This is a genomic window from Demequina sp. (genome assembly GCF_047975725.1).
In the GTDB taxonomy this organism is placed as follows: Bacteria; Actinomycetota; Actinomycetes; order Actinomycetales; family Demequinaceae; genus Demequina.
This window is the reverse complement of the sequence record NZ_JBKEED010000036.1, coordinates 57,483-138,542: the sequence shown is the minus strand read 5'-3', so window position 1 is coordinate 138,542 and position 81,060 is coordinate 57,483. Positions and strand designations below refer to the sequence as shown.

Annotated in this window: 74 protein-coding genes, 1 tRNA gene and 1 pseudogene (1 of these 76 cut by a window edge); 54 read left to right on the top strand and 22 right to left on the bottom strand. The window is 68.4% G+C overall.

Translation table 11 applies throughout. The features are described from left to right. The 3 genes from leuC to ACK5NO_RS13415 all read left to right on the top strand — a co-directional run. Positions 1-1,348: 3-isopropylmalate dehydratase large subunit (gene leuC, locus ACK5NO_RS13425; RefSeq protein WP_416813185.1), on the top strand; the 1,348-nt coding region annotated here is incomplete at its 5' end. 11 nt (positions 1,349-1,359) lie between these two features. Then, a complete protein-coding gene (gene leuD, locus ACK5NO_RS13420) occupies positions 1,360-2,001 on the top strand; it encodes a 3-isopropylmalate dehydratase small subunit (RefSeq protein ID WP_416813184.1) in 642 nt (213 codons plus the stop codon). 90 nt (positions 2,002-2,091) lie between these two features. Next, positions 2,092-2,946, top strand: a complete 855-nt coding sequence (locus tag ACK5NO_RS13415; RefSeq protein WP_416813183.1) for a type II CAAX prenyl endopeptidase Rce1 family protein — start codon at positions 2,092-2,094, stop codon at positions 2,944-2,946. A gap of 34 nt (positions 2,947-2,980) precedes the next feature. Here the strand turns inward: ACK5NO_RS13415 and ACK5NO_RS13410 are convergent, their stop codons facing one another. Next, positions 2,981-3,862: a PfkB family carbohydrate kinase gene (locus ACK5NO_RS13410; RefSeq protein WP_416813182.1), complete on the bottom strand. Its 882-nt coding sequence runs from the start codon at positions 3,860-3,862 to the stop codon at positions 2,981-2,983. 172 nt (positions 3,863-4,034) lie between these two features. Between ACK5NO_RS13410 and murA the strand changes: the two genes are divergently transcribed. The 6 genes from murA to ACK5NO_RS13380 all read left to right on the top strand — a co-directional run bounded on the left by murA (position 4,035) and on the right by ACK5NO_RS13380 (position 13,442). Then, a complete protein-coding gene (gene murA / locus ACK5NO_RS13405; RefSeq protein ID WP_416813181.1) occupies positions 4,035-5,345 on the top strand; it encodes a UDP-N-acetylglucosamine 1-carboxyvinyltransferase in 1,311 nt (436 codons plus the stop codon). A gap of 3 nt (positions 5,346-5,348) precedes the next feature. Continuing rightward, the gene (locus tag ACK5NO_RS13400) at positions 5,349-6,062 is read left to right on the top strand and encodes a lysophospholipid acyltransferase family protein (RefSeq protein ID WP_416813180.1); all 714 of its coding nucleotides are present in this window, start codon (positions 5,349-5,351) and stop codon (positions 6,060-6,062) included. Continuing rightward, the gene (locus ACK5NO_RS13395) at positions 6,059-7,060 is read left to right on the top strand and encodes an NAD(P)H-dependent glycerol-3-phosphate dehydrogenase (protein ID WP_416813179.1); all 1,002 of its coding nucleotides are present in this window, start codon (positions 6,059-6,061) and stop codon (positions 7,058-7,060) included. Before ACK5NO_RS13400 ends, ACK5NO_RS13395 begins: the two co-directional genes overlap by 4 nt. Further along, entirely contained in the window at positions 7,061-8,158 is a 1,098-nt protein-coding gene (locus ACK5NO_RS13390; protein ID WP_416813178.1) for a D-alanine--D-alanine ligase family protein, read from the top strand. 597 nt (positions 8,159-8,755) lie between these two features. Further along, entirely contained in the window at positions 8,756-10,948 is a 2,193-nt protein-coding gene (locus tag ACK5NO_RS13385; protein WP_416813177.1) for an NTP transferase domain-containing protein, read from the top strand. A gap of 79 nt (positions 10,949-11,027) precedes the next feature. After that, entirely contained in the window at positions 11,028-13,442 is a 2,415-nt protein-coding gene (locus ACK5NO_RS13380) for a GH36-type glycosyl hydrolase domain-containing protein (RefSeq protein ID WP_416813176.1), read from the top strand. On the opposite strand, the gene ACK5NO_RS13375 is transcribed toward ACK5NO_RS13380, so the two are convergent. Beyond that, entirely contained in the window at positions 13,439-13,906 is a 468-nt protein-coding gene (locus tag ACK5NO_RS13375; RefSeq protein ID WP_416813175.1) for a DUF3515 family protein, read from the bottom strand. The two genes, ACK5NO_RS13380 and ACK5NO_RS13375, sit on opposite strands and share 4 nt — an antisense overlap. Before the next feature lie 67 nt (positions 13,907-13,973). On the opposite strand from ACK5NO_RS13375, the gene ACK5NO_RS13370 reads away from it, so the two are divergent. Together ACK5NO_RS13370 and ACK5NO_RS13365 are read left to right on the top strand one after the other, a co-directional pair. Further along, positions 13,974-15,347 (top strand): MATE family efflux transporter, encoded by a 1,374-nt coding sequence (locus ACK5NO_RS13370; RefSeq protein WP_416813174.1) that lies wholly within the window; start codon positions 13,974-13,976, stop codon positions 15,345-15,347. A 9-nt stretch (positions 15,348-15,356) separates the two neighbouring features. Then, positions 15,357-16,310: a thiamine-phosphate kinase gene (locus ACK5NO_RS13365; protein ID WP_416813173.1), complete on the top strand. Its 954-nt coding sequence runs from the start codon at positions 15,357-15,359 to the stop codon at positions 16,308-16,310. A gap of 84 nt (positions 16,311-16,394) precedes the next feature. Here the strand turns inward: ACK5NO_RS13365 and rpmB are convergent, their stop codons facing one another. Then, positions 16,395-16,586 carry a 50S ribosomal protein L28 gene (gene rpmB / locus ACK5NO_RS13360; protein ID WP_061962473.1) on the bottom strand — a complete coding sequence of 64 codons (192 nt, stop codon included), beginning with the start codon at positions 16,584-16,586 and terminating at the stop codon, positions 16,395-16,397. 223 nt (positions 16,587-16,809) lie between these two features. Here rpmB and ACK5NO_RS13355 point away from each other — a divergent pair, with 223 nt between their 5' ends. Continuing rightward, on the top strand, positions 16,810-18,321 hold the full coding sequence (locus tag ACK5NO_RS13355) for a DAK2 domain-containing protein (RefSeq protein WP_416813172.1): 1,512 nt from the start codon (positions 16,810-16,812) through the stop codon (positions 18,319-18,321). Further along, positions 18,318-20,540: an ATP-dependent DNA helicase RecG gene (locus tag ACK5NO_RS13350; RefSeq protein WP_416813171.1), complete on the top strand. Its 2,223-nt coding sequence runs from the start codon at positions 18,318-18,320 to the stop codon at positions 20,538-20,540. Before ACK5NO_RS13355 ends, ACK5NO_RS13350 begins: the two co-directional genes overlap by 4 nt. Before the next feature lie 12 nt (positions 20,541-20,552). On the opposite strand, the gene ACK5NO_RS13345 is transcribed toward ACK5NO_RS13350, so the two are convergent. After that, entirely contained in the window at positions 20,553-22,394 is a 1,842-nt protein-coding gene (locus ACK5NO_RS13345; RefSeq protein ID WP_416813170.1) for a cellulase family glycosylhydrolase, read from the bottom strand. Positions 22,395-22,566: 172 nt separating this feature from the next. On the opposite strand from ACK5NO_RS13345, the gene ACK5NO_RS13340 reads away from it, so the two are divergent. The 11 genes from ACK5NO_RS13340 to ACK5NO_RS13290 all read left to right on the top strand — a co-directional run bounded on the left by ACK5NO_RS13340 (position 22,567) and on the right by ACK5NO_RS13290 (position 29,633). Next, positions 22,567-23,109, top strand: coding sequence for a hypothetical protein (locus tag ACK5NO_RS13340; RefSeq protein ID WP_416813169.1), 543 nt, complete (start codon positions 22,567-22,569; stop codon positions 23,107-23,109). 18 nt (positions 23,110-23,127) lie between these two features. Continuing rightward, on the top strand, positions 23,128-23,703 hold the full coding sequence (locus tag ACK5NO_RS13335) for a signal peptidase I (protein ID WP_416813168.1): 576 nt from the start codon (positions 23,128-23,130) through the stop codon (positions 23,701-23,703). Further along, positions 23,700-24,239, top strand: a complete 540-nt coding sequence (locus ACK5NO_RS13330; protein ID WP_416813167.1) for a hypothetical protein — start codon at positions 23,700-23,702, stop codon at positions 24,237-24,239. Before ACK5NO_RS13335 ends, ACK5NO_RS13330 begins: the two co-directional genes overlap by 4 nt. Beyond that, on the top strand, positions 24,236-25,204 hold the full coding sequence (locus tag ACK5NO_RS13325) for a hypothetical protein (protein ID WP_416813166.1): 969 nt from the start codon (positions 24,236-24,238) through the stop codon (positions 25,202-25,204). Before ACK5NO_RS13330 ends, ACK5NO_RS13325 begins: the two co-directional genes overlap by 4 nt. 19 nt (positions 25,205-25,223) lie before the next feature. Further along, the gene (rsmD, locus tag ACK5NO_RS13320; protein WP_416813165.1) at positions 25,224-25,829 is read left to right on the top strand and encodes a 16S rRNA (guanine(966)-N(2))-methyltransferase RsmD; all 606 of its coding nucleotides are present in this window, start codon (positions 25,224-25,226) and stop codon (positions 25,827-25,829) included. Then, on the top strand, positions 25,826-26,317 hold the full coding sequence (coaD, locus tag ACK5NO_RS13315; protein ID WP_416813164.1) for a pantetheine-phosphate adenylyltransferase: 492 nt from the start codon (positions 25,826-25,828) through the stop codon (positions 26,315-26,317). The genes rsmD and coaD overlap by 4 nt, the downstream gene beginning before the upstream one ends. Positions 26,318-26,489: 172 nt before the next feature. Then, positions 26,490-26,963: a YceD family protein gene (locus tag ACK5NO_RS13310; RefSeq protein ID WP_416813163.1), complete on the top strand. Its 474-nt coding sequence runs from the start codon at positions 26,490-26,492 to the stop codon at positions 26,961-26,963. 2 nt (positions 26,964-26,965) lie between these two features. Further along, positions 26,966-27,160, top strand: a complete 195-nt coding sequence (gene rpmF / locus ACK5NO_RS13305) for a 50S ribosomal protein L32 (protein WP_416813162.1) — start codon at positions 26,966-26,968, stop codon at positions 27,158-27,160. A gap of 29 nt (positions 27,161-27,189) precedes the next feature. Next, entirely contained in the window at positions 27,190-27,900 is a 711-nt protein-coding gene (rnc, locus tag ACK5NO_RS13300; protein WP_416813161.1) for a ribonuclease III, read from the top strand. 18 nt (positions 27,901-27,918) lie between these two features. Next, positions 27,919-28,827, top strand: a complete 909-nt coding sequence (gene mutM, locus ACK5NO_RS13295; RefSeq protein ID WP_416813160.1) for a bifunctional DNA-formamidopyrimidine glycosylase/DNA-(apurinic or apyrimidinic site) lyase — start codon at positions 27,919-27,921, stop codon at positions 28,825-28,827. Between the two features lie 188 nt (positions 28,828-29,015). Beyond that, a complete protein-coding gene (locus tag ACK5NO_RS13290) occupies positions 29,016-29,633 on the top strand; it encodes a response regulator (protein WP_416813159.1) in 618 nt (205 codons plus the stop codon). A gap of 16 nt (positions 29,634-29,649) precedes the next feature. On the opposite strand, the gene ACK5NO_RS13285 is transcribed toward ACK5NO_RS13290, so the two are convergent. Genes ACK5NO_RS13285 through ACK5NO_RS13265 form a run of 5 tightly spaced genes read right to left on the bottom strand, consistent with a single transcriptional unit; the run spans position 29,650 to position 37,047 of the window. Next, positions 29,650-31,269 carry a GAF domain-containing protein gene (locus ACK5NO_RS13285; protein ID WP_416813158.1) on the bottom strand — a complete coding sequence of 540 codons (1,620 nt, stop codon included), beginning with the start codon at positions 31,267-31,269 and terminating at the stop codon, positions 29,650-29,652. Further along, positions 31,262-32,902, bottom strand: coding sequence for a thiol reductant ABC exporter subunit CydC (gene cydC / locus ACK5NO_RS13280; RefSeq protein ID WP_416813157.1), 1,641 nt, complete (start codon positions 32,900-32,902; stop codon positions 31,262-31,264). The genes ACK5NO_RS13285 and cydC overlap by 8 nt, the downstream gene beginning before the upstream one ends. Continuing rightward, on the bottom strand, positions 32,899-34,497 hold the full coding sequence (locus ACK5NO_RS13275; protein WP_416813156.1) for an ABC transporter ATP-binding protein/permease: 1,599 nt from the start codon (positions 34,495-34,497) through the stop codon (positions 32,899-32,901). Before ACK5NO_RS13275 ends, cydC begins: the two co-directional genes overlap by 4 nt. Positions 34,498-34,501: 4 nt before the next feature. Continuing rightward, on the bottom strand, positions 34,502-35,554 hold the full coding sequence (gene cydB, locus ACK5NO_RS13270) for a cytochrome d ubiquinol oxidase subunit II (protein ID WP_416813155.1): 1,053 nt from the start codon (positions 35,552-35,554) through the stop codon (positions 34,502-34,504). 11 nt (positions 35,555-35,565) lie between these two features. After that, positions 35,566-37,047 carry a cytochrome ubiquinol oxidase subunit I gene (locus tag ACK5NO_RS13265; protein WP_416813154.1) on the bottom strand — a complete coding sequence of 494 codons (1,482 nt, stop codon included), beginning with the start codon at positions 37,045-37,047 and terminating at the stop codon, positions 35,566-35,568. Between the two features lie 425 nt (positions 37,048-37,472). On the opposite strand from ACK5NO_RS13265, the pseudogene ACK5NO_RS13260 reads away from it, so the two are divergent. The 19 genes and pseudogenes from ACK5NO_RS13260 to ACK5NO_RS13170 all read left to right on the top strand — a co-directional run. After that, positions 37,473-39,884, top strand: a pseudogene (locus ACK5NO_RS13260) (Rne/Rng family ribonuclease); the annotation flags it as partial. 3 nt (positions 39,885-39,887) lie between these two features. Next, entirely contained in the window at positions 39,888-40,400 is a 513-nt protein-coding gene (locus ACK5NO_RS13255; protein WP_416813153.1) for a hypothetical protein, read from the top strand. A 113-nt stretch (positions 40,401-40,513) separates the two neighbouring features. After that, positions 40,514-40,822: a 50S ribosomal protein L21 gene (rplU, locus tag ACK5NO_RS13250; RefSeq protein ID WP_416813152.1), complete on the top strand. Its 309-nt coding sequence runs from the start codon at positions 40,514-40,516 to the stop codon at positions 40,820-40,822. Positions 40,823-40,836: 14 nt separating this feature from the next. Then, entirely contained in the window at positions 40,837-41,091 is a 255-nt protein-coding gene (rpmA, locus tag ACK5NO_RS13245) for a 50S ribosomal protein L27 (RefSeq protein WP_416813151.1), read from the top strand. A gap of 90 nt (positions 41,092-41,181) precedes the next feature. Continuing rightward, positions 41,182-42,705 carry a GTPase ObgE gene (gene obgE, locus ACK5NO_RS13240; RefSeq protein WP_416813150.1) on the top strand — a complete coding sequence of 508 codons (1,524 nt, stop codon included), beginning with the start codon at positions 41,182-41,184 and terminating at the stop codon, positions 42,703-42,705. A 57-nt stretch (positions 42,706-42,762) separates the two neighbouring features. Next, positions 42,763-43,878, top strand: a complete 1,116-nt coding sequence (gene proB, locus ACK5NO_RS13235) for a glutamate 5-kinase (protein ID WP_416813149.1) — start codon at positions 42,763-42,765, stop codon at positions 43,876-43,878. Positions 43,879-43,965: 87 nt separating this feature from the next. Next, positions 43,966-46,731: a cation-translocating P-type ATPase gene (locus ACK5NO_RS13230; RefSeq protein WP_416813148.1), complete on the top strand. Its 2,766-nt coding sequence runs from the start codon at positions 43,966-43,968 to the stop codon at positions 46,729-46,731. A 63-nt stretch (positions 46,732-46,794) separates the two neighbouring features. Next, positions 46,795-48,081: a glutamate-5-semialdehyde dehydrogenase gene (locus tag ACK5NO_RS13225; protein ID WP_416813147.1), complete on the top strand. Its 1,287-nt coding sequence runs from the start codon at positions 46,795-46,797 to the stop codon at positions 48,079-48,081. 54 nt (positions 48,082-48,135) lie between these two features. Then, positions 48,136-48,282 carry a hypothetical protein gene (locus ACK5NO_RS13220; protein WP_416813146.1) on the top strand — a complete coding sequence of 49 codons (147 nt, stop codon included), beginning with the start codon at positions 48,136-48,138 and terminating at the stop codon, positions 48,280-48,282. 1 nt (position 48,283) lies between these two features. After that, positions 48,284-48,880, top strand: coding sequence for a nicotinate-nucleotide adenylyltransferase (gene nadD, locus ACK5NO_RS13215; protein ID WP_416813145.1), 597 nt, complete (start codon positions 48,284-48,286; stop codon positions 48,878-48,880). Beyond that, positions 48,873-50,753 (top strand): hypothetical protein, encoded by a 1,881-nt coding sequence (locus ACK5NO_RS13210; RefSeq protein WP_416813144.1) that lies wholly within the window; start codon positions 48,873-48,875, stop codon positions 50,751-50,753. Before nadD ends, ACK5NO_RS13210 begins: the two co-directional genes overlap by 8 nt. Then, the gene (gene rsfS / locus ACK5NO_RS13205) at positions 50,753-51,106 is read left to right on the top strand and encodes a ribosome silencing factor (RefSeq protein WP_416813143.1); all 354 of its coding nucleotides are present in this window, start codon (positions 50,753-50,755) and stop codon (positions 51,104-51,106) included. The genes ACK5NO_RS13210 and rsfS overlap by 1 nt, the downstream gene beginning before the upstream one ends. A gap of 10 nt (positions 51,107-51,116) precedes the next feature. Next, entirely contained in the window at positions 51,117-51,734 is a 618-nt protein-coding gene (locus ACK5NO_RS13200) for a histidine phosphatase family protein (RefSeq protein WP_416813142.1), read from the top strand. After that, positions 51,731-52,327 (top strand): histidine phosphatase family protein, encoded by a 597-nt coding sequence (locus ACK5NO_RS13195; protein ID WP_416813141.1) that lies wholly within the window; start codon positions 51,731-51,733, stop codon positions 52,325-52,327. Before ACK5NO_RS13200 ends, ACK5NO_RS13195 begins: the two co-directional genes overlap by 4 nt. Before the next feature lie 64 nt (positions 52,328-52,391). Then, a tRNA-Ala gene (locus tag ACK5NO_RS13190) sits at positions 52,392-52,464 on the top strand. A 293-nt stretch (positions 52,465-52,757) separates the two neighbouring features. Next, on the top strand, positions 52,758-52,970 hold the full coding sequence (locus ACK5NO_RS13185) for a hypothetical protein (RefSeq protein ID WP_416813140.1): 213 nt from the start codon (positions 52,758-52,760) through the stop codon (positions 52,968-52,970). Between the two features lie 70 nt (positions 52,971-53,040). Beyond that, positions 53,041-54,036 (top strand): DUF1648 domain-containing protein, encoded by a 996-nt coding sequence (locus tag ACK5NO_RS13180; protein WP_416813139.1) that lies wholly within the window; start codon positions 53,041-53,043, stop codon positions 54,034-54,036. Continuing rightward, a complete protein-coding gene (locus ACK5NO_RS13175; RefSeq protein WP_416813138.1) occupies positions 54,020-54,412 on the top strand; it encodes a GntR family transcriptional regulator in 393 nt (130 codons plus the stop codon). Before ACK5NO_RS13180 ends, ACK5NO_RS13175 begins: the two co-directional genes overlap by 17 nt. Positions 54,413-54,640: 228 nt before the next feature. Beyond that, complete coding sequence (locus tag ACK5NO_RS13170; protein ID WP_416813137.1) at positions 54,641-54,766, top strand: hypothetical protein; 126 nt, start codon at positions 54,641-54,643, stop codon at positions 54,764-54,766. Between the two features lie 33 nt (positions 54,767-54,799). On the opposite strand, the gene ACK5NO_RS13165 is transcribed toward ACK5NO_RS13170, so the two are convergent. After that, positions 54,800-57,733, bottom strand: a complete 2,934-nt coding sequence (locus tag ACK5NO_RS13165) for a LamG-like jellyroll fold domain-containing protein (RefSeq protein ID WP_416813136.1) — start codon at positions 57,731-57,733, stop codon at positions 54,800-54,802. A 380-nt stretch (positions 57,734-58,113) separates the two neighbouring features. Here ACK5NO_RS13165 and ACK5NO_RS13160 point away from each other — a divergent pair, with 380 nt between their 5' ends. The 4 genes from ACK5NO_RS13160 to ACK5NO_RS13145 all read left to right on the top strand — a co-directional run bounded on the left by ACK5NO_RS13160 (position 58,114) and on the right by ACK5NO_RS13145 (position 61,618). Beyond that, the gene (locus tag ACK5NO_RS13160; RefSeq protein WP_416813135.1) at positions 58,114-59,166 is read left to right on the top strand and encodes a zinc-binding dehydrogenase; all 1,053 of its coding nucleotides are present in this window, start codon (positions 58,114-58,116) and stop codon (positions 59,164-59,166) included. Between the two features lie 99 nt (positions 59,167-59,265). Continuing rightward, positions 59,266-60,270: an aldo/keto reductase gene (locus ACK5NO_RS13155; RefSeq protein WP_416813134.1), complete on the top strand. Its 1,005-nt coding sequence runs from the start codon at positions 59,266-59,268 to the stop codon at positions 60,268-60,270. 2 nt (positions 60,271-60,272) lie between these two features. After that, entirely contained in the window at positions 60,273-60,698 is a 426-nt protein-coding gene (locus ACK5NO_RS13150) for a cupin domain-containing protein (protein WP_416813133.1), read from the top strand. Further along, a complete protein-coding gene (locus tag ACK5NO_RS13145) occupies positions 60,695-61,618 on the top strand; it encodes a helix-turn-helix transcriptional regulator (protein ID WP_416813132.1) in 924 nt (307 codons plus the stop codon). Before ACK5NO_RS13150 ends, ACK5NO_RS13145 begins: the two co-directional genes overlap by 4 nt. 171 nt (positions 61,619-61,789) lie before the next feature. On the opposite strand, the gene ACK5NO_RS13140 is transcribed toward ACK5NO_RS13145, so the two are convergent. Both ACK5NO_RS13140 and ACK5NO_RS13135 read right to left on the bottom strand, forming a co-directional pair. Beyond that, positions 61,790-62,269, bottom strand: a complete 480-nt coding sequence (locus tag ACK5NO_RS13140; RefSeq protein WP_416813131.1) for a glutathione peroxidase — start codon at positions 62,267-62,269, stop codon at positions 61,790-61,792. A gap of 63 nt (positions 62,270-62,332) precedes the next feature. Continuing rightward, complete coding sequence (locus ACK5NO_RS13135) at positions 62,333-63,790, bottom strand: glycoside hydrolase family 43 protein (RefSeq protein WP_416813130.1); 1,458 nt, start codon at positions 63,788-63,790, stop codon at positions 62,333-62,335. A gap of 308 nt (positions 63,791-64,098) precedes the next feature. On the opposite strand from ACK5NO_RS13135, the gene ACK5NO_RS13130 reads away from it, so the two are divergent. Both ACK5NO_RS13130 and ACK5NO_RS13125 read left to right on the top strand, forming a co-directional pair. Further along, positions 64,099-64,869: an SGNH/GDSL hydrolase family protein gene (locus ACK5NO_RS13130; RefSeq protein WP_416813129.1), complete on the top strand. Its 771-nt coding sequence runs from the start codon at positions 64,099-64,101 to the stop codon at positions 64,867-64,869. A 20-nt stretch (positions 64,870-64,889) separates the two neighbouring features. After that, positions 64,890-65,384 (top strand): NUDIX hydrolase, encoded by a 495-nt coding sequence (locus ACK5NO_RS13125; RefSeq protein WP_416813128.1) that lies wholly within the window; start codon positions 64,890-64,892, stop codon positions 65,382-65,384. A gap of 44 nt (positions 65,385-65,428) precedes the next feature. Here the strand turns inward: ACK5NO_RS13125 and ACK5NO_RS13120 are convergent, their stop codons facing one another. The 3 genes from ACK5NO_RS13120 to ACK5NO_RS13110 all read right to left on the bottom strand — a co-directional run bounded on the left by ACK5NO_RS13120 (position 65,429) and on the right by ACK5NO_RS13110 (position 68,935). Beyond that, positions 65,429-66,898: an MDR family MFS transporter gene (locus tag ACK5NO_RS13120; RefSeq protein ID WP_416813127.1), complete on the bottom strand. Its 1,470-nt coding sequence runs from the start codon at positions 66,896-66,898 to the stop codon at positions 65,429-65,431. Between the two features lie 188 nt (positions 66,899-67,086). Then, positions 67,087-67,914: an HAD-IIB family hydrolase gene (locus ACK5NO_RS13115; protein WP_416813126.1), complete on the bottom strand. Its 828-nt coding sequence runs from the start codon at positions 67,912-67,914 to the stop codon at positions 67,087-67,089. 55 nt (positions 67,915-67,969) lie between these two features. Beyond that, entirely contained in the window at positions 67,970-68,935 is a 966-nt protein-coding gene (locus ACK5NO_RS13110) for a helix-turn-helix transcriptional regulator (RefSeq protein ID WP_416813125.1), read from the bottom strand. A gap of 62 nt (positions 68,936-68,997) precedes the next feature. Between ACK5NO_RS13110 and ACK5NO_RS13105 the strand changes: the two genes are divergently transcribed. The 5 genes from ACK5NO_RS13105 to ACK5NO_RS13085 are packed head-to-tail and all read left to right on the top strand — an operon-like array spanning position 68,998 to position 74,740. Continuing rightward, positions 68,998-70,020, top strand: a complete 1,023-nt coding sequence (locus ACK5NO_RS13105; RefSeq protein WP_416813124.1) for an ATP-binding cassette domain-containing protein — start codon at positions 68,998-69,000, stop codon at positions 70,018-70,020. Beyond that, complete coding sequence (locus ACK5NO_RS13100) at positions 70,017-70,787, top strand: ABC transporter permease (protein ID WP_416813123.1); 771 nt, start codon at positions 70,017-70,019, stop codon at positions 70,785-70,787. Before ACK5NO_RS13105 ends, ACK5NO_RS13100 begins: the two co-directional genes overlap by 4 nt. 27 nt (positions 70,788-70,814) lie before the next feature. After that, complete coding sequence (locus ACK5NO_RS13095; protein WP_416813122.1) at positions 70,815-71,471, top strand: NADPH-dependent F420 reductase; 657 nt, start codon at positions 70,815-70,817, stop codon at positions 71,469-71,471. Positions 71,472-71,480: 9 nt separating this feature from the next. Further along, positions 71,481-73,436 (top strand): family 43 glycosylhydrolase, encoded by a 1,956-nt coding sequence (locus ACK5NO_RS13090; RefSeq protein ID WP_416813121.1) that lies wholly within the window; start codon positions 71,481-71,483, stop codon positions 73,434-73,436. Then, positions 73,433-74,740, top strand: a complete 1,308-nt coding sequence (locus ACK5NO_RS13085; RefSeq protein ID WP_416813120.1) for a glycoside hydrolase family 43 protein — start codon at positions 73,433-73,435, stop codon at positions 74,738-74,740. The genes ACK5NO_RS13090 and ACK5NO_RS13085 overlap by 4 nt, the downstream gene beginning before the upstream one ends. 3 nt (positions 74,741-74,743) lie before the next feature. On the opposite strand, the gene ACK5NO_RS13080 is transcribed toward ACK5NO_RS13085, so the two are convergent. The 7 genes from ACK5NO_RS13080 to ACK5NO_RS13050 all read right to left on the bottom strand — a co-directional run. Next, entirely contained in the window at positions 74,744-75,064 is a 321-nt protein-coding gene (locus ACK5NO_RS13080) for a GNAT family N-acetyltransferase (RefSeq protein ID WP_416813119.1), read from the bottom strand. 116 nt (positions 75,065-75,180) lie between these two features. Beyond that, positions 75,181-75,480: a zf-TFIIB domain-containing protein gene (locus ACK5NO_RS13075; RefSeq protein WP_416813118.1), complete on the bottom strand. Its 300-nt coding sequence runs from the start codon at positions 75,478-75,480 to the stop codon at positions 75,181-75,183. Between the two features lie 127 nt (positions 75,481-75,607). Further along, positions 75,608-76,291, bottom strand: a complete 684-nt coding sequence (locus ACK5NO_RS13070; protein WP_416813117.1) for a CE1759 family FMN reductase — start codon at positions 76,289-76,291, stop codon at positions 75,608-75,610. Continuing rightward, entirely contained in the window at positions 76,288-76,746 is a 459-nt protein-coding gene (locus tag ACK5NO_RS13065; protein ID WP_416813116.1) for a MarR family winged helix-turn-helix transcriptional regulator, read from the bottom strand. Before ACK5NO_RS13065 ends, ACK5NO_RS13070 begins: the two co-directional genes overlap by 4 nt. 7 nt (positions 76,747-76,753) lie before the next feature. Further along, positions 76,754-77,941: a CE1758 family FMN-dependent luciferase-like monooxygenase gene (locus ACK5NO_RS13060; protein WP_416813115.1), complete on the bottom strand. Its 1,188-nt coding sequence runs from the start codon at positions 77,939-77,941 to the stop codon at positions 76,754-76,756. Positions 77,942-78,152: 211 nt separating this feature from the next. Continuing rightward, complete coding sequence (locus ACK5NO_RS13055) at positions 78,153-79,376, bottom strand: MFS transporter (RefSeq protein WP_416813114.1); 1,224 nt, start codon at positions 79,374-79,376, stop codon at positions 78,153-78,155. 42 nt (positions 79,377-79,418) lie between these two features. Then, positions 79,419-81,060: the 3' portion of a glycoside hydrolase family 3 N-terminal domain-containing protein gene (locus ACK5NO_RS13050; RefSeq protein ID WP_416813113.1), read on the bottom strand. 596 nt of this gene lie beyond the right edge of the window; the window shows 1,642 of its 2,238 coding nt (coding positions 597-2,238); its start codon lies beyond the right edge, outside the window — the gene reads right to left on this strand; it ends in the stop codon at positions 79,419-79,421.

Genomic DNA, 81,060 nt, shown 5'->3' with positions numbered 1-81,060 from the left:
CATCGATATGCACCTGGTGCATGAGGTGACCAGTCCGCAAGCCTTCGATGGTCTGCGCCTTGCCGGTAGGTCGGTACATCGCACCGACCTGACCTTGGCGACCGAGGACCATAACGTCCCCACCACGCCCGGTCCGATCACCGATCCGGTGAGCCTGACCCAGGTTGAGACACTGCGCCGCAACTGCGAGGAGTTCGGCATCACGCTCTACCCGATGGGGGATCGTGAACAGGGCATCGTGCATGTGGTGGGCCCGCAGCTCGGCCTGACCCAGCCGGGGATGACCATCGTCTGCGGCGACTCGCACACCTCCACCCACGGGGCTTTCGGCGCACTGGCATTCGGTATCGGCACCTCCGAGGTCGAGCACGTGCTGGCCACCCAGACCCTGCCGCTCAAGGCCTTCAAGACCATGGCGATCAACGTGGACGGTGAACTGCCCGAGGGCACCACGGCCAAGGACATCATCCTGGCCGTCATCGCCAAGATCGGCACTGGCGGTGGACAGGGCTACGTGCTCGAGTACCGCGGCGACGCCATCCGCTCGCTGTCGATGGAAGCCCGCATGACCATCTGCAACATGTCGATTGAGGCGGGTGCGCGCGCCGGCCTGATCGCCCCCGACGAGACCACCTTCGACTACGTCAAGGGCCGCCCGCACGCTCCCGAGGGGGCCGACTGGGACGAGGCCGTCGAGTACTGGAAGACGCTGGTCACGGACGACGACGCGGTGTTCGACACCGAGATCACCCTGGCCGCCGCCGACCTCGAGCCGTTCGTCACGTGGGGCACCAACCCTGGTCAGGGCCTGCCCCTGAGCGCCACCGTGCCCAACCCTGACGAGATCGCGGACGCCGACCAGCGCGAGGCCGCAGTCAACGCCCTCAAGTACATGGGGCTGACCCCCGGCACGCCGCTGCGTGACATCGCGATCGACACCGTGTTCTTGGGCTCGTGCACCAACGGCCGCATCGAGGACCTGCGCGCCGCCGCAGAGGTCATCCAGGGCCGCCAGAAGGCCCCGAACCTGCGCATGCTCGTGGTGCCCGGATCGGCTCGTGTGCGCCTGCAGGCCGAGGCCGAGGGTATCGACCAGATCTTCAAGGACTTTGGAGCCGAGTGGCGCAACGCCGGTTGCTCGATGTGCCTGGGCATGAACCCCGACCAGCTGGCCCCCCAGGAGCGCAGCGCCTCGAAGTCCAACCGAAACTTAGAGGGCCGCCAGGGCAAGGGCGGGCGTACCCACCTCGTATCCCCGCTGGTTGCCGCCGCCACCGCCGTGCGCGGCACGCTGTCCAGCCCCGCAGACCTGGAAGGCGCCGACGCGCTCGTCGGTGCTCCCGCCTAAGGAGTTCCGCCATGGAGAAGTTCACCACCCACACCGGAATCGGCGTCCCGCTGCGTCGCTCGAACGTCGACACCGACCAGATCATCCCGGCCGTCTACCTCAAGCGCGTCACCAAGACCGGCTTTGACGACGCCCTGTTTGCCGCCTGGCGCGGTGACGAGTCCTTTGTCCTCAACCAGCCCGAGTACAAGGCCGGCTCCGTGCTGGTCGCCGGTCCCGACTTTGGCACCGGCTCGTCGCGAGAGCACGCCGTGTGGGCGCTCAAGGACTACGGCTTCCGCGTGGTCATTGCCTCGCGCTTTGCCGACATCTTCCGCGGCAACTCCGGCAAGCAGGGGCTGCTGGCCGCCGTCGTGAGCCAAGAGAACATCGAGCTGCTGTGGAAGCTCATCGAAACCGAGCCCGGCAAGCAGATCACCGTCTCGCTCGAGAACCGCACCGTCACCTGCGGCGAACTCACCGTGCCGTTCGAGATCGACGACTACGTGCGCTGGCGCCTGATGGAAGGCCTCGACGACATTGGCCTGACCCTGCAGAACGAAGAGGACATCACCGCCTTCGAGGCCACTCGCGCCGCGTGGCGTCCCAAGACGCTGCCCGCCAAGACCGAACCGAAGGTCGAGATCGAGGCCGCGCGCCCCGTCAACGCCTGAGTATCTTCGCGAGGCCCGGGAGCGTCAGCTCCCGGGCCTTCGCCATGCCCACCGGCGGGACCGCTGCCCACCCATGCCAGACTCAACCCCATGCCACGCCAGCGGACCAGCGAGCCTTCACCCGCATCGGCCCTCCGTCTGGACCGCGTGAGCCTGGCCCGGGTGGTGGCCGCTGCCCTCGTGTGCGGCGCGGCAGTGCTGCTGTTCGCGGTCCATCTGCGCCCCGTGGGGTATGTGCCGCTCGTGCTCGGAGTAGGGCTCTCGTGGCTCGTGGACCGTGCGCTCGCCAAGGACCTGGGGCTGATCGCGATCGGGCAACTGATCATTTCTGCGATCTCATTGAAGGCAGACCTGTCCGACGCGGGAATGCTGCGTTTTACCCTCGCGCTGGGGGCCGCGGTGCTGGTGCCGTGGGCGCTGGCGCGCTACTGGCTGGGGCACGACGCGGTGAAGTTTCCCATGTTCACCGGCAGGCGCTGGAGTCGCGCCCAGTGGATCTACCTGGGCGTGGTGATCGTCGCCGGCTACCTCATTTTGCCGTTCTACTTCATCGGCTCTGGGGCGTACCGCAACTGGCCAGACCTCGCAGGTAGCAGCGACATCGCGCGGCTGTTCGTGGGCGTGAATGCCGTGGGCATCTGGGACGAGCTGTTCTTTATCTGCACCATCTTCGCGCTGTTGATGCGGCACTTTCCCCTGTGGCTCGCGAACGTGTTGCAGGCCACCGTCTTTGTGAGCTTCCTGTGGGAACTGGGCTATCGCGAGTGGGGGCCGCTGCTGACCATTCCCTTCGCGCTCATTCAGGCCTGGATCTTCTCGCGATTCAAGTCGTTGCCGTACGTGCTGGCGGTGCATCTGCTGTTCGATGCGGTCGTGTTTTCCGTCCTGGTGCATGCGCACCATCCGGAGCTGTTCGACGTCTTCATCACCGCGCCGCGCACGTAGCGGCCCAGGTCGGGGCTGCGGCTGCGAGACTGCCCTAGGAGCGCAGCCACGCGCGAGTGCCGAACGTGCGCAGGGACGGGGCCATCGCATCGGCCGCCCAGGCGAGATCGTCCGCCAGGCGAGCGTCGTCCCTGCCCAGCAACGCGATGCGGAAGGCGAGCGTGCCGTGGAAGAAGTCGCCGGCGCCGAGCGTATCGACCACCGGCACGGGCGCGACGGGGACCTCGCCCTGGGCTCCCCGGACACGCCACAGGACGGGCTGTGAACCGCGCGTGATCGCCATGGTCTCGACCCCGAGCGAGCCGAGCCACGCGAACACGTCTTCTGGCGCGCCCGACCCGTGCGGCGTGCGCAGGTCGTCGGACGCGATCACGATGTCGGCCGCGCGTACCACGGAGGCGGTGTGCGGCTTGAGGCTGCCCGCGTCCATCACCACCGGCACGCCCGCCGCGCGCGCTGCCATCGCCAGCGGCACGGCGATCTCGGGGTGGTATCCGTCGATGAGGACCGCGCTCACGCCGTCGAGCGACGGCGGCTCGACCGGTGCGCGGTCGGTCCGCACGGCCGATGCGCTGGGAGAGACCACGGCACGTTCACCCGTCGCTTGGGTCACCATGATGGAGGCGGTCACGGGCGGGCCGGAGCCGTCACCGTGGTCGAGCAGGCCGACACCGCATGCGGCGAGGTCGGCACGAATCGGGTCTGCGAGGGGGTGCTGCGGCAGGCGGGTGGCCAGCGTGGGCGTGCCTCCCAGATGGGCGAAGGCGACGGCGGCGTTGGTGGCTGGCCCTCCGGCAGCGACCAAGAAGTCCAAGGCGGCGATCTTCTGGTTCGCGGCGGGCACGCGCTCGACGGACTGGATCACGTCGAGGGTGGTCAGCCCGGCGAAGAGTGCACGCGGGGAGTCGGGACTCATGGCGCCATCGTTGCATGGGTGAGATGAGTGTCACGTGCCTCATAGGCGGCTGTGCGGCGATTCCGTAGACATGAGTTGCCTCCAGGGGGAGGGGAGGAGGGTGGGGGCGCAACTGCGCGCCGCGCACGCGCCGGTGCGGGGCTCTCAGCCTCGATAGGGGACAATGGAAACCATGACTGACTCCATCCGCGTGCATGGTGGCGTGCCCTTGCGCGGCGAGATCTTTGTGAGGGGTGCCAAGAACTTCGTCTCGAAGGCGATGGTGGCCGCCCTGCTGGGATCGACGCCGTCGACGCTGCGCAACGTCCCCGACATTCGCGACGTCAACGTCGTGTCCTCGTTGTTGCGCCTGCATGGCGCACAGGTCGATTACGACGTCGACAGTGGCGTGCTGAGGGCCGACACTTCTCAGTTGCGTTCGGCCGATGCGATGCAGATTGCCGAGCACGCGGGTTCGAGCCGCATTCCCATTCTGTTGTGTGGTCCGCTGCTGCACCGTCTGGGTGAGGCGGTGATCCCTGACCTCGGGGGTTGCCGTATTGGGGACCGTCCCATTGACTTCCACCTGGAGATCCTGCGCAAGTTTGGTGCCAAGGTCACGGAGGCTGGCGACGGGCTGCACCTGACCGCTCCCGATGGTCTGCACGGCATCACCCACACGCTGGACTACCCGTCCGTGGGTGCCACCGAGCAGTTGCTGCTGACTGCGGTGATGGCGCGCGGCGTCACTCGCCTGGACAACGCCGCTGTCGAGCCCGAGATCAAAGACCTCATCGACACCTTGCAGAAGATGGGTGCGATCATCTCGGTCGACACCGACCGCTCGATCACGATCGAGGGCGCCGAGCGGCTCGAGGGCTATGACCACTACGCGCTGGGCGACCGCATCGAGGTGGGCTCGTGGGCGTCGGCGGCGTTGGCGACCAAGGGCGACATTCTGGTGCGAGGCGCGCAGCAGCGCACCATGGGCATGTTCCTCAACGTGTTCCGCAAGGTGGGCGGCAAGTTTGAGGTCACGCAGGACGGGATCAGGTTCTGGCATCCCGGTGGCGAGCTCAACGCCATCGCTTTGCAGACCGACGTGCACCCTGCCTTCATGACTGACTGGCAGCAGCCGCTCGTGGTGGCGCTGACCCAGGCCAAGGGCCTGTCGATCGTCCACGAGACCGTGTACGAGAACCGGTTTGGGTTCACGGAGGCGCTGGTGGCGATGGGTGCACACGTGCAGCTGTATCGCGAGTGCTTGGGTGACAAGGCCTGCCGCTTTGGGCAGCGCAACTTCTTGCACAGTGCTGTGATTTCTGGGCCCACGCCCTTGAAGGCCGCCGATATCGAGGTCCCTGACCTGCGTGGTGGCTTCTCCCACCTGATCGCGGCCCTGGCGGCCGAGGGCACGTCGACCGTGTCGGGCATCGACATCATCGACCGCGGCTACGAGAGCTTCCGCGACAAGCTCGCGGCGCTCGGCGCCTCGGTCGAGTAGGCCATGGCCCCCAAGATTCCTGCCGGCTTCCGAGCTGCGGCAGTGCTCATCAAGCCTGTCTTGCTTGCGACCACGCGTCGTGAGTGGTCCGGGATGGAGAACTTTCCGGACGATCGCGGCTTCATCGCGGTGTCCAATCACATGACCTACGCTGACCCGTTCACGTTGGCGCACTTCTTGTACGACAACGGCTACGCGCCGCACTTCATGGCCAAGGCGTCGCTGTTCGACGTGCCCGTGGTGGGCCGCGGGCTGCGCGGACTCGACCAGGTGCCGGTGCACCGCGGTTCTGCCAAGGCGCGCGATGCGGTCGACGCTGCCGTGGAGCTCTTGGCGAGGGGGGATTCCATCGCGGTGTTCCCCGAGGGCACCCTCACGAGGGATCCCGACCTGTGGCCCATGCTGGCGCGCACGGGAGCGGCGCGCATGGCCCTCGAGCACGACGTGCCCGTGATTCCCATTGCCCAGTGGGGTGCCCAGCAGCTGCTCGCGCCCTATTCGAAGAAGGTGGACCTGTTCCCGCGCAAGACCGTCAAGGTCGTCGCTGGCCCGCCCGTGGACCTGGAGGAATTCCGTGGTCGCCCCCTCGACATCGAGGTGCTGCGCTCCGCGACCGATCGCATCATGGCTAATCTGACTTCCATGCTTGAAGACATCCGCGGCGAGCAGGCGCCGTCCCAGCCATGGGACATGCGTCGCGAGGGGGGCGGCCGATGACCCGGGCGGCGGTGCTGGGCGCCGGCGCGTGGGGAACGACCTTCGCGGCCGTCCTCAAGGACGCCGGCACGGAGGTTGCTCTGTGGGGACGCGACCAGGACGTCTCGGACCAGATCAACAACGAGCGTCGCAACGAGCGCTTTTTGCCTGGCATGGACCTTCCCGAAGGCATCGTGGCGTCGACTGATGCTCGCGAGGTACTCGCAGGTGCGGACATCGTCGCGGTGGCACTCCCGGCGCAGAAGGTGCGCGGAATCATCGCGGAATACAAGGACGCCGTGCCTGACAACGCCGTGGTCGCTTCCCTGATGAAGGGCATCGAGATCGGCACGCACGCTCGCATGAGCGACGTGCTGCGCGAGGTCTGGGACCTCACGCCTGAGCGCACGCTCGTGGTGTCCGGACCCAACTTGGCACGCGAGATCGCGGTGAAACAGCCCACGGCGACGGTCGTTGCGGGGCTTGATCGCGCATCGGCCGAACTGGTGGCGTCAGCCACCGCGTCGTCCTATTTCCGGCCGTATACCAACCCGGATGTGGCCGGAGTGGAGTTGTGCGGGGCGTTCAAGAACGTCGTCGCGGTGGGCGTGGGAGTGACCGACGGCCTGGGCTACGGTCACAACACCACGGCAACCGTCATCACCCGCGGGCTGACCGAGATCACTCGTTTGGGCGTCGCGCTGGGTGCGCACCCCGACACGTTCTCGGGCCTCGCGGGCATGGGCGACCTGATTGCCACCTGCGCCTCGCCGCTGTCGCGCAACCACACGCTTGGTGCACACATTGGTCGTGGGTCGTCGCTCGCGGAAGCCATCGAATTGACCGGTGGAACCGCCGAGGGCGTCCAGACCTCGCGCTCCATTCAGGAGCTCGCGAGGGCACACGGCGTGGACGTCCCGATCTGTGACGCTGTGGTCGACATGCTCCACCACGAGCGCCCCATCCAGGACGTGCTGTCGCAGTTGCTGTCCCGCCCGCGCAAGGCGGAGGTCGCCTAGGTGGCTGACGTGAAGCCCACGGTTGCGGTGCTGTTTGGCGGCCGCTCGTCGGAGCACGGGGTGTCCTGCGCGACCGCAGGCGGAGTGCTGGGCGCGATCGACCGCGAGCGCTGGAATGTGGTCGCGGTCGGCATCACGCGCGACGGGCGCTGGGTGCCCGCCTCTGACGATGCCGCCGACTGGCTGCTCCACGACGGCGCGCTCGCGCACGTGCCGCACAATGAGCGCACGGTGTTGCCTCCCCGCGACGCCTCCGAGCGCACCTGGCGGGTGCTGAGCGAGGACGGCACGGTGACGCCGCTCGCCGAGGTCGATGTGGTGTTCCCCCTGCTCCACGGCCCCTTTGGCGAGGATGGCACTGTCCAAGGAGCGCTCGAGCTCGTGGACGTGAGGTACGTGGGCTCGGGCGTGCTGGCGTCCGCCATTGGCATGGACAAGCAGTACATGAAGACGGCGTTGCGCGGTGCGGGCCTCCCGGTCACACCCGACGTCGTGCTCGCGCCGGGGGAGAGTCCCGAGGGTCGCCGCGCGGAGATCGAGGCGCTGGGTCTACCAGTGTTCGTCAAGCCCGCGCGCGCGGGGTCGTCGATGGGCATTTCCAAGGTGTCGTCGTGGGACACCCTCGAGGTCGCCATCTCTGACGCCGTCAAGCACGACCCCAAGGTGCTCATCGAGCGCGGCGTCGTGGGGCGCGAGATCGAGACTGCCGTGCTCGCCACGGCCGACGGCGTGCACGCCTCGCCTGCCGGTGAGATCGTCACGGGTGGCGCCCACGAGTTCTACGACTTCGAGGCCAAGTACCTTGACGAGGCCGCCGTCGATTTGCGCTGCCCCACGGAGCTAGCCGACGACGTGGCCGCTCAGGTGGCCGACATCGCGGTGCGTGCGTTCCGGGCCGTGGGCGCGGAGTCGCTTGCTCGCGTGGACGTGTTCGTCGCTGCAGACGGCACCATCACGGTCAACGAGATCAACACCATGCCTGGATTCACCTCGACGAGCATGTATCCGCGCATGTGGGCCGCTGCCGGGGTCGAGTACCCCGAGCTGATCCAGCGGCTTCTTGACGGGGCCCTCGGTCGGGGCACTGGCCTGCGCTAGCCGCCTGTCGAGGTTGCGTTGGTGGCCTCGGTTCGTGCCGGGCCGGCCGGCGCATCGGCTGGCTTGGTGTGTTCTGGCGCGCGGGCCTGCGCGTTGTCACCGTGTCCTGGTGGGACATGGGTGTCACTTTTCGCCCGGATCTGACCCTCATGTCCCACCAGCGCGCGGCGGAGGGTGCGGCGGAGGGTGCGGCGGGCGGGGAGGTCGCGTCGGCGGCGCCGGTTCGTGCCGGGCCAGCCGGCGCATCGGCTCTCTTGGTGTGTTCTGGCGTGCGGGCCTGCGCGTTGTCACCGTGCCCTGGTGGGACATGGGTGTCACTTTTCGCCCGGATCTGACCCTCATGTCCCACCAGCGCGCGGCGGAGGCAGGGTGGGCGGGGGCGGGGTGCGAGGGCGGAGGGCGCGGCGGGGGCGGGGAGAGAACGGGAGGGCTCCGCACCGCGCAGGGCCGATGCGGTGGCTGCCGAGCGCTGTTGGGTCACCATTTGGTGACGGTCTGGCGGCCTCGCTATGACTTCGCGCGATCAATAGGTAGGATTCCTAACAAACCTTTAGGAAGGTTTCCTAACAAACCTGTGTCATCGCGAAGGAGCCAGGCATGGCCACCGACACCGCACACCCGTTCGCCAAGCCCACGACCGCAGCCATCGTGCTCGCGGCGGGCGCTGATGACGACTCGCGCCGTCTGCTCAGTGAGACTCTGGGGGACTCAACCGTTGCCCAACTCGCGCTGGCCAATGTGCGAGCCGTGCTCCCCGCCAGCCACATCATCGTGGTGACTGCGCCCGGCGACACCGCCCTGCGCGAACTGCTGGGTGAGGACCTCACCTACGTCGAGCAGGTTCAGCCGCTCGGGACGGGCAACGCCGTGCTCGCCGCGCGTGAGGCCGTGCCAGCCGATGCGCACAGTCTGCTCGTGACCTACGCCGACACCCCGCTGCTGCGCACCGACTCGCTGAGGGGCCTGCTGAACCGTCACCATCTGACGGGGGCGGACTTCTCGCTCCTGACTGCCGTCGTTGACCAGCCCCTTCCGTACGGTCGCATCGAGCGCGATGAGGCGGACAAGGTCAGCGCGATCGTCGAGCCCGAGGACCTCGAGGCCGCGGACGCGGACCTTCACGAGATCAACGTGGGCTCCTACGTCGCGGCACCCGAGCGTCTCTTCGCCCAGATCGAGGCCCTCGCGGCCACGGGCGAGCACCGGCTCACGGAGGTCGCGCTCGCGTTCATTCGTGACGGTGCGCGGCTGGTCACCTACCGCGGGCTCGACCCCGACGAGGTGCAGGGCATCAACACCCCGGACGAGTTGCAGCAGGCCGCCGACATCGTGCTCAAGCGCCTGTTCATGCCCAAGAAGGACACGGACACCACCATCAAGTTCGGTACCGGTGGTTGGCGCGCCGTCATTGGCGAGGGCTACACGCTAGGTAACTTGCGTCGCCTGTGCCAGGCCATCGCGAACGAGGCCACGCGTCAGGGAATCGACCACAAGGGCGTCGTGATCGGCGGTGACCGCCGCTTCTTGTCGCGCGAGTCCGCCGAGGCGGCCGCAGAGGTGTTCGCGGGCAACAACATCCCCGTGATCTTGCTGCCCGACGACGTCCCCACCCCGCTGGTGACCTTCGCGGCGCCGTACACGAACTCCGCGTACGGCGTCATCATCACCTCGAGCCACAACCCGCCGGAGTGGAACGGCGTCAAGGTGTTCCGTGCGGATGGCTCGCTGCCGCTCGACGAAGAGACGGACCGCTACCAGGACGAGGCGAACGCCCTGAGCGTCGACGAGGTCATCTCGCTCGACCTCGCCCTGGCCCGCAAGGCCGGCATCGTGGTCGACAGGCCGCTGACTGACCCGTACATCGACGCGATTGAGAAGATCATCGACGTGGATGCCGTGCGCGGCTCCGACCTGCACGTCGTGGTCGATCCCATGTACGGCACGAGCCAATTGACGCTCGGCACCATCCTGTCGGACATGCGTGTGCGCGCGGAGTTTATTCACGCCTCGCACAACCCGCTCTTTGGCGGCGTCGCCCCTGCCCCCGATCTCCAGCGCCTGTCGAGCCTGATCAACATGATCAAGAAGGCGGACGGCGAGTTCGACCTTGGCATGGCCACCGATGGTGACTCTGACCGCATCGGCATTGTTGACGAGACCGGTGAGTACATCTCGACCAACGATCTGCTGCTGCTCCTGTACTGGTACCTGCACGAGGTGCGCGGAGAGAAGGGTGGAGTGGTGCGCAACCTCGCGACCACGCACCTGCTCGACCGCCTGGCCGCTCACTTTGGCGAAGAGTCGCGCGAGTGCCGCGTGGGCTTTAAGTTCGTCACGGCCGGGATGGAAGAGATCGACGCTGTGCTTGGCGGCGAGTCCTCTGGCGGCCTCACCGTGCGTGGCTGGATTCTGGGCAAGGACGGCATCTTCGCGTGCGCCCTGGTCGCCGAGATGCTGGCCCGCACCGGTAAGCGCATCTCTGAACTCAGGGAGATGATCTACGAGATCACCGGTCGCCTGTACACCGAGGAAGCTGGCGTGCCGGCCACACCCGAGATGCGCGTCGCCGTGCCACGTCGTCTCGAGGCGGACCCGCTGACCCACATTGGCCCGTATCCCGTGGTGTCGATCAGCCACCTCGACGGCACCAAGATCGTGCTCGAGAACGACAACTGGGCGCTGCTGCGCTTCAGCGGCACCGAGCCGGTGCTGCGCATGTTTGTCGAGGCCGACAGCCCCGAAAAGGCCACCGAACTGATGGACTGGCTGCGCGGATTCGTGACTGCATAGGTCACGGCTACTCACCGCACCGCTTCACCGCCCCGGACCCGTACCCACCACCCCAGCACACGAACGGACACCCTGCCTCATGAAGTACGGCTACTTCGACACCGACAACGACGAGTACGTCATCACCCGACCGGACGTGCCGGTTTCATGGACTAACTACCTGGGCACCAAGAACCTGTGCACGGTGTTGTCGCACAACGGTGGCGGCTACTCGTACTACAAGTCCTCGCAGTACGGCCGCATCACCCGATTCCGTCAGAATGCGGTGCCGCTGGACCGTCCGGGCCACTACGTGTACGTGCGTGACAACGAGGACGGCGACTACTGGTCGTCGGCTTGGCAGCCGGTGGGCAAGCCGTTCGAGGGCGACGATGCGGCCAAGTACACGACCGCGCACGGGCTGGGATACTCGCGGTTCGAGTCGAGCTACCGCGGCATCGATACCTCGCACACTATCTTCATTCCGCTGGATGACGACGTCGAGCTGTGGGACGTCAAGGTCACCAACAACTCTGACAAGGTGCGCGAGCTGACGGTGGGCTCGTATGTGGAGTTCTCGTTCCACACCATCACCATTGACAACCAGAACCTGCAGATGTCGCTGTACGCCTCGGGATCGTCCTACGAGGACGGCATCATCGAGTACGACTTCTACTACGAGCCGTGGACCTTCCACTACTTCACGTCGTCGGAGTCGCCCTCGTCATACGACTCGCTGCGCGACAACTTCATTGGCCCGTACCGCACGGAGGCCAACCCCATCGCGATCGAGCGGGGCCACGGCTCCAACGAGTCCGCGACCACTCAGAACCACTGCGGTTCGCTCCAGCACGTCGTGACCCTTCAGCCGGGCGAGACCAAGCGCCTGGTGTACATGCTCGGCTATGGCTCGCGTGACCAGGCTGGGCGCCCCATGCAGGCTAAGTACTCGGACGTCGAGACGGTCGACGCGGAGTACGCGCGCCTGGGGCAGTACTGGAAGAACAAGCAGGACAAGCTGCGCATCACCACGCCCCACGAGGGCATGAACACGATGATCAACTCGTGGACGCTGCTGCAGGCGGAGACCTGCGTGGTGTGGTCGCGCTTTGCCTCGTTCGTTGAGGTCGGCGGCCGTACCGGTCTGGGCTACCGCGACACGGCTCAGGACGTCATGAGCGTGATTCACACCAACCCCACCAAGACCCGCCAGCGCATCGTCGAACTGCTGCGCGCTCAGGTCTCCAGCGGGTATGGCATCCACCTGTTCGAGCCCAAGGCGTTCGACCCGGACGCTGAGAAGCTGCCCGATGTCCCGTCGCCCACGATCGTGCCGACGCCGTCCATGGATGACCTCATCCACGGGCTCGAGGACACCTGCTCGGACGACCACCTGTGGCTCGTGCCCTCCATCGTGGAGTTCGTCAAGGAGACCGGCGACTACGACTTCCTCGACCAGGTGATTCCGTTCGCCGATGGCAAGGACGCGACGGTCTACGAGCACCTTAAGGCGGCGCTGGACTTCTCTGCCGAGCAGATCGGTCAAAACGGCGTGGCCCTGGGCCTGCGCGCAGACTGGAACGACTGCCTCAACCTCGGTGGCGGCGAGACCTCGCTCGTGACCTTCCTGCACGCCTGGGCCATTGGCGCCTTCCTCGAGGTCGCCGCGTACCGTGGCGACGACGAGGCCATCGCGACGTACTCCGCTGAGCGTGAGCGCATCGCCAAGGTTGCCGACGAGCAGTTGTGGGACGGCGACTGGTGGATCCGTGGCTACACGCGAGACGGCGTGAAAATCGGCTCGCGGGAGAACAAGGAAGGCAAGATCTTCCTTGAGCACCAGGCGTGGCCCGTGATCGCGGGTATCACCTCGCAGGAGCGCGGTGAGGCCTCCATGGATTCCGTGCGCGAACTGCTGGGCTCCGACTACGGCAACCACCTCAACTGGCCGGCCTTCACCGAGATCGACGACACCGTGGGCTTCGTGACCCGCGTGTACCCGGGTATCAAGGAGAACGCGGCGATCTTCTCTCACCCCAACGCGTGGCCCATCATCGCTGAGGCGATGCTGGGACGCGGCGATCAGGCGGTGGACTTCTACGACAAGATTCTGCCGTTCAACCACAACGACAACATCGAGGTGCGTGGCGCTGAGCCCTACGCGTACGTCCAGTTCCTGTACGGGCGCGACCACGAGTGGTTTGGCAAGGCGCAGAACCCGTGGCTGACCGGCACGGCTGGCTGGATGTACACGGCGGCCACCAAGTACATCCTCGGTATTCGCCTGGCCTTCGATGGTCTGGTGGTCGACCCGTCCATTCCGATGGCGTGGGATGGCTTCGAGGTGCGTCGCGAGTGGCGCGGAGCGGTCTACAACATCGAGGTCAAAAACCCTGACCACGTGTCCAAGGGCGTGAAGTCGGTCACGGTTGATGGCGTCGAGATCGACCCGACCAAGCCCGTGCCGGTGCAGCCCGAGGGCGCCGAGGTGTCCGTGGTGGTCACGCTCGGCTAGCGGCACTCCAACCCGTTGGACGGGGCGAGCGCCGCTGCCGCGGAGACTTCCGCGAGCACGTCGGCGATCGCCTCGTCCGCACGGATTTTGGGCACCGTGAGCTCGAGCGCTGGCGAGCGCCCAAATGTCACGGCGACCCACGCATCGTCCGTCTCCGTCATGAGCCAATTCACGTCGGCGGCGGGCGTCGAGACGGCGATGCACGGATCGGTGGTGGGGCCGGGAGGCTCGACGCCACAGCGCGCGACAATTTCGTATTCATCGCCCCATGCCTGGGTTGCCTGAGAGGTCGTGCCGCGCATGTCGAGGCCGCCCACGACCTCGGGGATCGCGAGCATGACGGGCGCGCATTCGGGGTCGCCCGCGTACTCGGCTGGCTCCACGACGAGGGGGTGGGCACAGGCCGTGAGCAGGGGCAACACCAGCAGGGCCGATGCGGCGGCTGGCTTCACTCGCAGGGGCATGGCTTCCAGGGTAGTGGGGCCGCAGGCAGGCGCCGGCCGGTGTCCGGCGCGCCGATAGCCTGGGGCCGTGACCTCCGTGCGTGATCTCGTCTCTGGCCTGCCCCATGGGCGCGCGTTCGCGCTCGCGTGGCCCATGATCGTGGCGAACGTGTCGGTGCCGCTGGTGGGGCTCGTCGACACCGCGATGCTGGGGCATTTCTCCGACACGGTGAACCTGGGTGCTGTCGCGGCGGGCTCGATTGTGCTGTCCGCGGCGTATTGGGTGCTGGCCTTCCTGCGGCTGGGAACGACAAGCCTCGTGGGTCGGTCGATTGGCGCTGGCCGGCCGCTCGACACGGTCTCCCACCTGCAGCGCAGCCTGCTGCTTGCGGGGGTGCTGGCCGCGGGGGTGCTGCTGATCCAATGGGTGGCGTTGCCGCTGCTCATGGCGGTGATGGCGCCCGCAGGGGAGGTGCGTGAGCTCGCGACCGCCTATAGCCAGATCCGCTTTCATTCTTTGCCTGCCGTGCTGGGCACGTTCGTGGTGACCGGGTACTTCATTGGGTCCCAGGACACGCGCCGGCCGCTCGCGATTGCGGTGACGGTCAACGTCCTCAACTTGGTGCTCGACGTGGCCTTCGTGGGAGGGCTGGGCTGGGGCGCGGCGGGGGCGGCCTGGGCGACGATGATCGCGGAATGGGTGGGGCTCGCGCTCGCAGCCGTGCTGTTGTGGCGCTTCCTCGACCCTGAGCTGAAGGCGCGCCTGAGGCGGTGGCGCGGCCAGGGCCTGCGTCGCGGATGGCGCGCGCTGTTGACCATGAACGCGGACCTCGCGGTGCGCACGGTGCTGCTGTACGTAGCGTTGACGTTCCTGACGGCCGCAGGCGGGCGCATCAGCCCTGATGTGCTCGCCGCCAACGCCATCCTCATGCAGGTGACGCTGCTGGCCTCGTATGGCCTCGACGGGTATGCCCACGCCGCCGAGGCGATGAGCGCCCGCGCCATCGGCACCCGCAACCTCACCGAGCTGCATCGCGCCAACCTGGCCGCGACCTTGCCTGCCATCGTGATCGCGGCCGCCTTCACCGCGGTGTTTGTCTTGGGCCAGGATCAGTTCATCGCGCTCATGACCGACCTTCCCGGACTCACTCAGACGACGGCGCAGTACTATCACTGGGCGGCGTGGCTGCCGCTGATCTCGGTGGCGGCCTACCTGCTCGACGGCATCTTCATTGGCACCGGTCAGTCGCGGATCATGCGCAACTGCATGCTGATCGCGGTGGTGGGTATCTACCTGCCATCGTTCCTGATCCCCGCGTGGATTGCGGGCGAGGCCACCAACGATGGGCTGTGGCTGTCGTTCACGCTGCTCAATATCGCGCGCGGCGTGTTGCTCGGCATCGCGTATGGGCGCCTCACCCGCTCGGGAGGGTGGCTCAGCACGGCTCACGCCCACCCGTAGGCTCATGGCATGAGCACCATCGGAGACATGGATGAGGACGCGCTGATCGCGCTGTTCGCCCCCCGCCTTCCCCAGACAGACGCGGCCATCCTCGGCCCAGGAGATGACGCCGCGGTCATCGCGGTTGACGGCGATCTGGTCGTCAGCGCCGACGTGCTCGTGGAGAACCGGCACTTCCGCTCGGAGTGGTCGACCGGCGCGGACGTGGGCTTTCGGGCCGCGATGCAGAACCTGGCCGACATCGACGCGATGGGAGCGGTGGCGACCTCTCTTGAGGTGACGCTGTGCGCTCCCGCCTCGACCCCTGTCGAGTGGGTGCTCGGGATGGCAGACGGGCTGCGTGAGGCGTGCGAACCCCACGGCGTAGGAGTGGTGGGCGGCGACCTGTCTGGCGCCAGCGAGATCGTGTTGGCGGTGACCGTCATGGGGGAGACCCACGGCACCGAGCCCATCACGAGGGCCGATGCGCAGGTGGGCGATGTCATTGCCGTGTCAGGAGCGCTCGGCGCCTCTCGCGCCGGGTACGAGCAGCTCTCGCGCAAGGTCAGCGTGGACCAGGAGGCGGTGGACCTGTTCGTGCGCCCCCGCCCGCGTATTGGCGCTGGCCTCGAAGGTGCGCTGCACGGTGCGACGGCGATGATGGACCTGTCCGATGGCCTGGCGCGCGACGGGGCGCGGATGGCGCGCGCATCGGGCGTGCGGCTCGAGGTGGACCGTGCCGCAGTACCTGTCCATGAGGCCGCGGTGCGCACCGCCCACGGGCTTGGTCTCGACGACCAGCAAGCGCTCGCATGGGCCATCGCCGGGGGAGAGGACCACCACATGCTCGCGACGTTCCCACGCGCCAGTGCGGTGCCGGAGAGCTGGCACCTGATTGGCGAGGTTGTGGACGGGCCCGTCGGGCTCGTCATCGACGGCGAGGCCCCCACCGAGCGCGGCTGGGATCACTTCTCCGGGAACTGAGGGTTCGCTCCCGCTCGCCCGCGCGGGGACAGCGAAAAGGCCGGCCTCCCGAGGGGAGTGCCGGCCTTGCCGCGATGCGCCGAATTAGACGGCGCGCTGGACCTTGCCCGCCTTGAGGCAGGAGGTGCACACGTTCACACGCTTGGGGGTACCCGCCACGACGGCGCGCACACGCTGGATGTTGGGGTTCCAGCGACGCTTGGTACGGCGGTGCGAGTGCGAGATCGAGTGACCGAAGGACGGTCCCTTGCCGCAGACGTCGCAGTTGGCAGCCACGATAGTTCTCCTAAAAATCAACCTGCGCATCGCCCCGATTGGGCGGCGCCACGAATCACAGCCTGGTGTCAGGCAACCGCACTAGGGTATCCGACGAGCGGACCATCCGCAAACGGCCCTCACGCCGCGCGAACGCGAGTGTGGGTGCCTCATGCCACGATAGACCTGCGAGCGGGGCCTGAGTTCACCACGTGCCCTGGCTGCCCTGTGATGGAAGGAAGCGATGGCCGAGACGACTGACTTGCGACGCTGGCTCGATGCCGGCGCGCGCGCAGTCAAGCACGCTCGCGGCCGGCTGGACGCCATCAACGTCTTCCCCGTGCCCGACTCTGACACGGGCACCAACATCTATCTCACCCTTCAGGAAGGCAACCGGTCCGTTGCGAAGCTGGGGCCGGAGGCGACGCATCGCGAAGTGGTCGCCGCGTTCGCCCGCGGGGCGCTCATGGGCGCAAGAGGCAACTCGGGCGTGATCGTGAGCCAGTACCTCACCGCCTTTTTGTCCGCGATCGACACCCGCGGGGGCCTGAGCAAGGTCGACGCCAAGGGCATTGCGAGGGCGCTCGACCTGGCGGCCGATGCCGCCTACCGTGCCGTGGGCTCGCCTGTGGAGGGCACCATCCTCACCGTGGCACGCGCCGCGGCCAAGGGTGCGGCCGATGCGGTGGTGGCCAAGGCGGGCAAAGAGGCGACCGCTGTGGCTGCCGTCGTTGCCGCGCGTGCGGCACTGGCGCTGACACACGAGCAGTTGCCTTCCGCGAGGGCCGCTGGGGTGGTCGATGCGGGAGCCGCAGGGCTCGTGCTGCAGTTGGAGATGCTCGCCGAGACCCTGGCCGGGCCACAGGCGCTGGCGGCCCTGGATGAGGTCGAGTGGGAGGTGGAAGATCGCGTCCGTCACGCAGTGGGCGTACACGACCACGATCACTCCCATGACGACGGCGGGGCGTTTGAGGTGATGTTCGTGCTCGCCTCCGACGAGGACCTGCGCGAGACGCTCACCGCGAACCTTGAGAGCATCGGCACGTCCGTGGCCGTCACCGGAACTCACGGGTTGTGGCAGGCACACGTCCACACCGATGAGCCCCACCTCGCGGTCGAGCACGCGATCGCGCACCAGGCCCAGCAGATCTTTGTGCGCAACGTCCTCATGGGCCACGAGGCGGACCGCGGCTCCACGGGAGTGGTCGCGCTGACGTCGTGCCCTGGCATGGCGGAGCCGTTGGCCGAGGCTGGCGCGGTCGTGCTCGTCGTGCCCGATCCCACCCTGCTCAAGCGCCGTGCGCTGCGCCGGGCGGTCAAGGACGCCTCGGGGGTCGCGGCCGTCGTGGTGGCCGGCCACCCAGCGCTGCGTGCCGCGGCGCTCGAACTGGCGCGCAAGCGCCGCAAGCCCGTGCTGACGGTGCTCGACGCCCAGCACGAGGCCCACGTGATCGTGGCCGTCGCCGCAGCAACCCTGGTGACGCCCGGTCAGGACCTCGCAACCGAGATGGCGGATGCCGTGGCCGCGACGCTCGTCGCGGAGTCGAGCGGCGATGCCCTCGACGAGGACGTCGACCGCATGATCGACGGGCGCACGGAGATTGTGACGCTGGTGCTCGCGGCGGGCGTGCCCGAGTCCGTGGCCGACGCGGTGCGGCTGTCGGTGCACGGAACCGCTCCACTTGCGGACGTCAACGTGTACCGGGGTGGACAGGCCGAGCCCGCCGTGCTGATCGGCGTCGAGCGGGCAGAGTGAACACGCCCGCACCGCGGCTCGCGGAACCGCTGAGCAAGGTTCTTGGAGCGCGCACCGCGACCGGGCTGGGCAAGCTCGGGTTGGACACCGTCGAGGACCTGCTGCGGCACTATCCGCGCCGCTACGGCTCGCCGGGGGAGATGACCCCCATCGGCGCGCTTGCGCTGGGCGAGCACGTGACGGTGATGGCACAGGTGCGCTCCGTCACAGTGCGCACCATGCGCTCGCGCGGCGGCGCGATGCTTGAGGCCGTCGTGACCGACGGGCGCGACAGCCTGCAACTGACCTTTTTCGCCAAGCGCGCGGGCGTGCTGCGCATGCACGAAAGCAAGCTCGCCGCGGGCCGCACGGGACTGTTTACCGGCACCGTGGGCGAGTACCGCGGGCGGCGCCAACTCACCCACCCCGACTACCTCATCGTGGGAGTGGACGCGGCGGACGAGGACGAGGCGGTACTCGAAGCCTCCCGGCCCATCCCGATCTACCCGGCCGTGGCCTCGGTGCCCACGTGGCGCATCGGCCGGTCGGTACGGATGGTGCTCGACCCGCTCACTGAAGCCGATGTGCCCGACCCCTTGCCCGCCGCGATCCGTGAGCAGCGGGGACTACCGAGCCTGCTCGAGGCACTGCGCGCCGTCCACGTTCCCGACGTGGATGCGGACTGGCGGCGCGGGCAAGACCGCCTGCGGTTCGAAGAGGCGCTCGTGTTGCAGACCGCGCTGGCCCGGCGGCGCGCCGCCCGCGAAGCACTCGCAGCGGTGCCGCGGCAGGGAGTCTCCGACGGTTTGGTGCAGGCGCTCGACGCGCGCCTGCCGTTTCCCTTGACGGCCGCACAGGTCGAGGTGGGCGAGCAGATCGCGAAGGACCTCGCCGCCACCACTCCCATGCTGCGACTCCTGCAGGGCGACGTGGGAGCGGGCAAGACCGTGGTCGCGTTGCGTGCGATGGCACAGGTCGTGGATTCCGGGGGCCAGGCGGCACTGCTGGCGCCCACGGAGGTGCTTGCTGCCCAGCACCTGCGCACCCTCGAGCAGCTCATGGGCCCGCTCGCGTTCGGAGGGATGCTGGGCGGCGACCCGCACGGGACGCGCCTGACCCTGCTGACTGGGTCACAGAGCACGGGCGCGCGGCGGCAGGCGCTGGCCGATGCGGCCTCGGGCGCCGCAGGCATTGTCGTGGGCACCCATGCGCTGCTGAGCGAGACGGTGCAGTTTGCCGACCTTGGCCTGGTGGTGGTGGACGAGCAGCACCGCTTTGGCGTCGAGCAGCGAGACGCGCTGCGTTCGCGCTCCGAGCATCCACCGCACACGCTCGTCATGACTGCCACGCCCATCCCGCGCACCGTGGCGATGACGGTGTTTGGCGACCTCGAGACGTCGCTGCTGACGGACAAGCCCGCGGGACGCGCGGAAGTGGCCACCCACGTGGTGCCCGCGGACAACCAGGCGTGGCTCGATCGCACGTGGGCGCGCGTGCGCGAGGAGGTCAACGCTGGCCGTCGCGTCTACGTGGTGTGCCCGCGCATTGACGCCGACGATGAGGTCGATCCCGAGACGCTCGAGGCCGCCGCCGACGAACCGGACGAGCCCGCCGCGCAGCGCCCACCGCTGGCCTCCGTGACCCAGACAGCCGCGATGCTCGCCGAGCGCGCCGAACTCGCCAGCGTGCGCATCGGCCTGATGCATGGCCGCCTGAGTGCGGAGGACAAGGATGCGGCGATGGCGGCCTTCGCCTCAGGAGAGGCGCCCGTGCTCGTGTCGACCACCGTGATCGAGGTGGGCGTCGACGTGCCCGCCGCGACCATGATGGTGGTGCTGGACGCCGAACGGTTCGGCATCTCGCAGTTGCACCAGTTGCGCGGACGAGTGGGGCGCGGCACGCTCGCGAGCGTGTGTCTGCTGGTGTCCCGCGCCGAGCCGGGCACGGTGTCTCGGGAACGACTGGACGCGCTCGCGGCCACCACCGACGGGTTCGTGCTCGCGGAGAAGGACCTCGAGCTCAGACGTGAAGGTGACGTGCTGGGCGCCGCGCAGTCGGGCGGGCGCAACTCCTTGCGGCTGTTGCGGGTGGTGCGCGATGCGGCGCTCATCGAGCAGGCGCGCGAGCACGCGCGAGAACTGGTCGCGCGTGACCCGGACCTGGCCGCGTACCCGGCCCTCGCATCGGCCATCGACAGCTGGCTGGGCGGCGAGCGCGAGGAGTTCCTCGAGCGGGGCTAGCGCGCGGTGGGGTCAGCCGGTCGGCGCGTCCCCGCCGTTGGCGTAGTACTCGGTCACGGTGATGCCGTTGGGGAGAGCGACCTCGTGGTCGAGCCCGACGAATGCGCCCGAGTCGTCCTGCCACAGCACCTCGCGCACGAGCGCGTACTTGGTCTCGTCCCACGTGGTCCAGTCGTCGTTCAGCAGACCGCCCGTGTCTCCCGAGTTGGGGTTGATGCACCAGAACGTGTGGTGCAGATGGCGGTCGCCGATGAGGTCGCGCAGATACGTCATCCACTGGTCCTGGCGGTCGTCTTGGCCCAGCCGTCCGCCCCACTCTCCGATGAGTAGGGGCGAGATGCCCTCGTCGTGCAGGTACAGCCAGTTCGGGCCCCACACGTCTTCTTCGAGCGACGCCGCGGAGAATGAGCCCTGGAACCACGGCTGGTCGTACACGAGCGGCCCATAGTCGTGAGGCGAGTACAGGATCTTGTCCTCGGGGCCTTCGACGGGGAGGTCTCCCGCGAGGCGCAGATTCCCGCCCCACCAGGTGATGTCGTAGTCGTCGGGGTCGTTCGATGTCCACGACTGGCCGGACTTGGGGGTGGCCTCGATGCCCTCGACCAGCAACAGCGCGTCGGGGTGCACCGCGTGGATGCGTTGGGCGGCCTCGGAGGCGACCGCTTGCCAGTCGTTCTCGCCGCCGCCTCCCCAGGTCGCGCGCGGCGTCTCGGGCGCCTTGCCGTGAGGTTCGTTCTTGAGGTCAAACCCGATGATGGTGTCGTCTTCGCGGTAGCGCTGCGCGACCCATTCCCAGGCAACAAAGAAGTCCTCGGCGCTGACGTCACCCGCGTACCACACGGGCGTGATGTGGCCCGCGTTGTCGGCGAGCGCCGAGTGCAGGTCGAGGATCACCTTGAGGCCGTGGGCCTTCGCGGACACGAGGAAGGCGTCGAAGATCTCCAGGGTGGTGGCACCCTCGAGGTCCGGGTTGGCGGCGGCGTTGACATTGCCCGTGGTTTGGGCGTTGCCCGCGCGCCACTCAAGCAGCAGTTCCGTCGAGATGGGAACGCGCAGCACGTTGATGCCACGGCCCGCAATCGACGCGATGGTCTCCTCAAGGTTGACCTGCCACAGGCCGTGGAACACCCGCTCGGAGGTGTTGAAGCCAAACCAGTTCGCGCCCGTCAGCCACACCACGTTGCCGTTGGCGTCGACGATCGTGTTGCCCTCGACGCTGAGCCAGTCGTCACCGCTTGGGGCGTTCGAGGGGTCTTGAACCTCTGCTGAAGGCGGGGGAGCATCGGCCGTTGCCTCGCCCGTCGGTTCAGGGGAGACGGCCGATGCGCTCGCACCCGAGCATGAAGCGCCGGCTGTGGAGGGCTCGCCCTGGGCATTGAAGCCGAACGTCGCCGAGCCTCCTGGTTCGACGGTGCCGTTGAACTGCACGTTGCTCGCGCTGGCGAGGCCGGTCGCGCCGGTGGCGAGCGTCGAGTTCCAGGTTTCCGTCACCGACGACTCACCTAGGTCAATCGCGACGTCCCATGAGGTGAGGCCGCCGTCACCGGCGGCGACGATGACGTCCGCGTTGTACCCGTCGTCCCACGTCGAACGGACGATGACCTGTGCGGTGCACGTTCCGTCGCCTGCGGGCGCCGAGGTGGTCGGTGTGGGGGAGGCCGCCGGGTCTTCCGGTGCCGTGGCTCGCGCGAGGGCCCAGGTGCCCGCGATGATCAGCGCGAGCACGCCGAGTGCTGCGCCGGCAGCGATCCACCACCCTCGCCGGGTGGTCGGAATCCACGATCGGCTCCGCCCGGGGGTGGTGGTGTTCTCGCTCGGCGTCATGTCCTGGCCGCCGGGAACCTGCTCGCTCATGGGTCCTCCCTGAGGGCCACAGTAGCGGCGCGCTGGCGGCCTGTCTGTACCGCCGCATCGGCCACGGTGATCGTCTCAATTGGGCCGCATCCTGCGCAAACAGCGCAAATCGTGCTTATCGTGGACATGGTCGTGTGCCGTCCACGCGACCCCGGCAGAAGGGCGAATCCCCATGAGCACACCTACCAACGCGCACAAGCGCACGACCCTCGCGAAGTTCTCCTTGGCAGGCATCGCGGTCCTTGGCATCGGAGCTGCGGCGACGGCTGCGGCCTGGACCGACGACGTCTGGTTTACCGCCGAGGCTGAGGCCGCCACCTTCGATCTCCAAGGCTCCGTGGATGGCTCGACGTGGCTCGACGTCGGCGTCGACCCGGTACCCGACGACCCCGACGATGATGTCGCCATCGTGATCCCGGCCACCGAGTTTGCTGGCATCGGACCCGACTACTCCCACACCACGACGCTGTATCTCAAGAACGCTGGGACGTCGGACATCACTCTTGCTGGCCCCAATGCGTCCGACACGGGAGCCATCTTCGAGGGCACCGACGGGGCCACCGTAGTGGTGTCGCCTGCGTTGACCGGCACCGTTCTCACGCCGGATGAGCAGGTGACGTTCAACGTGACCGTCGAGACCTCTGCGGACTGGCCGCTCAGCTACCAAGGCACCACGGGCACCATCACCGTGCAGGTGACGGGCACCGCCAGCTGACCTCCGTCTGATCCTTCCGTGACCGTGACGCGCGTCCTTCGCGCCGTCGGCTCTGTGGCCCTGTGGGTGGCCGCAGCCCTCGGCGTGCTGACGTGCGCCATCTGGGTGGCGACGGCGGCAGGCTGGATCAAGCCGCTGATCGTCACGTCCGGGTCGATGGAGCCGACGATCGGCACGGGTGCCCTCCTGATCGCCACGCCCATCGCGGTGGACGACGTGGTCGTGGGTGATGTCCTCACGCTCGAGTCCGACCTCACGGGCGGCTACGTGACGCACCGGGTGGAGTCCGTGGAGCCTGTGGGGTCCCACGGCGACGCACGGAGCATCATCATGCGCGGTGACGCCAACGGCGCGTCAGACCCTTTGCCGTACGTGGTCGAAGGTGACGTGTGGAAGCCACAGTCGACCTTCGAGGGCGTGGGGGAGGCAGTCGCCAGGCTGGGACGGCCCCAGGTCATCATTCCCGCGTTGATCGCGTTGGCGGCGCTGCTGGGGCTGTCGCTCCTGCGCGACGAGCGGCCCGAGCCCGAGGACGATGCGGTCCGGGAGGACTCGCCGGCGGCACAGAGCACGACCGGGGGTGGTGTGTCATGACAAGGACCAGGCGTACCGTCCCCGCGATGCTCGCCGCGATGCTGCTGCTCTCGGGTGCGGCGTTCATCCTCGCCACGAACAGCTCGCCTACGCGGGCTGCCACTCCCATCGAGGTCGACATCGACCTCGGCTCCCTGGTGCCGGACACTCCGGTGACCGAGTCCATCGTGGTCGAGGTGCCTGTTGATGCCACGGTGGTGCGGTCGGAGTGGGTGCAGTTGGAGGGCATCGCGACCGACATCGAGTGGACCATCGAGATGTGCGAGGCCGGATCGTGCATCGACGTCGCGCCGCCCCAGACGGGGCAGGCCGTTCCCGCAGGGACCTACGACTTCATCGTGACGGGCACCCTGGTGACGGACACCCTCGGCGACGGGTACGCGCTCGGAGTGGTGGAGCTGTATGGGGACGAGGGCACGACGCTTCCCATGACGGGTGTCGCCATTCCTGCCCTGGTCGTGGCGCTCGCGGCAGGCGCCTTGCTCGCCGGGACGGCGGCCGTCGTGACGGCATCGCGAGGACGGAGTGCCTCATGACGCGGGCGCGGTGGGCACTGGCAGCATTCGCGGCGGGCCTTGTCGCGCTGCTGTTCGCTCCCACGGTCACGGGCGCCAACTGGGCAGATGAGGCGTGGTTCAGTGCTCGCGCGACGGCGGGCCGTTGGGACGGCGGCGGCACCGGCGGCGGGGGAGGGATCGAGCCCGGCAACGACGGCACCATCATCGTGGACGTGGAGTGGGACATCAGTGGGCCCACGCAGGAATGTGGGGTCGTGCATGTGCAGACCAACTCGAGCGTCGAGGTCGACTGGCGCCTGCACGTGGACACCACCGTCGCGCCGTGGAACGGGGTCGCCGCCTCTGAGGTCCAGGTCAACAGCGGTGGCGTCAAGGACAATGTGGGCGCGGACGAGTTCGAGATTGTGGGCAACTCCAACCCGGGTGCGCCCTTTGACCCGGTGAGCAACAACACGCCCATCGTCGCAGGCCAGGAGGCGCTCGTGACGATCTGCGAATACAGCGCTCCCGGCCCCGCTCCCGTGCCCGACGAGTTCTACGGCGTCACGATTACTGAACCCACCCGTGATGGCACCCAGGTGTGCTCGACCATGACTGTCCAAGGCAAGGTCGACGAACTTGAGTACCCGTTCTATTACGGCTGGGAACGGGATGTCGATGTGCAGGCGATGATCGACGTGCTCGTCGATGCCGGACTGACGTATACCCACGTCTCGTTCGAACCCGATCCGGGCAGCGGCTACAACTACACGGTGACGGCGCTCGGGGGGACCATGTACCACGTCGAGAGCAACGTCGGGATGGCCCTGCAAGGCGATGACTCGGCAACCGTGACGGTGTGTGCCCACGGCTACCTCGCGGCGCCCACGCCGGGGTCCACGCCCGAGGTCACACCCGAGGCGAGCCCTGCTCCTGCGCCCACCCCAGCCACGACCCCCAGCCCACAGTCGAGCGCCACTCCTCGCGCATCGGCCACCCCCTAGCGGTGCGTACAGTGGCGATGTGACACGCATCATCGCCGGAGACCTGGGCGGACGCCGCATTGCCGTCCCTCCCAAGGGCACCAGACCCACCACCGATCGCGTCCGCGAGGCGCTGTTTAGCCGTCTGGACCACGACGACTCGCTGAGGGCGGCGCGGGTGCTGGACGTCTACGCGGGCTCGGGCGCGCTGGGCTTCGAGGCCCTCAGCCGGGGTGCCGCACACGCGACCTTCGTCGAGTCAGGCTCGCAGGCGGCGCGCGTGCTCCAAGGCAACGTCAAGGACTTGGGCGTCGGTGCCCGCGCGCGCCTGGTCCGCGAGAAAGCGCTGAGCTACTTGTCGCGAGCCACCGATACCTGGGACGTGGCGTTCCTCGACCCGCCCTACGACATCGCGCGCGACGACCTCGCCGCAGTGCTGGCGGTCGTGGAGCCGCGCCTGGCACCCGGCGCGCCCGTCGTCCTTGAGTGGTCCTCGCGGGCAGGCGACGCGCCATGGCCAGAGGGCATCGAGCCGCTGCGGTCCAAGGACTACGGCGAGACACGGCTGCATTGGGCCGAGCGCATCGGCGCTGACCAAGAAGGCACCGAGACCGAGGACGGCCAGTCCGGTAGCGTCGCACCATGACCATCGCCGTGCTGCCAGGCAGCTTCGACCCCATCACGCTGGGGCACCTCGACATTGCTCGGCGCGCAGCGAGCCTGTTCGACGGCGTGATCGTGGGTGTCGCTCACAACTCGACCAAGACGCCGCTGCTGGGGCTCGAGGAGCGCGTGGCGCTGGCCCGCGCAGCGACCGCCGACATCGACGGCGTGAGCGTCGAGGTGGTCGACGGGCTGCTGGTGGACTTCTGCTCCCGGCGCGGGGCTGGCGTCATCGTGAAGGGACTGCGCGGCGGCGCCGACTACGATTACGAGCGGCCCATGGCGCTCATGAACCGGTCGTTGACCGGGATCGAGACCGTCTTCGTCACCGGAGACAACGCCCTGAGCCACATCGCATCGTCACTCGTGAGAGACGTCGCGCGCCATGGCGGCGACGTTTCGGCGTACGTTCCCGATGGGGTAGCCGATGCGGTGGCAGCCGCACTGTCGGGCGGAAGCGCCGCAGGTTGAGACCACCCTGCCCGATCACGTAGACTATTGCGTCGGTCCTGCCGATCGAGCACGGGCTGGGGTCCAGGAGGACCGGAAGGAAAGGGAGTCGCGAATGCCGCAGCGTCCCGAACCCTCGCCGTTTCGTATTCCCGTCAGGGATATCGTGCGCCGTCCAGGCACACAGCGAACGGTGAGTGAAGTCTTTCCGGCCCCCGCGGTCCTCGGCACCGACGTGATCGGTGTGCCTCAGGGCGAAGAGTTGAGTCTCGATGTGAGTCTCGAGTCCTTGTCCGAAGGCATCTGGGTCTCCGGAACCGTCTCGGCTGAGGCCGTCGGCGAGTGCGGACGATGCCTGGACGAGGTGCGACAGCATGTCGACACCCGCGTCCAGGGACTGTTTGCGTTCAACGACTCTCAGATGGGAGACGAGGACGAAGAATCAGAGGACGTCTTCGAGTTTGACGGGGAGACCGTGGATCTTGAAGAGGTGGTGCGGGATGCGGTGGTTACACAACTGCCGTTCACCCCGCTATGCCGCCCGGACTGCCCGGGGCTGTGCGACCAATGTGGCGCCAGACTCGCGGAAGACCCGGACCACGCCCATGATGTGATCGACCCCCGGTGGTCGGCCCTCCAGAGTTTGTCAGAAGAGAAAGAGAGTTAGCCGTGGCAGTTCCTAAGCGCAAGATGTCGCGTTCGAACACGCGTGCCCGCCGCTCCCAGTGGAAGACCACCGCTGCGAACCTCACCACGTGCCCGCAGTGCAAGGCTGACAAGCTTTCGCACACCGCGTGCCCCGCGTGCGGCGCCTACAACGGTCGCCAGTACGCTGAGGCGCTGCGCACCGAGCACGAGGGCTGAGGCCCGCGCCGCGTGCGCGAGGCGAGCAAATGAACATGCCGGGGCAGGCAGCAGCCGATGCCTTGGCTCAGCAGCTCGGGGTCGTTGTCGACCCCGAGCTGCTGGTGCTTGCCCTCACGCACCGCTCGTTCGCCTATGAGGCGGGCGGCCTTCCCACCAACGAGCGCCTGGAATTCCTGGGCGACTCCGTGTTGGGAGTGGTCGTCACCGACCGCCTGTACCGCGATCACCCCGACCTTCCCGAAGGGGAGCTCGCCAAGATGCGGGCCGCTTCGGTGTCTCAGCGCGCACTTTCGCAGGTCGCGCGCGAAATCTCCCTTGGCCCCTGCATTTTGCTGGGCAAGGGCGAGACCGCCACGGGAGGTGCGGACAAGGACTCGATCCTGTGCGACGCGCTCGAAGCAGTCTTTGGTGCCGTCTACCTGACCCATGGCATCGATGTCGCCCGCGACGTCATCCTGCGTCTCGTGGGGCCCACGCTGGCCGCCGCCGCCCGGTCGGGCGTGGCGCTGGACTGGAAGACCTCCCTCCAAGAGGCGTGTTCTGAGCGCGGCTTGGGCGCTCCCGTGTACTCCTCCGAGGGCACGGGACCTGACCACGCTCGCACCTTCACCGCGACCGTCACCATCAATGGCGTGGCCCGCGGCGTGGGCCAGGGCAGCGCCAAGAAGCACGCCGAGCAGGAGGCCGCCGAGGCCGCCTACGGGTCCATCACCGCTGAGCCCCTCGCGGCCCACTAGCCGCGCCGGCGCGTTGCTGTGCCCGAACTACCTGAGGTCGAGACCGTCCGTGCTGGACTGGACTCCCTCATCACCGGCGCCGAGATCGTGGCCGCCGATGTACGTCGCGACTCGTGCGTACGCCTGCTGCCGGGAGGCGCTCCGCTTTTCCAGGCCATGACGGCCGATGCGCGCATTGGCGCCGTGGTCAGGCGCGGCAAGTTCATGTGGATGCTCCTCGAGCGTGAGGGGGACGACGTCCCCGCTGAGGCGCTCTCGGCGCACCTGGGCATGTCGGGACAATTCCGCGTGCACGAGGGAGCCGCGCCCGAGCCGCACCCCCACTGCCGCGCGCGGTTGACGCTCGACCGGGACGGCGCGCCGCTGACGCTCGACTTCCTCGACCAGCGCACCTTTGGCTACCTACACGTCGAACCGCTGGTCGACACGGCCGATGCGCGGGCCGGGGGAGCGGGCAGCTCGCTCGCGGCGGTGCCCGCGTCCGTTGCCCACATTGGCAGGGACGCGCTCGACCCTCACCTCGATCCCGCGGCGGCGATCCGCTCGTGGCGGCGGGGCACCCGAGGCATCAAGCAGGTGCTGCTCGACCAGACCCTCGTGAGTGGGATCGGCAACATCTACGCCGACGAGGCGCTGTGGGCCGCACGGGTGCACCCCGAACGGCTCGCCCGCGACGTGTCTGCGGTGAAGGCGCGGGCGCTGCTGGAGGCCAGCCAACAGGTCATGGCACAGGCCTTGTCGCAGGGCGGCACGAGCTTCGATGCGCTCTACGTCAACGTCAATGGCGAGTCGGGCTACTTCTCGCGCTCGCTCGAGGCCTACGGGCGCGGCGGCGAGCCGTGCGGTCGCTGCGGGCGAGCGCTCAGCCGCGCAAGCATCGGCGGTCGTGCGACCCATTGGTGTGCGTCCTGCCAGCGCCGCCGCTAACCCCTCCCCGTCAAATGGATCCATTTGGCTTGTCGGGGAGGGCCGATGCGCTCGCAAGTGCCGCCTGACGATGAAAGTGGATCCATTTGGCTTGTCGGGGAGGGCCGATGCGCTCCCAAGTGCCGCCTGACGATGAAAGTGGATCCATTTGACGGGAAGGGGGGAGGGAGGGCGATACGATGCCACCTATGGCTGATGTGAGAGTGCTGGTGCTGGACGACCACGAGGTGGTTCGCCGAGGGATCTGCGACATCCTCGATCGAGCCGACGGCGTCGAGGTGGTGGCGGAGGCGGCCAACGTCGCCCAGGCCATTCGACGCGTCGATGCGGTACGTCCCGACGTGATCCTGTCCGACCTTCGCCTGCCTGACGGCACGGGCCTGGACGTGATCGCCCACGTGCGCGCTCACCACCCGGAAACCCGCATCGTGGTCCTCACGAGCTACGACGACGACGAGGCCAAGGCAGCGGCACGCACCGCTGGGGCCGATGCGTTCGTGGCCAAGACCGCGGGTTCGTCCGAGGTTCTCAAGGCCGTCAAGGACGTGGCCTCCGGCCGCGAACACGGTCAGCACATCGACGTGCAGGAGGACGACGCGATCGCCTCGCTCACTCCCACCGAGCGCAAGATCGTCAAGGCCGTGGGGGAGGGCCGCTCCAACAAGGAGATCGCCGAGTCGCTGGGCATTGCCGAGAAGACCGTCAAGAACCACGTGACGAGCATCCTGGCCAAGATGGGCCTGCAGCGCCGCACCCAGGTGGTCGCCTGGGCCACGCAGCGCAAGGCGCAGTCCTTCCGCGCCTAAGCCCTTCGGGGTGTCCTTAGGCGGACGCCTCGACGTTCCATACCGCGACGCAGCCAGGCCGATCCCGGCCGGGCCAGCGCTCGAGCAGGCTGAAGGTGCCATTGCGCCGTAGCGCGCGGTTGGCCAGGTTCGAGGTGCCCGAGTGCCGTTGGGTGGCGCCCGCGGGGCCAATGCCGTTGTCCTCGATACGGACCTCGACGCGGCCGTCGCTCGCATGCAGATTGATCCGCACGGCCGATGCGCGGGCATGGCGGGCAACGTTCGACACCAGTTCTCGGGTCACCGCGACCAGGTCGTCTGCGAGGGCAGGGTCACCGGCCACGGCGGCGTCAAGGTCGGGCCATTCCGCGGTGACCGACGGCTCGAAGCCGAGCGAGTCCCGCGCGAGGACCAACTCGCGGCGCAGTCGCTCGGCGATGGGCTCGTTGGAGCGTTGACCGGCGAGCGAACTCATGACGCCGCGGACCTCGTGCTGGGCGCGCTTGACGTGTTCGAGCGTGCTGCGCAGGCGCGCGGCGATCGGGGGGTCCACGTCCTCTGCGATGGACTCGATCTGCATCGCGGTCGCGAACAGTTCTTGTGAGACGAAGTCGTGCAGGTCGTCGGCAAGGCGTGCTCGCTCCTCGTTGAGGGCGGACACGGACTTCACGTGGGACAGTTCCGACAGGCTCAGCGCGAGTGCCGCCTGCGAGGCGAAGCGCAACGCGATGGACAGTTCCCCCGAGTCAAACTCCTTCGCGCCGCGCGCACGCCACAGCATGAGCAGGCCGACGGATTCGCCCTGGGTCACTAGGGGGGCGTAGAGGCTGGGCCCGTACGACGTCACCTGTTCGAGCACGTTCTTGCCCGGCGGCTCTGGGGCGATCATGCCCTCGCCGCTCTCGATCACGCCCACGCCGGTGCCGCCGGCGGGCAGTTCGAGGCCCAGGAGTTCCTGAGCGGACGTGCCAGCGGTGACTTCCATCACCCATGCACCGTCCAATCCAGGCAGGACCAGCGCGGCGGTGTCGGCGTGCGACAACTGGAGCGCGGTGTCGATGATCTCTTGGAGACCGTCGCCAGGGTCGTCGTTGGCCAGCAGGTGGGTGGTGATGCGCTGGGCGGCCGCGAGCCACCTCTCGCGATTGAGCGCGAGGTCGTACAGCTGCGCGTGGTCGATGGCGACCGAGGCGGCGGAGGCGAGCGCTCGGATGTCGTGCCCGTCCTCCTCCGTGAAGTCGCCGTCCTTGTTGGCGAGGTAGAGCTGGCCGAACACGCGCCCGCGCACCTGCAGCGACGCCCCCAAGAAGGTGTGCAGGGGAGGGTGGCCAGGGGGTAGGCCGATCCGGGCCTCGTGGGTCGCGACGTCGTGAACGTACAGCGTGCCTTCGACCGGAATCTCGCCGAGTACACCGACGGGCTCAGGAGGACGGCCAATCATGTCGTGCATCTCGGGGGGCATGCCGCGCGAGTGGAAGGACTGCGAGCGGCCCTGCGAATCGAGCACATTGATAGCCGCGTAGCGCGCGCCGGTCAGTTCGGTCGCGGCTACGAGGAAGGCGTCGAGCACGTTGCCGAGTTCGATCTCCGTGTTGAGCGCGATCACTGCTTGCGCGAGGGCGTGGGCGCGCACCTCGGGAGCGACGGAATCAGGCATCGATGCTCACGACCGCATCGGCAGCATCCAACAGGCTCAAGTCATGGGTCACGATCACTACGCTACGGCCCTGCGCGCGCATCTGTGACAGCACCGCGCGCAGCGCGTCGCGGCCGTCGGCGTCAAGGTGCTCGCCCGGCTCGTCGATGAGTTGCACTGGTTGCGGGGTCAGCAGCGCGCGAGCCAGGAGCAGGCGGCGGCGCTCGCCGCCGGAGACCGTGCCTCCGCCAGAGCCGACGAGCGTGTCGAGTCCCTCGGGGAGCGACTCAGACCACTCCCGCAGGCCCGCGGTGGCGAGTGCCTCACGTGCCTCGTGGGCCGTGAGGTTGCCCCGGGCCACGCGCAGGTTCTCGAACACCGTGGTGCCAAACAGGTGGGCATCCTCTGCGGTGATGGCCACGACCGCGCCCAAATCGCCGGCCCGCACAGGGTGGCCGTCGATGAGGGCTCTGCCTGAATGCGGTTCGAGGATCCCGGCGAGCGCGGCAAGCAGCGTGGTCTTTCCGATGCCACTGGGACCGACGATGGCGAGCACCTCGCCGGGGGAGACCTCGAAACTCACCGGAATGGTGGGCGTCATGCCCGGCCATGCGACCGAGAGGTCTTGCGCAGCGATGGACACGGGGCCGTCGGGCGCCGCAGAACGCTCGATGTCGCAGTCCGCACCGGGATCGACGTGGGGAGCGAGCTGCTCGATGCGGATGGCGGCCTCGCGCGAGCGCTCGAGCTGCGTGACGGCAGCGGGGATGGCGCCCACTGCCTCGAAGGCAGCGAGGGGCAGGAGTGAGACGACCGTCATGGTCATGGGGCCGATCAGGCCGGCCTGAAACTGGGTCACCGCGATCGCGATCGAACTGATGAGCGCCGCGCCAGCCGCGAGTGTCTGAACAGCGTTGGCGAAGGCGGCGGGGCGCGCCGCGGCCTCGTGCGCGGCGGCGCTGTCACGCTCAGCGTCAGCCAAAGCCTCGAGCGAGCCCGACTGAGTGCCCCACACCCGGTGCTCGGGCGCGGACTCGATGGCGGCGAGCGTGCGCTCGGTGACCCGTGCATCGGCCCTGACCCCGAGCGTCGCTGCGGAGCGAGCGGAGCGGACCGTCAGCGCGGCGGCGCCCACGCCCGCCACGAGAAGGCACGCGGCGAGCGCGGCCCCGGCAGCGGGTACCAGGGCCGCCGAGATGCCCACGGCAATGGCAGCGACCGTGACGGCGACAGCAGGCGGGATGAGCCCGCGGACCACCGCGTCACCTACGGCGTCGATGTCGGCGCCAAGGCGAGCCATAATTTGACCGCGTCGCACGGACAGCACCTGCGCCGGCGGAGAAGCCGCCAGGCGCTCATAGACGCGCACGCGCAGGTCGACCACGCCCCGCAGAGCCGTGTCGTGAGACGCGAGCCTTTCGAGGTAGCGGAACAGGCCGCGGCCAATGCCGAAGAAGCGCACGATGACGGCGGCGACGGCGAGGTCGGCGGGAGAGGGCATGCCTGCCGCACGAGCGATCAGCCAGGCTGCGACCGCCGACAGCCCCACGGCGGAGCCGATCGCGGCGGTGCCCCAGACCACAGCCATGGTGGCGCGCACGCGGGGAATGTCGGCATCCCTCAGGGCGCGACGCAAGGGCAGCCACTGGTTCACAGCGCCACCTCCTGAGCACCGACGGTCACGGCGGTCACCTCGATGACCCGATGCGCGGCTGCGATCAGTTCGGGCTCGTGGGTCGCGACCACGACAGTGCGCCCGGCGGCAGCGGCGTCTCGGATGGCGCCGATCACGTGGGCACGGTTGTCGATGTCGAGGTGAGCCGTGGGCTCGTCGAGCACGAGCACCGGGCGGTCAGAGGCGAAGGCGCGCTCAAGGGCGACCCGCTCGCGTTGCCCCAGGCTCAGGGTGAGTCCCTCGACGCCAAGATCAGGCCGCTGCGGAACCCAGGCGAACTGGCGAGCCCACTGCGAGGAATCGACATCGTTCAGCTCCACGGGTGATCCGTCGGCGAGCACCGCATGGACGGCGCCCTGGTCGGGGGCGAGTAGCCCCATGAGCGCCAGGAGCGCGGTGGACTTGCCGTCGCCGTTGGGACCCACCAGGGCCGTGATCTGGCCCGGTGAGGCGGTGGCGTCCAGGCCGCCAGGCGCCAGGCGCACTCCGTCGGGCGTCGCGACCGCCACGCCGGTCGTGACGAGGGAGGCTCCCTCCAGCGACGGGGCAGGGCGGTCGCCACCCACGCTCACGGGCTCGGTGTCGAGTACCGCGAAGGCGGCATCCGCCGCAGCGAGGCCGTCCGCGGAGGCGTGGAAATGGGTGCCGACGTTGCGCACGGGCAGGTAGACCTCGGGGGCCAAGACCAGCACGGCGAGAGCGGTCTCGATGCTCACCTCGCCGTACACGAGCCGGAAGCCCAGCGTGACGGCCACGAGTGCCACTGCGAGGGTGGTCAGCAGTTCGAGTGCCATGCCCGAGAGGAACGCCACGCGCAGCGAACCCATCGTCGCGGAGCGCTGGGCATCTCCCAGTTCGCGCACACGCGCCGCGGGACCATGGTGGCGGCCGAGGGCCTTGAGGGTGGGCAGCCCGGCGATCAGGTCCAGCGTGCGCGAGGCCAATCGCTCCATCGCCTCGAGGTGCTTGGCCGAGCGCTGTTGCGTCACCAGCCCGATGAGGATCATGAACATCGGCACGAGCGGGACAGTCGCACCGATGATGGCTGCGGAGATCCAGTCGAGTTCGAGGACCACGGCGAGCATGAGCGGCGTCACCGTGCAGGCCAGTAGCAGCTGCGGCAGGTAGCGGACAAAGTACGGCAGCAAGCCGTCCAGCCCGCGGGTCGCGGTGGTGGTCACGCGCGCGCCTTCGCCCGACGCGGCCCACCGGGGGCCGAGCGCGGCGGCGTGCTCGACTACCTTGCCGCGCAGGTCAGAGATGACCGCGACGCCGGCCCGATGCGCGAGACGCTCCTGGCCCCAGGTGATGGCCACGCGCAACGCCACGATCAACCCGAGCCACGGCAGCGCCGCGCCCAGGTCCCGTAGCGCCAGCGGGACCAGGGCGCCCAGCCATCCCAACCCATCGGCCGTTAGGGGAAAGGGCGCGAGGTGGGGGGCCAGCACGCGGGCAATGATGAACGCTTGCAGGCCGATGAGAACGGCCGCGGCAAGGCCGAAGCCCGCCGTCACGATCATGTAACGGCGGGCAGGGCCAATACGCGCGATAAGGCGCGGGTCAATCGGACGCACGTACTTACTGCTTGACCTTCGACTTGTCCTTCTTGGGCAGGAAGGTCAGGGAGTTGTGTTCGGGAATGTTGTCCTCCGACAGGCGGCGACGGAAGACCCAGTAGGTCCAGCTTTGGTAGATCAGCACGATGGGCGTGAAGATCACCGCGACCCAGGTCATGACCGTCAGCGTGTAGTCGGTGGACGAGGCATTCTCGATGGTGAGCGAGTACGCCGGGTCGGTCGACGACGGCATCACGTCGGGGTAGAGCGAGCCGAAGATGAGCGCCACGGCGAAGGCGATGGCCACGGCGTTGCCAATGAAGGCCCAGCCGAAACGACCGGCACGGCCAGCGACGAGCGCCACGACGAGTCCGATCGCGGCGACGGCGACCACGGCCCACGTCCAGGTGACGGAGTAGGCGAGCTGGGTCCAGATCGCGAAGGCGGCCGTAACCACGAGCGCGATGGGGGCCATGGTCTTAGCGACGGCCTCTGCGCGCTCCCTCACGGCGCCGGCGGTCTTGAGCGACAGGAAGATCGCGCCGTGCGACAGGAACAGCGTCAGGGTGGTGGCGCCTCCGAGCAGGGCGTACGGGCTGAGCAGGTTGAAGAACCCACCCGTGTACGTCATGGTCTCGTCGATGGGCACGCCGCGCACGATGTTGGCGAAGGCGACGCCCCACAGGATCGCGGGCACCCAGGCGCTGCCCATGATGACCCAGTCCCAGCGCCGACGCCAGGCATCGTCGTTGATCTTGCCGCGGTACTCGATCGCCACCACGCGCACGATCAGGGCGAGGAGGATCAGCAAGAGCGGGATGTAGAAGCCGGAGAACAGGGTCGCGTACCAGTGGGGGAAGGCCGCGAACGTGGCGCCACCTGCGGTGAGCAGCCAGACCTCGTTGCCGTCCCACACGGGGCCAATCGAGTTGAGCGCGACACGGCGGCCGCGGTCTCCCTTGCCGACCTTCTCGAGCAGCATCGCGACACCGAAGTCGAAGCCTTCGAGAACCAGGTAGCCGGTCCACAGGATCGCAATGAGGATGAACCACACCAGGGGCAGATCAAGAGTCATGGTCATACCTCCTAGTAAGCGAACGACATGGGCTTGTCAGCGCTGTCGTCATCGTCGGTGGGTTCGTCGTAGTGCGCCTCGGGCGCACCCTCGACCGCATAGCGGTGCATCAGGCGGTACCAGAACACCGCCAGCACGCCGTAGACCAGCGTGAATGCGGTGAGCGACAGGGCCACATGCCACACCGTGGTGGCCTCGGACACACCGAACATCGTCATCAGCATGACGGAGTCGTAGCCCGTGGGGTTGGGGGCCACCACAAAGGGCTGGCGACCCATCTCGGTGAAGATCCACCCAAAGCTCGCCGCCGCAAACGGCATGGGCAGAGCGATGATCGCGAGTTTCTTCATCCAGGGTTGGTCGGTGACGCGCCCCTTGCGGGTGAACCAGAAGATCGCGACGCACAGCGCGGCACTGAAGGCGGCCAGGCCGATCATCAGGCGGAACGACCAGTACGTGACCATGAGGTTGGGGCGGTACTCGATCTCGTTGCCGTTGAGGTCGGTCTCGCCGTAGCGCTCGGCGTAGATCTCCTGCAGGTCAGCGAGCCCCTTGACTTCGCCGTCCCATGACCCCGTCGCCATGTAGGACAGCAAGCACGGCACCTCGAGGATGTGGTTGACCGATTCGGGGTTGGATCCGGACAGGTCTCCCACGGTGAGAATCGAGAAGGGCGCACAGCCTTCAGGGGTCTCGATGAGCCCCTCGGCCGCTGCCATCTTGATGGGCTGCTGCTCAAACATGAGCTTGGCCTGCAGGTCACCCGTGACGATGACGCCGAGCCCCGACAGGAGCATGACCACGGCACCAAAGCGGGCCGCCGTGCGGTACATCGGCAGGTCCTGGTGTTCCTTGTTCTGGCGCGCCAGCCGCACCATCCAGTACACCGCGATGCCCGCGACAAACGTGCCAGCGACCAGGAAGGCGGTGGCAATCACGTGGGGGAAGGCAACCAACGTGGTGTTGTTGGTCAGCACCGCCCAAATGTCGGTCATCTCCGCGCGGCCGGTCTCGGGGTTGTAGACGGCACCCACGGGGTGCTGCATCCACGAGTTGGCGGCGATGATGAAGTAGGCGGACAGGAACGAGCCGATGGCGAAGGCCCACACCGTCATGAGGTGCACCTTCTTGGGCAGCCGGTCCCAGCCGAAGATCCACAGCCCTAAGAAGACCGACTCAAGGAAGAACGCGGCGAGCGCCTCGATCGCGAGCGGCGCGCCGAACACGTCGCCCACAAAGCGCGAGTACTCGGACCAGTTCATGCCGAACTGGAACTCCTGGACAATTCCGGTGGCGATGCCGAGCGCGAAGTTGATCAGCAGCAGCTTGCCGTAGAACTTGGTCAGGCGAAGGTACTTTTCCTTGCCTGTGCGCACCCATGCGGTTTGCATGATCGCCACGAGGGTCGAGAGACCGATCGTGAGCGGTACGAGGATGAAGTGGTAGACGGTGGTGATGCCAAACTGCCACCGAGCAAGGTCGAGGACGTCCATACGGGGGTTATCTCCATCATGCAGAAGCGGGACTGGTCTTCCTGTGCTCAACCTACCTTCAGTCGCCCGTATAAGGTGCTGGGACCTTGGTCCCGGTAGCCCCGCTCTTCCAGGCACGGCGAATCGCCCAAAGTGGGAACTCCCCGCGAGCGGCAAGGGGTGTGTCACAATGGTGGACAGGTCCGCACCCAGCCACACCGGGTGCCAACCGCGCGACAGACGCAGCGCTTGCGTAGCAGCCAGTCCCGTCTCGGTCCCGCCGGGCTACAAGCCTGACGGCGGCGACATCGGGGATAGGCGCTCAAGAGCAAACGCAGCTGTCAGCCGCGACCTGAAGACTTCCGTGGCCGTTCGAACTGCGAGCCACGACCGACGAGAGAGCATCAATACGGCGTGTGGGCCGCTATTGATCTGAGGTACCCGCATTGAGCGAGGAAAAGACCACACCGGACGCACCCAGCACTGCGCTCATCTTCCAGGCGCCCGAACCCGCCCCCGTGCGCTCGCGGCGCGCGTCGGCGCCCGCCGGCCCGCCCGCTAAGGCGGACACCAAGCCTGAGGCCCCCAAGGAAACGTCGAGCGACGAGGGTGCCCGCGCATCGGCCGACAAGGGCGACAAGCCCGCCTCCGACAAGCCCAAGCGCAGTCGCAAGAAGCCTGCTGCCGCGCCCGCCGACAGCGACAAGACCGACAAGCCGGCCGATGCGCCTGCTGGCGACGCTGACACGGCACCTTCTGGTGACGGCGACAACGGTGCTGGCGACTCGGGCGATGGTGACGGCCCCAAGCGTCGTCGCCGCCGTGGCGGCCGCGGTCGTGGCAAGAAGCGCACCGAGGGCAGCGCTGAGGGCGACGAGTCGGGCGAGGACACCGAATCCGGCGAGGCTGAGGACGCCAGCGACGCAGGCGACTCCCAGGACTCCGACGGTAACGGCGATGACTCCCAGGATTCCGACGGCGAGGGCGGCTCGCGCCGTCGGCGTCGTCGCAGCAGGGGATCGCGGTCGGGCTCCGGCTCGAGCGGATCGTCGTCGTCGTCCGAGGACCAGCTTCAGGGCTCGACGCGGTTGCAGGCCAAGCGCCAGCGTCGCCGTGAGACCCGTGACGGCCAGCGTCGTCGCCCCGTGATCTCCGAGGCCGAGTTCCTGGCCCGCCGCGAAGCCGTCAAGCGCGACATGGTCGTGCGCGAGAGGGATCACCGTGTCCAGATCGCGGTGCTCGAGGACGACGTCCTCGTCGAGCACTACGTGAGCCACCAGGCCCAGCAGTCCATGGCGGGCAACGTCTACCTGGGTCGCGTGCAGAACGTGTTGCCGGGTATGGAAGCCGCGTTTGTGGACGTGGGCCGTGGCCGCAACGCCGTGTTGTACGCCGGCGAGGTCAACTGGGACGCGGCTGGTCTCGAGGGCAAGCCGCGCCGCATCGAGCTCGCGCTCAAGCCTGGCGACACGGTGATGGTGCAGGTCACCAAGGACCCCATCGGCCACAAGGGTGCTCGCGTCACGTCGCAGATTTCGCTCGCGGGTCGGTTCCTGGTCTACGTGCCTGGCGGCGGCGTCACCGGCATCAGCCGCAAGCTGCCCGACACCGAGCGCAACCGTCTCAAGAAGCTGCTGCGCGAGGTCATTCCGGCCGATGCGGGTGTCATCGTTCGTACGGCAGCCGAGGGCGCATCGGAAGACGAGCTTCGCGCCGATGTCGAGCGCCTCAAGCGCCAGTGGGAGAACATCGAGGCCGAGGCCAAGAACGGCAAGGCCCCCAAGCTGCTGCGCGGCGAGCCCGACATGGCCATCCGCGTGGTGCGCGACATCTTCAACGAGGACTTCGAGTCGCTCACCATTCAGGGCGAGGACACGTGGAACTCGCTCAGCGCCTACGTGGGTCAGGTCGCCCCTGACCTGATGCCCCGCCTGCACAAGTTCGTGGGCGACGGCGACGTGTTCGCCACTCACCGCGTGGACGAGATGCTCGCCAAGGGCATGGACCGCAAGGTGTGGCTGCCCTCGGGTGGCTCGCTCGTGATCGACCGCACCGAGGCGATGACGGTCATCGACGTGAACACGGGCAAGTTCGTGGGCAAGGGCGGCACGCTCGAAGAGACCATGACCCTCAACAACCTTGAGGCGGCCGAAGAGATCGTGCGCCAACTGCGCCTGCGCGACATCGGCGGCATCATCGTCATCGACTTTGTCGACATGCTGCTCGAGGCCAACCGCGACCGCGTGTTGCGCCGCCTCATCGAATGCCTGGGTCGCGACCGCACCAAGCACCAGGTGGCCGAGGTCACCTCGCTTGGCCTGGTGCAGATGACGCGCAAGCGCGTGGGCCAGGGTCTGGTCGAGGCGTTCTCCGAGACCTGCGAGCACTGCAAGGGCCGCGGCTTCTTGGTCCACGGCGAGCCCGTGGCTGAGGCCAGCGAGAAGCAGCCCGAGCGTCGTCGCAGCGGCCGTAGCGGCCGCAGTGGCGGCGGTGCGCAGGGTGGCCAGCAGGCCGCCCCCAGCAACGCCAGCGCCCCCAAGACCAGCGAGGACCCGGCCGCAGGCCAGGCCAAGTCAGAGACTCACGCCCTCGACGACCGCGAGGAGGCACGCGCGGCAGTCAAGGCCACGCTGGCCTCCATCGCCGCGGCGGCGGAGAAGGCCCACCACCACGACGACGAGGAGCGGCCCGATGCGGTGGCTCCCGAGGTCGTGATCGAGCTTCCTGACCGCTCGCGAGCCTCCGAGCCGGTGGAGTCTGGCGAGCAGGACAAGGCTGAGGACAGTGCCTCCGAGGCCGCTCCCGCTCAGGCCGAGCCCACCGAGGGCGAGCCCACTGACGGCGAGGAAAGGGCTTAAGCGATGTCCGAAGGGATCGGCTGGACGGCTGTCGAGGCGACCCATCGGGCGCGCGTGCGTGCCACTCGCGAGGAGGTCCTCGCGGCGGAGCTCGACATCGAGTGGAATTGCTCGGTGGTGAACCAGGGGCTCAGCGACCTCGTGATCGACGATCGCGGCCTGCCGGTGACGTGGACCGCGGTGGCCCGCGCGGGGCTGCTGAGGCAGCAGTTCCATTGTGCGTTGCTCGCAAGTGACCCCGTGGTGATCAGTTCTGTGCACGGCGAGCGCATGGTGCAGACCAGCACCACCAAGGTTGACGCGGAGCCGGGAGCCGACGGGCGCATCGGCGTCGTATGGGCGGTGGACGCACAGATAACGGCCCGGAACTCTTGGGCCAGAGCGATGCTGGCGAGGTCAACGAACCGTCTGACGACCGATCTTCAGAAGCACCTCGATCGGACCATGACCGCGTGGGTCGCGGCGATTGAGGCGCGATCCGTTCTTGCCTCGCAAAACGCCGCCGACTCGGTTTGACCGGGGGCCGCTCAAGCGGGTACATTTGTACGTCGGCGCGCAAGCGTCACGGGTCAGCCTGCGCCCAGATTGGCAGCGGCAGACAACCATCCAGACGTAGAGGATTCAGATTCATGGTGTACGCGATTGTGAAGGCCGGTGGCCGCCAGGAGAAGGTCTCCGAGGGCGATGTCATCGTCGTCGACCGACTCAAGGCTTCGGCCGGTGACTCGGTTGAGCTCACCCCGGTGCTGCTCGTCGACGGTGAGAAGATCACGTCCGACGCCAAGGCGCTGGCCAAGGTCAAGGTGACCGCCGAGGTCATTCGTGACGAGCGCGGCCCCAAGATCGACATCCTGAAGTACAAGAACAAGACCGGATACCGCAAGCGCATCGGCCACCGCCAGGACCTGACGCGCCTCAAGGTCACCGGCATTAAGTAAGCGAGGAGACACTCATGGCACATAAGAAGGGCGCGAGCTCCTCGCGCAACGGTCGCGATTCGAACCCCCAGTACCTGGGCGTGAAGCGTTTCGGTGGTCAGGTCGTTAACGCAGGTGAGATCATCCTGCGCCAGCGTGGCACCCACCACCACCCCGGCCAGAACGTGGGCCGCGGCAAGGACGACACCCTGTTCGCCCTCGAGGCTGGCACCGTGCAGTTCGGTCGCCGTCGTGGCCGCAACGTCGTCGACGTGGTGGCTGCTGGCTAACGCCACACCATTCATCTTTCTCGTCAGGGGCGTCGCCAATACGGCGGCGCCCCTGACGTCTATCTTGGGTACGTCTGAAAGGAAGGCACCATGGCCACGTTCGTCGACCGCGTCACGTTGCATGTGACGGGCGGCAACGGGGGCCACGGCGTGGCGTCCGTTCACCGCGAGAAGTTCAAGCCGCTCGGCGGCCCCGACGGTGGCAACGGCGGCCGCGGCGGTTCCGTGGTGCTCGTCGTTGACCCGCAGGTCACGACGCTCCTGGACTACCACCACAGCCCTCACCGACGTGCTGCCAATGGCGCGCAAGGTGCCGGTGACCACCGCGACGGAGCCAACGCATCGGACCTACGCCTGGGCGTGCCCAACGGCACGATCGTCAAGGACCACGATGGTGAGGTGCTCGCCGACCTCGTGGGTGACGGCGCCGAGTGCGTGATCGCCGCAGGCGGGCGCGGTGGACTGGGCAATGCCGCCCTCGCGACTACCAAGCGCAAGGCGCCCGGCTTCGCTCTGCTGGGTGAGCCCGGCGAAGAGGCCACCGTGGTCCTCGAACTCAAGTCGATCGCGGACGTCGCGCTCGTGGGCTACCCGAGCGCAGGGAAGTCCTCGCTGATCGCCGCCATGAGCAAGGTCCGCCCCAAGATCGCCGACTACCCGTTCACCACTCTCGTGCCCAACCTGGGCGTGGTCGAGGCCGGCGGGACTCGCTTCACCATGGCAGACGTGCCCGGGCTCATCGCCGGGGCCTCGGAGGGCAAGGGCCTTGGTCATGACTTCCTGCGCCACATCGAGCGCTGCTCGGTGATTGCGCACGTGCTCGACACCGCGACGCTCGAGACGGACCGCGACCCCGTACGCGACCTCGAGGTGATCGCCGGTGAGCTGCGCGCCTACACGGGCGACGAGGCCATCAGCGGCGTCCCGCTGGCCGAGCGCCCCCAAATCATCATCCTCAACAAGGTGGATGTGCCCGACGGGCGAGAGCTTGCTGCCATGGTGCGTGAAGACCTCGCCCAGACCGGCATGCCGATCTTCGAGGTCAGCGCCGTGAGCCACGAGGGCCTGCGCGAACTGGGCTTCGCGCTTGCCGCGATGATCACGGAGCACCGTGCGGCGGCACCCGAACTCGACCAGGCACCCATCGTCATCAGGCCCAAGGCCGTTGACGAGTCCGGCTTCACCGTGACCCACGTGCGCGACGGTGCCGAGGACTACTACCAGGTGCGTGGCAAAAAGGTTGAGCGGTGGGTGCGCCAGACCAACTTCGCCAATGACGAGGCCGTGGGTTACCTCGCGGACCGGCTCGCGCGTGCTGGCGTCGAGGATCAGCTCTTCCGCGCCGGCGCCGTCCCTGGCTCCGAGGTCGTGATCGGTCCCCGCGAGGGTGGTGTGGTGTTCGACTGGGAGCCCACCATGGCTGCTGGTGCGGAACTGCTCGGCTCGCGTGGCTCCGACCTGCGCATCGAGGAGCACGAGCGCTCGCACCGTGCCACGCGTGCGCAAAAGCGCGCCGATCACAAGGAGCGTATGGACGGCAAGGCCGCCGCTCGCGAAGAGTTGTGGACCGAGCGCAAGGCGGGGCACTGGACGGATCCCACCGAGGACGACTGACAGGCACGCGCGTCCGGCACACCGCCGGCGGTCGCGCATCACTGAGATGGAGGGCGAGTGAACGGCACCCGTGAGGTGGTCGCGTCCGCGCGGCGCGTGGTGGTCAAGGTCGGTTCCTCGTCGTTGACGGGCCAGGACGGCCGGCTGGACCTCGCGGTGGTTCAGCGCCTGGCCGATGTGCTGGCAGGGGTCCGTGCGAGCGGTCGCCAGGTGATTTTGGTCACCTCGGGCGCGATCGCCGCAGGGCTGGCGCCGATGGGTTTGCCTGCCCGGCCCAAGGACCTCGCGACCGCCCAGGCCACCGCATCGGTGGGGCAGGGCGCGCTGATCGCGGCGTACTCGGCGGCCTTCGCGCAGCACGAGATCACGGTGGGCCAGGTGTTGCTGACCGCGGACGACATGATGCGGCGCGCCCACTACGGCAACGCACTGCGGGCCTTCAACCGGCTGCTCGACCTGGGCGTGCTTCCCATCGTCAACGAGAACGATGCGGTGGCCACCGACGAGATTCGCTTTGGCGACAACGACCGGCTGGCCGCGCTCGTGGCGACGGTTGCGCACGCCGATGCCCTGGTGCTGCTGACGGACGTGGACGGCCTGTACACGGCCGCGCCGGGCACCCCTGGTGCGGAGCGCATCGACGAGGTCCACGGCCTCGACGAGGTCTCCGGCGTCGACGTCTCGCGCCGTGGCAGTGCGCTCGGCACGGGCGGCATGATCACCAAACTTGAGGCCGCATCGATCGCGACCACCTCGGGCATTGCGGTGGTGCTCGCGTCGAGTGCCGACGCCGCGCAGGCCGTCGCGGGCGATACCGTGGGCACCCTGTTCCACGCCACCGGCAAGCGCGACACCAACCGCCTTCAGTGGCTCGCCCATGCGGCGAGGACCCGCGGCTCCATTCACGTCGATGCGGGTGCTGCCCGAGCACTGCGCGGCCGTCGCGCGTCACTGCTGGCCGCTGGCGTGACCGCCGTGCACGGCTCGTTTGAGGCAGGGGAGCCGGTCGACCTGGTCGACCCCGACGGTGCCGTGGTGGCGAGGGGCTTCGCGGGCTTCTCCGCTGAGGAAACCGAGCAGATGAAGGGCCTCAGCACCGACGAGTTGGGTGAGCGCCTGGGGGACGGCTATGCCCGGGAACTCATCCACATCGACGCGCTCGTGGTGATGTAGAGCCCTGCGAGCACGTCGAGACGCTGGCTGAGCGCTCGCAGGCCGGGCTCCCTATGCTGAGGGAAACCGAGGCCGAAGGGGCGCGCGATGACGGCAGAGCCAACCGACACCAGCACCGATGACGTGCGCCCATGGTGGGCGCTGAGCGCGCAAGAGGCCGCCGACGCCGTCGGAGCGACTCTTGAGGGTCTGTCATCAGATCAGGCCAGGGAACGTCTCGCGAAGGTGGGTCCCAACGAGCTCACCGCAGCCCCGTCCGCCTCGTTCGGACAACTCGCGCTCGCGCAGCTGGTGGATCCCATGAACCTCATGCTGGTGGCGGTCACCGTCATCTCGGCAGCCATTGGGCAGGTGTCGACGGCCGTGCTCGTGGCCGTGCTCGTGGTCTACAACGTGTTGTCGGGCGCGCGCCAGGAACTCAAGGCACAGGCCAGCGTCGACGCGCTCGCCACCATGCAAGTGCCGCAAGTGAGGGTGCAGCGCGACGGAGCCACAGTGTTGTTGCCCGCCCCGGCGCTCGTCCCAGGCGACCTGGTCGAGCTGGAGGCGGGCGATATCGTGCCAGCCGATGCGCGCATCGTCCGGGCGACCACGCTCGAGACCCAAGAGGCGGCGCTGACAGGGGAGAGCACCCCCGTCGAGAAATCGGCCGCACCCTATGGGGACAGCGGCACCGTCTTGGGAGACCGGCGCTCGATGCTGTTCCAGAACACCTCCGTGACGCGCGGCACGGCCACGGCGCTCGTGGTCGCGACCGGTATGCGCACGCAAATGGGTGCGATCGCCTCGATGCTCACCTCCGTGGAGCGCACGCCCTCGCCCCTGCAGAAGGAACTGGGCGCCTTGACACGGGTGATTGGCGCCCTGGCCTGGGGCGCCGTGGTGATCATCGTCGGGCTCGGGGTGATCCGCGGTCAGTCGTTCGCTGAGCTGATGTTCCTTGGTACGGCCGTGGCGATCTCCGCGATCCCCACCGGCATGCCGACGTTTGTCCAGCAGCTGCTCGCGTGGGGTGCGTCCAAACTTGCTGCGGAAAAGGCAGTGGTGGCCTCTCTCAACGACGTCGAGACCTTGGGTGCGACGAGCGCCATCTGCTCGGACAAGACGGGGACCCTGACCATGAACCAGATGATGGCGCGCACCATCTGGCTGGGAGGGGAGAACTTCACCGTTGAGGGCTCGGGGTACTCCTTCGAGGGCCGTGTGCTGCGCTCCCAAGGAGACCATGTCGAGGTGGGGCCGGCCCTCGCGTACGGGCTCGCGCTTCCCAACGACGCCACCGTGAGCGCCGACGGGGTCGTGGTCGGCGACCCTACCGAGGCGGCCTTCGTGGTGCTCGCTGAGAAGCTCGGGGTGGACGCCGACGAGACGCGGCGGCGGTTCCCGCGCGAGGCCGAGGTGCCGTTCGACTCGGACTACAAGTTCATGGCGACCTTCCATCGCGTCCAATGGCGCGGTCAGCGCAGACTCATTGTGGTGGTCAAGGGAGCGCCCGATGTGCTGCTCGCCCGGTCGGCCTCGGTACTGCTCCCCGGGGGGACAGCGGCGGAGGTCGAGCAGTACCGCGATCAGGTGACGGAGGAGATCGAGTACCGCTCGTCGCAAGGCCTGCGCACCCTTGCGCTCGCTGTCAGGGTGATCGACTCCAGCGCCGAGGACGCCGCGCTGGCCGACCCGATGGCGGCCGTGCAAGGGCTGTCATTTGTCGCGGTCGTGGGCATCATCGACCCGCTGAGGCCCGAGGCCAAGGTCGCCGTCGAGGAGGCCCAGGCGGCGGGCATCCAGGTGCGCATGATCACCGGGGACCACGTGGTGACGGCCAGCGCCATCGGGCGCGAGCTTGACCTGCCCGGGCTCGGGATGTCGGGCTCTGAGCTCGCCGCGCTGAGTGACCCCGAGCTCGACGTGAAGCTTGACGACCTGTCGGTGTTTGGCAGGGTGACGCCGCAGGACAAGCTCCGCTTAGTCCAGCGACTGCAGTTGCGCGGTGACGTGGTGGCGATGACCGGAGACGCTGTCAACGACGCGGCCGCAATCAAGCAGGCGGACATCGGCGTGGCCATGGGCACGGGCTCCGAGGTCACCAAGCAGGCGGCCAAATTGGTGCTGACCGACGACAACTTCGCGACGCTCGTGCGCGCGGTCAAGCTTGGCCGTGTCGTCTACGGCAAGATCACCAACTACCTCACCTTCCAGATGTCGCAGCTCATTGGCCTCATGCTGCTGTTCCTGGTCACGAGCGTGATCAATCTCAATCAAGGCGTGGCGCTCACCCCGCTGATGGTGCTCATGCTCAACTTCACGGTCGCGATGTTCGCGGTGTTCGTGATCGTGCTTGAGCCAGCACCGAGTGGGCTCATGTCCAAGCCGCCCCGTGATCCCTCTCAGGGCATTGCTTCGCCGTCAAACGTGGGCCGCTGGTTGTTGTACGGGGGAGCACTGTGTGTCGCGGCCTTGGTGCCACTCATCGTCGGGTCATCTTCGCTGTCTCCCGACCAGGCGTCGTCACCAATGACCATGGCGTACGTCGTCGTGGCGTTCGGCACGCTGGTGACGGGACTGCAACTGCGGCGCGACCCCGAGACGGGGCTGACGGCGCCGTGGGGGAGCGCGTTGTGGTTGTGCCTGGGATCGGTGGCCCTGATTGTGCTGACGACCGAGCTGGGATTCCTTCAGGAGTGGCTGGACACGACGAGCCTGACCGGTCCCGAATGGCTCGCATGCGTGGGTCTTACCGCCGCGCTGATGGGCATCATCGAGGCGGACAAGTGGTGGCGCCGTCGCGGCAAGCCGCGGCCCGCCCCCACTATCCCGACGGTGGGGCAGGCCGTCGCACCCTCCCGCGCCCGGTAGGGGCCGCCTCGCCCGCGCTGGCGCTCTGGGCTTATGTCAGTGCTCGGCCTAGACTTGATGGTCATGACCGACACCGCCATCCCCACCGACGTCGAGTCCGCGGTCCTGGAGGCCTGCCGACGCGCCAAGCTCGCCTCGCGAGCCCTCGCGACCGCCACTCGCTCCGCCAAGGACGCCGCGTTGCTGGTGATGGCCGATGCGCTGGTCGCGCAGGCGCCACGCATCGTGGCCGCCAATGCGGTCGACCTTGAGCGCGGTCGTGCCGCTGATATGTCGCCGGGGCTGTTGGACCGCCTGGAACTCACCGAGCAGCGGGTCGCCGACATCGCCGAAGCGCTGAGGTTCCTTGCCACGCTTCCCGACCCAGTGGGCGAGGTGCGCAGGGGATCGACGCTGCCCAACGGTCTGCGGCTCGTGCAGAAAGCCACCCCCATGGGCGTTGTCGGCATGATCTACGAGGCGCGCCCCAACGTGACGGTCGACGCAGCCGGGCTCGCCCTGAAGTCGGGCAACGCCGCGGTGCTGCGCGGTGGCTCGGCTGCGGCATCCTCGAACGAGGTCATCGTGGCCGTCCTGCAAGAGGCACTCGAACAGGCCGGCCTTCCTCGTGATGCCGTGCAGTCCATCGACGCCTACGGGCGTGAGGGTGCCCGCGTGCTCATGAACGCGCGCGGCCTGGTCGACGTCTTGGTGCCCCGCGGAGGACGCGACCTGATTCAGGCCGTGGTGCGCGACTCGACGGTGCCTGCCATCGAAACCGGTGAAGGTAACTGCCACGTCTTCCTCGACGCCTCCGCGCCAGTGGAGCGCTCCGTCGAGATCGTCATGAACTCCAAGACCCAGCGCGTGGGCGTGTGCAACGCAGTCGAGACCTTGCTCGTGCACCGTGAGGCGGCCGAGCGAGTGCTGCCCGCCGTTCTTGCCGCGTTGAGCGGCGCTGGAGTGACCCTCCATGCCGATGCCAGCGCATCGGCCCTCGCGGGCGAGCACGACCGTGTGGTGAGTGCCACCGACGAGGACTGGGCGACGGAGTACCTGAGCCTTGATCTTGCGGTCAAGGTTGTCGACTCGCTTGACGAGGCGATCGCCCACATCCAGCGCTACAGCACCGGCCACACCGAGGCGATCGTCACCGAGTCGCTCGCGGCGGCAGAGGAGTTTGTGAGCCGGATCGACACCGCGGCCGTGCTCGTCAACGCGTCGACGCGGTTCACCGACGGCGCGCAGTTTGGGCTCGGCGCGGAGATCGGCATCTCCACGCAGAAGTTGCACGCTCGCGGGCCCATGGGGCTCGCGGAACTGACCACCACCAAGTGGATTGTCTACGGCGACGGGCATGTACGCGACTAAGCCTGCGCGCCACATGGAATAATCGACCAGCACTTCCTGAGGAGAGGACCCCGAGTGATTACCGAAGCCGCTGAGGCGACGCACCACGTCGTCAATGAGCTCCCCATTCCCGCCGAGGCATTCGGCGTGCTGGCCTTCACTGCGCTGATGGGGCTGCTGTTCGTCACCTACGCCTTCCGGAGCGTCGGTAGCCGCCACTGACGTGAGCGCGACGCTGAGCAGGGTAGGCGTGCTGGGGGGCACGTTCGACCCGATCCACCATGGCCACCTCGCGGCGGCCTCGGAGGTCTGCGCGGCGCTCGGTTTGGATCAGGTGCTCCTGGCACCTACGTATCGCCAGCCCTTCAAGGACGGATTCGACTCGGCGCCAGCGGAGCACCGCCTCGAGATGTGCCGCCTTGCCGTCGACGGTGACGACAGGCTCGCCGTGACGCCTGTCGACGTGGAGCGTGGCGGCATTACGTACACCGTCGACACGTTGACTGATCTCAGGGAGCAACTTCCCGGCGCGGAACTGTACTTCATCACGGGGGCCGATGCGCTGGCTCGGCTGTCCGAGTGGAAGGACGCGGAGCGTCTGCCGGAATTGGCACGTTTTGTGGGAGTGACCAGGCCGGGTCATTCGTTGTCTCAGTTGGATACCCCACACGCATTGGTCGAAGTTCCGGCCATGGCGGTATCCTCAACCGATGTTCGCCGACGGGTGAGATCAGGTGCGCCCGTGCGTTATCTGGTTCCGCGCGCCGTGGCCGAGTACATCGCGCAACACGATCTGTATGCCGGAGGATGGGATGACTGACGAGAGCCATCAGCTCTCGCGCCGAGAGCGCCGCGCACAAGCTCAGCGCGAGGCCGCCCGCCTGAATGAGGACACGGCGTCGCTCGACCTGGGGCCCATCTCCGAGTCGATCCCCACGCACACCCCCGAAGGTCGTGCGCTGAGCCGCCGCGAGCGTCGCCGCCTCGAGCGTGCTGATCGCCCCATGGAGACGTGGACGGCTGAGGAAGAGCTTCTCGCCACCGGACAGATCCCCGCCATGACGCCCGAGCGGATCGCCGAGCAGGAGCGGATTGCGCGAGACAAGGCCGAGCAGGCGCAGCGTGAGGCCCGCACCGAGAGCGAGCAACTGCTCACGCTCATGGAGCAGCAGGCGCGTGAGGTCGAGCAAGCCGAGGCTCCCGAGCGGCCGTCCCTCATGGCCGCCGCCGCCCAGTCCGTTGTCGAGGACGACACGTCCGAGGACCTGCACGGTGGCGACGATGAGCACGGTGAGGTCGAGCTGGCCGCCGACGTGGAACCTGTCGCGGGGCCAGAGGAGGCACCCGAGGTTGAGCCCGAGGTCGCGGCCCATGTTGCGCCCGAGGCCGCACCGGAGCCCGAGTCCGCACCGGAAACGGTGTCCCCATGGGCGTCGGCGGAAGGCTGGCAGCCCGTGGCCTTCGAGCCGCGTGAAAGCCCCAGCGCGACCGGCGAGACCCCCGTGGCGGAGGAACCGACTGCGCAGCAGGACGACGAGGCCGTCGTCGTCGCTGAGCCTGAGCCTGAGCCCGCGCCCGAGGCCGAGGTTGCGCCCGAGGCCGAGGTTGCGCCCGAGCCCGAGGTTGCGGTCGACAACGACCAGGTCGATGACGTCGACCCGGAGGCAGAAGCGGCCGCAGCCGCGGCGCCTGCGGCTGCTCCTCTTGGCATGCCGCCGGGCATGTCGCCTGAGATGTTCGCGGCGCTGTTCCCGCCCGGCTCTCTGCAGCGCAGGCTCATGGAGAGCCAGAGCGAGCAAGAAGCCGCTGAGGCCGCGCCGAGCAACGACGACGGCATTGACGAAATTCGCCGCCTGAGCCAAGAGGCCGTGGCGGGCATCGATGCCGCTGGCCGTCTGCAGGTGCAGGACGATGAGCCGACCGTCGAACTCGCCCCCGCCGACAGCGGTGACGCCCCTGAGCCTGGCGACGCTTCCGCTCAGGACGCGTCCGTCGCTTCCGACGAGTCCGCGCCGCTGTGGACCCACAGCGCAGCTTCGGTGCCCTCTTTCCAGGAACCCGAGTCTGTCCCCTCGGTGGAACGCGCATCGGCCTGGAACACGGACCAGTGGCGCGCGCCGTCCGTGCCGAGCGAGAGCCCGAGCCCCGCATCGGTCCCCGGCATCGTTGACGAAGCCGCGCAGGACGAGGGCCACGGCCAGGCGAGCGAGCCGCAGGCCTTCACTGGGCCCATTCAGCTTGACGCCGCGGACTTCCGCGAGCGGGCCGCCGCCACCACTTCCCAGCCGTCCTTTGCCGCGATCCTGGGCACCGCCATTGCGGAGCCCGAGATGATCCACGCCGAGTCGGAGCCTGCCGTGGACGCCGTCGCCGGTGCCACGGCCACCGCTGACGCTGGCACAGACTGGAGCGCGCTTCCCCTGAACCAGGTCGATCACGAGGCGCGCGAGCTGCCCGAGGTCGCCGCGGTGCAGGACATCACTCACCCGGATCTCAGTTCGCTGAGCCGGCAGACCTTCTCGCCCCTGCACGTCGAGCCTGTCCCCACGGGCCAGATCGAGGTGCCGCCGCGCGAGAAGCCGCAGTTGGAGGAGGACGGCGCAGGCCGTCACTTCCGCTGGGTTCACGTCATGGTTCTTGGTGCTGTCGCGTTCCTCATTGGCGTGGTGGTCTACAACGTTTGGCAGGGTTGATGAGCGCGAGTACACGAGCAATTGAGTTGACGCGGCTGGCAGCCCGCGCTGCTGACGACAAGAAGGCCACCGAGCCTGTGGCGCTCGACGTGAGTTCCCGCATGCCGCTGGCCGACGTGTTCTTGGTGCTGTCAGGCAGCAACGAACGCCAGGTTGTCGCGATCGCCGAGGCGGTCGAGGAAGCACTGCATGAGCAGGGTGCGAAGGCGTTGCGTCGCGAGGGCGTGCGCGAAGGGCGCTGGGCGTTGCTCGACTTCAACGACGTGATTGTGCACGTGATGCACCAGGAGGATCGGGCCTACTACGAGCTCGAGCGCCTGTGGAAGGATTGTCCCGTCGTCACCCTCGACTAGGAGGTCCTCCATGCGCGTCTACGTGGTCCGTCACGGTCAGACTGCATGGAACGTCACGGGGCTGTTGCAGGGGTCGTCCGAGGTGCCGCTGACGGCGCTCGGTCATGCGCAGGCGGTTGCGACAGCGGCGGTGTTCGGGCGCATCGTGGGTCCGGGTGCGACTGTCGTGGCCTCGCCGCTGTCGCGGGCACTGCACACCGCCCAGGCCATCGCCACCGAGTTGGGGGTCGACGCGCTCGAAGACGATCGTCTGCGCGAACGCTCGTACGGCGAGTGGGAGGGGATTACCCCCGAGGCTCGCCTCGCCGGCTGGCCAGACGAGGTGCGTCTCTGGCGCGCAGGAGGCAACCCTGACGTCGAGGGATTCGAGCACCACGACAGCGTGCGTGCCCGCATGGTCGGTGCCATCGAGGACTGGGCCGACCGCGTCGAAGGCCCGCTCATCGTGGTTTCTCACGGCAGCTCCTCGCGGGTAGGGATGCAGGGACTGCTCGGGCTGTCGCTCCAGCACCGCACGCTGGCCAACCTGGGCAACGCCGCGTGGTCGCGGCTCGCGCGGCGCGCGCGAGGCGACTGGACGCTCGAACGCCACAACGTGAATCCTCAGACCATGAGGGCCGCCGCATGACGCTTGTCCTGTGGCGTCACGCCCACACTGACTACAACGCGGACGGCAGGCTCCAGGGCTCCCTCGATGTGCCTCTCGGGAGTGGGGGCCGCGAGCAGGCCGTGCGCGCGGCGCACGCGATCGTGAGGCGGCACGGTCGTGACCTCACGATCGTCTCGTCGCCGCTGGCACGGGCGCTGGACACGGCCGACGAACTTGCCGCGCACATCGGCGCCGATGTCATGGTCGAGCCAGCGCTCACCCAACGGCCTTACGGCGTGTGGGAGGGCCTGACGTGGGCCGACGTGCAAGCGCGCTGGCCAGAGGAGTTTGCGCGCCGCACGGAGGGGCTCGACCCTGACATTCCCGGGTGGGGGATGTCGGCAGAGGTGTCGGCGCGTGTCGGGGCGGCGTTGCGGCGCCACGGGGCTGCGGAAGGTGTGACGGTCGCGGTGAGCCATGGCAGCGCGATCAGCCTGGGGGTGCTCGACCTGCTGGGCCTCGATCCGCTCGCAAAGACCTTCGGGTCGCTCCCGCACGCCGGATGGCACGAGCTGCGCCTGGCCGAATCGGGCGCGTGGCATGTCGAGGCGTTCGGGCTGGGGGCGGATTAACACCTCTGCGAAAAACTGGGCTATGCTGTCACTCGCTCTTCGGGGCACCGGATCGCAAGATCTTGGGGCTGTGGCGCAGCTGGTAGCGCACCTGCATGGCATGCAGGGGGTCAGGGGTTCGAGTCCCCTCAGCTCCACGATGTGTTGAGACAGCATCGTAGAAGAGCCGCCCTTCGGGGCGGCTTTTCGCCTTTCCGGGCGCATTGCCGATCTCGTCTCCGCGCGGACGCGATTGCCTTCCAGGGTGCGCGTGAGGGCGTGAAACCGACCATGGTGTCCTGCTGCGGCGCTCAGATGCACGCCAGGATTCTTGGCGCCCTGCAAGGACGTGGTGGTCGGTTTTCAGTGGTCGCGTGCATCCTGCGAGGCACTGAGGTCCGCTGGGGCAGGGGGGGGCAGGGGGCCGGGGGTCCGCGCTAGCGTGGAACGCGTGAGCACCCGAGACACGCCGGCCCAGATCGGCGACCTTCCGCCCATAGGAAGACCCGCGAACAGTGCCCTGCTGGTCCTGGGCGTCGACACGCTCGAGGATGTCGCGGCGCTCGGCAAGGCGCGGCTGCTCGCGCTGCACGGCGTCGGTCCGCGCGCGATCCGGATCCTCGCGGAGGAGTGCGAGCGCAGGGGAGTGCCGTTCGCGGATTGATGCGCGAGCACTTCCTTCACGCCGCCATGGTTGTTATAGTGTATCTATAACAACTTTCGAGGGGTCCACCATGCTCGACAATTCCACCGCCATCCGCCGCGCATCGGTCGCGGGACTCTGGGTGCCCGCGATCGCCACCGCGACCGCGCTGGCGGTCCAGCTGGCCATCCTCGGAGACCTACCCGACACTGTGGCGACCCACTGGGGCCCACACGGGCCTGACGGATTCTCGCCCGCGTTGCTGGTCCCCGTGATGACCGCCCTGACGACGGGCCTGATATCGATGGTGCTGGGGGGCGCCGCACTGCGCACCGTCCGGCGAGGTCGGGGAGGCTCGACGCCCGCGCTCCTGATCGGGACCGCCGCAGGCCTGTCGGTGTTTCTGGGCACCTTGCTGACGGGATCACTCCTCATGCAGCGCGGGCTCGAGGATGCCGCGGACGCAGCCGACCTTGACCCGTGGATCTACGCCGCGCTCGGCGCAGGCCTCCTGGTCGGCTTCGTGGCCTGGCTGGTGCAGCCCAAGGTGCCCACCATGGCGGAGCCCGCCGCCAGCGAGGCGCTCGACCTCCACGACGGTGAGCGCGCCATGTGGGCCAGGACGGCCACCTTGGAGGGCTGGCCGCGCACCATGCTGGCGGCGTCCACGCTGACGCTCGCGCTCGGTGCTGTGGTGGTCGCTGTGCTGTCGGAGCCTGCGATCGCGTGGATTCTTGCTGGTGTAGCCGCCTTGATTGGTCTGTTGCTGGTGGCCTTGGGCTCGTTCGTGGTGCGTGCGGACGCCACGGGCCTCACCGTCAGCTCGCGCGTAGGGATCGCGCGCCTGCGCGTGCCTGCCGAGGACATCGCCAGCGTCAGGGTGATCGAGGCCGACGGGCTTGGCCAGTTTGGCGGCTACGGCGTGCGCTTGGTTCCACGCGCGACGGCGGTGGTGCTGCGTGACGGCGAGGCGATAGAGATTACGCGCGCCTCCGGGCGCAAATTCGTGGTCACGGTCGACGACGCGTCCACCGGGGCCGCGCTGCTCGCCGCCGTCGCAGGGGGTCAGCGTGCTACTCAGGATTGATCCGAGTTCGTCGGCGCCGCTGTACGACCAGATTGCCGCGGCGGTCCGTGCTCAGGCGGCAGACGGCACGCTCGCGGCGGGGGACCGACTTCCCGCGGCGCGCGACGTCGCGCAGTCCCTCGACGTCAACCTTCACACGGTCCTGAAGGCCTACCAGGTGCTTCGTGACGAGGGGCTCGTGGAGATGCGCCGCGGTCGCGGCGCCGTGATCTCCTCGCACGCCTCCGCGCTGGTGGAACTGACGGCCGATGCGCAGGCCCTCGCCGCTCGCGCGCACTCGCTGGGCATTAGCGCCGATGCGGTGGCGGCCCTCGTACGCGCCGCCCACGAGGCGCGTCCAGCCGAGGCTCAGTCGCCTACGGCACCAGCGGAGTAGGTCCCCCGGCGGGCGTGAGTGCCTGCCAGGATGCGCGGGAGCGTGCGAAACCGACCAGGGTGTCCTGCTGGGGCGCTCAGATTCGCGGGTGGTTTCTGAGCGTCCTACGAGGACGTGGTGGCCGGTTTTCGCAGGCTGCGCGCATCCTGCGAGGCGCTCACGTCCGCGAAGTCGCCTTTGGCAGTGGCGAGATTCAGCAGGGCAGCGGGGACCAAGCGGCGAGTAGGCATGCAGGCACTCGCCGCTCGCTCGCACTCGCTGGGCATGAGTGCCGATGCGGTGGCGGCTCTCGTACGCGCCGCACACGAGGCGCGTCCAGCCCCGGCGCAGTCGCCCGCGGCCCCAGAGGAGTAGGCCCCCCGGGGCCGCAGCGACCTGCTGGTGTTGCTACACGCGAGAGCGTCGGACTGCCGCCAAGGCGAGGCCGAAGGCGAAGAGGGCAGCGGCGGCGAGTGCGAGGCCAAACACCTGGGGCCCCGTGGTCGCCAACTCGTCGTCAGCGTCTCCGCCTGCCGTGTCGTCACCGTCCACCGCCGAGTCCAACGCCGTCACGGTGATCGCCGCTTGCGCGAGGATCTCCGAGTCGGCGTTGCGCACCTGGATGTGGTGCGTGCCCGGGGCGAGATCGGCCGGAATCGTGACGGTCGCCTGCGCGGATCCGTCGACGACTGCTGGACGGGCGAGCACCTGGTAGGTCGACGCGATGCCGATCTCGATCGCGTTGGTCGTGAGCCCGGAGACGGAGACCGCGAGCGTGTCGCCGGGCTTGACCGACGTCGCGCCCACCTCGATGGACACCTCGGACGGTTCCGCGCTCGGCTCGGGAGTCGGGTCTTCCGTCGGCTCCGGCTCCACCGTCGGCTCCGGGTCCGGCGTGGGCTCCGGGTCCGGCGTCGGCTCCGGGTCCGGCGTCGGCTCCGGGGTCGGGGTGGGTTCGACCGCGGTGGGGTCAGCGAGCGCGGCGACCTGCTCGGGCGAAAGCGCCGAGGTCCACATGCCGAGCTCGTCGATGTCGCCCTGGTAGGCCTTGTCCCAGAAGTTCACACCGAGTGCGAACGTCGCCGTGGGGCTCGTGAGCACGTTGTTGATGTCGGTGCGGGCTCCCACGTTCTCGCCGTTGACGTAGAGCGTCGCAGTGCCGTTGTCGACTGACAGCGCGACGTGAGTCCACTCGCCGAGGGGCGTCGTGTAGTTCGTGACACCGTCGTACCAAGCGCCGTTGTTGTTGGACCACAGCAGCAACTGACCGTTCCAGCCCTTCGGAACGACGGACAGCCACGACGTGTCGGAGCTCGCCGCGAACAGGGCGGGAGTGTGGTCGGTGAAAACGTCGGGGCGAAGCCACAGTGACAGGCTGTAGGTGTCGCCCTGGAGCACTCCCGAGGGCAGCAGTACGCCGCGGGTGCCGTCGAGGTGGAGCGCGGAACCGACCACTCCGTCCTCGACATAGCTGACCGAATCCGGTGCTCCCGGTGCCCCGAGTGTCACTCCTGTCACCGTGGGCATGGCGAGTGCGCCCGCGTTGTCAGCGAGGGTGTCCTCGAACGACCAGATGCCGACCGCCTTGGCTTCGGGCCGCGCCTTAACGTTCACATCGAACGTGACAATCGTCTGCGCGGCGCCGTTGCTGATGGTCGCAGTGAGCACCACGGGCGCGTCGGCTTCACCCGCACCCGGGCGGGTCACCTTGCCGTCCGTCGCCACGTGCGACGGGTCCGACGACGTCCACTCGATCGTGGTGCCGCCCGTGCCGCTAGTCGGCAGAGTCAGGTTCGCCACCACTGCCGTGGTGTCGCCCAGGTCGAGGTCGGCGACCACGGCGGCCACCGCATCGGCTCCGGACAGGGACACGGCGGGACGCGCCCACAGAGAGATGCCCTGCCCGGACACGGCCGTGAGGGTGGTCTCGAACTGCTGGCGGTCCTCATCCCACGCAGGAACGGCAAGTCCGGTGAACGTGCCTGCCTGGGTGGACAGGGTGACGTCCCGGCCGTCGGCGAGCGACCAGGTGCCGGTCAGCGCGCCGGTGACCTGTCCATCGGCCGTCAACGTGACGTCCACGGGGGTCGCGGCGTCGGCGTCGATGTCCTTGTCCGTGACGATGACCTGCCAGGCCCCGGCGATGTCGCCGGCGCTGACGGGCGCGGCGGACTCGCCCGCGTAGCGGAACGGTGCCAGGACGGGCCAGCCGTCGGCGTTCATGTACATCTGCTGGACGCGGACCTCGTGCATCTCACCCGTGCTGGGAAAACGCGAGTGGAAGATGAGGAAGGACTCGCCGGTCTCCGGGTCGTCGTACCAGGTGTTGTGGCCGGGGGAGACGTAGCCGATGCCCACGCCCTCACCCGGATCGCCCAGTTCGCGCTCCCACAGGTGGCCGTCGAGCAACTGCACGCCCGACGGCGCGATGGTCGCGTCATCGAACAGGGGCAGCGCCGGGTTCGCCATGATCGTGGACATGTCGGTGCCCTCGGCGTCGAGGTACGGGCCGTCGGGGGTGGTGGAGCGGGAGACGCGCACCTCGTAGCCGCCCACGGCGTCGAGGCCGCCGTACGAGACGAACATGTAGTAGTAGCCGGTGGTCTCGTCGTAGCGGATCGACGGCGCCTCGATGCGGGAGTGGTTGCCGCCCAGCAGGTGGGTGCCGTAGCCCTGGTCGGGCAGCGGCAGGCCGGTGGCTTCATCCATCTCGAGGATGAAGATGCCGCCAGAGTAGGAGCCGTAGACCATCCACAGGTTGCCGTCGGCGTCAAAGAAGGCGTCGGGGTCGACGGCGTTGGGGTGGATCAGCGCGTCGTAGATCTCGCCTTCGTTCTCCGACTCTTCATCCCACATGCCGGACTTGAGCAGGATTCCCTGGTTCTCATACGGCCCGTCGACCGAGTCCGAGGTGGCAATCCCCAGCGCGGACCGCGGCGAGTCTCCCTTGCAGGCGTTGTAGTACATGACGAAGGTGCCGTTGGCGAGCTCGATGACGTCGCTCGCCCACAGGGTGTCGGTTTGGGCCCACTCGAACGTTTCCGCGAGCTCGGTGTAGATGTCCTCGAACAGCGCGTTGTCGCTGTTCTGGCTCAGGTCAACGGTGTGCTGAGTCCAGTTCATGAGGTCGGTGGTGTGCGCCGACGCGCCATGAGATCCGAAGACCCAGATGTCATCACCGGAGGTCACGACTGAGGGATCGTGGACGGTGACGTCCGTGAAGGAGGGGGCGGCGTCGGCCACGCCGACGCTCGCGAAGCCCACGCCCAGGGCTAGGGCCGATGCGGTGGTCGCCGCAGTGACGGCTCCCAGCCGCCGTCGGTGGAGGGATGGGGGTGTCACGTGTACTCCTGTTCATCGTTGGACAGAGGCGAGCGACCGTGTGTGCGCCGGTGAACTCGGATCGGACTCTACAACGATGTAAATCACGAGGCAAGTTCGGCGGACGTGAGTGCCTTCCAGGAGACACGGGACCGCGCGAAACCGACCATGGTGTCCTGCTGGGGCGCTCAGATTCACGTGCGGTTTCTGAGCGCCCTGCAAGGACGTGGTGGTCGCTTTCCGCGGGTTGCGCGCATCCTGCGAGGCGCTCAGGTCCGCGGAGGGGGCCGCGGCGCACGGGCCCTACCCAGGTACTGGCAGTACCTGGTTTGGCCGGAACTCCCGCGAGGCCGCGCAGGTGGGCATTCTTGAGAGGTACCCCCACTGCAAGGAGCAGCCCCATGAAGGCCACCCTGATGTACGCCGCCGGCGATGTCCGCGTCGAAACTGTTGCCGATCCGACACTCCAGCAGCCCACCGATGCGATCGTGCGGATCACCCGCTCGTGCATTTGCGGCTCCGACCTGCACCCGTACCACTCGATGGACGCGAGCGAGCGCGGCAACGCGATGGGCCACGAACTCATCGGCGTCATCGAGCAGGTAGGCGACGCGGTGCGGACGTTGAAGCCCGGCGACTTCGTCATCGTCCCGTTTGCCTACTCCGACAACACGTGTGAGATCTGCCGCGACGGGTTCCACACCGCCTGCCCGCATGGCGGTTTCTTTGGTCCCAGCACCGCCGGACTCCAGGCCGAACTCGCGCGCATTCCGCAGGCCGACGGCACCGCCGTCAAGGTCCCCGGCGTCAACCCCGACACCGCCGACGAGTCCCTGCTCGCCTCACTGTTGACCTTGTCCGACGTGTACCTCACCGGCTACCACGCCGCCTTCATGGCGCAGGTGGCCCCCGGCCAGTCCGTCACCGTCGTGGGCGACGGCGCAGTGGGGCTGGGTGCGGTTCTCGCGGCCAAGCGCATGGGCGCGGAGCAGATCATCCTCATGGGCCGCCACCAGGCCCGCACCGACCTTGGCCGTGAGTTCGGCGCGACCCACGTGGTCGCCGAACGCGGCGAGGAGGGCGTGGCGAAGGTGCTCGAGCTCACCGGTGGACTCGGTTCGCACGCCGTGCTCGAGGCCGTGGGCCACATGCCCGCCTACGAGCAGTCCTACGGAGTCGTGCGGCCGGGCGGCGTGATCTCCCGAGTCGGAGTGCCCCAGTACGAGCTTGCCCCCGTGGGCTTCGGCTCGCTCTTTGGCAAGAACGCCCGTCTCGCGGGCGGTCCGGCACCCGTCCGCGCCTACCTGGAGGACGCCATTCAAGACGTCCTCACCGGCGAGATCAACCCCGGGAAGGTCTTTGACCGCACGGTCGGCTTTGATGCCATTCCCGAGGGCTACCAGGCCATGGATGCCCGTGAAGCCCTCAAGGTCATGATCGACCCCAGTCTGTAAGGCGCCGCCGCCATGCGCTCGCCGAGAGGCGACCGCGGCGCGGCGCGTCAAGGCCCACCAAGGTCTCCGCCTGAACCCCTCTCACCACAAGGAGTAGCGATGCACACCAGAACACTGGGCCAGGGTCTGCAGGTCTCGGCCATTGGGTTTGGCGCGATGGGCATGTCCCAGAGCTTTGGACCCAACCCCGGCGACCGCGACGACATGGTGGGTGTGATCCGTCACGCCATCGACGCTGGCGTCACCTTCATCGACACGGCCGAGGTCTACGGGCCGTTCGACAATGAGGAACTCGTCGGTGACGCGATTGCGCCCGTACGAGACCAGGTCGTTGTCGCGACCAAGTTTGGCTTTGACCTGGTGACGGGTGAGTCCAAGGGAGTTGACTCGCGCCCGAGCACGATCCGCGCTGCGGTGGAGGGCTCGCTGCGCAGGCTCAAGGTGGACACCATTGACCTGCTCTACCAGCACCGCGTGGACCCCGACGTGCCCATCGAGGACGTCGCCGGCACCGTGGGAGACCTCATCGCCGAGGGCAAGGCCCGGCACTTTGGGCTCTCCGAACCCGGCGTTCGAACCTTGCGTCGGGCTCACGCGACCACCCCGGTGACCGCCGTGCAGAACGAATACTCGTTGTGGACGCGCGACCCCGAGCAGGACATCCTGCCCGCACTGCGCGAACTGGGCATCGGCCTGGTGGCCTTCAGCCCTCTGGGCAAGGGGTTCCTCACCGGCGCCATCAAGCCGGGACACCAGTTTGGCGAGGGAGAGTACCGGGCGAGCACGCCTCGTTTTAGCCAGGACGGCATCGAGGCCAACTATCGGCTGGTCGAGCGCGTCACAGCGCTCGCGGCCAGCCACGACGCAACGCCCGGCCAGGTGGCGCTCGCGTGGCTCCTGGCCCGCGAGTCGTTCATCGTGCCGATCCCCGGCACGCGCAGACGCGAGCGCGTTGACGAAAACGCTGCCGCCACGCAGGTGGCGCTGAGCGCCGACGACATCGCCGAGCTGACCGCACTGATCGACACCGTTGGTGTCGCGGGAGACCGCTACGCCGCAGACGCCATGAAGATGGTGGGCATCGAGTCCGCCGAGAAGGAGTAGTCATGAGTAGCCAGAAGCAGCCCCAGGGTCCCACCGTCAAGGGACCAGCCGAGTGGTTCACCGGCGACGTGTACTTCAACGCCTATTACACGGGCGAGGAGCCTTCGCGCACCCGGCTCAACCTCGTGCGCTTCACCCCGGGCGCGCACACTGCGTGGCACCGCCATGCCGTCGGCCAGACCCTGCACGTCACCGAAGGGCTGGGCTATGTCCAGTCGCGCGGCGAGGAGGTTGTCACGTTGCGGCCCGGCGACACTGTGTACACGCCGGCGGGCGAGTGGCACTGGCACGGCGCCGCCGCTGACCAGTTCATGTGCCACCTCGCGCTGTGGGAGAGCCCGGGACCGGACGCCGACGTTCCCGAGTCCGAATGGGGTGACCTGCTCACTGCGGATGAGTACCCCGCAGGGCCTACGGTGGAGCAATGAGCCCTCGCAACGCCGATGAGGTCAAGGCCTTTCTGGCGAGCCGCCGCGCCCGCGTGAGCCCCGAGGAGGCGGGCCTGCCCGCATACGGTGGCGAGCGACGGCGGGTCAAGGGCCTGCGCCGCGAGGAGGTGGCAATGCTCGCGGGCGTCTCGGTCGACTATTACGTGCGACTGGAGCGGGGCAACTTGGCCGGCGCCTCCGACTCCGTGCTCGATGCGCTCGCCAGCGCACTGCGGATGGACGATGCGGAGCGAGAGCACCTATTCGACCTCGCCCGGGCAGCGGGGCCGGCCCGCGCATCGGCCCCGCGCACACAGGTGTCCGTGCCATGGTCGGTGCGCACCATCCTCGACGGCATGCCTGGTATCCCCGCGTGGGTGCGCAACGGTCGCCACGACATCGTCGCCGCGAACCTGCTGGGCAGGGCCCTGTACTCACCCGTGTTCGACGGCTCCGTCGAGCGGCCGGTCAACACCACCAAGTTCACGTTCCTTGATCCGGCCGCGCGGCAGTTCTGGCGTGACTATGACCAGGTGGCTCACGACGGTGTCGCGATGCTCCAGATGGAGGCGGGCCGTCATCCGCACGACAAGCGCCTGGTGACGCTCGTGGGCGAGCTGTCGACCCGGTCGGAGGAGTTCCGTCGCCACTGGGCCTCGCGCGACGTCACCCTGCATCGCAGTGGCCTCAAGCGCCTGCACCACCCCGTGGCGGGGGACCTGGACCTCACCTACGAGTCGCTTCCGCTGGCCAGCTCGCCCGGCCTCACGCTCAACGTGTACACCGCGCCCGTGGGCTCGCCGACGGCCGATGCGCTGGCCATCCTCGGGTCGTGGGCTGCGACCCAGGAGGCGGACTTTGTGGCACTCGACGCTTCCGTCCTGGGGGTCGCGGCCGACGAGCCGTCGCGGCGGACGTGAGTGCCCGCCAGGACGCGCGGGAGCGCGCGAAACCGACCGTGGTGTTCCTGCTAGGGCGCTCAGACGCAGGTCAGGTTCCTGAGCGTCCTACGAGGACGTGGTGGTCGGGTTGCGGTGCCCGTGTGCATCCTGCGAGGCACTCAGGTCCGCTCGAGAACTGCGGCACGTGACCTACGCAGCGAGCGCGGCGCGGATGGCTTCGGCGATCTCAGGCGGCTCGACCGTGGGCGCGTAGCGCTCGATCACGTGGCCGTCGCGCCCCACCAGGAACTTGGTGAAGTTCCACTTGATCGCTGATCCGAGCGCGCCGCCAGACTCCGAGCGCAGCCACTGGAAGACGGGGTGGGCCTTGCGCCCGTTGACGTCGATGGTCGCGAACATGGGGAACGACACGCCGTAGTTGCGCTGGCAGAACTCGCCGATCTCCTGCGCATCCGACAGTTCCTGCTTGAACTGGTTGCTGGGGAAACCGAGGACGATGAACCCGTCGTCCTTGAACTGCCCGTACAGCGCCTCGAGGCCCTCGAACTGCGGCGTCAGGCCGCACTTGGAGGCGGTGTTGACGACGAGCACCACCTGCCCCGCGTACTGGGACAGGTCTTGGTCCTCGCCGTTCAGCGACTGGGCAGAGAAGTCGGAGAGAGTCGGCATGGCCCCATCCTCACACGGGCGCGAGGCCTTGCGAAAGGGCCGATGCGCGGGCTGGCCGAGCGCCTATCCCTCGCTGCCGGTGCGGTGGCCCCACAGCGGCAGGCCTTGGTCGCTCACGACGCTCAGCCCCCACGTCCAAGCGGCGGCATTGGGATCCCAGGCCGGGACCATCACGCCGTCAAACGTGCCGGCATCGGTGGTCAGCGTGAGCGCGCCGTCCGCGGACAGCTCCCACGTACCTTCGATGGCGCCCGACACGGTGCCGTCCTCGGCGAAGGTGGCCTCCACCGACAGCGGTACCAGGGGAGAGATGACCTTCTGGAACTCGACCACCTGCCAGGTGCCCACCGCATCGGCCGTGCTGGGGGTTTGCTCGCCCTCTCCCGCGTAGCGCGCGGGCGCGAGGACTGGCCAGCCGTCGACGTTCATGTACATGCGGTGGGCGCGCACAAAGTGCATTTCCTCGGTGCCGTGAAAGCGCGAGTGAAAGATCAGGTACGACTCGCCCGTGTCGGGGTCGTCCCACCAGGTGTTGTGGCCGGGCGAGACGTAGCCGGCATCGATGCCCGTGCCGGAGGAGTCCGCCCACTCGTGGCCGCCGAGGATCTTGACGCCGTAGGGCTCGATCGCCGTGTCGTCGAAGAACGACCCCACGGGTCCCTGGGCGAGGGCCATGTCGTTGCCCTCGGCGTCGAGGAACGGGCCCGCGGGGTCGGTCGAGCGTGACACGCGCACCTCGTAGCCGTTGGACGAGTCGAGCCCGCCGTAGGAGACGAACAGGTAGTAGTAGCCCGTCGTCTCGTCGTAGCGCATGGACGGGCCCTCGATGCGTGAGTGGTTGCCGCCCATCACGCGGGTGCCGTAGCCCTGGCCGGGATCCGGAGCGCCCGTCTGCTCGTCGAGTTCGAGCACGAAGATGCCGCCAGAGTAGGAGCCGTAGACCATCCACAGGTCGCCGTTGGCGTCGTAGAAGGCGTCGGGGTCGACGGCGTTGGGGTGGATGGTGGCGTCGTAGATCTCGCCCTCGTTCTCGGACTCCTCGTCCCACATGCCGGACTTGAGGATGATGCCCTGGTCCTCGTACGGGCCGTCGACCGAGTCGGCAATCGCGATGCCCATCGCCGAGCGGGCGGAATCGCCCTTGCATGCGTTGTAATACATCGCAAAGCGCCCGTCGGGAAGTTCGATCACGTCCGCGGCCCAGAGCGTGTCCGTCTGTGCCCACTCGAAGGTCTCCGCAAGCTCGGCGCGAATGTCCTCGAACAGTCCCGCTTGGTCCGCGGTGTTGACGCTGTCCGAGACCTGGGTCCAGTTCATGAGGTCGGTGGTCTTGGCGACGGCGGCATGGGAGCCAAAGACCCATAGCTCGTCATTGCCGGTCACAGCCGAGGGGTCGTGGACCGTGACCTCGGTGAACTCGGGCGTCGCGAGGTCGTCGAGCGGCGAGGTCGCGTTCGAGCAGGCGGTCAGGGTGAGGACTGCGGCAACTGCCATGGCAGCGGCGGCTCGGGTGGTGGTCACGGGAGGGCTCCTGTGCGTCGTCGGACGGAGTGGATGGCGCTGGCGCGCGGGACTGACCGCGACTGTACAACGTTGTAAACCGTGCGGTCAAAGCGCGGGGTGCGAGCGCATCGGCCCGGCGCCGCACGCGGCCACCGTCCCGCGTCACCCCGCGTCGCCCCGACAGTTCCGAACATCCTTGCCGCGACACGCGGAGTGAGATCCGCCGGCGCGGACTTTCGCACGGCGTGTCGTTGCCGCGATGTTCGAGACTGTCGCTCCTGCGGGTGGGCGGCACCAGCGCAGAACCCGCGCTAGGGTCCTGAAGAGTGAGATACGTGGCAATTGGCGATAGCTTCACCGAGGGAGTCGGGGACGAGATCGGGGCCGATGCGGTACGCGGCTGGGCGGATTTGGTCGCCGCAGGCCTCGCGGCAGGGCTCGACGAACCCGTGGACTACGCCAACCTCGCGATCCGCGGCCGGCTGATCGAGCCCATTGTGCGCGACCAACTCGAGGCCGCGCTGGCGCTCGACCCCAAGCCGACCCTCATCACTTTCAACGGTGGCGGCAACGACATGATGCGGCCGGGGTTCGACCTATCGAAGATCATGGCGTTCGTCGAACGCGGCATCGAGCGGTGCGCCGAGGAAGGCGTGCGCCTGGTGGTCCTCTCGGGTGGCGACCCGTCGATGCGCCTGCCTCGCGGCGCGACGATGAGCGAGCGCGGAAGGGTCTACCTCGACGCTGTCGCGGACCTGCTCGAGCGCCACCCCGACCTCACCTGGGTGGACAACTGGTCCGACCAAGAACTGCGAGAGGCGCCGTACTGGTCGCCCGACCGGCTGCACCTCGGGCCCTTGGGGCACGCCCGAGTGGCGGCGCGAGTGCTCACCGCGCTCGGAGTTCCGACCGAGCTTCCTCTCGCGGGCGAGGCCACGGCCGCGCCGCGAGGCACGCGGGCCGAAGCGCGGTACTACGCGACGTACGTGCTGCCGTGGATTGGCAGGCGGCTCACGGGGCGCTCGTCGGGAGACGGTCGCACCCCCAAGCACCCCAACTGGGTGCGCATCGAGCCCGAGGCGGTCCACCCGGGGTAGCGGCGGCTAGCCTGGGCGCCATGGCGACTCCCGACTTCATCCTGTCCTTGCGCGAGAAGATCGGCCACGAGCTGCTGTGGCTGCCCGGCGTGACGGCCGTGGTCGTGCGAGAGCCGGCCGGCGCATCGGCCGGGCGAGAGGTGCTGCTCGTGAAGCGAGCGGACACGGGGGAGTGGACGCCCGTCACGGGCATCGTCGACCCGGGCGAAGAGCCCGCGGTCGCCGCCGCGCGCGAGGTGCTCGAGGAGGCCGACGTGGTGGCCGAGCCCACGTCGCTCGCGCGCGTGGGGGTGACGGGACGTGTGACGTACCCCAACGGCGACGTCTCGCAGTACCTGGACCTGACGTTCCGGTTCCGTTATGTGAGCGGCGAGCCGCATCCCGCGGACGGCGAGAATCTCGAGGCGACGTGGTTCGACACGGAGGCGCTGCCGCCCATGAGTGACGACATGGCGGCGCGCCTGGCGGCTGGCCTCACCCCCGAGACGACCCCGACCGGCTTCTCCTTTCCATGAAAATGGATCCATTTTTACGGTGAAGTGACGGAGGGGACGGGACGTTAGTGCGCCAGCGCCGGCGACTCGCCGCCACCCTCTGAGGACTCGGGTCGACGGACGAACAGTGCGAGCACGATTCCACCCATGGCGAGGATCGCTCCCACGGTAAACGCCATGCGGATGCCGGCCGCCTGGGCCACCACCTCGGTTGCGCCCGCGTCAACGCGAGACAGCGTGACAGCCGTCATGAGCGACACGAACAGTGCCGTTCCGGCGGCCGCGGCGACCTGCTGAAGCGTCGACACCATCGCAGAGCCGTGCGAGTACAGGCGCTTGGGAAGCGACCCGAGCGAGGCCGAGAACAGCGGCGTGAACACCAGCGCGAGGCCCAGGCTCAACGTCACGTGGGCGGCCAGCACGACCCACCACGGGGTGGTCGCGGTCAGTGACAGGGCAAAGATCCACATGGCGCCGGACACGAGCGCGGTGCCGGGGATCAGCAGCGGGCGCGGCCCGACACGGTCGTAGGCGCGGCCCACGGGCGTCGCGAGCAGACCCATGGTCAGGCCGCCGGGCAGCAGCATCAGGCCCGAGGCCAGCACCGACAGCCCGAGCACGTCCTGGGTGAACAGCGGCAGCAGGATGATGCCGCCGAACAGGCCCATCATGCACACCACGAACATCGCGCACGCGATCGCGAACGTGCGCGAGCGGAACACGCGCAAGTCGAGCAGCGCGGCATCGCGACGCTGCAGCACCACCTGGCGCCACACGAACAGCACGAGTGCGATCACGCCGACGACGACCGCGACGATCGCCGACCCAGCACCCGACTCAGCAGACTCGCCCAGTTGCGACAGCCCAAAGACGATGCCGCCGAACCCGAAGGTCGCGAGCACCACCGACAGCACATCCATGCGCGTGGGAGAGGTCTCGTTGGTCGAGCGCATCTTGAGGATGCCGAACAGCAGTGCGGTCGCCGCCACCGGCAACACGAACAGGAACAGGTACTGCCACGGCAGCACCGCAAGGATCAGCCCGGAGATGGTGGGACCCAGTGCGGGCGCGACGGAGATGACCATGCCGATGGTGCCCATGCGGCGGCCGCGTTCGTGCTCGGGAACGATCGAGATGACCGTGGTCATCAGCAGCGGCAGCATCACCGCCGTGCCGCACGCCTGAATGACGCGCGCGACCAGCAGCACCTCGAAGCCAGGCGCGAGCGCAGCCAGCAGGGTGCCTGCCGCGAACGCGGACATCGCCACGATGTATAGCGGGCGGGTGGGGAAGCGCTGCAGTAGGAATCCCGTGATGGGGATGATGATCGCCATCGTCAGCAGGAACGCCGCGGTGAGCCACTGCGCGAGCACCGTCGAGATGCCCAGATCCTCCTTGAGGTGGGGGATCGCGACGCCCATGATCGTCTCGTTGAGGATCACGGTGAACGCGGACACGATGAGCACGCGGATCACGAGCTCGTCGCGGCGGCTCACGGTGGAGGGCGCGACAGTACGGGTGGGGGACTGGGTCATGCCGGGGCCTTTCTGGCATGTGGCGCGGGCACGACGGTGGTCGCGCTAGCGGCACGCCACAATGCGTCGAACCGGTTCATTGTGCCACCGAGGCCGCCGTGCGGCCAGGGCCAGCATGGCCGATGCGCATGGTGCCAGGTGAGGAATCTCACCCGGGCGGCGGGTTCAGTGCCGCACGCGCGGCGCCACTAGCCGAGCCCGAGCTCCGCGAAGGCACGCACCAGCCCGGCGTTCTCAGGACCGGGCACGACGATGTCCGCGGCCGCGAGGACGCCGGGGTGGCCTCCTTCGATCCCAATCGCGGTGCCGACCGCGGCGAGCATCTCGAGGTCGTTGGGTCCGTCGCCGGCGCCCACCGCATCGGCCCTGGTCAGGCCCAGGTGATCGAGCACGGCATCGACACCGACGGCCTTGGTGACGTGCGCCATGTACAGCTCGCCCGAGCCGCGGCCAATGTCCTTGATGGAGGTCTCGACGGCGGCAACCTCGGGGCCGATGAGGCTCGCGATTGCGCTCAATTCCGCCGTGGCTGACATGGTGACGACCTTGCCAAAGTTCAGGCCGTGAAGGTCCTCGACCACGCGGCGCGCGCCGATGAGGTCCTTCCACAACGAGGCCTGCTCGCCGTTGCTCTTGGCGCGTGCCGCACGCTCGTCCATCGCGCGCGCGGCGGCGGGCAGCATGTACAGCGCCTCGGTGGACTCGACGAGCATGTCCGCCTGGTGTGCCATGAGCGCATCGATGCTGCGGTCAGCGATCTCGCGCGGGAAAGCGTGGTCGTACAGCACGGTGCCGTCCACCTCGGCGTACGCGCCTGCTCCACACACGAGTCCGTCGAACGGGGCCGACTCCACGAGGGACGTCACGGCACAACGCGCTCGCCCGGTGCACAGCAGCACGCGGTGGCCGCCCGCGCGCACCCTCCTCACCGCCTCAGCGTGGGCGGCAGGCACTTCGCCGTGAGAGGCGTAGGTGCCGTCGATGTCGAGGAAGATCACGCGGGGGCTGGAAGACATGGCTCCACCCTAGGCTGGCAGCGAGGCGTCGGACTGCGCCGCTACGACTGCGCCGCTACGACTGCGCCGCGTCGAGGAGCCGCGTGAGCATGGCCGTGAGTTCGTCGCGGTGCTCGGGGGCGAGTTCGATGGTCCAGTCCGCTTCGGGCGGCAGCCACGACATGGCGTAGATCAGGTCGCGCACATCACTGCCGCCGAAGCCCCACCGGATGCGGCCCACACCGGCCAGCTGCGCGCCTTGCGCCCACACGCCCATGCGGGCCTCGAAGTCCTCCATCGACATGTCGAGCACGGCGTGGGCTTCGACTGCTTGGCGCTGTGAGGAACTCGCGACCATGATGCGTTCGTCGATCTCGGCGCGGGTGAGTGCGCGGGCGGTGAAGTGGGCACCCGTGGGGGTGAGGCTGTCGAGTCGGTCGACCCGAAAGGTGCGCCAGTCGTCGCGTTCGAGGTCCCACGCCACCAGGTACCAGCGCCCGTGCGCAGGTGCGAGCGCGTGCGGCTCGACGCGGCGGCGGGATTGGACCGCCTGTGCGTCCGTGTACGAAAACCGCACGCGCTCCCGGTCGCGGCATGCGAGGGCCAACTGTCCCAGCAGGGCTGCGGGCACGTGGGGAGTTCGTGGTTGCCCGGGGGCCGTCATGGCCGTCGCGAGCGCGGCGACCTTGCGTCGCAACTCGGGGGCGAGCACCTGCTCGAGTTTGGCGATGGCGGACAGGGCGGTGGCGGCGCCGTCGACGAGTTGCTCGGCGGCGGCCACTCTCAGCCCCACGGCGATCGCGACGGCCTCGTCTTCGCTGAGCAGCAACGGCGGCATGGTTCCGCCTGCGTCGAGCCGGTAGCCGCCGTCGCGACCGGTGCTCGAGTCGATGCGATACCCGAGGGCGCGCAGGCGGTCGACGTCGCGGCGCACGGTCCGCTCGGTGGTGCCGAGGCGCCGGGCAAGGTCGGCGCCGCTCCAGTGGCGATGGCGCTGGAGGAGGTCCAGCAATGCGAGGGCTCGTGCGGTGGTGTCGGCCATGGCGCCAGAATCTCACGCTTTGAGGACAGTATCTGTCCGCAATTATCTCTAGCCTCGTCCCCATGAGCACCCCGATCATCGAGGCAAACGGCCTCACTAAGCAGTTCACTCGCGGCAAGACCACGGTCGATGCCGTCACCGACGTGTCCTTCGAGGTCGAGCGCGGCGCACTCGTCGCATTCCTCGGCCCCAACGGAGCGGGCAAGTCCACCACCATTCGCATGCTGACCACGCTGATTCCGCCCACCTCGGGCGGGGCTCATGTCGTCGGCTACGACATCGCCACCCAGGCCCATGCGGTGCGTGCGCGCATCGGCTATGTGGGCCAAGGCACCTCGGGTTCCTTCGCCCAGCGTGTGCGCGATGAGTTGCTCAGCCAAGGTGCGTTCTACGGCGTGGGCAAGCGCGAGTCGCGCGAGCGTGCCGACTCGCTCATCGAGTCGCTCGACCTTGCGACGTTTGGCGACCGCACCGTGCAGCAGTTGTCCGGGGGTCAGAAGCGCCGCCTCGACATCGCCTTGGGGCTCATGCACGCGCCGCCGCTGTTGTTCTTGGACGAGCCCTCGACGGGCCTGGACCCTCAGAGTCGCGCCAACCTGTGGCAGCACATCCTGAGCTTGCGCGAGCAGCACGGCACCACCGTCTTCCTCACCACGCACTACCTCGAAGAGGCGGACCGGTATGCGGAGCGCGTCATGGTGATGGACGGCGGCAGGGTCATTGCCGACGACACCGCCGCCGGCCTGAAGGCCACTCTCGCTGGCGACGCGATCACCCTGGGATTTGCCACGCCGGCCGATGCGCTGGCCGCGATCCCCGTCGTCGACCGCCTCGCCGCCAGGGCAGTCACGCAACTCGACTCGCTGACGTTGGCGGCCAATGTCGAGGACGGTGAGCGGCTACTCCCGCGCCTGATTCGCTCGCTCGACGCCGAGGGGCTCGAGGTGGTGCGTGCCACCGGAGTGCCGCCCACCCTCGATGACGTATTCCTCGCCCTGACCGGCCGCTCGCTGCGCGACGCCGGCGGCGAAGCCACCACGCCCACGTCCGTGTACGCCCAGATCCCCTCAGGAGACCAGTCATGACCGCCACCGTCACCTCATCGCCCGCTCGCGACACACTCAATGTGATGCTGCGCGAACTCAAGCCCGTGCTGCGCGACCCCATCTCGGTGGTGTTCTCCCTGGTGCAGCCCTTGGTGTTCTTGGGGCTGTTCACGCCGCTGCTGATCGGCACCTCGGGGGAGAGCACGGCGGCCACGCTCGCGTGGTTCGTGCCGGGCGTGCTCGCCATGATCGTCCTGTTTGGCACCGGCGTGACGGGCTCGAACCTGCAGTACGAAATGATGACCGGCTCGCACGAGCGCACGCTGGTCGCGCCGCTCAGCCGAGCCTCGCTGCTCGCCGGCCGCGCCTTCAAAGAGGTGGTGCCCATCGTCGCGCAGGTGCTCGTCATCGTGGCGATCGCCTGGCCCTTTGGCTTCCACCCGAACGTGCTGGGGCTGCTGGTCGGCATCGCGATCCTCGCGGTGTTCGGCATGGGACTCGGATCGCTGTCGTACGCGCTCGCGCTCGTGACCAAGAACCGCGAGTGGATGTTCTGGGCCGTGCAGCAGACGCTCATCTTCCCCCTGCTGATCCTGTCCGGCGTGCTGCTGCCGCTTGATGCGGGCCCGCGCTGGATGTCGGCCGTCGCTGCGGTGAACCCCGTCAACTGGGTGGTCCAAGCCGAGCGTGACCTCATGGCAGGCGACCTGTGGTCCGCCTCAGTGGGCTGGGGGCTGCTGTCCGCGCTCGCGGTCGCGGCAGTTGGCCTGGTCGTCGGGATTCGCACCATGCGCAAGTCCGACTGACGGCGCGGCCTCGCGTACGGTACGGGTGTGAGTGACCCTGTGCCGTACGCGCCCGCCCCGCCCCTCGCCTCGCTCGGGATCTTGGGTGCGGGCAGAGTGGGCAAGGCGCTTGCCGCTCGAGCGGCCGATGCGGGTGTCGCCGTGGCGCTCGCAGGCTCGGCTGATGACATCTCGCCAGTCGTGGCGGCCGACGCTGTAGTGCTCGCCATCCCGCTGGGCCGCTACCGCTCCCTGCCGGCCGAGCGGCTGCGGGGCGCGCTCGTCATCGACGCGATGAACTACTGGTGGGAGCTCGATGGCGCCCGGCCCGACCTTGACGATCCGACCACCTCGACCTCCCAGACCGTGGCGGCGTTCCTCGAGGGTGCACGCGTGGTCAAGGCCTTGAACCACCTGTCGGCCTATGCGCTCGAGAATCTCGCTCGGCGCGCGGGGGAACCTGAGCGCATCGCAGTCGCGCTCGCGGGCGACGATCAGGCGGACACGGCCCACGTGGCGGCGTTGATCGATGCGATGGGTTTTGACCCAATCGTCGCGGGACCGCTCGCGGAGGGCATGCGGTTCGAGCCGGGCACCGAGCTGTTTGGAGCCGACGCGGATCGCGACGAGGCGCGCCTCATGCTCGATCGCTTCTGGGACACGCAACGCGGGCGCGTGGTGGCCCGTGCGCGCGCGGCGGGGTAGTCTCTTCGTGTGCTTGATTACAACGATGTAGAACCGCCTGCGAACGCCACCGCCACCGTGACGCTGCTGGCCTACGACCGCCACCCCACGACCGAGGCGGAGGCAAACAACCCCGACGTCGCTCACAGCCTGCACCTCGCCCTCGGCGGCGAGCCACTGTTCGACGGCTACGGCGTGTTCTTTGCGGGTGTTGCGCAGGAGCCGGGACCCGACGGCACGTTCGACCCCGACCTGCGCTCGCTCGTCGACCCCCACGTCGCGCGCCTCGCCGACGGCACCTTTGGTGTGATGGCCACCCGCGTGGCTCGCGGAGGCGGCCCCGACGGCACCGAGCGATCCTCGGTACTGCTCGCGACCACGCCCGACCTCATCACCTTCACCGAGCTTGGCCTGCTGGACATTGGCGTCACCGGTGGCGTGTTCGATGCGGCGTTCGAGGCGCGCGACGGCGCGTACGTGATCACCTGGGTCGACGACGAGGGGCAGGCCTGGCTGGCCACCCTCAGCGAGTTCTCGACCTCGGCGCACGTGGGTGAGCCCACGGCCTCACCCGGCCCACTCGAGGGTGAGCTTGAACCTCAAGCCGCTGGCGCATCGGCCATCCCGCACCTGCGCTCGGGAAGCGTGCTGGAGGTGGACGCGGGCGTTGCGCAGGCACTGCGCGACCGCTTTGGCCCGGTCGTCAACACGGATGCGCGGCCGCTCGCCGCCGTCGAGGTGCCGGTGGGCGCCGCGCTCACCGCAGGCGACCTGCCCGCGCGTCTCGAGTTGGATTACTCGGACGGATCCACCGGCTCGCTCGCGATCGACTGGTCTGGTGCTGGGCTCGACGGGATCGACACCTCGGTGGCCGGCGAGCACCGACTCGTGGGCGCCGTGAAGCAGGCCGTCTACCCGACCCCCTTTGCCGACGAGCGCGCAGACCCGACCATCTGCGCCTTCGACTTCAACGGGCGCGAGGTGTTCCTCATGATCGCGACCAAGGATCTCCACCTCGACCCCGTGTCGAACGCGGGCGGACCCATCGGCATGCCGCTGCGCATGGCCGATTCCATCGCTGCGCTCGCGGACTCGGCCGGTGGGGCTGACCTCGAGACTGACCTGCTGGTCGCGGGCGACCTCGACGCCGAGGGCAACGCGATGACGGGCTGCTTCTGGGCGCCTGAGATTCACGTCATCGACGGCGAACTGTCGATCTTGTTCATGCCGTCGTACGACGGCGAGGACGGCCGCACCGACATGTGGACCGGCCGTGCGAGCATCATCCAATTGCGCCGCGACGATCAGGGTCGCCACCTGGATCCCACCGACCCCGCGAGCTGGACCAAGGCACAGCATGTGACCCGTGCCGACGGTTCGGTGCTCAACGACCGCGCCGGGATCTCGCTCGACATGACGTACATCGAGGACTCCGGCAATCACTATTACTGCTGGCAGATGCTCGGGTCGGTGTTCATCGCGACGATGGACCCTGCCGATCCCACGCGCCTGACGAGCGAGCCGGTGCGCATCCTCGCGCCCCTCTACGCGTGGGACAACACGATCGCCGAGGGCCCCAACGTCCACGTGCGTGACGGCCGCTTGCACCTGTTGTACTCGGGCTCGACGGTGGGCGACACGTACACCACGGGCCTCGCCACGGCCGCGTGCGGGGCCAACCTCACCGACCCCGCCGCCTGGGCACGCCTGGGCCAGCCCATTCAGAAGTCTGGGCCGTTCAACGGCGAGTACCAGCTCGGCACCGGTCACGGCATGTGGTCGGTGGACGAAGACGGCAACCAGATTTACGTCTTCCACGCCCGCACCGACCACCTGGGGCTCACGGGCCGCGACACGTTCGTACGCCGCGTCCACTGGACTGCCGACGGTCTGCCGCGCCTGGACATGGAGACCGAAGAGGAGCTCGCGCCGCGGTTCCGTGAGGTGACCGTGACCGTGCGCGTGGTGGCGGGAGGCGACGCATGAGCGAGCCCTACGGCTACCTCATGGTGCACTTTGTCGAGGACGCCCACGGGTACCGCGAGAAGGTCCACCTGTCGATCTCGCGCGGTGACAACCCGCAGGCTTGGGACCGGCTCAACGGCGGCGAGGCCATCCTCGCCTCGCACCTGTCCACGACGGGCGTGCGCGACCCGTACCTGTTGCGCCGTCCCGACGGCCGCTACTTCATCATCGCGACCGACCTGCGGGTGTTCGGCGGCGACCAGGCGGGCTGGGCTGGCTGGGCCGACGGTTACTCGACGCGCATGAACGTGTGGGAGTCGGACGACCTCATCACCTGGACCCCCCAGCGTCAAATCGACGTCGCGTGCGGCCCCGACGGCACCGCCAACACCGCCGCGCCGCACATGGGCATGATGTGGGCGCCGGAGGCGCTGTGGGTCGAGGGCTTCGACGCCTACGGCGGGGCGTTCGTCGTGTACTGGTCCTCCTCCGACGAGACGGGTCGCCACCGCATCCTGTGGGGTGCGACGCGGGACTTCACTCAGGCGGGATGGGTGACGGGCGGAGTGCTCATCGACGCGCCAGGCGACGTCATCGACGCGACCATGCTGCGCCACGGCGCCCGCACCTACCGCGTGACCAAGGACAACGGCACCGGCCGCGGCCTGTACATGGAGCACTGCGACGACGCCCGTTGGTGGCTGCCCCAGGCGACCTGGACGCAGACCCAGACGCGCATCGGCGCCGGGTATGCCGGTGGAGAGCCCGGCGGAGTCGAGGGGCCCGCGATGCTGCACGTGCGCGGCGACGAGCGCTGGTACCTGCTCGTGGACGTGATCCCCGACGTGGGCTACCGGCCCATGGTCGCGACGGATCTCGACGCGGACAGCCCGTGGAGCGAGGTCCCCGACGGCGACTTCGACCTCGCTCGCTCGACCAAGCACGGGGGAGTGTTGCCGCTCACCCGCGACCGCTACGACGCCTTGCGTGCGGCCGATGCGCGAGAGGCCGTCGCTTCATCGCTCGCTCCCGCGAGGGTTGCCCAAGGCGAGACGCTCGAGGCCGTGCGAGCGGCGCTGCCAGCGAGCGCATCGGCGCTCCTGCACGGCGGCGGGGAGGCGAGTTTCCCCGTGAGCTGGGACCTCGCGGACGTGGACCCGGGCCGGCCAGGGACGTACCAAGCGGTCGGCACGCTGACCGGGACGCTCGGCGCGAACCTCAACGACTGGGTGGGTCAGGACGGCTCGCGGGCCTACGATGCGGCCGGAAAGGTGCCGTGCTCGGCGACCGCGATCCGGGTAAGCGCTGAGGTGACAGTCCGCTAGTCCTTACGCGGGCTCTGCTGATCTGACCTCGAGGGGCCTGATCTCCAGCCCGGGCACCTCGTTGCGGGACAGGTAGCGCGCGATGTACGGGCACTCCGGGACCACCGCAAGGCCGCGTGCCGCGACGTCCGCGAGCGCACCACCTGCAAGAGTGCGGGCCGCCTCGGTGCCCCGATAGGCCTCGTCGACCTCGGTATGGGTCATCACGACCGCTCCGTCGCGCTCCTCAAAGTCGATATGCCCAGCATGATCACCGTCGGCCTCGATCACGTAACGGCTCGACGTGCGGTCGCGGGTGACCTCGAAAGCAGCGGTGCCGGGCATGAGTCCTCCTTGCGGTTGGCGGGGCTATCTTCGGACCCTACCCGGGCATGGCATCGGCGCGGTCAAAGGTCTCTAGATCGTGACCTTTGACCGCGCCGAGCGGTGCGTCGGGTGGCTTAGCCGAAGTCGAGGATGTCGCTCAGCCACGACTCCTTCTTCTTGCGGCGGCCGTACTGCTGGTTGTCGCCGTAGTAGCGCGAATCGTCGCGGCGGTCGCCGTCGTAGCGGCGCGACCGGTCATCGGCGACGCGCGAGGACGGCGCGGCGGGCGGGCCGTCGACCTGCGCCGAGCGGTCGATGATTTTGTCGAGCTCTCCGCGGTCCAGCCAGACGCCGCGGCACTCGGGGCAGTAGTCGATTTCTACTCCCTGGCGGTCGCTCATGACGAGGGTGGCGTTGTCGACGGGGCACTTCATCGTGGGGCTCCTTGGAGTCGGGGACTAAGCATGTGCCCACCGTGGCCACGGGCCGGGTGGTGGGCGTCGCGACAGCGCAACGCCTGCCGGGTCAATGACGTTCCCGGCAGGCCTGAGGTGGTGTGGGCTAGTGGTGGTGCGGCTGGTGCGTGCCGCCCGTGGCTAGGCGCATCAGGTCGGTGTCGACGTTGATGTCCACCTCGGTGCCGCCTGCGGAGCCCAGCTCGTGCTGATACGTGCCCCAGGTGTCACCCCGCACGGCGCGTGCGAACCCCGACTCCATGAGCAGGACCAACTCCTGAGCCGCGCGAGTGATGCGGCCTGTCAGTGCGGGGTCCGAGAAGTCCTCGGGGCCAGCGAACAGGCCGGTCGGGACGGCGAGGGTACGCAGGTACGCGAACAGCGAGCGCATCTCCTGGTCGACCACGAGCGCGTGCCTGGCCGTGCCTGCGGTCGCGGCGAGGATGGTGGGCTTGCCAATCAGCAGGTCGTTGTCGAGCACCTGGAAGAAGCCAGTGAACGCGGCCGAGGCCGCCGCCTTGTACACCGGGGCTGCCGCGATGAGGGCGTCCGCGCCCACGAGGGCGTCGATCGCTGCGCGAAAGCGCGGCCCCATGAACTGGCTCGACAGTGCTTGCGGCAGTTCAGTGAGCAGTTCACGGATCTCGATGGTCGTGACCGTGACGTCGTGGCCGCGTTCCTTGGCCAGCGCCACCACCTTCTGGGCGGTGCGGTCGGCGAGCAGCTTGGTTGACGAAGGATCGGAGGCTCCTGCGGAGATCACCGCGAGGGAGAAGGTCTGGGGGGTCATGGTTGGTCCTTTCCCGCGAGTCTGAGGGACAGGGACTCGAGGGTGCGAAGTTCGTCGTCGGTGAGGGAGGCCGTGAGGGCGGCCGCCACGGCCGCGCCGTGGGCGCGGCCGATCCTGCGCTGCACAGCCAACCCCTCGTCGGTGACAGAGAGCTGGGTGGCGCGAGCGTCCTGGGTGCTCGCGCATCGGCTGATCAGACCGCGCTCGACGAGCCGGTCCACCAGGCGCGACAGCGCTGGCTGGCTCAGCAGGACGCCGTCGACCAGGTCCTTGAGGCGCAACGGCGTGCCCGCCTTTGCGAGCGTGTAGAGCACGTCGTACTCGCGCATGGACAGGCCCGCCCAGACGTCCTGCTCCGCAAAGCGGCGCATGAGGGTCGAGTGAGCCAGGAAGGCGGCCTCCCAGGCGTCGTTCGCGAGCCGTGTGCGGGTGCGGGTGGTGGTCTCGGTGGTCATCGTGGCCTCACGCGGTCGGGTAGACGGCCTTGGCGCCCTCGGAGTCCTGATACGGAGAGGCTCCGGTGACGTTGTCGCCGCGGTTGGCGTTGGGGCGGGGCTGGCGGGCCTCGGCGTCGCCGTACTTGGCGCGCACCAGGTCCGCGTGGCTCGGCGGGTTCGAGGGCGTCTCGGAGTCGCGCTTGGCTTCGAGTTCCTTGCGCAGCACCGGCACCACCTCGCCGCCGAGCAGGTCGAGTTGCTCAAGCACCATGTCCGTGGGCAGGCCCGCGTGGTCGATGAGGAACAGTTGGCGCTGGTAGTCGCCCACGTATTCGCGGAAGGTCATGATCTTGTCAATGACCTCCTGCACGGAGCCGACGGCGAGCGGCGTCATCGAGGAGAAGTCCTCGAGCGACGGGCCGTGGCCGTAGACGGGCGCGTTGTCGAAGTAGGGCTGGAACCGATCCTTGGCTTCCTGGCTCGTGCGCCCAATAAACGTCTGGCCGCCCAGGCCAACGATGGCGTCCTTCGCGGAGCCGTGGCCGTAGTGCTCAAAGCGCTGACGGTAGAAGCGCACCATGCGCTGCGTGTGCTCCTTGGGCCAGAAGATGTGGTTGGCAAAGAAGCCGTTGCCGTAGAACGCGGCCTGCTCGGCGATCTCAGGGGTGCGGATCGAACCGTGCCACACGAAGGGTGGGACGTCGTCGAGCGGGCGGGGCGTGGACGTGAAGCCCTGCAATGGCGTGCGGAAGTTGCCTTCCCAGTCCACGACGTCCTCGCGCCACAGGCGGTGCAGCAGGTTGTAGTTCTCGAGTGCCAGCGGCAGGCCCTGGCGGATGTCCTGGCCAAACCACGGGTACACCGGCGCGGTGTTGCCGCGGCCCAGCATGAGGTCCATGCGGCCGCCGCTGAGGTGCTGCAGCATCGCGTACTCCTCGGCGATGCGTACCGGGTCGTTCGTGGTGATGAGCGTGGTGCTCGTGGTGACCGTCAGGGTGTCCGTCTGCGCGGCGATGCTCGCGAGCAGCGTCGTGGGGGACGAGGAGAAGAACGGCGGGTTGTGGTGCTCGCCGATCGCGACGACGTCGAGGCCCACCTCCTCGGTCTTCTTGGCAATACGCACCAGGTCGCGGATGCGCTCGGCCTCGGAGGGGGTGTAGTCGTTGACGGGGTCACGGGTGATGTCCGAGACGGACATGATGCCGAACTGCATGGCGTGCTCCTTGGGTGGGGGACTGGCGGGCGATTGCCCCGCTGGCTGATTGGTCTAGGTTTCAATATATGCGTTTGCATCTATTAACGCCAGTCCGGCTGGTTCATTCCCGTATGCGGGCGCGCGCGTAGACCTCACTTGCCTCGAAGGGCTCTAAGGGGGCTGGGAGTAGACGCCAGTTGCCTCTGGGGGAGGGGGTGGGGCAGGTGCGCTAGGGGGAAGAGGGGGACTTGCGCGCGGGCATGGCGCCAGCGAGCACCACCACGAGGACCCCGAACAGCGGCACCAGCGCGAGGCCGAGTCGGAGAGACTGTGCGTCCGCAATCCACCCCACGACGGGTGGCGACAGCAAGAAGGCGAGTCTCAGCAGCCAGGACAAGATGGTGAGGCCGGTGCCCTCGCGCAATCCCGGCAGTTCGTCCGCCGCGTGCATCGCCCCAGGAATCAGGGTGGCCACGCCAAACCCGGCCGCCGCGAAGCCCGCGATCGTGCCCCACGGAGACGGGAACGCGAGCGCCAGCCCCATGCCGACCGCGACGAGCCCGCCGCCCGCACGTGCGACCGCGCGCTGGCCCCAGCGGTCCACCATCCCGTCGCCCAGCAGGCGACCGATGAACTGGAAGCCCTGCATCGCGATGAACGCGAAGGCGGCAAGGCCCGCGCCCGCGAGCAGCTGGTCCTTCATGTACGACGCCGACCATGTGGACGCGGCGTCCTCCGCCCAGCCGCCGCCGATCGCGATCACGGTCAGTGCGAGAAGCAGTCCCCAGGTGCGTGCCGGGATGCGCGCCAGGGGCGTGTGCTGGGGCACCGCGGATTCGGAGGCGGCGTGATCCACCTCTGACTCGGTAGGGATGTCGCGGCGCAACAGCATGGGTGCAGCGACCACGGTGACGACCACCACGATCGCCAGGCTCGTCGTGAACTGGACGCCGACGGCCAGGCCGGCCCAGGCAAAGGCGGCTCCCAGGAGTCCGCCACCGACCGCGCCGATGGACCACAGCGCGTGGAAGGAGTTGAGGATCGAGCGCCGGTACAACTTCTGCACTTGGAGGCCGTGGGCGTTTTGCGCCACGTCGACCCAGGCGTCGGTCACGCCCACCACGAACAGCGCGGCGCCAAAGAGCCACACGTTGGGCGCCACGCCGGCGCACAGCATCGCGGTCGCGCTCGCGAGCATGGTCACCGTCGCCACGCGCGCGGAGCCCCACGTGCGGATGAGCGGCGCAGCCAGCAGGCCCAGGGCCAGTGCGCCCACCGACCACATGGCCATCGCGACACCGAGCGTCCCGTATGAGATGTCGAGTGCTTCACGAATGTCGGGCACGCGCGGCGCGAACCCGCCCAACACGATGCCGTTGGTGAAGAAGATGAGCGCGACGCCCAGGCGAGCGCGCTTGAGGTGGCGTGCCACGGGCGGCGTGGTGTCAGACACAGAGCATCCTTGGGGACGGAGGGTATCGAGAAGAGCGGCGGCCTAGCCGATGCGGAATCGCGCGGGCAGCAGGTCGTCCACCTTGGACGAGGGGCCCACGAGCAGCGTGAACTCTCCGGGCTCGATGACTCGCTCTCCGGCGGCGTTGACGATGGTGCACGCGGCGAGCGGCAGCGCCAGCGGCACCACCTGGCTCTCGCCGGGCGCGACCCACACCTGGGCGTGCGCCTTAAGTTCGCGGTCGGCCCACGTCACGGAGGTGACCTCGTCGCGCAGGTACACCTGCACCGTCTCCAGCGTGGGGCGGCTGCCGGTGTTGGTCACCGTCACCTCGGCTCGCAGCACCTCTTCCTCGCTGGGGGGTAGCAGGCGCAGGTTCGAGTACTCGATAGTGGTGTAGCTGCGGCCCTCGCCGAACACCCAGTGGGGGTCCTGCGTGAGGTCGGCGTAGCGGTAGCCGTGCTGCGCGGAGATCTGGTTGTAGTACACGGGCTGCTGTCCCACGTGGCGCGGCCATGACAGCGGCAAGCGGCCGGTGGGCTCGATCGTGCCCAGCACCAGTTCGGCGAGCGCCTGGCCGCCGTGCATGCCGGGGTTGGCTGCCCAAATGATGGCCGATGCGTGCTGGGCCGAGGCGGGCAACACGTGCGGCTTGGAGGCCAACACCACGAGCACGACGGGCGCGCCGGTCTCGATCAGCGCGTCGAGCAGGGCGACCTGCCCACCTTGCAGTTCGAGCGTGGCCGTCGAGCGGCCCTCTCCGATGAGTTCGATGCGGTCGCCGAGCACGGCGACCACCGCATCGGCCCCCTGCGCGGCCTGGACGGCCTCGGCGATCTGGGCCGGGTCGGGGTCGACGGGGAACGCGATGTGGGGGCGCGGCTGGCCGTCGGGGAAGAACTCGCCCTGGGGGTCGGGGCCGGTGGTGATGATGTCGGCGCCGCGGTGGTAGGCGACGTCCCAGCCGTCGGGGACCTGCTCGCGCAGGCCGTCCACGACCGTGAGGATCATGTCGCGGGGCTGGCCGTGCATGAGCCAGTCGGCCTGGCCGGAGGATCCGGCCCAGTCGCCGAGCTGCGTCTGGGCGTCGTGGGCGTTGGGGCCGACGACAACGATGCGCTTGCTGGCGCCCGTGATGTCCAGCGGCAGCAGGCCGTCGTTTTCCAGGAGCACGAGCGAGCGGCGCGAGGCCTCGAGGCCCAACTCGCGGTGGGAGGGCTGGGCGATGACGTCGCGCTGGCGTTCTGGGTCGGGCAGGCGTGAGTTCTCGAACAGGCCCAGGTCGAACTTGAGGGTCAGGATGCGCGCGACTGCCTGGTCGATCCGGGACTCGTCGAGCAGGCCTTGTGCCACGGCATCCTGCGCGCCTTGGAAGAAGGCGGGCGTCGTCATGATCATGTCGTTGCCCGCGTTGACGGCGGCTGCGGAGGCCTCGGCGTAGCCGGGGAACATGCGCTGCTCGCGCACCAGGTTGCCCACGTTGTCCCAGTCCGTGATGAGGGTGCCGGTGTAGCCCCACTCGCCGCGCAGCACGTCGTTCAGGAGCCAATCGTTGACGGTGATCGGCGTGCCATCGATGGCCTGGTAGCCCAGCATGAAGGTGCGGCAACCCTCGCGTGCCACCCGCTCGAACGGGGGCAGGAACCACGCACGCAGCTGCCGCCGTGACAGGTCGGCCTCCGAG

Coding starts and splice junctions, on each gene's coding strand:
- leuD (WP_416813184.1), top strand. CDS start 1,360: ATGGAGAAGTTCACCACCCACACCGGAATCGGCGTCCCGCTGCGTCGC.
- ACK5NO_RS13415 (WP_416813183.1), top strand. CDS start 2,092: ATGCCACGCCAGCGGACCAGCGAGCCTTCACCCGCATCGGCCCTCCGT.
- ACK5NO_RS13410 (WP_416813182.1), bottom strand. CDS start 3,862: ATGAGTCCCGACTCCCCGCGTGCACTCTTCGCCGGGCTGACCACCCTC.
- murA (WP_416813181.1), top strand. CDS start 4,035: ATGACTGACTCCATCCGCGTGCATGGTGGCGTGCCCTTGCGCGGCGAG.
- ACK5NO_RS13400 (WP_416813180.1), top strand. CDS start 5,349: ATGGCCCCCAAGATTCCTGCCGGCTTCCGAGCTGCGGCAGTGCTCATC.
- ACK5NO_RS13395 (WP_416813179.1), top strand. CDS start 6,059: ATGACCCGGGCGGCGGTGCTGGGCGCCGGCGCGTGGGGAACGACCTTC.
- ACK5NO_RS13385 (WP_416813177.1), top strand. CDS start 8,756: ATGGCCACCGACACCGCACACCCGTTCGCCAAGCCCACGACCGCAGCC.
- ACK5NO_RS13380 (WP_416813176.1), top strand. CDS start 11,028: ATGAAGTACGGCTACTTCGACACCGACAACGACGAGTACGTCATCACC.
- ACK5NO_RS13375 (WP_416813175.1), bottom strand. CDS start 13,906: ATGCCCCTGCGAGTGAAGCCAGCCGCCGCATCGGCCCTGCTGGTGTTG.
- ACK5NO_RS13365 (WP_416813173.1), top strand. CDS start 15,357: ATGAGCACCATCGGAGACATGGATGAGGACGCGCTGATCGCGCTGTTC.
- ACK5NO_RS13355 (WP_416813172.1), top strand. CDS start 16,810: ATGGCCGAGACGACTGACTTGCGACGCTGGCTCGATGCCGGCGCGCGC.
- ACK5NO_RS13345 (WP_416813170.1), bottom strand. CDS start 22,394: ATGAGCGAGCAGGTTCCCGGCGGCCAGGACATGACGCCGAGCGAGAAC.
- ACK5NO_RS13340 (WP_416813169.1), top strand. CDS start 22,567: ATGAGCACACCTACCAACGCGCACAAGCGCACGACCCTCGCGAAGTTC.
- ACK5NO_RS13330 (WP_416813167.1), top strand. CDS start 23,700: ATGACAAGGACCAGGCGTACCGTCCCCGCGATGCTCGCCGCGATGCTG.
- ACK5NO_RS13325 (WP_416813166.1), top strand. CDS start 24,236: ATGACGCGGGCGCGGTGGGCACTGGCAGCATTCGCGGCGGGCCTTGTC.
- coaD (WP_416813164.1), top strand. CDS start 25,826: ATGACCATCGCCGTGCTGCCAGGCAGCTTCGACCCCATCACGCTGGGG.
- rnc (WP_416813161.1), top strand. CDS start 27,190: ATGAACATGCCGGGGCAGGCAGCAGCCGATGCCTTGGCTCAGCAGCTC.
- ACK5NO_RS13290 (WP_416813159.1), top strand. CDS start 29,016: ATGGCTGATGTGAGAGTGCTGGTGCTGGACGACCACGAGGTGGTTCGC.
- ACK5NO_RS13285 (WP_416813158.1), bottom strand. CDS start 31,269: ATGCCTGATTCCGTCGCTCCCGAGGTGCGCGCCCACGCCCTCGCGCAA.
- cydB (WP_416813155.1), bottom strand. CDS start 35,554: ATGACTCTTGATCTGCCCCTGGTGTGGTTCATCCTCATTGCGATCCTG.
- ACK5NO_RS13265 (WP_416813154.1), bottom strand. CDS start 37,047: ATGGACGTCCTCGACCTTGCTCGGTGGCAGTTTGGCATCACCACCGTC.
- ACK5NO_RS13255 (WP_416813153.1), top strand. CDS start 39,888: ATGTCCGAAGGGATCGGCTGGACGGCTGTCGAGGCGACCCATCGGGCG.
- rplU (WP_416813152.1), top strand. CDS start 40,514: ATGGTGTACGCGATTGTGAAGGCCGGTGGCCGCCAGGAGAAGGTCTCC.
- rpmA (WP_416813151.1), top strand. CDS start 40,837: ATGGCACATAAGAAGGGCGCGAGCTCCTCGCGCAACGGTCGCGATTCG.
- obgE (WP_416813150.1), top strand. CDS start 41,182: ATGGCCACGTTCGTCGACCGCGTCACGTTGCATGTGACGGGCGGCAAC.
- ACK5NO_RS13230 (WP_416813148.1), top strand. CDS start 43,966: ATGACGGCAGAGCCAACCGACACCAGCACCGATGACGTGCGCCCATGG.
- ACK5NO_RS13225 (WP_416813147.1), top strand. CDS start 46,795: ATGACCGACACCGCCATCCCCACCGACGTCGAGTCCGCGGTCCTGGAG.
- ACK5NO_RS13210 (WP_416813144.1), top strand. CDS start 48,873: ATGACTGACGAGAGCCATCAGCTCTCGCGCCGAGAGCGCCGCGCACAA.
- rsfS (WP_416813143.1), top strand. CDS start 50,753: ATGAGCGCGAGTACACGAGCAATTGAGTTGACGCGGCTGGCAGCCCGC.
- ACK5NO_RS13200 (WP_416813142.1), top strand. CDS start 51,117: ATGCGCGTCTACGTGGTCCGTCACGGTCAGACTGCATGGAACGTCACG.
- ACK5NO_RS13195 (WP_416813141.1), top strand. CDS start 51,731: ATGACGCTTGTCCTGTGGCGTCACGCCCACACTGACTACAACGCGGAC.
- ACK5NO_RS13180 (WP_416813139.1), top strand. CDS start 53,041: ATGCTCGACAATTCCACCGCCATCCGCCGCGCATCGGTCGCGGGACTC.
- ACK5NO_RS13170 (WP_416813137.1), top strand. CDS start 54,641: ATGCAGGCACTCGCCGCTCGCTCGCACTCGCTGGGCATGAGTGCCGAT.
- ACK5NO_RS13160 (WP_416813135.1), top strand. CDS start 58,114: ATGAAGGCCACCCTGATGTACGCCGCCGGCGATGTCCGCGTCGAAACT.
- ACK5NO_RS13155 (WP_416813134.1), top strand. CDS start 59,266: ATGCACACCAGAACACTGGGCCAGGGTCTGCAGGTCTCGGCCATTGGG.
- ACK5NO_RS13150 (WP_416813133.1), top strand. CDS start 60,273: ATGAGTAGCCAGAAGCAGCCCCAGGGTCCCACCGTCAAGGGACCAGCC.
- ACK5NO_RS13145 (WP_416813132.1), top strand. CDS start 60,695: ATGAGCCCTCGCAACGCCGATGAGGTCAAGGCCTTTCTGGCGAGCCGC.
- ACK5NO_RS13140 (WP_416813131.1), bottom strand. CDS start 62,269: ATGCCGACTCTCTCCGACTTCTCTGCCCAGTCGCTGAACGGCGAGGAC.
- ACK5NO_RS13125 (WP_416813128.1), top strand. CDS start 64,890: ATGGCGACTCCCGACTTCATCCTGTCCTTGCGCGAGAAGATCGGCCAC.
- ACK5NO_RS13120 (WP_416813127.1), bottom strand. CDS start 66,898: ATGACCCAGTCCCCCACCCGTACTGTCGCGCCCTCCACCGTGAGCCGC.
- ACK5NO_RS13115 (WP_416813126.1), bottom strand. CDS start 67,914: ATGTCTTCCAGCCCCCGCGTGATCTTCCTCGACATCGACGGCACCTAC.
- ACK5NO_RS13110 (WP_416813125.1), bottom strand. CDS start 68,935: ATGGCCGACACCACCGCACGAGCCCTCGCATTGCTGGACCTCCTCCAG.
- ACK5NO_RS13105 (WP_416813124.1), top strand. CDS start 68,998: ATGAGCACCCCGATCATCGAGGCAAACGGCCTCACTAAGCAGTTCACT.
- ACK5NO_RS13100 (WP_416813123.1), top strand. CDS start 70,017: ATGACCGCCACCGTCACCTCATCGCCCGCTCGCGACACACTCAATGTG.
- ACK5NO_RS13085 (WP_416813120.1), top strand. CDS start 73,433: ATGAGCGAGCCCTACGGCTACCTCATGGTGCACTTTGTCGAGGACGCC.
- ACK5NO_RS13080 (WP_416813119.1), bottom strand. CDS start 75,064: ATGCCCGGCACCGCTGCTTTCGAGGTCACCCGCGACCGCACGTCGAGC.
- ACK5NO_RS13075 (WP_416813118.1), bottom strand. CDS start 75,480: ATGAAGTGCCCCGTCGACAACGCCACCCTCGTCATGAGCGACCGCCAG.
- ACK5NO_RS13070 (WP_416813117.1), bottom strand. CDS start 76,291: ATGACCCCCCAGACCTTCTCCCTCGCGGTGATCTCCGCAGGAGCCTCC.
- ACK5NO_RS13065 (WP_416813116.1), bottom strand. CDS start 76,746: ATGACCACCGAGACCACCACCCGCACCCGCACACGGCTCGCGAACGAC.
- ACK5NO_RS13060 (WP_416813115.1), bottom strand. CDS start 77,941: ATGCAGTTCGGCATCATGTCCGTCTCGGACATCACCCGTGACCCCGTC.